General features: G+C 36.4%; 104 protein-coding genes, 3 rRNA genes and 2 other annotated features. Of the genes, 98 read left to right on the top strand and 9 right to left on the bottom strand.

Going from position 1 to position 96,313, the window contains the following annotated elements:
* The 72 genes from A9178_RS16370 to A9178_RS16020 form a co-directional block, all read left to right on the top strand.
* Positions 1 to 188 (top strand): 23S ribosomal RNA (locus A9178_RS16370); the annotation flags it as partial.
* Positions 189 to 255: 67 nt separating this feature from the next.
* Positions 256 to 370, top strand: a 5S ribosomal RNA gene (rrf, locus tag A9178_RS16365).
* Between the two features lie 327 nt (positions 371 to 697).
* Entirely contained in the window at positions 698 to 1,285 is a 588-nt protein-coding gene (locus A9178_RS16360; RefSeq protein WP_231889873.1) for an MgtC/SapB family protein, read from the top strand.
* 220 nt (positions 1,286 to 1,505) lie between these two features.
* Positions 1,506 to 1,967, top strand: coding sequence for a CtsR family transcriptional regulator (locus tag A9178_RS16355; protein WP_068677216.1), 462 nt, complete (start codon positions 1,506 to 1,508; stop codon positions 1,965 to 1,967).
* A gap of 60 nt (positions 1,968 to 2,027) precedes the next feature.
* Entirely contained in the window at positions 2,028 to 2,567 is a 540-nt protein-coding gene (mcsA, locus tag A9178_RS16350) for a protein-arginine kinase activator protein McsA (RefSeq protein ID WP_068677214.1), read from the top strand.
* Entirely contained in the window at positions 2,564 to 3,628 is a 1,065-nt protein-coding gene (mcsB, locus tag A9178_RS16345) for a protein-arginine kinase McsB (RefSeq protein WP_068677212.1), read from the top strand. Before mcsA ends, mcsB begins: the two co-directional genes overlap by 4 nt.
* A gap of 12 nt (positions 3,629 to 3,640) precedes the next feature.
* The gene (clpC, locus tag A9178_RS16340; protein WP_068677210.1) at positions 3,641 to 6,070 is read left to right on the top strand and encodes an ATP-dependent protease ATP-binding subunit ClpC; all 2,430 of its coding nucleotides are present in this window, start codon (positions 3,641 to 3,643) and stop codon (positions 6,068 to 6,070) included.
* Between the two features lie 198 nt (positions 6,071 to 6,268).
* Positions 6,269 to 7,642 carry a DNA repair protein RadA gene (radA, locus tag A9178_RS16335; RefSeq protein ID WP_068677208.1) on the top strand — a complete coding sequence of 458 codons (1,374 nt, stop codon included), beginning with the start codon at positions 6,269 to 6,271 and terminating at the stop codon, positions 7,640 to 7,642.
* Between the two features lie 236 nt (positions 7,643 to 7,878).
* The gene (locus A9178_RS16330) at positions 7,879 to 8,967 is read left to right on the top strand and encodes a PIN/TRAM domain-containing protein (protein WP_068677206.1); all 1,089 of its coding nucleotides are present in this window, start codon (positions 7,879 to 7,881) and stop codon (positions 8,965 to 8,967) included.
* Positions 8,968 to 9,084: 117 nt separating this feature from the next.
* A complete protein-coding gene (gltX, locus tag A9178_RS16325) occupies positions 9,085 to 10,554 on the top strand; it encodes a glutamate--tRNA ligase (RefSeq protein WP_068677204.1) in 1,470 nt (489 codons plus the stop codon).
* 399 nt (positions 10,555 to 10,953) lie between these two features.
* Positions 10,954 to 11,167: a binding site (T-box leader), on the top strand.
* Between the two features lie 115 nt (positions 11,168 to 11,282).
* Complete coding sequence (gene cysE / locus A9178_RS16320) at positions 11,283 to 11,933, top strand: serine O-acetyltransferase (protein ID WP_068677227.1); 651 nt, start codon at positions 11,283 to 11,285, stop codon at positions 11,931 to 11,933.
* Entirely contained in the window at positions 11,930 to 13,330 is a 1,401-nt protein-coding gene (gene cysS, locus A9178_RS16315; RefSeq protein WP_068677202.1) for a cysteine--tRNA ligase, read from the top strand. Before cysE ends, cysS begins: the two co-directional genes overlap by 4 nt.
* A gap of 6 nt (positions 13,331 to 13,336) precedes the next feature.
* Entirely contained in the window at positions 13,337 to 13,735 is a 399-nt protein-coding gene (locus tag A9178_RS16310) for a Mini-ribonuclease 3 (protein WP_068677200.1), read from the top strand.
* Between the two features lie 4 nt (positions 13,736 to 13,739).
* Positions 13,740 to 14,486, top strand: a complete 747-nt coding sequence (gene rlmB, locus A9178_RS16305) for a 23S rRNA (guanosine(2251)-2'-O)-methyltransferase RlmB (protein WP_068677198.1) — start codon at positions 13,740 to 13,742, stop codon at positions 14,484 to 14,486.
* Positions 14,486 to 15,001, top strand: a complete 516-nt coding sequence (locus tag A9178_RS16300; RefSeq protein WP_068677196.1) for an NYN domain-containing protein — start codon at positions 14,486 to 14,488, stop codon at positions 14,999 to 15,001. Before rlmB ends, A9178_RS16300 begins: the two co-directional genes overlap by 1 nt.
* A gap of 183 nt (positions 15,002 to 15,184) precedes the next feature.
* Positions 15,185 to 15,841: an RNA polymerase sporulation sigma factor SigH gene (gene sigH / locus A9178_RS16295; RefSeq protein WP_068677193.1), complete on the top strand. Its 657-nt coding sequence runs from the start codon at positions 15,185 to 15,187 to the stop codon at positions 15,839 to 15,841.
* A gap of 77 nt (positions 15,842 to 15,918) precedes the next feature.
* Positions 15,919 to 16,068: a 50S ribosomal protein L33 gene (rpmG, locus tag A9178_RS18755; protein ID WP_082918241.1), complete on the top strand. Its 150-nt coding sequence runs from the start codon at positions 15,919 to 15,921 to the stop codon at positions 16,066 to 16,068.
* A 46-nt stretch (positions 16,069 to 16,114) separates the two neighbouring features.
* Positions 16,115 to 16,282: a preprotein translocase subunit SecE gene (secE, locus tag A9178_RS16290; protein WP_068677191.1), complete on the top strand. Its 168-nt coding sequence runs from the start codon at positions 16,115 to 16,117 to the stop codon at positions 16,280 to 16,282.
* 159 nt (positions 16,283 to 16,441) lie between these two features.
* On the top strand, positions 16,442 to 16,975 hold the full coding sequence (nusG, locus tag A9178_RS16285; RefSeq protein WP_068677189.1) for a transcription termination/antitermination protein NusG: 534 nt from the start codon (positions 16,442 to 16,444) through the stop codon (positions 16,973 to 16,975).
* 261 nt (positions 16,976 to 17,236) lie between these two features.
* The gene (rplK, locus tag A9178_RS16280) at positions 17,237 to 17,662 is read left to right on the top strand and encodes a 50S ribosomal protein L11 (RefSeq protein ID WP_068677187.1); all 426 of its coding nucleotides are present in this window, start codon (positions 17,237 to 17,239) and stop codon (positions 17,660 to 17,662) included.
* 177 nt (positions 17,663 to 17,839) lie between these two features.
* On the top strand, positions 17,840 to 18,532 hold the full coding sequence (gene rplA / locus A9178_RS16275; protein ID WP_068677186.1) for a 50S ribosomal protein L1: 693 nt from the start codon (positions 17,840 to 17,842) through the stop codon (positions 18,530 to 18,532).
* 49 nt (positions 18,533 to 18,581) lie between these two features.
* Positions 18,582 to 18,731: a sequence feature (ribosomal protein L10 leader region), on the top strand.
* A 65-nt stretch (positions 18,732 to 18,796) separates the two neighbouring features.
* Positions 18,797 to 19,297 (top strand): 50S ribosomal protein L10, encoded by a 501-nt coding sequence (gene rplJ, locus A9178_RS16270; RefSeq protein WP_068677185.1) that lies wholly within the window; start codon positions 18,797 to 18,799, stop codon positions 19,295 to 19,297.
* A gap of 50 nt (positions 19,298 to 19,347) precedes the next feature.
* Positions 19,348 to 19,713, top strand: a complete 366-nt coding sequence (gene rplL / locus A9178_RS16265; protein ID WP_068677179.1) for a 50S ribosomal protein L7/L12 — start codon at positions 19,348 to 19,350, stop codon at positions 19,711 to 19,713.
* 127 nt (positions 19,714 to 19,840) lie between these two features.
* Positions 19,841 to 20,446 carry a class I SAM-dependent methyltransferase gene (locus A9178_RS16260; protein WP_068677177.1) on the top strand — a complete coding sequence of 202 codons (606 nt, stop codon included), beginning with the start codon at positions 19,841 to 19,843 and terminating at the stop codon, positions 20,444 to 20,446.
* 440 nt (positions 20,447 to 20,886) lie between these two features.
* Positions 20,887 to 24,429 carry a DNA-directed RNA polymerase subunit beta gene (rpoB, locus tag A9178_RS16255; protein WP_068677175.1) on the top strand — a complete coding sequence of 1,181 codons (3,543 nt, stop codon included), beginning with the start codon at positions 20,887 to 20,889 and terminating at the stop codon, positions 24,427 to 24,429.
* 90 nt (positions 24,430 to 24,519) lie between these two features.
* Positions 24,520 to 28,131, top strand: a complete 3,612-nt coding sequence (gene rpoC, locus A9178_RS16250; protein ID WP_068677173.1) for a DNA-directed RNA polymerase subunit beta' — start codon at positions 24,520 to 24,522, stop codon at positions 28,129 to 28,131.
* A 142-nt stretch (positions 28,132 to 28,273) separates the two neighbouring features.
* Positions 28,274 to 28,531 (top strand): ribosomal L7Ae/L30e/S12e/Gadd45 family protein, encoded by a 258-nt coding sequence (locus A9178_RS16245; protein WP_068677170.1) that lies wholly within the window; start codon positions 28,274 to 28,276, stop codon positions 28,529 to 28,531.
* 131 nt (positions 28,532 to 28,662) lie between these two features.
* Entirely contained in the window at positions 28,663 to 29,082 is a 420-nt protein-coding gene (rpsL, locus tag A9178_RS16240) for a 30S ribosomal protein S12 (protein ID WP_068677169.1), read from the top strand.
* Positions 29,083 to 29,121: 39 nt separating this feature from the next.
* Entirely contained in the window at positions 29,122 to 29,592 is a 471-nt protein-coding gene (gene rpsG, locus A9178_RS16235) for a 30S ribosomal protein S7 (RefSeq protein ID WP_068677168.1), read from the top strand.
* Positions 29,593 to 29,634: 42 nt separating this feature from the next.
* Entirely contained in the window at positions 29,635 to 31,713 is a 2,079-nt protein-coding gene (gene fusA / locus A9178_RS16230) for an elongation factor G (RefSeq protein WP_068677167.1), read from the top strand.
* A 128-nt stretch (positions 31,714 to 31,841) separates the two neighbouring features.
* On the top strand, positions 31,842 to 33,032 hold the full coding sequence (gene tuf / locus A9178_RS16225) for an elongation factor Tu (protein ID WP_068677166.1): 1,191 nt from the start codon (positions 31,842 to 31,844) through the stop codon (positions 33,030 to 33,032).
* 343 nt (positions 33,033 to 33,375) lie between these two features.
* Positions 33,376 to 33,684, top strand: a complete 309-nt coding sequence (rpsJ, locus tag A9178_RS16220; protein WP_068677165.1) for a 30S ribosomal protein S10 — start codon at positions 33,376 to 33,378, stop codon at positions 33,682 to 33,684.
* 29 nt (positions 33,685 to 33,713) lie between these two features.
* Entirely contained in the window at positions 33,714 to 34,343 is a 630-nt protein-coding gene (gene rplC / locus A9178_RS16215) for a 50S ribosomal protein L3 (RefSeq protein WP_068677163.1), read from the top strand.
* Between the two features lie 26 nt (positions 34,344 to 34,369).
* Positions 34,370 to 34,993 (top strand): 50S ribosomal protein L4, encoded by a 624-nt coding sequence (rplD, locus tag A9178_RS16210; RefSeq protein ID WP_068677161.1) that lies wholly within the window; start codon positions 34,370 to 34,372, stop codon positions 34,991 to 34,993.
* The gene (rplW, locus tag A9178_RS16205) at positions 34,993 to 35,280 is read left to right on the top strand and encodes a 50S ribosomal protein L23 (protein WP_068677160.1); all 288 of its coding nucleotides are present in this window, start codon (positions 34,993 to 34,995) and stop codon (positions 35,278 to 35,280) included. Before rplD ends, rplW begins: the two co-directional genes overlap by 1 nt.
* Before the next feature lie 30 nt (positions 35,281 to 35,310).
* Positions 35,311 to 36,141, top strand: a complete 831-nt coding sequence (gene rplB, locus A9178_RS16200) for a 50S ribosomal protein L2 (RefSeq protein WP_068677159.1) — start codon at positions 35,311 to 35,313, stop codon at positions 36,139 to 36,141.
* 57 nt (positions 36,142 to 36,198) lie between these two features.
* The gene (gene rpsS / locus A9178_RS16195) at positions 36,199 to 36,477 is read left to right on the top strand and encodes a 30S ribosomal protein S19 (RefSeq protein ID WP_068677158.1); all 279 of its coding nucleotides are present in this window, start codon (positions 36,199 to 36,201) and stop codon (positions 36,475 to 36,477) included.
* A gap of 19 nt (positions 36,478 to 36,496) precedes the next feature.
* Positions 36,497 to 36,838 (top strand): 50S ribosomal protein L22, encoded by a 342-nt coding sequence (gene rplV / locus A9178_RS16190; RefSeq protein WP_068677156.1) that lies wholly within the window; start codon positions 36,497 to 36,499, stop codon positions 36,836 to 36,838.
* A gap of 3 nt (positions 36,839 to 36,841) precedes the next feature.
* Positions 36,842 to 37,483 (top strand): 30S ribosomal protein S3, encoded by a 642-nt coding sequence (gene rpsC / locus A9178_RS16185; RefSeq protein WP_068677154.1) that lies wholly within the window; start codon positions 36,842 to 36,844, stop codon positions 37,481 to 37,483.
* A 20-nt stretch (positions 37,484 to 37,503) separates the two neighbouring features.
* Complete coding sequence (gene rplP, locus A9178_RS16180; protein ID WP_068677152.1) at positions 37,504 to 37,938, top strand: 50S ribosomal protein L16; 435 nt, start codon at positions 37,504 to 37,506, stop codon at positions 37,936 to 37,938.
* A complete protein-coding gene (rpmC, locus tag A9178_RS16175; RefSeq protein ID WP_047185895.1) occupies positions 37,928 to 38,128 on the top strand; it encodes a 50S ribosomal protein L29 in 201 nt (66 codons plus the stop codon). The genes rplP and rpmC overlap by 11 nt, the downstream gene beginning before the upstream one ends.
* A gap of 25 nt (positions 38,129 to 38,153) precedes the next feature.
* Positions 38,154 to 38,417, top strand: coding sequence for a 30S ribosomal protein S17 (gene rpsQ, locus A9178_RS16170; protein WP_068677150.1), 264 nt, complete (start codon positions 38,154 to 38,156; stop codon positions 38,415 to 38,417).
* 42 nt (positions 38,418 to 38,459) lie between these two features.
* Complete coding sequence (gene rplN / locus A9178_RS16165; protein WP_047185893.1) at positions 38,460 to 38,828, top strand: 50S ribosomal protein L14; 369 nt, start codon at positions 38,460 to 38,462, stop codon at positions 38,826 to 38,828.
* A gap of 35 nt (positions 38,829 to 38,863) precedes the next feature.
* On the top strand, positions 38,864 to 39,175 hold the full coding sequence (gene rplX, locus A9178_RS16160; protein ID WP_068677148.1) for a 50S ribosomal protein L24: 312 nt from the start codon (positions 38,864 to 38,866) through the stop codon (positions 39,173 to 39,175).
* Between the two features lie 27 nt (positions 39,176 to 39,202).
* On the top strand, positions 39,203 to 39,742 hold the full coding sequence (gene rplE, locus A9178_RS16155) for a 50S ribosomal protein L5 (RefSeq protein ID WP_068677147.1): 540 nt from the start codon (positions 39,203 to 39,205) through the stop codon (positions 39,740 to 39,742).
* A gap of 30 nt (positions 39,743 to 39,772) precedes the next feature.
* Positions 39,773 to 39,958 carry a type Z 30S ribosomal protein S14 gene (locus tag A9178_RS16150; protein WP_047185890.1) on the top strand — a complete coding sequence of 62 codons (186 nt, stop codon included), beginning with the start codon at positions 39,773 to 39,775 and terminating at the stop codon, positions 39,956 to 39,958.
* Between the two features lie 30 nt (positions 39,959 to 39,988).
* The gene (rpsH, locus tag A9178_RS16145) at positions 39,989 to 40,387 is read left to right on the top strand and encodes a 30S ribosomal protein S8 (RefSeq protein WP_068677145.1); all 399 of its coding nucleotides are present in this window, start codon (positions 39,989 to 39,991) and stop codon (positions 40,385 to 40,387) included.
* A gap of 31 nt (positions 40,388 to 40,418) precedes the next feature.
* Complete coding sequence (rplF, locus tag A9178_RS16140) at positions 40,419 to 40,955, top strand: 50S ribosomal protein L6 (RefSeq protein WP_068677143.1); 537 nt, start codon at positions 40,419 to 40,421, stop codon at positions 40,953 to 40,955.
* Positions 40,956 to 40,986: 31 nt separating this feature from the next.
* The gene (gene rplR, locus A9178_RS16135; RefSeq protein WP_068677142.1) at positions 40,987 to 41,349 is read left to right on the top strand and encodes a 50S ribosomal protein L18; all 363 of its coding nucleotides are present in this window, start codon (positions 40,987 to 40,989) and stop codon (positions 41,347 to 41,349) included.
* Positions 41,350 to 41,372: 23 nt separating this feature from the next.
* A complete protein-coding gene (gene rpsE / locus A9178_RS16130) occupies positions 41,373 to 41,876 on the top strand; it encodes a 30S ribosomal protein S5 (protein WP_068677225.1) in 504 nt (167 codons plus the stop codon).
* 16 nt (positions 41,877 to 41,892) lie between these two features.
* On the top strand, positions 41,893 to 42,075 hold the full coding sequence (rpmD, locus tag A9178_RS16125) for a 50S ribosomal protein L30 (RefSeq protein ID WP_068677141.1): 183 nt from the start codon (positions 41,893 to 41,895) through the stop codon (positions 42,073 to 42,075).
* Positions 42,076 to 42,105: 30 nt separating this feature from the next.
* Positions 42,106 to 42,546: a 50S ribosomal protein L15 gene (gene rplO, locus A9178_RS16120; protein ID WP_068677139.1), complete on the top strand. Its 441-nt coding sequence runs from the start codon at positions 42,106 to 42,108 to the stop codon at positions 42,544 to 42,546.
* A complete protein-coding gene (gene secY, locus A9178_RS16115) occupies positions 42,546 to 43,838 on the top strand; it encodes a preprotein translocase subunit SecY (RefSeq protein WP_068677138.1) in 1,293 nt (430 codons plus the stop codon). Before rplO ends, secY begins: the two co-directional genes overlap by 1 nt.
* Before the next feature lie 34 nt (positions 43,839 to 43,872).
* Complete coding sequence (locus tag A9178_RS16110) at positions 43,873 to 44,517, top strand: adenylate kinase (protein ID WP_068677137.1); 645 nt, start codon at positions 43,873 to 43,875, stop codon at positions 44,515 to 44,517.
* A 169-nt stretch (positions 44,518 to 44,686) separates the two neighbouring features.
* A complete protein-coding gene (locus A9178_RS16105; protein ID WP_068677136.1) occupies positions 44,687 to 45,010 on the top strand; it encodes a KOW domain-containing RNA-binding protein in 324 nt (107 codons plus the stop codon).
* Entirely contained in the window at positions 44,997 to 45,215 is a 219-nt protein-coding gene (gene infA / locus A9178_RS16100; protein WP_010095735.1) for a translation initiation factor IF-1, read from the top strand. Before A9178_RS16105 ends, infA begins: the two co-directional genes overlap by 14 nt.
* A gap of 28 nt (positions 45,216 to 45,243) precedes the next feature.
* Positions 45,244 to 45,357, top strand: coding sequence for a 50S ribosomal protein L36 (rpmJ, locus tag A9178_RS16095; RefSeq protein WP_029267374.1), 114 nt, complete (start codon positions 45,244 to 45,246; stop codon positions 45,355 to 45,357).
* A 20-nt stretch (positions 45,358 to 45,377) separates the two neighbouring features.
* Positions 45,378 to 45,743: a 30S ribosomal protein S13 gene (rpsM, locus tag A9178_RS16090; protein WP_068677135.1), complete on the top strand. Its 366-nt coding sequence runs from the start codon at positions 45,378 to 45,380 to the stop codon at positions 45,741 to 45,743.
* A gap of 19 nt (positions 45,744 to 45,762) precedes the next feature.
* Entirely contained in the window at positions 45,763 to 46,152 is a 390-nt protein-coding gene (rpsK, locus tag A9178_RS16085) for a 30S ribosomal protein S11 (RefSeq protein ID WP_047185879.1), read from the top strand.
* 203 nt (positions 46,153 to 46,355) lie between these two features.
* The gene (locus A9178_RS16080) at positions 46,356 to 47,300 is read left to right on the top strand and encodes a DNA-directed RNA polymerase subunit alpha (protein WP_068677133.1); all 945 of its coding nucleotides are present in this window, start codon (positions 46,356 to 46,358) and stop codon (positions 47,298 to 47,300) included.
* 45 nt (positions 47,301 to 47,345) lie between these two features.
* Positions 47,346 to 47,699 carry a 50S ribosomal protein L17 gene (gene rplQ / locus A9178_RS16075; protein WP_068677128.1) on the top strand — a complete coding sequence of 118 codons (354 nt, stop codon included), beginning with the start codon at positions 47,346 to 47,348 and terminating at the stop codon, positions 47,697 to 47,699.
* Between the two features lie 212 nt (positions 47,700 to 47,911).
* Entirely contained in the window at positions 47,912 to 48,751 is an 840-nt protein-coding gene (locus tag A9178_RS16070; RefSeq protein WP_068677121.1) for an energy-coupling factor ABC transporter ATP-binding protein, read from the top strand.
* Positions 48,727 to 49,596 carry an energy-coupling factor ABC transporter ATP-binding protein gene (locus A9178_RS16065; RefSeq protein ID WP_068677120.1) on the top strand — a complete coding sequence of 290 codons (870 nt, stop codon included), beginning with the start codon at positions 48,727 to 48,729 and terminating at the stop codon, positions 49,594 to 49,596. The genes A9178_RS16070 and A9178_RS16065 overlap by 25 nt, the downstream gene beginning before the upstream one ends.
* Positions 49,593 to 50,396 (top strand): energy-coupling factor transporter transmembrane component T family protein, encoded by an 804-nt coding sequence (locus tag A9178_RS16060; RefSeq protein ID WP_068677119.1) that lies wholly within the window; start codon positions 49,593 to 49,595, stop codon positions 50,394 to 50,396. The genes A9178_RS16065 and A9178_RS16060 overlap by 4 nt, the downstream gene beginning before the upstream one ends.
* Before the next feature lie 2 nt (positions 50,397 to 50,398).
* Positions 50,399 to 51,151 (top strand): tRNA pseudouridine(38-40) synthase TruA, encoded by a 753-nt coding sequence (truA, locus tag A9178_RS16055; protein WP_231889872.1) that lies wholly within the window; start codon positions 50,399 to 50,401, stop codon positions 51,149 to 51,151.
* Positions 51,152 to 51,328: 177 nt separating this feature from the next.
* Positions 51,329 to 51,766, top strand: coding sequence for a 50S ribosomal protein L13 (gene rplM / locus A9178_RS16050; protein ID WP_068677115.1), 438 nt, complete (start codon positions 51,329 to 51,331; stop codon positions 51,764 to 51,766).
* Positions 51,767 to 51,784: 18 nt separating this feature from the next.
* Positions 51,785 to 52,177 (top strand): 30S ribosomal protein S9, encoded by a 393-nt coding sequence (gene rpsI / locus A9178_RS16045; RefSeq protein WP_047185871.1) that lies wholly within the window; start codon positions 51,785 to 51,787, stop codon positions 52,175 to 52,177.
* A 314-nt stretch (positions 52,178 to 52,491) separates the two neighbouring features.
* Positions 52,492 to 53,226, top strand: coding sequence for a LytR/AlgR family response regulator transcription factor (locus tag A9178_RS16040; RefSeq protein WP_068677114.1), 735 nt, complete (start codon positions 52,492 to 52,494; stop codon positions 53,224 to 53,226).
* On the top strand, positions 53,226 to 54,539 hold the full coding sequence (locus A9178_RS16035) for a GHKL domain-containing protein (protein WP_068677113.1): 1,314 nt from the start codon (positions 53,226 to 53,228) through the stop codon (positions 54,537 to 54,539). The genes A9178_RS16040 and A9178_RS16035 overlap by 1 nt, the downstream gene beginning before the upstream one ends.
* A gap of 116 nt (positions 54,540 to 54,655) precedes the next feature.
* Positions 54,656 to 55,339 carry a YhfC family glutamic-type intramembrane protease gene (locus A9178_RS16030; protein WP_068677112.1) on the top strand — a complete coding sequence of 228 codons (684 nt, stop codon included), beginning with the start codon at positions 54,656 to 54,658 and terminating at the stop codon, positions 55,337 to 55,339.
* On the top strand, positions 55,336 to 55,722 hold the full coding sequence (locus A9178_RS16025; protein WP_068677110.1) for a DUF3887 domain-containing protein: 387 nt from the start codon (positions 55,336 to 55,338) through the stop codon (positions 55,720 to 55,722). Before A9178_RS16030 ends, A9178_RS16025 begins: the two co-directional genes overlap by 4 nt.
* 469 nt (positions 55,723 to 56,191) lie before the next feature.
* Positions 56,192 to 57,607 carry an MFS transporter gene (locus A9178_RS16020; protein WP_068677108.1) on the top strand — a complete coding sequence of 472 codons (1,416 nt, stop codon included), beginning with the start codon at positions 56,192 to 56,194 and terminating at the stop codon, positions 57,605 to 57,607.
* Between the two features lie 42 nt (positions 57,608 to 57,649).
* On the opposite strand, the gene A9178_RS16015 is transcribed toward A9178_RS16020, so the two are convergent.
* From A9178_RS16015 to A9178_RS16000, 4 genes are all read right to left on the bottom strand, one after another.
* Positions 57,650 to 58,945 (bottom strand): TRAP transporter large permease, encoded by a 1,296-nt coding sequence (locus tag A9178_RS16015; RefSeq protein WP_068677106.1) that lies wholly within the window; start codon positions 58,943 to 58,945, stop codon positions 57,650 to 57,652.
* Positions 58,945 to 59,430, bottom strand: a complete 486-nt coding sequence (locus A9178_RS16010) for a TRAP transporter small permease (protein ID WP_068677104.1) — start codon at positions 59,428 to 59,430, stop codon at positions 58,945 to 58,947. Before A9178_RS16010 ends, A9178_RS16015 begins: the two co-directional genes overlap by 1 nt.
* Positions 59,423 to 60,427: a TRAP transporter substrate-binding protein gene (locus A9178_RS16005; protein ID WP_231889871.1), complete on the bottom strand. Its 1,005-nt coding sequence runs from the start codon at positions 60,425 to 60,427 to the stop codon at positions 59,423 to 59,425. The genes A9178_RS16010 and A9178_RS16005 overlap by 8 nt, the downstream gene beginning before the upstream one ends.
* A gap of 103 nt (positions 60,428 to 60,530) precedes the next feature.
* Complete coding sequence (locus tag A9178_RS16000; RefSeq protein ID WP_068677102.1) at positions 60,531 to 61,691, bottom strand: ROK family transcriptional regulator; 1,161 nt, start codon at positions 61,689 to 61,691, stop codon at positions 60,531 to 60,533.
* Between the two features lie 356 nt (positions 61,692 to 62,047).
* Here A9178_RS16000 and uxaC point away from each other — a divergent pair, with 356 nt between their 5' ends.
* Both uxaC and gndA read left to right on the top strand, forming a co-directional pair.
* On the top strand, positions 62,048 to 63,445 hold the full coding sequence (gene uxaC / locus A9178_RS15995) for a glucuronate isomerase (protein WP_068677096.1): 1,398 nt from the start codon (positions 62,048 to 62,050) through the stop codon (positions 63,443 to 63,445).
* Positions 63,446 to 63,515: 70 nt separating this feature from the next.
* Positions 63,516 to 64,925, top strand: coding sequence for an NADP-dependent phosphogluconate dehydrogenase (gndA, locus tag A9178_RS15990; protein ID WP_068677095.1), 1,410 nt, complete (start codon positions 63,516 to 63,518; stop codon positions 64,923 to 64,925).
* A 462-nt stretch (positions 64,926 to 65,387) separates the two neighbouring features.
* On the opposite strand, the gene A9178_RS15985 is transcribed toward gndA, so the two are convergent.
* Positions 65,388 to 66,602, bottom strand: coding sequence for an ROK family transcriptional regulator (locus A9178_RS15985; RefSeq protein WP_068677094.1), 1,215 nt, complete (start codon positions 66,600 to 66,602; stop codon positions 65,388 to 65,390).
* Positions 66,603 to 66,802: 200 nt separating this feature from the next.
* Here A9178_RS15985 and mgsA point away from each other — a divergent pair, with 200 nt between their 5' ends.
* From mgsA to A9178_RS15910, 15 genes are all read left to right on the top strand, one after another.
* Positions 66,803 to 67,204, top strand: a complete 402-nt coding sequence (gene mgsA, locus A9178_RS15980) for a methylglyoxal synthase (RefSeq protein ID WP_068677092.1) — start codon at positions 66,803 to 66,805, stop codon at positions 67,202 to 67,204.
* A 186-nt stretch (positions 67,205 to 67,390) separates the two neighbouring features.
* Positions 67,391 to 68,248, top strand: a complete 858-nt coding sequence (locus tag A9178_RS15975; RefSeq protein ID WP_068677089.1) for a helix-turn-helix transcriptional regulator — start codon at positions 67,391 to 67,393, stop codon at positions 68,246 to 68,248.
* A 3-nt stretch (positions 68,249 to 68,251) separates the two neighbouring features.
* Positions 68,252 to 69,400: a Gfo/Idh/MocA family protein gene (locus A9178_RS15970; RefSeq protein WP_068677087.1), complete on the top strand. Its 1,149-nt coding sequence runs from the start codon at positions 68,252 to 68,254 to the stop codon at positions 69,398 to 69,400.
* Between the two features lie 73 nt (positions 69,401 to 69,473).
* Positions 69,474 to 70,484: a Gfo/Idh/MocA family protein gene (locus A9178_RS15965; protein WP_068677076.1), complete on the top strand. Its 1,011-nt coding sequence runs from the start codon at positions 69,474 to 69,476 to the stop codon at positions 70,482 to 70,484.
* Positions 70,481 to 71,341 (top strand): sugar phosphate isomerase/epimerase family protein, encoded by an 861-nt coding sequence (locus A9178_RS15960; RefSeq protein ID WP_068677074.1) that lies wholly within the window; start codon positions 70,481 to 70,483, stop codon positions 71,339 to 71,341. The genes A9178_RS15965 and A9178_RS15960 overlap by 4 nt, the downstream gene beginning before the upstream one ends.
* Before the next feature lie 83 nt (positions 71,342 to 71,424).
* Positions 71,425 to 72,504, top strand: coding sequence for a Gfo/Idh/MocA family protein (locus A9178_RS15955; protein ID WP_156520789.1), 1,080 nt, complete (start codon positions 71,425 to 71,427; stop codon positions 72,502 to 72,504).
* 219 nt (positions 72,505 to 72,723) lie between these two features.
* Complete coding sequence (locus A9178_RS15950; RefSeq protein ID WP_255376729.1) at positions 72,724 to 73,644, top strand: AEC family transporter; 921 nt, start codon at positions 72,724 to 72,726, stop codon at positions 73,642 to 73,644.
* Positions 73,645 to 73,855: 211 nt separating this feature from the next.
* A complete protein-coding gene (locus A9178_RS15945) occupies positions 73,856 to 75,118 on the top strand; it encodes a nickel pincer cofactor-dependent isomerase, group 22 (RefSeq protein ID WP_068677070.1) in 1,263 nt (420 codons plus the stop codon).
* 25 nt (positions 75,119 to 75,143) lie between these two features.
* Positions 75,144 to 75,914 (top strand): SDR family oxidoreductase, encoded by a 771-nt coding sequence (locus A9178_RS15940; RefSeq protein ID WP_068677069.1) that lies wholly within the window; start codon positions 75,144 to 75,146, stop codon positions 75,912 to 75,914.
* A 282-nt stretch (positions 75,915 to 76,196) separates the two neighbouring features.
* Complete coding sequence (locus A9178_RS15935; protein WP_068677067.1) at positions 76,197 to 77,678, top strand: gluconokinase; 1,482 nt, start codon at positions 76,197 to 76,199, stop codon at positions 77,676 to 77,678.
* 335 nt (positions 77,679 to 78,013) lie between these two features.
* On the top strand, positions 78,014 to 79,489 hold the full coding sequence (locus A9178_RS15930; RefSeq protein WP_231889870.1) for an MFS transporter: 1,476 nt from the start codon (positions 78,014 to 78,016) through the stop codon (positions 79,487 to 79,489).
* A 261-nt stretch (positions 79,490 to 79,750) separates the two neighbouring features.
* Positions 79,751 to 81,238, top strand: coding sequence for an MFS transporter (locus A9178_RS15925; protein ID WP_068677065.1), 1,488 nt, complete (start codon positions 79,751 to 79,753; stop codon positions 81,236 to 81,238).
* Positions 81,239 to 81,671: 433 nt separating this feature from the next.
* Complete coding sequence (locus tag A9178_RS15920; RefSeq protein ID WP_068677063.1) at positions 81,672 to 83,090, top strand: MFS transporter; 1,419 nt, start codon at positions 81,672 to 81,674, stop codon at positions 83,088 to 83,090.
* Positions 83,091 to 83,252: 162 nt separating this feature from the next.
* Complete coding sequence (locus A9178_RS15915) at positions 83,253 to 84,680, top strand: IS1182 family transposase (RefSeq protein WP_068677061.1); 1,428 nt, start codon at positions 83,253 to 83,255, stop codon at positions 84,678 to 84,680.
* Positions 84,681 to 84,891: 211 nt separating this feature from the next.
* The gene (locus tag A9178_RS15910) at positions 84,892 to 86,307 is read left to right on the top strand and encodes an MFS transporter (RefSeq protein ID WP_068677057.1); all 1,416 of its coding nucleotides are present in this window, start codon (positions 84,892 to 84,894) and stop codon (positions 86,305 to 86,307) included.
* Between the two features lie 115 nt (positions 86,308 to 86,422).
* On the opposite strand, the gene A9178_RS15905 is transcribed toward A9178_RS15910, so the two are convergent.
* Entirely contained in the window at positions 86,423 to 87,613 is a 1,191-nt protein-coding gene (locus tag A9178_RS15905) for an AraC family transcriptional regulator (RefSeq protein ID WP_068677056.1), read from the bottom strand.
* A gap of 133 nt (positions 87,614 to 87,746) precedes the next feature.
* Here A9178_RS15905 and A9178_RS15900 point away from each other — a divergent pair, with 133 nt between their 5' ends.
* The 4 genes from A9178_RS15900 (at position 87,747) to A9178_RS15885 (ending at position 90,211) form a co-directional block, all read left to right on the top strand.
* Entirely contained in the window at positions 87,747 to 88,925 is a 1,179-nt protein-coding gene (locus tag A9178_RS15900; RefSeq protein ID WP_068677053.1) for a GNAT family N-acetyltransferase, read from the top strand.
* Positions 88,926 to 89,123: 198 nt separating this feature from the next.
* Positions 89,124 to 89,534, top strand: a complete 411-nt coding sequence (locus tag A9178_RS15895) for a DUF948 domain-containing protein (RefSeq protein ID WP_068677052.1) — start codon at positions 89,124 to 89,126, stop codon at positions 89,532 to 89,534.
* 25 nt (positions 89,535 to 89,559) lie between these two features.
* Positions 89,560 to 90,012, top strand: coding sequence for a DUF948 domain-containing protein (locus A9178_RS15890; RefSeq protein ID WP_068677051.1), 453 nt, complete (start codon positions 89,560 to 89,562; stop codon positions 90,010 to 90,012).
* The gene (locus A9178_RS15885) at positions 90,002 to 90,211 is read left to right on the top strand and encodes a hypothetical protein (protein WP_197482210.1); all 210 of its coding nucleotides are present in this window, start codon (positions 90,002 to 90,004) and stop codon (positions 90,209 to 90,211) included. Before A9178_RS15890 ends, A9178_RS15885 begins: the two co-directional genes overlap by 11 nt.
* Before the next feature lie 28 nt (positions 90,212 to 90,239).
* Here the strand turns inward: A9178_RS15885 and A9178_RS15880 are convergent, their stop codons facing one another.
* Positions 90,240 to 90,650: a DUF948 domain-containing protein gene (locus A9178_RS15880; protein ID WP_068677049.1), complete on the bottom strand. Its 411-nt coding sequence runs from the start codon at positions 90,648 to 90,650 to the stop codon at positions 90,240 to 90,242.
* A 151-nt stretch (positions 90,651 to 90,801) separates the two neighbouring features.
* On the opposite strand from A9178_RS15880, the gene cwlD reads away from it, so the two are divergent.
* Positions 90,802 to 91,524, top strand: a complete 723-nt coding sequence (gene cwlD, locus A9178_RS15875) for an N-acetylmuramoyl-L-alanine amidase CwlD (RefSeq protein ID WP_068677048.1) — start codon at positions 90,802 to 90,804, stop codon at positions 91,522 to 91,524.
* A 91-nt stretch (positions 91,525 to 91,615) separates the two neighbouring features.
* On the top strand, positions 91,616 to 92,674 hold the full coding sequence (locus A9178_RS15870; protein WP_068677047.1) for an Mrp/NBP35 family ATP-binding protein: 1,059 nt from the start codon (positions 91,616 to 91,618) through the stop codon (positions 92,672 to 92,674).
* A gap of 89 nt (positions 92,675 to 92,763) precedes the next feature.
* Here A9178_RS15870 and gerD read toward each other — a convergent pair whose 3' ends face one another.
* The gene (gene gerD / locus A9178_RS15865) at positions 92,764 to 93,426 is read right to left on the bottom strand and encodes a spore germination lipoprotein GerD (RefSeq protein ID WP_068677046.1); all 663 of its coding nucleotides are present in this window, start codon (positions 93,424 to 93,426) and stop codon (positions 92,764 to 92,766) included.
* A gap of 198 nt (positions 93,427 to 93,624) precedes the next feature.
* Here gerD and A9178_RS15860 point away from each other — a divergent pair, with 198 nt between their 5' ends.
* Complete coding sequence (locus A9178_RS15860) at positions 93,625 to 94,281, top strand: KinB-signaling pathway activation protein (RefSeq protein ID WP_082918238.1); 657 nt, start codon at positions 93,625 to 93,627, stop codon at positions 94,279 to 94,281.
* 30 nt (positions 94,282 to 94,311) lie between these two features.
* Here the strand turns inward: A9178_RS15860 and pdaB are convergent, their stop codons facing one another.
* Positions 94,312 to 95,070 (bottom strand): polysaccharide deacetylase family sporulation protein PdaB, encoded by a 759-nt coding sequence (pdaB, locus tag A9178_RS15855; RefSeq protein WP_068677042.1) that lies wholly within the window; start codon positions 95,068 to 95,070, stop codon positions 94,312 to 94,314.
* Positions 95,071 to 95,270: 200 nt separating this feature from the next.
* Here pdaB and A9178_RS15850 point away from each other — a divergent pair, with 200 nt between their 5' ends.
* Together A9178_RS15850 and A9178_RS15845 are read left to right on the top strand one after the other, a co-directional pair.
* Positions 95,271 to 95,489 (top strand): hypothetical protein, encoded by a 219-nt coding sequence (locus A9178_RS15850; RefSeq protein ID WP_068677040.1) that lies wholly within the window; start codon positions 95,271 to 95,273, stop codon positions 95,487 to 95,489.
* Positions 95,490 to 95,815: 326 nt separating this feature from the next.
* A 16S ribosomal RNA gene (locus A9178_RS15845) occupies positions 95,816 to 96,313 on the top strand; the annotation flags it as partial.

Below are 96,313 nucleotides of genomic sequence, written 5' to 3'. Positions count from 1 at the left end.
AGCTGGGTAGCTACGTGTGGAAAGGATAAGTGCTGAAAGCATCTAAGCATGAAGCCCCCCTCAAGATGAGACTTCCCATCATTTTAAATGAGTAAGATCCCTCAGAGACGATGAGGTTAATAGGTTTGAGGTGGAAGCGTGGCGACACGTGGAGCTGACAAATACTAATCGATCGAGGACTTAACTAACTTCTTTTGATGTCAAGATTACTCTTATTTAGTTTTCAGGATACAAATCCTAATTGAATATTTTTTGTCTGGTAGTGATGGCGGAGAGGTCACACCTGTTCCCATACCGAACACAGAAGTTAAGCTCTCCAGCGCCGATGGTAGTTGGGGGTTCCCCCTGCGAGAGTAGGACGCCGCCAGGCAATGTCAAAAAAACATCTAGGACATCTTTCCTAGATGTTTTTTTGTATACTAAATTGCCTGTATCAATACAAACGTATATTTTGGTGAAATAATAAACAAGCTAGGAAAATGAGAGAATACTCTAAAATATGATTGAACGGCATAAAATCAAGGATACACGCATAAATTTTAATATTACTCTATCTTTAGAGCTTCCTTATTTTATTTAGATAGGGGGATTTATTATAGTATACATAAATCAAATATTAGGTGAGAACTTTTATATTATAGCCATTCGTTTATTAATTGCACTCTTCCTGTCAGGACTTATTGGCTTTGAAAGAGAAATGAATAATCATTCTGCTGGATTCCGTACACATATCTTAGTAGGTGTTGGTTCTTGTTTAATGATGCTAATGTCGCTCTATGGTTTTTCAACATTGATTGATACTTATGATAATGTCCGCTTTGATCCTGCACGAATACCATCGTACGTAATCAGTGGTATAGGGTTTTTGGGAGCAGGTACAATCATTGTTTATGGTGGAACAATAAGAGGATTAACAACAGCTGCATCTATTTGGACTGTGGCCGGATTAGGTTTAGTTGTAGGATTAGGTATGTATGGTGCAGCTATATTAGCTACATTAATCATTTTAATCAGCTTAGTATTCCTGAACAACTTTGAAAAGTTATTTCAAAGGAAACGTTCCTTTTCTTTTGTTAATATTATTATCGACCATAATACGAATCTTACTTTGTTAGTAAACTTTTTAGAACAATTTAATGTGAAAATAAATTCCATTGAAATTACTAATATTGAGAAAGAAATGAGAAAGGTTCATATTAAAGTTGAACGGAATAAAAGACTTGATAAAGTAAAACTTTATGATGAATTATCTAGATTAACAGGGGTAAGAAACATATCCGAATAAGGAATTAATTTATTATTTTGCAGTCGGTATTAAGCTATTCTAAAAACCTTACACCTAATTATATGTGTAAGGTTTTGTTTTCAATAATTTTGTCTAAAATATATAAAAGGTATTTGCATCTCAAAAATGTTGGCGTATAATAAGGGTATAGTCAAAGATAGTCAAAGTCAAATGCATTGAAAATACTGACATTAACATCACGCAAGAGGAGATGGGTCTGATGAGTAATATCTCAGATATCATTGAGCAATATTTAAAAACTGTTTTTCAAATGAAGGGCCAAAATGCTATTGAAATAAAGAGAAGTGAAGTCGCCAATCGCTTCCAATGTGTACCATCGCAAATTAATTATGTAATTAATACACGTTTTACGTTAGAAAAAGGTTACATTGTTGAGAGTAAACGTGGTGGTGGAGGATATATTCGAATTATGCGAGTGCGACATAAGGATAAATCCTCATTAATTGATGAGATTATGGAGATGGCTAATCCAACTATATCCCAACGATCGGCTACTGACATATTAGACCGACTCTTAGAAGAGGAAATTATAACGAAACGAGAGGCGAAAATTATGTTAAGTGCAATGGAACGTACCACTTTAGCATATAACCTCCCATTAAGGGATGAAATACGTTCCAGAATTTTAACCGCTATGTTATCGCAACTAAAATATTTTTAGTTTAAAATTACTATACAAAGGGTATTACATTGTACCAGTAGTTGTAGAGGGGGAAGAAAAGTGGAATGCCAAGAATGTCATAAACGTCCAGCTACACTGCATTTTACTCAAGTTATTAACGGTAAAAAGTCGGAGATAAGTGTATGTGATGTATGTGCAAAAGAAAAAGGTTATGTAACTTATCCAGAAGAGGCTTATTCACTTCATAATTTATTATCAGGCTTATTTAATTTTGATACTTCAAAAATTGAAAATCCAGCATTGCATAAAATGAAAGATTTGCAATGCCCACAGTGTAAAATGACATTTTCTCAATTTAAGCAAGTCGGCAAATTTGGATGTGCAACTTGTTATGAAACATTTTCGGATAAGTTAGATCCAATATTGAGACGTGTTCATGCCGGAAATACAAAACACTTTGGGAAAATACCTAAACGAACAGGCAATGATATACAAATGAAACGTCAGCTGTATCAGTTTAAAAGCCAATTACAGCAATTGATAGAACAGGAAGAATTTGAAGAGGCAGCTAAAGTAAGGGATCAGATAAAAGAGCTTGAAGCTAATATACGAAATAAAGAAGCAGGTGATCAAGCATGACACTCGAACATTTTATGGATGATGCTATTAGCCCTTGGATGCGCGAAGAGGGGCCAAGTAGTGACATTGTCATGAGTAGCCGCATTCGCCTTGCAAGAAATATAGCAAGCATCCCTTACCCAATTATTGCTGAAGAGGAAAAACTCGCAGAAGTAAGGCATTTTATTGAAAAGGAATATGCAAATAAGTCATTTAATAGTTATCATAATTTTGAATTTATCCCTATTAAGGAATTAACTGCTATTGAACAACGAGTTTTAGTAGAAAAGCACTTAATAAGCCCTAATCTTGCTAAACATACGAATGAATCGGCAGTAATAATCTCTGAAAATGAACAAGTATCCATTATGGTAAATGAAGAGGACCATCTTCGTATTCAGCTTTATTTCCCTGGCTTACAGTTGCGCCACGCTTTAGAAAAAGCATTTGAAATAGATGATTGGTTAGAGGAAAAGGTAAATTATGCTTTTGATGAAAAGAAAGGCTATTTAACTACTTGTCCGACCAACGTTGGTACTGGGATGCGTGCTTCTGTCATGATGCATTTACCAGCCCTTGCTCTGACGGGACAAATTAATCGAATGATGCCAGCTATTAATCAATTAGGGCTAGTTGTCAGGGGGATTTATGGTGAAGGTAGTGAAGCATTAGGGAATATTTTTCAAATTTCTAATCAAATTACCTTAGGAAAATCGGAGCAAGATATTGTAGGCGATTTAGAAAGTGTCGTAAAACAGCTAATAGATCACGAGCGAAATGCAAGAGAATTGATTATGAAGGAATCTACTACAGCATTAGAAGATCGCATCTTTCGTTCTTATGGTGTACTAGCATATAGTAGAATAATTGAATCAAAAGAGGCTTCTAGTTGCATATCAAACGTGCGATTAGGAATAGATTTAGGTATCATTAAAGATACTTCTAGGAATATACTTAATGAGTTGATGATACTTATACAACCAGGATTTCTTCAACACTATGCGAATAAAACATTAACACCCGGGGACCGAGATGTACTTAGGGCGTCACTCATCCGTGAGCGATTAAAGTTAGAGAATTAGGAGGGAAGCATTATGATGTTTGGAAGATTTACTGAGAGAGCACAAAAAGTACTAGCGTTAAGTCAAGAAGAAGCAGTTCGCCTTGGTCATAATAATATTGGGACGGAGCATATCCTTTTAGGACTTGTCCGTGAAGGAGATGGAATTGCAGCTAAAGCTTTACAATCATTAGGCTTGGAGATTAGCCAAATTCAAGAGGAAGTGGAGAAGTTAATTGGTGTCGGTAAACAACCAATGCAGTCCATCCATTATACACCTCGTGCGAAAAAGGTTGTAGAGCTGTCACAGGACGAAGCTAGGAAATTAGGTCATTCCTACGTTGGAACAGAACATATCCTATTAGGCCTTATTCGTGAAGGTGAAGGTGTTGCAGCGAGAGTATTAAACAACCTTGGAGTTAGTTTAAACAAAGCAAGACAGCAAGTCCTTCAACTATTGGGGAGCAATGAGTCACAAGCTGGCCGACAAGGTAGAGGTGGACAACAATCAAGTGCTAATACACCAACATTAGACTCCTTAGCACGAGATTTAACTCAAAGTGCTCGAGATGGAAAGATTGACCCAGTAATTGGCCGTGCAAAGGAAATTGAACGTGTTATTCAAGTATTAAGTAGAAGAACAAAAAATAACCCAGTGTTAATCGGTGAACCTGGAGTAGGTAAAACTGCAGTTGCTGAAGGATTGGCGCAGCAAATAGTAGATAATGAGGTTCCTGAAACATTGAGGGATAAACGCGTGATGACATTAGATATGGGGACTGTTGTCGCAGGTACTAAATATCGTGGTGAATTTGAAGATCGTTTGAAAAAGGTAATGGAAGAAATCCGTCAAGCTGGTAATATTATTTTATTCATCGATGAATTACATACACTAATTGGAGCTGGTGGAGCAGAGGGTGCAATTGATGCATCCAATATACTTAAACCTTCCCTTTCTCGTGGAGAATTACAATGTATTGGGGCTACAACCCTAGACGAATACCGCAAATATATTGAAAAAGATGCGGCACTAGAACGTAGATTCCAACCAATTCAAGTAGATCAGCCATCTGTAGAGGAAACCATTCAAATTTTAGGTGGATTACGTGACCGTTATGAGGCGCACCATCGTGTAACGATTACAGATGATGCAATTGAAGCAGCTGCCAGTTTATCGGATCGTTATATTACCGATCGCTTCCTTCCCGACAAAGCTATTGATTTAATAGATGAAGCTGGTTCAAAAGTTCGCCTACGCTCTTATACGATTCCACCTAATTTGAAGGAATTAGAGCATAAGTTAGAAGAGGTACGGAAAGAAAAGGATGCAGCAGTTCAAAGCCAAGAGTTTGAAAAGGCAGCATCATTACGAGACTCCGAACAACGTTACCGTGAGGAATTAGAACAGACGAAGAAAGAATGGAAAGAAAAACAAGGGCAAATGGATTCTAAAGTAACAGTAGATGATATTGCTAGTGTTGTTTCAAGTTGGACCGGGGTTCCTGTTTCTAAATTAACGAAGGATGAAAGTGACCGACTACTAAATATGGAAGGAACTTTGCATAAACGTGTAATCGGCCAAGAAGAAGCGGTCGTTGCTATTTCTAAAGCAATCCGTAGAGCTCGTGCAGGGTTAAAAGATCCAAAACGTCCTATCGGGTCATTTATTTTCCTAGGCCCAACAGGTGTTGGAAAAACAGAATTAGCTAGAGCGTTAGCGGAAGTGATGTTTGCTGATGAAGATGCAATGATTCGAATTGATATGTCAGAATATATGGAGCGACATGCAACAGCACGGCTAGTTGGTTCCCCTCCTGGGTACGTAGGGTACGAAGAAGGTGGACAATTAACGGAGAAAGTACGTCGTAAACCATATTCTGTAGTTTTACTAGATGAAATTGAAAAGGCTCATCCAGAAGTATTTAACATTTTACTTCAAGTTTTAGAAGACGGACGTTTAACAGATTCGAAAGGCCGTCTAGTTGATTTCCGAAATACTATTATTATCATGACGTCTAACGTTGGAGCAAGTGAATTAAAACGTAATAAATATGTTGGCTTTGCAATGGAAGATGATCAACAAGAATATAAAGATATGAAATCTAAAGTAATGACCGAACTGAAGAAAGCCTTCCGTCCGGAGTTTTTAAACCGGATTGATGAGACGATAGTTTTCCATTCTTTAGAGAAGAAACATATGAAAGATATTGTTACGCTTATGGTTAAACAATTACATGACCGATTACAAGAACAGGAAATAGATCTTTCCCTTACCGATAAGGCAATAGAAAAAATTGCTAACGAGGGATTTGACCCTGAATACGGAGCACGTCCATTACGCAGGTCCATTCAAAAGAATATCGAGGATTTATTATCTGAAGAAATGCTTAAAGGAACGATAGATAAGGGACAGAAAGTGAAGGTCGGTTTAAGTAATAAAGGCGATTTTATTCTCCTTTCATAAGCAGTAGGTGTAAAGCTAGAAGAATAATGTTCTTCTAGCTTTTCCTTCATCTATATAAAATGATGAAACCAGAGGCTTAGTCGCGCTTTTGAAATTCTGTGGCAAAATTGTGGTTCATCCAATTTGAATTGAAAGGAAGCTGTAACCTATACATTAAAAAAGTAAGTTACAATTAAAAGAGAGAGGGGAACGAGAATCTTGGCGAAGCGTAAGACGAAATTTGTGTGTCAGGAATGTGGTTATGAATCTGCAAAGTGGATGGGGAAATGCCCAGGATGCCATAATTGGAACACTTTAGTGGAGGAAATGGAAGCATCAACAGGAAAAGGGAGACATATATTTAATGTAGCTCAAGGTACAGCAGTCAAACCCGAAAAAATTACATCGATTGAATCCCAAGAAGAGCCAAGGATTACTACGTCCATGAAGGAATTTAATCGTGTTCTTGGTGGCGGGATTGTAATGGGATCCCTTGTATTAATTGGTGGAGACCCTGGAATAGGGAAATCTACACTATTATTGCAAGTTTCTGCACAATTAGCGGATAAACAATTACCTGTACTTTATATTTCTGGAGAAGAATCCACCCGTCAAACAAAATTAAGAGCAGATCGTTTAGGAATTAAATCAGAAGAACTATATGTGCTCTCTGAAACAAACTTATTGGATATCTCCAGACATGTGGAACAAATTAAGCCTTCCTTTGTAGTGATTGACTCCATTCAAACGATATTTAAAGAAGAGGTAACGAGTGCCCCGGGAAGTGTTTCCCAAGTGCGAGAATGTACTGGGGAGTTAATGAGATTAGCAAAGATGAATAACATTCCTATTTTTATTGTAGGTCATGTTACCAAAGAGGGAGCAATTGCTGGACCTAGAATGCTAGAACATATGGTAGATACGGTTCTTTATTTTGAAGGGGAAAGGCATCACACCTATCGTATTTTACGTGGGGTGAAAAACCGTTTTGGTTCCACCAATGAAATGGGGATATTCGAAATGAAGGAAGAAGGGCTTAGAGAGGTTATGAATCCTTCAGAAATATTTTTAGAGGAACGTTCTCATGGAACATCTGGATCAACGGTTGTCGCATCTATGGAAGGAACGCGGCCGGTTTTGGTGGAAATCCAAGCATTAATTTCTCCGTCAAGTTTTGGAAACCCAAGAAGAATGGCAACTGGTGTGGACCATAATCGTGTTTCGTTATTAATGGCTGTTTTGGAAAAACGGGTTGGGCTAATGCTACAAAACCAGGATGCGTATATAAAGGTTGCTGGTGGAGTGAAATTAGATGAACCAGCGATTGATTTAGCAATAGCTGTTAGTATTGCATCCAGTTTTCGGGATAATCCTACTAGACCAGATGATATATTTATAGGTGAGGTTGGATTAACAGGGGAAATTAGAAGGGTCTCTCGAATTGAGCAACGAGTGCAAGAGGCTGCAAAACTTGGATTTAAACGGGTTATTTGTCCTAAAAATAATTTAGATGGTTGGACACCACCTACTGATATCCAAGTGATTGGAGTCCAATCTGTTCAGGAAGCATTAGAGTTAGGGATAGAACGATAGAATGGTATGGTAGTTCGCTTGATTGAAATTTAAATTAGGCTGTTTCTTAAAGCTTTTCTGAAATGGAATGTTCATTACAGGTATGCTATGATTTAATTGGTATTATATTTCTTTTTTTATTTGTTAGGAAAATATAAAATTTTGACAAGAAGTATTTTCGGCGTAGCAAGAATTTTAATAATTACTAGGATTATTTATTGTATGAACGGTAATAATAGAATTAGGAGGTGAATGAGTTGTTAAAGATTATTGTGAATTTATTTTTTGTAATATTTGGAGGAACCATTGGATTCTTATACATTCCAGATATTATTCATTTACTAAAATTAACGAATATAAGTTGGATGACATCCCCATATCTAGGTATGGTAGTAGGTGCAATTATATTCTTTCTCATTTCCTATTGGGTGTCCGGATATATCGTTAATTTCTTAAAGTGGATTGAAGAATCTCTTATTAAGATTCCAGCAGTTGATTTATTTTTTGGTAGTATTGGTTTAATTCTTGGGTTAGTTATTGCTTACTTTATTAACATGCCCTTGCAAGATATAAATATAGATGTTATATCACAAGTATTACCACTCTTCATTATGATTTTATTAGGTTACTTTGGGTTTCAAGTTGGTTTTAAACGAAGAGATGAATTTATCAACCTGCTAAGAACATCAAAGAAGGAAAAACGCAGAATGCCGGATGATGAAACAGAGACAAGCCAGCCAAAGGCAAAAATACTAGATACGAGTGTTATTATCGATGGTAGAATTGCAGATATTTGCCAAACTAATTTTTTAGAAGGTACCATTATTATTCCACAATTTGTATTGGGAGAACTACAACATATTGCTGATTCCTCAGATGCCTTAAAACGAAACCGTGGCCGAAGAGGGCTTGATGTGCTAAATCGAATTCAAAAGGAATTACCGGTCAAAGTGGAAATATACGAAGGAGACTTCGAGGAAATTCATGAGGTAGATAGCAAACTAATTAAACTTGCAAAAGTGATTGACGGAATTATTGTTACAAATGATTTTAATTTGAATAAGGTCTGTGATTTACAAGGTGTTCGTGTCCTTAACATTAATGATTTGGCAAATGCGGTGAAACCAGTTGTTTTACCAGGAGAAGAGCTCGTTGTACAGGTTATAAAAGATGGTAAAGAACAAAATCAAGGTGTAGCTTATCTCGATGATGGAACGATGATTGTTGTGGAAGATGGTAAAGATTATATAGGTAAAACAATTGAAGTATTAATTACAAGTGTTTTGCAAACTTCTGCAGGTAGGATGATTTTCGCAAAGCCAAAATTACTTGAAAAAGCATTATAAAAGCGGTATAACTTATAAAGAGAGAGTAGAAGTGATAACATTATTCGTTATCACTTTCCTTTTTGCTATACATACTTAATTGATATATATTGCTTTAACTTGAAAGGGGATAACAACATGGCAAATGATGTACGTGTAAGATATGCACCAAGTCCAACTGGGCATTTACATATTGGTAATGCTAGAACAGCGCTTTTTAACTATTTATATGCAAGGCATTTTGATGGGAAGTTTATTATCCGTACAGAAGATACAGATGATAAACGAAATGTAGAAGGCGGAGAAGAAAGTCAGTTTAAATTCCTAAAATGGCTAGGAATCGAATGGGATGAAGGTGCTGATATTGGTGGAGAGTATGGACCATATCGTCAAACAGAGCGCCTTGATATTTACCAAAAATACGTTGATGAGTTGTTAGAAAAAGGCTTGGCATATAAATGTTATATGACAGAGGAAGAACTAGAAGCGGAACGTGAAGAACAAAAAGCTAAAGGACAAGTTCCTAAGTATTCTGGTGCGCATCGTGATTTAACGGAAGAGCAATGTTCGGCATTTGAAGCGGAAGGACGTCATCCAAGTATCCGTTTCCGTGTCCCAGAAAACAAAACCTTTACGTTTCATGATATTGTTCGTGGAGACATTACTTTTGAATCTAGTGATTTTGGCGATTGGGTTATTGTAAAGAAAAATGGTATTCCAACGTATAACTTTGCAGTAGCTATTGATGATCACTTAATGGGTATTTCTCATGTACTTAGAGGGGAAGAACATATTTCAAACACACCGAAACAAATGATGATCTATGAAACATTTGGTTGGGAACCTCCTAAGTTTGGGCATATGACATTAATTCTGAATGAAGATCGTAAAAAACTAAGTAAAAGGGATAACCATATTGTTCAATTTATTGAGCAATATAAGAATTTAGGTTATTTACCAGAGGCATTATTCAACTTCATTTCATTACTTGGTTGGTCACCTGTTGGGGAAGAAGAAATCTTTGACAAAGAAACGCTCATCCAAATATTTGATCCGGAACGTTTGTCTACATCAGCTGCTATCTTTGATCAACATAAATTAAAGTGGATGAACAATGAATATATTAAAGCAACAGATACAAAAGATGTCATTGAATTAGCAATGCCATATTTAATTGAAGCTGGAAGACTTCCTGAAGATATGGATGATGAGACAAGACAGTGGGCTGAGAACGTTATTGAATTATATCGTGAACAATTACGTTATGGACAAGAAATAGTAGAATTGACGGAGTTGTTTTTCAAAGAAGAATTAACATTAGATGAGGCATCTAAGAAAGTTCTAGAGGAAGAACAGGTTCCAGAAGTTTTACAAGTGTTTGCGGATAAATTAATTCACCTAGATGATTTCACAAAGGATTCAATAAAAGCACAAATTAAAGCAACACAAAAGGAAACTGGTCACCGTGGTAAAAAGCTATTTATGCCAATCCGTATTGCAACAACTGGACAAATGCACGGACCAGAATTACCAATGGCTATTGAATTATTAGGAAAAGATGTAATCATTTCACGCCTAGATAAAGTTCTAAAACAACTCGGAGCATAACCATTCACAAAAGTGAACAGATATAATATATTAGAAATATAAAACATAAAAGCGGAAGCGCCCTTACAGGCTAAGAACGCGACGTCCTGTCGCAATGCCTGTACTAGCACGTCCTGTGCGTCGTAGCGACGTACATTCCACTGCCGAAGGAGATAAAGGAAACACGCCACTTCATAGTGGTGTGCCGACGTTGGACGCAAAGTCTGGTTTTAGTCGGCCTTCCTTAACCGTGAATCGATGTTGACTTTCACCACAAGGGTATAAGTGCGACTAAGTCTCTGATTTCATCAATTGGCAAGTCTTCTTTATCGTACGGAGGTGAGGGAAGTATGCTAGTCGTTGGGCGCTGGAGCTAGAAACATAAAAGCGGAGCGCCCGTTTATTGACGCTTAGCTTATATAAGGAACGTAGAAAAGGGAAAGTAAAAGGTGAATAACTTACCCAGAGAGAACCGCCTAGGCTGGGAGCGGTTTTAAGTGACATTTTTGAAGTGCCCCTTGGAGTCTGTTATGGAAATGGTAGTACATGACGGCGGTACTCTACCGTTAATGGAGCATAAGTTGGGAGAGAATTCTCCAAACAGAGTGGAACCGCGCAAAAAGGCGTCTCTGTGTATTTATTACACAGAGACGCCTTTTTTTTGCAGATAGGAAAGCATTCGCCCAACCTAATAGCGAATGCCAGATTTTTTAATATAGAAATAGATTAGGGTGGAGAGTGATATGGTGATATTTAAACGCATGAAAGAGGATATGGATGTTGTATTTGAACAAGATCCAGCTGCTAGAACATATTTAGAAGTACTACTAACTTATTCTGGTATACATGCGGTTTGGGCACACCGAATTGCACATGCCTTTTATAAACGCAAGTTATTCTTTATAGCTAGGGTAATATCACAACTAAGTAGATTTCTTACAGGAATTGAAATCCACCCGGGAGCAAAAATAGGTAGGCGCTTTTTTATCGATCATGGCATGGGCGTTGTTATTGGTGAAACCTGTGAAATTGGTGATAATGTAACTATATTTCAAGGGGTTACACTTGGAGGAACTGGAAATGAAAAAGGAAAACGTCATCCGACTATAAAAGATAATGCACTGATATCTACAGGAGCAAAAGTGCTTGGTTCGATTACAATAGGGGAAAACTCCAAGGTAGGTGGAGGTGCGGTAGTGGTAAAGGATGTTCCGGATAATTGTACCGTAGTTGGGGTGCCAGGGAGAGTGGTTGTTCAAGATGGTATAAGAGTAAGAAGAGATTTAGATCACCAGAATATGCCCGATCCTGTTGCAAGTACTATTAAAGAATTAAAACAAGAAGTGGAAACGTTACGTGAGGAAATTGCCAAATTGAAAGAAGGGAACAAATCATTATGACGATAAAAATTTATAATACACTAACACATGAAAAAGAGGAATTTAAACCACTTGTTGAAGGTAAGGTTAGCATGTATGTTTGTGGACCAACAGTATACAACTACATTCATATAGGAAATGCTAGACCAGCGATTGTTTTTGATACAGTACGTAGATATTTTGAATACCGAGATTTTAAAGTGGATTATGTTCTGAATTTTACAGATGTGGATGATAAAATTATTAAGGCAGCCAATGAATTGGGTGAGGAAGTTCCAAGCATTTCTGATAGATTTATTAATGCCTATTTAGAAGATGTAGATGCATTAGGGGTAAAAAAGGCAACTCACAATCCTAGGGTAACAGAAACAATGGATGATATTATTGACTTTATAGCGGTATTAATTGAAAAAGGGTATGCTTATGAAGCGGGAGGAGATGTATATTTTAAACCTCGAGCTTTTGAAGGGTATGGCAAACTTTCTCACCAGTCCATAGATGAATTGCGTTCAGGTGCGAGAATTCAAATTGGAGAAAAGAAAGAGGATCCATTAGACTTTGCTTTATGGAAAAGTGCGAAAGAAGGAGAAATATCTTGGGATTCGCCATGGGGAAATGGACGGCCCGGTTGGCATATTGAATGCTCCGCCATGGTGAAGAAATATTTAGGAGATACGATAGATATTCATGCTGGTGGTCAAGACTTGACTTTCCCACATCATGAAAATGAGATTGCTCAATCAGAAGCAAATACAGGAGAAACCTTTGCAAACTACTGGATGCATAATGGTTATATCAATATTAATAATGAGAAAATGTCTAAATCATTAGGGAATTTTGTGTTAGCTAGGGATTTAATAGCTAAACATGACCCACAAGTTCTTCGCTTTTTTATGTTAAGTGTTCATTACCGAAATCCGATAAACTTTACGGAAGAATTATTACAAAGTGCACAAAATAGTTTTGAACGAATCAAAACGGCTTATCAAAATTTAGAACATCGAAAAGAAACAAGTATGGATTTAGTAGTTCATAACGATGAATGGATGGAAAAAATTAAGAAGTTAAAAGAAAAATTCGAGCAAGAGATGGACGATGATTTTAACACTGCAAATGCTATCTCTGTTTTATTCGATTTATCAAAAGAAGCCAATGTTTACTTACAACTAGAGCAAACATCAACAGAGGTGATACATGCATTCCAAGAGACAATTGCTACGCTTTTAAATGTTTTAGGTATTACTCTTAACCAAGAGCAAGAATTATTAGATGAGGATATTGAAAACTTAATTAAAGAACGTAATCAGGCTAGGAAAGATCGTGATTTTAGCCGTGCTGATGAAATACGAGATATGCTCAAAGGTAAAGGGATTATATTAGAAGATACACCACAAGGAGTACGGTGGAAAAGAGGATAAGGAATTATGAAGTTAGATGTGAAACAAATGAAAAGTTTAAGTCTTGCTTATATGGGAGACGCAATATATGAGGTATATATTAGAGAACATCTTTTAAACAACGGCCAAATAAAGCCTAATGATTTGCATCATAGTGCTGTTTCATTTGTTTCGGGAAAGGCACAAGCGAAAGTGATTCTACAATGGTTAGATCAAGGAATTTTATCAGAAGAAGAGGAGCGGGTTGTTGCGAGAGGGAGAAATGCAAAATCCGGCTCCACTCCAAAAAATATTAGTATCCAAACATATCGATATAGTACGGCATTTGAAGCTCTAATTGGTTATCATTATTTAGCTAAAAATCAGGACCGTTTAGAAGAGTTACTTAAAAGAGCCGTGCGGGTTATCGAAGAAAGGAGTGAATAAGCGTATGAATCAAGAAATTATTATGGGGAAAAATCCGGTTATAGAAGCTTTAAAAACGGGGAGATCTGTTAATAAAGTCATGATTTCGGAACATTTAAATCAAAATGTACAAGGGAAACTACAACAATTAGCTAAAGAAGCCGGTACCGTTGTTCAAAAAGTACCAAAAACGAAACTGGATCAAATTAATTCTGGTAATCATCAAGGAGTGATTGCGTATGTAGCGTCATACGAATATGTAACATTAGATGATTTATTTCAACATGCTAAAAACAAAGAGGAGGAACCGTTTTTTATCATATTAGATGAATTAGAAGATCCTCATAACTTAGGATCTATATTAAGAACGGCAGATGCCACTGGGGCGCATGGTGTCATCATTCCAAAGCGACGTTCTGTTGGACTTACAGCAACTGTAGCGAAAACAGCGGCTGGTGCCATAGAACATATTCCTGTAGCAAGAGTGACAAATATTGCAAATACAATTGATGAATTAAAAGAAAAGAACGTTTGGGTTGTTGGTACAGAAGCGGAAGCAACAGAAGATTACCGAGAGTTAGATGGTGCATTACCAATTGCAGTTGTTATAGGAAATGAAGGAAAGGGAATTAGTAGATTAGTTAAAAAGAAATGTGACTGGACCGTAAGTCTTCCGATGAAAGGGAAGGTTTCTTCATTAAATGCCTCTGTAGCCTGTAGTCTATTACTTTATGAAGTTTATCGTAAACGATATCCAATAGGAGAGCACTGATGGTTATCGTTGTAGTAGATGGCTATAATATTATTGGGGCATGGGATGGATTAAAGCAATTAAAGGATAAAGACATAGGTCAAGCACGAGATCGCCTGATTGAATTAATGGCCGAGTATCAGTCTTATTCGGGATATCGGGTCATTATTGTCTTTGACGCTTACTATGTAAGGGGCATTGAAAATAAATTAGAGGAGTTTAATGTTGAAATAATTTATACGAAAGAAAAGGAAACGGCAGATGAATGTATTGAAAAATTAGTAAAAAAATTAAAGAATGTTAAAACCCAAGTATATGTGGCAACTTCAGACTATACGGAACAACGTACTATTTTTGCCCAAGGTGCATTAAGGAAATCAGCACGTGAATTATATATTGAATTAAAAGATGTTGAACGGCAAATCGTAGAAAATATCGAAAGCCATAAACAAATAAAACCTCAAACTAAAATAGAATTGGATGAATCTATTTTAAACAAGTTCGAAAAAATGAGAAGAGGCGAGTTCTCTGAGTAGAGGTTGTTCAAAAGGTCCAGTGGAATATTGTCGATAAAAAGGGAAAATAATCGAATACCTTTAGTTATTTTTGTTTTTTTCTATATATTTTAAAAATCACCCCGAGCGAGTATTGACGCTTGTTTAAACGGACTGTATAATGTTCTTTAAAGTGCACTGCGTGGGATTGGGAGGGCTTTTTTCTTGAATATCGAGCGATTAGAAGAAGAAAATAAAAGCATACATTTGCTTGATGATGAAGGAATTTTAGCTCTAATTCATCAGGGGAATAGTCATGCTCTTGACTATTTAATACAAAAATATCGGAATTTCGTGCGAGCAAAGGCGCGTACATATTTTCTTATTGGAGCGGATAAGGAGGATATTGTCCAAGAAGGGATGATTGGTTTATATAAAGCCATTCGTGACTATAATGAGGACAAGCTGACTTCTTTTAAAGCGTTTGCAGAACTTTGTATTACTCGTCAAATTATTACAGCGATTAAAACTGCCACAAGGCAAAAACATATACCGCTTAATTCTTACGTATCTTTGGACAAGCCTATTTACGATGAAGAATCAGAGCGTACTTTATTGGATATTATTGAAGGTTCAAAAGCGAGTGATCCGCAAGAATTATTGGTTAATAGAGAAAAAATGGGAGATATGGAATTGAAGTTATCTGAACTACTTAGCGAGTTAGAGAAGAAAGTACTTCAATTATACCTTGATGGAAGAACCTATCAAGAGATCTCTATAGATCTAAAAAGACATGTGAAATCAATTGACAACGCACTTCAACGGGTGAAGAAGAAATTAGAACAGTTATTGGAATCTAATGAAATTGAGATTAAGTTGTAAATAATGATATATTGACATCATGTAGGATAGCATGCTACATTTAGAAGAAAAGAAACTTCAGTTATAAAGGTGAAAATATGAGCAAAAAGGTTACTCTAGCGTGTGCGATATGTTCAAGTAGAAACTATTCAACTAATAAAAATGTATCAACAAAATCTACTCGTTTAGAAGTACGCAAATTTTGCAAGATATGTGGAAAACATACATTGCATCGCGAGACGAAATAAATGGTTTCATTAGTGATTGCATTTGGTAGAGTAGGGGGGTACAACTTTGTTTAAATTCTTAAAAGACGTTTCGAGGGAAATGAAGAAGGTTAGTTGGCCTAAAGGGAAAGAATTAACCAACTATACTATTATAGTCGTTACTACTGTAGTATTGATGTCCATATTCTTTATGATTATAGACCAGTTAATTACTTTAGGTTTAAATCTACTTTAGTAACCTTTTGAATAATTATGATATAATTATGCTATAATGATAATAAATAACTTCGAAATAAAACCCGCAAATAACGGGTTTTTTTAAATTGCATAAAAACTAGTAACGGAATAATCTATCGTAATTAAGGGAGGGAAGGGCGAAGAAAGCCCTAGTCTAATGGAGAAACAATGGTATGTCGTTCATACGTATTCAGGATATGAAAATAAAGTAAAAATGAATTTAGAAAAACGCGTCGAAACAATGGGCATGGAAGAAAAAATCTTTCGTGTTATTGTACCAGAAGAGGAAGAAACAGAAATTAAAAATGGTAAGAAAAAAATAGTGAAAAAGAAGTTTTTCCCTGGGTATGTTTTGACAGAAATGATCATGACAGATGATTCATGGTATGTTGTACGTAATACACCAGGAGTAACCGGGTTTGTTGGGTCAAGTGGACATGGTTCTAAGCCAACACCATTATTGCCTGATGAAGTGGAAACCCTGTTGAAACAGTTGGGCGTAAACGAGACTCGTGTTGAAGTTGACTTTGAATTGAATGAAAATGTCCGTGTGAAAGAAGGTCCGTTTGCTGACTTTACTGGAACTATCGAAAACATTGACATAGATAAACAAAAGATCAAAGTTCATGTTAATATGTTTGGGAGAGAAACACCGGTTGAACTCGATTTCTCTCAAGTTGAAAAGTTATAATTTGTCGTAGGTTAACAGGAACGGGGTCTTGACTACAAGATTTCAAGAGATTCTATGATAGATAAGAGGGGAACAGCTAGTTAATCATACGTTCAAAAAAGGCTTACCTTGTATATTGTTTCAGACAAAAACTTGCATTATTTTATTATTCATGATAAAATTCCTATGTTAATTCACGCTCTGAATAAGAGTGTTTAATATGAGTGGGAGGGGACAAATTGCCCCTATTACCACATCACGGACTTTAAGGAGGTGTGTCTCGTGGCTAAAAAAGTAATTAAAGTTGTTAAATTGCAAATCCCAGCAGGTAAAGCTAATCCAGCGCCACCAGTTGGACCAGCATTAGGTCAAGCGGGTGTTAACATTATGGGATTCTGTAAAGAGTTTAATGCGCGTACACAAGAACAAGCGGGTCTAATTATTCCTGTAGAAATTACGGTATTTGAAGACCGTTCATTTACATTTATCACTAAAACTCCACCTGCAGCTGTATTGCTTAAAAAAGCAGCTGGACTTGATAAAGCGTCAGGTGAGCCAAATAGTAATAAAGTTGCTACGCTTAAACGCGATAAAGTAAAAGAAATTGCAGAAACAAAAATGCCTGACCTTAACGCGGCTGATGTAGAATCAGCAATGCGCATGGTTGAAGGTACTGCAAGAAGTATGGGAATTGTTATCGAAGACTAATCTAGCAAGCGATAAAATTGCTAGAGTGAATTTTTAATACGGTATAGGGTTGCGAGTATTGCCATAAATCGCAACCTTTTTCGTGAGTGTGATAAAACTATCGCGCGATTTATAAAAGTTATCGCTTTTATAAGTGGGAGGTATTACCGTTATAACCACAATAGAGGAGGAAATGAAATGGCTAAAAGAGGTAAAAATTATCAAGAAGCTGTAAAGCTAATTGATCGTAACAAAGTTTATGAAATTACAGAAGCTGTTCAACTAGCAAAAGAAGCTGCTAAAGCTAAATTTGATGAAACTGTTGAAGTGGCATTTCGTTTAGGAGTAGATCCTAAGAAAGCTGACCAGCAAATTCGTGGTGCAATGGTGTTGCCACACGGTACTGGTAAAACACAACGCGTGCTAGTGTTCGCTAAAGGTGAAAAGTTAAAAGAAGCAGAAGCAGCTGGCGCTGATTATGTTGGAGATTCCGAATACATTAACAAAATCAACCAAGGTTGGTTTGAGTTCGATGTTATCGTAGCTACTCCAGATATGATGGCTGAAGTTGGTAAATTAGGACGTGTATTAGGACCTAAAGGTTTAATGCCAAACCCTAAAACCGGAACAGTTACTTTTGAAGTGGAAAAAGCAGTTAACGAAATTAAAGCTGGTAAAGTTGAATATCGTGTAGATAAATCATCGAACATTCATGTTCCGATTGGTAAAATTTCATTTGATAATGAAAAACTAGCAGATAACTTCAAAGCTTTAGTTGAACAAATTGTTAAAGTTAAACCACAATCTGCAAAAGGAACATACTTGAAGAATGTTTCTATCTCATCTACAATGGGACCTGGAATCAAAATAGATATTTCTGATTTTCGTTAATCGGTTATTGACATCCGTATATAGGTTTGTTATAATAACCTTCGTTGTTACAAAATAATATGTTATACCGTAGACAGTAGGGGCTATATAAAGCTTAATGATCCTACCGAGGTTTTTATAAACAAACTTAATGGATTAGGTAATTTATGTTTGTAATATAAAGCTCTCATGTCTACGTGAGAGCTTTTTCTATATGATGTACTTTAGATTAATCCTCGTGGTTAACTATAGCTACGGTATATGAAAAAATTGGGAGGTGGAACAATGTCTAGTATTATCGAACAAAAGAAACAACTAGTAGAAGAAATTACTGATAAATTCCGTAATAGCCAAACTACAGTAGTTGTGGATTATCGTGGACTTGACGTTAGTGAGCTTACTGAGTTACGTAAAAACTTACGTGAAGCAGGAATTGAATTCAAAGTATATAAAAATACGATGACTCGTCGTGCAGCAGAAGCCGCTGAACTAAGTGGACTAAATGAAACTTTAGTTGGACCAACAGCTCTAGCATTCAGTAACGATGATGCGGTTGCTCCTGCTAGAATTTTAAAAGAGTTCAGTAAAGACCATGAAGCGCTAGAAATTAAAGGTGGCGTAATTGAAGGTAATATAGCTACTCTTGATCAAATCAAAGAGCTTGCAGACCTACCAAACTACGAAGGTATGGTTTCTATGTTGCTTAGCGTTCTACAAGCGCCAATTCGTAACTTTGCTTATGCAGCTAAAGCTGTTGCAGAACAAAAAGAAGAACAAGGTGCTTAATAGTCTCGGAATAATAAATAAATTAAATTATAATTAGGAGGAAATATATCATGACTAAAGAAGAAATGATTAGTGCGATTAAAGAAATGACTGTTTTAGAATTAAACGATTTAGTTAAAGCAATTGAAGAAGAATTCGGAGTTACAGCTGCAGCACCAGTTGCGGTTGCAGGCGGAGCTGCAGGTGGAGACGCTGCTGCAGAACAAACTGAATTTGATGTAGTACTTGAAAGTGCTGGAGCATCTAAAATTAAAGTTGTTAAAGCTGTACGTGAAATCACTGGTCTTGGTTTGAAAGATGCTAAAGACTTAGTAGATAATGCTCCTAAAGCTGTTAAAGAAGCTGTTTCTAAAGAAGAAGCTGAAGAAGTTAAAGCTAAACTTGAAGAAGCTGGAGCATCTGTAGAAGTTAAATAATTAAAGTATATAAATAATAGAGCTCGTCGATATTCGGCCGAGCTCTTTTCAACTATAATAAATTCTTCTGTTTTTAGTCCGACCAAGAACTGGACTTAGGATATTACATTAGTAAAGTAGGTGCCGAATGGCAGAGCATTACTTTTCACAACAACCTCAATCAAAAAGTTCACCAAAGACATGGAAATATAATTTAAGAGAAAAGGAATTTACTTTTACTAGTGACATAGGTGTTTTTTCAAAAAACGAAGTAGATTTCGGTTCTAGATTAATAATTGAAACCTTTAATGAACCTTCAATTGATGGTGATTTCTTAGATCTGGGATGTGGCTATGGTCCAATTGGTATTTCATTAGCTGAGAGTTTCCAAAGACGTTGCGTTATTATGGTAGATATTAATGGGCGGGCATTGGAATTAGCGAGGAGAAATGCCATGGCTAATCATGTAGAGGATAACACGGAAATTATCGAAAGCCATAGTACATCAAATGTAAAAGATCGAAAATTCGCTTCTGTTATAACTAATCCTCCGATTAGAGCTGGAAAAAAGGTAGTTCATGCTATTTTTGAAGATACAAAAGATGTTCTGCTACCTAATGGTGAGCTGTGGGTGGTAATCCAAAAGAAACAGGGAGCGCCGTCAGCAAAAAAGAAACTAGAAACACTATTTGGCGAGGTAGATATCGTTGCAAGAGATAAAGGTTATTACATTTTTAAGGCAATAAATATTTGACCGAATACGTCTCTTATGTTAACATTGGAAAATGCTAATAATGGGATTTTTATGTCAAGGGAGCTTTATAAAAAAATATGTATAATTTATGGATGATAGGAAAAACTGTTATAATGGAAGGAAAATGGGGTTTTTAAGAAAAAATTACTTTTACTTTTTCTTATTATAACGTTTAATCAATCTATCTGTAAACTATTATTTGCTAAAAGGTTACAACTTCGAAGGAATTATAGTTTTAAACCTATTAGATCATGCAATTGAATTAATAGGTGGTTACATATTTTTATTTTATAAAGCTTTTTATAAACCTCATTGTTATGAGGTGTGAATCTTGTGACAAAGCATACCCAATTTTTGATTGGTTGTGTTTTATATATACATGCCTTTGTAAAATAGTAGAATTAACTTCTACAAAACGTATTATTTAAGGGGTGAAGCAGTTGGCAGGTCAACTAGTTCAATATGGACGGCACCGAAAACGTAGGAGCTATGCACGTATTAATGAGGTATTAGAGCTACCAAACTTAATTGAGATTCAAACTTCTTCTTACGATTGGTTTTTGGAGGAAGGATTAAGAGAAATGTTCAAGGATATTTCTCCTATTGAGGATTTTGCAGGTAACTTATCACTTGAATTCGTAGATTATAGTTTAGGTGAGCCGAAGTACGATGTGGATGAATCAAAGTCTAGAGATGTTACGTACAATGCTCCTCTTCGTGTGAAGGTACGTTTAATTAATAATGAGACTGGCGAAGTGAAGGAACAAGAAGTGTTTATGGGTGACTTCCCATTAATGACAGATACAGGAACATTTATTATAAATGGTGCTGAACGTGTCATTGTATCTCAACTTGTACGTTCTCCAAGCGTTTATTTTAATGATAAGATCGACAAAAACGGTAAGCGTGGTATTGGAGCAACAGTTATCCCGAACCGCGGCGCATGGCTTGAATTTGAAACGGACGCAAAAGATGTAGCTCATGTACGAATTGACCGTACAAGAAAATTGCCAATAACTGTACTTTTACGTGCGCTTGGATTTGGTACGGATCAAGAAATCTTAGATTTGCTTGGTGACAATGAGTACCTTAAAAATACATTAGAAAAAGATAATACAGAGACTTCTGAAAAGGCTTTGCTCGAAATTTATGAGCGATTACGCCCTGGTGAACCACCAACAGTGGAAAACGCTAAGAGTCTACTTGTTTCTAGATTTTTCGATCCAAAACGTTATGACCTTGCACATGTAGGTCGTTATAAAATGAACAAAAAGCTTAATATAAAAAACCGCTTATTTAATCAAGTTTTAGCTGAAACAATTGTGGACTCGGAAACAGGTGAAGTTTTAGCTGAAAAAGGCGATCGATTAGAACGTAAATTATTGAATAAGTTAATTCCGTATTTAGAGCGTAATGAAAATATGCTTGGTGAGAACATGCATCAGCCACATGATGGGGTTCTAGAGGATGAAATCACATTACAAATAGTGAAAATCATTGACCCAACAGACCCAAGTGGTGAAAGAGTTCTTAATGTAATCGGAAATGGCAATGTTGACAAAGATACGAAACATATTACACCAGCTGACATCCTAGCTTCCATTAGTTATTTCTTTAATCTCCTTCATGAAGTTGGGGACACAGATGATATAGACCACCTTGGTAATCGTAGGTTGCGCTCAGTTGGTGAGTTATTGCAAAACCAATTCCGTATTGGGCTTTCCCGTATGGAACGTGTAGTTCGCGAGAGAATGTCAATACAAGATACATCTAGCGTTACACCGCAGCAACTAATTAATATAAGACCGGTAATTGCTTCCATTAAGGAGTTCTTTGGTAGTTCTCAATTATCTCAGTTCATGGACCAAACGAATCCATTGGCAGAACTTACGCATAAGCGTCGTCTATCTGCGTTAGGGCCCGGTGGTTTGACTCGTGAACGCGCGGGAATGGAAGTTCGAGATGTTCATTACTCGCATTATGGTCGTATGTGTCCTATTGAAACACCTGAAGGACCAAACATCGGTCTAATTAACTCTTTATCTTCATTTGCAAAAGTTAATGATTATGGATTTATTGAGACTCCATATCGTCGAGTTGATCCAGAAAATGGCCAAGTTACGAATCATATCGATTACTTAACTGCTGATGAAGAAGATAATTATATTGTTGCCCAAGCAAATGCTCCTTTAGATGAAGAGAATATCTTTTTGAATGATGAAGTAATTGCAAGGTTTAGAGGGGAAAACATTGTTGTTAAACGAGAAAAGATTGACTACATGGATGTTTCTCCTAAACAAGTAGTATCTGCCGCAACCGCGTGTATTCCTTTCTTGGAGAACGATGACTCTAACCGTGCCCTTATGGGAGCGAACATGCAACGTCAAGCGGTTCCGTTAATCAAACCACGTGCGCCAATTGTTGGTACTGGAATGGAATATGTGAATGGTAAAGACTCCGGTGCTGCGTTGATTTGTAAGCATGAGGGGATTGTAGAACGAGTTGAAGCAAGGGAAGTACTTGTGCGTCGTGTATCCGTGGTTGATGGGAAAGAAGTTCAAGGCGATGTGGATCGATACAAACTACAGAAGTTTATTCGTTCGAACGCAGGAACATGTATTAACCAGCGCCCAATTGTAAAAGAGGGTGACCGTGTAACGAAGGGTGAAGTTTTAGCAGACGGTCCATCTATGCAAGACGGAGAAATGGCTTTAGGTCAAAACGTTCTAGTTGCATTCATGACATGGGAAGGGTACAACTATGAAGATGCAATTATTATGAGTGAAAGACTTGTGAAAGATGATGTTTATACATCTATTCATATTGAAGAATATGAATCCGAATCTCGTGATACAAAACTAGGGCCTGAAGAAATTACTCGTGATATCCCTAACGTCGGTGAAGACGCATTGAAGAACTTGGATGAAAATGGAATAATTCGTGTTGGTGCCGAGGTAACAGATGGTGATATCTTAGTTGGTAAAGTAACACCTAAGGGAGTTACCGAATTATCCGCAGAAGAAAGATTATTACATGCTATCTTCGGTGAAAAAGCACGCGAAGTCCGTGACACATCCTTACGTGTTCCTCATGGTGCTGGCGGTATTGTATTAGATGTTAAGATTTTTAATCGTGAAGACGGTGATGAGTTACCACCTGGAGTAAATCAATTGGTACGTGCATATATTGTGCAAAAACGTAAAATCCATGAAGGGGATAAGATGGCTGGTCGTCATGGTAATAAAGGGGTTATCTCTAAAATATTACCAGAAGAAGACATGCCGTTCTTACCAGATGGAACTCCTGTTGATATCATGTTAAACCCATTAGGTGTACCATCACGTATGAATATCGGACAGGTGTTCGAACTTCATTTAGGTATGGCAGCTAGACTTCTAGGTATTCATGTCGCTACACCAGTATTTGATGGTGCGACGGAAGAAGACGTATATGAAACACTAGAAGAAGCTGGAATGTCTAGAGATGCAAAGACCATTCTTTACGATGGTAGAACAGGTGTCCCTTTTGACAACCGTGTTTCTGTCGGTGTAATGTATATGATCAAATTGGCTCACATGGTTGATGATAAACTTCACGCAAGATCCACTGGTCCTTATTCATTAGTAACGCAACAACCACTTGGTGGTAAAGCACAATTCGGTGGACAGCGATTTGGGGAAATGGAAGTTTGGGCTCTAGAGGCCTATGGAGCTGCATACACATTACAGGAAATCCTAACTGTTAAATCGGATGATATCGTAGGCCGTGTTAAGACTTACGAAGCAATTGTTAAAGGTGAAAACGTTCCAGAACCTGGTGTACCAGAATCTTTCAAAGTGTTAATTAAAGAACTGCAAAGTCTAGGTATGGATGTTAAAATGCTTAACAGCAATGAGGACGAAATCGATATGCGTGATTTAGAAGAAGATGATACCCATTCTCCTAGTAAACTTAACTTAGAAGTTGAAGCACAAGAGAAATAAATATATAAGAGAATTGATGGCTCATTGTACCATCAATTCTCTATTTGAAAATTGGATAATAAAACGCACATTAAAAGGGAGGAAGGCTCCTTGCTAGATGTAAATAATTTTGAGTATATGAAAATTGGCTTAGCTTCATCAGAAAAAATTCGCTCTTGGTCATATGGTGAGGTTAAAAAACCAGAAACCATAAATTACCGTACGTTAAAACCAGAGAAAGATGGCCTTTTCTGCGAGCGTATTTTTGGCCCAACTAAAGACTGGGAATGTCATTGCGGAAAATACAAACGTGTACGTTATAAAGGTGTAGTTTGTGATCGTTGTGGAGTTGAAGTTACCAAATCAAAAGTGCGTCGCGAACGTATGGGGCATATTGAATTAGCTGCACCTGTATCTCATATTTGGTATTTCAAAGGAATCCCTAGCCGTATGGGTCTAGTATTGGATATGTCACCGAGAGCGCTTGAGGAAGTAATCTACTTTGCTGCTTATATTGTGACTGAACAAGGAAGTACACCGTTAGAGAAGAAGCAACTTCTTTCTGAAAAGGAATATCGTGCTTATTATGATAAGTACGGCAATACCTTTAAGGCGCAAATGGGTGCAGAGGCAATTCGTAAATTGTTGCAAGATATTGATTTAGAAAAAGAAGTGGAAGCTCTAAGAGAAGAGTTAAAGACTGCTCAAGGGCAACGTCGTACTAGAGCAATTAAACGACTAGAAGTATTGGAAGCATTCCGCAATTCAGGTAATAAACCGGATTGGATGATATTAGATGTTCTACCTGTCATTCCGCCAGAAATCCGTCCAATGGTGCAACTTGATGGTGGCCGTTTTGCTACTTCTGATTTAAATGATCTATATCGACGTGTTATCAATCGTAACAATCGTTTGAAACGACTTCTAGACTTAGGTGCGCCAAGCATTATTGTACAAAACGAAAAGCGTATGTTACAAGAAGCTGTCGATGCACTCATTGATAATGGTAGAAGAGGACGTCCTGTTACAGGGCCGGGTAATAGACCACTTAAATCGTTATCCCATATGTTAAAAGGGAAACAAGGAAGATTCCGTCAAAATCTTCTTGGTAAACGTGTAGACTATTCTGGGCGTTCTGTTATTATTGTTGGTCCTCACCTAAAAATGTACCAATGTGGCCTTCCTAAAGAGATGGCATTAGAATTATTCAAACCATTTATAATGAAAGAGTTAGTAGAACGAGGTTTAGCTCATAACATTAAATCTGCTAAACGCAAAATTGAAAGAGTTCATCCGGATGTATGGGATGTACTTGAAGATGTTATTAAAGAGCATCCAGTACTACTTAACCGTGCACCAACTTTGCATAGATTAGGGATACAGGCATTTGAACCAACATTGGTTGAAGGTCGAGCGATTCGTTTACATCCATTAGTATGTACTGCATATAATGCGGACTTTGATGGTGACCAAATGGCTGTGCACGTACCACTATCGGCTGAAGCTCAGGCAGAGGCACGTTTACTTATGCTTGCAGCTCAAAATATCCTTAATCCAAAAGATGGTAAACCAGTTGTTACGCCTTCCCAGGATATGGTACTAGGTAACTATTACTTAACTCTTGAGCGTGAAGCTGCAGTTGGCGAAGGTAGCGTTTTTAAAGATATCAACGAAGCGATGATAGCTTATCAAAATGGTTATGTTCATCTTCATACGAGAATCGCGGTGAAGGCTTCAACTTTAAACAACCAAACTTTCACTGAAGAACAAAATAGTCAATTACTATTAACGACTGTTGGTAAACTGATTTTTAATGAAATTTTACCAGCATCGTTCCCGTATATTAACGAACCAACACGTTTAAATCTAGAGGAAAAAACTCCGGAGAATTATTTTGTTAATCCAGGAACGAACATTAAAGAGGAAATTAAGAATCGCGAATTAGTTAAGCCGTTTAAGAAAGGTTTCTTAGGGGACATTATTGCGGAAGTATTTAAACTATATAAGATTACAGAAACATCTAAAATGCTTGACCGTATGAAAGATTTAGGTTTCAGTTACTCTACAAAAGCTGGGATGACAGTAGGTATCTCTGATATTGTAGTATTACCTGAAAAACAAGCAATCTTGGATGAGGCACAGGAAAAAGTTGATAAAGTACTTAAACAATTCCGTCGTGGTCTGATTACAGAAGAAGAACGTTATGATCGTGTTATTTCTATCTGGACGATTACAAAAGATACAATTCAAGCAAAACTTATGGAGTCTCTAAGTAACCGAAACCCAATATTCATGATGAGTGACTCGGGAGCACGTGGTAATGCGTCTAACTTTACACAGCTTGCTGGTATGCGTGGTCTAATGGCCAACCCGGCTGGTAAGATTATCGAGTTACCGATTAAATCAAGTTTCCGTGAAGGGTTAACCGTATTGGAATACTTTATTTCAACTCACGGTGCACGTAAAGGACTTGCTGATACGGCACTGAAGACCGCGGACTCTGGATATCTAACTCGACGTTTGGTTGATGTTGCACAAGACGTTATTATTCGTGAGGAAGATTGTGGAACGGATCGTGGGCTGGAAGTAGAAGCTTTAGTTGATGGTACTGAGGTCATTGAACCATTAATAGACCGTCTAATAGGCCGTACTGCGTTCATGATTGTTAAACACCCTGAAACAGGTAATGTGATAGTTGACAAGAATGAATTAATAACGGAGGACCAAGCTAAAGAAATTGTAGAAGCAGGTATTGAAAAAGTTATTATTCGCTCAGCGTTCACATGTAATACAAAACATGGTGTATGTCAAAAATGTTATGGACGTAACCTTGCTACAGGTTCAGATGTAGAAGTAGGTGAAGCTGTAGGTATTATAGCTGCACAATCTATCGGGGAACCAGGTACACAGTTAACAATGCGTACATTCCACACGGGTGGGGTAGCTGGTAATGATATTACCCAAGGTTTACCGCGTATCCAAGAATTATTCGAAGCACGTAATCCGAAGGGGCAAGCAGTTATTACTGAAATTTACGGTAGTGTCCTTGAAATCAATGAAACGAAGGATAAACAAGAGATTGTTATCCAAGGTGATGTAGAACAGCGCTCTTATGCGGTTCCTTACAACGCAAGACTTAAGGTAGCTATAGGTGACGAAGTAGAAGCTGGTCAAGAATTAACAGAGGGTTCCATTGATCCGAAAGACTTATTACGTGTTAAAGGTGTAGAAGGCGTGCAAGCTTATATTCTACGCGAAGTGCAACGTGTGTATCGTATGCAAGGTGTAGAAATTGGTGACAAACACGTTGAAGTAATGGTACGTCAGATGTTACGTAAGATTAGAGTAGTTGATTCGGGAGATACAGATGTGTTACCAGGTTCATTACTAGAGTTACATCAATTTAAAGAAGCGAACAAATCTGTACTGCTTGAGGGCGATAACCCAGCAACAGGTAGACCTGTATTGCTTGGTATTACAAAAGCATCACTTGAAACAGATTCATTCTTATCAGCTGCATCGTTCCAAGAAACAACAAGAGTTCTTACCGATGCCGCAATTAAAGGCAAACGTGATGATTTACTCGGCCTTAAAGAAAATGTTATTATTGGTAAACTTGTTCCGGCGGGGACAGGGATGCAACAATATCGTCGCATTAAACCAATATTAGACAAACCCGAAGAAGAAGTTTCGGAAGAGATAGAAACAGAAACAGTGCAATAAGAAGTAATTTATTAAAAAAGGTATTAATTATTTGGAAGCACCAAAAAAAATAGACATTTGATATTGACATTAAAAAAGTTGAATGGTACTATATTCAAGGTGCTTCCGATTATTCTTGTTGCTTTGGAGGATACGAAGACAGATGTCTTATGATAAAGTAACGCAAGTCAAATCACGTCTAATAATTGGGACTAAACAAACACTGAAAGCTATGAAAAATGGCGAAGTAAGTGAAGTGTTTATTGCTAACGATGCTGATGAGCATATAACACAAAAAGTAGCTAGTCTTGCGGATGAACTAGACATACCATGTGAGTCAGTCGATTCCAAAAGGAAGTTGGGTGTCGCATGTGGAATTGAAGTCGATGCATCTGCGGTTGCGGTAAAGATTTTTGATTAAGAGGTTCTTACCTCCGGATTTTTTTACCTTAAAATGAACCGCCTGGATGTGTGGGATTACAAACTCTGAAAGACTATCTAGTTACTGCAATTATATTACAGTAATTAAATAAGGAAGGGAGGAAAACAAAAATGCCTACAATTAACCAACTTGTACGTAAAGGTCGAGTTAGTAAAACTAAAACTTCTGACTCTCCAGCACTAAACAAAGGTTACAACAGCTTTAAAAAATCATTAACTGATGTAAACTCTCCACAAAAACGTGGTGTTTGTACTCGTGTTGGTACGCTAACTCCTAAAAAACCAAACTCTGCATTACGTAAATATGCGCGTGTGCGTTTGTCAAATAACATGGAGGTAACTGCGTACATCCCAGGAATTGGTCACAACCTACAAGAACACAGTGTTGTATTAATTCGTGGTGGTCGTGTTAAAGACTTACCAGGGGTACGTTACCATATTGTTCGAGGCGCTCTTGACACTGCAGGTGTTGACGGTCGTATGCAAAGCCGTTCTAAATACGGTACTAAAAAGCCAAAAGCGAAAAAATAATAAACTTTAAATTAACATTGAATGAAAGGAGGATGTCATATGCCTCGTAAAGGTCCAGTACCAAAGCGTGATGTATTACCAGATCCGCTATATAGTTCTAAATTAGTTACTCGTTTAATCAACCAAATCATGGTTGATGGTAAACGTGGTAAAGCACAAAAAATCCTTTATAAAGCTTTTGAACTTGTCCAAGAAAGAAGTGGACAAAATCCAATGGAAATTTTTGAACAAGCAATGAAAAACGTTATGCCTGTTCTTGAAGTACGCGCTCGTCGTGTTGGTGGTTCAAACTACCAAGTTCCAGTTGAAGTACGTCCTGAAAGACGTCAAGCATTAGGATTACGTTACCTAGTAAACTATTCACGTCTTCGTGGAGAAAAAACTATGGAAGAACGTCTCGCTAATGAAATTCTAGATGCTTCTAATAACACAGGTGCATCTGTTAAGAAACGTGAAGAAATGCATAAAATGGCTGAAGCTAACAAAGCATTTGCTCACTACCGTTGGTAATAATATACTAAGAATAGTTTATGATAGAAAGGAGAAGAACACATGGCTAGAGAGTTCTCCTTGGAAAAGACACGTAATATCGGTATTATGGCACACATTGATGCTGGTAAAACAACTACTACCGAACGTATTCTTTTCTATACAGGACGTATTCATAAAATTGGTGAAACACATGAAGGTGCCTCTCAAATGGACTGGATGGAGCAGGAGCAAGAGCGTGGTATTACTATTACATCTGCCGCTACAACAGCACAATGGAAAGGTCACCGAATCAATATTATCGATACACCAGGACACGTGGACTTCACAGTAGAAGTTGAACGTTCATTACGTGTACTTGATGGAGCAGTTACAGTACTTGATGCACAATCTGGTGTAGAGCCTCAAACGGAAACAGTTTGGCGCCAAGCTACAACATACGGTGTACCAAGAGTAGTATTCATTAATAAAATGGATAAAACTGGAGCGGACTTCTTATATTCTACAAAGACTTTGAAAGATCGCCTAGGTGCTAACGCACATCCAGTTCAGTTACCAATTGGTGCTGAAGATCAATTCGAGGGAATTATTGATCTAATCAACATGGAAGCTCATTATTACCTAGATGATTTAGGTACAACTGATGAGTCACGTGAAATTCCTGCTGAATTAAAAGATGAAGCTGAAGAATTACGAGCTAATCTAATTGAAGCAGTGGCTGAATCTGATGAAGACCTTATGATGAAATATCTTGAAGGTGAAGAAATCAGTATCGATGAGTTAAAGGCTGCTATTCGTAAAGCTACTTTAAATGTTGAATTCTATCCGGTATTCTGTGGATCAGCATTTAAAAACAAAGGTGTTCAATTGATGTTAGATGGTGTTATAGATTATCTTCCAGCTCCAACTGATATCCCTCCAATCGAAGGAATCATACCTGGAACAGAGGAAAAAGTAACTCGTCCATCAAATGATAGCGAACCATTCTCTGCGCTTGCATTTAAAGTAATGACTGACCCATACGTTGGTAAACTTACATTCTTCCGCGTATACTCTGGAACATTAGATTCTGGTTCATACGTGAAGAACTCTGTTAAGGATAAACGTGAACGTGTTGGTCGTATTCTACAAATGCATGCGAATCACCGTGAAGAAATCTCAACAGTTTATTCCGGAGAAATCGCTGCTGCGGTTGGTTTGAAAGATACAGGAACCGGGGATACATTATGTGATGAGAAGAACTTAGTTATCTTGGAATCCATGGAATTCCCTGAACCAGTTATTTCAGTAGCTATCGAACCTAAAACAAAAGCTGACCAAGATAAAATGGGTATTGCTTTAGGTAAACTTGCTGAAGAAGATCCAACATTCAGAACTGAAACAAACCCAGAAACTGGCCAAACAATCATCTCTGGTATGGGTGAACTACACCTTGATATCATTGTTGACCGTCTAAAACGTGAATTCAGAGTGGAAGCAAACGTTGGTGCACCACAAGTTGCATATCGTGAAACATTCCGTGCAGCAGCTGAAGTTGAAGGTAAATTCGTACGTCAGTCTGGTGGACGTGGACAATACGGTCACGTTTGGATCAAATTCGAACCAAACGAGGATGGCGCAGGCTTTGAATTCGTTAATAACATCGTTGGTGGGGTTGTGCCTCGTGAATACATTCCAGCTGTTCAACAAGGTGTTGAAGAGGCGATGGAAAACGGAGTACTTGCTGGTTATCCATTAATCGACGTAAAAGCTACGTTATATGATGGTAGCTACCACGATGTAGACTCTAACGAAATGGCGTTTAAAGTTGCTGCATCTATGGCGCTTAAAGCTGCTAAAAATAAATGTAACCCGGTTATTCTAGAACCAATTGAAAAAGTAGAAATTACTATTCCAGAAGAATACATGGGAGACATCATGGGTGATGTTACATCACGCCGCGGACGTGTAGAAGGTATGGAAGCTCGTGGTAACGCACAAGTTATCAAAGCATTTGTACCACTATCTGAAATGTTTGGTTACGCTACAGCTCTTCGTTCAAACACTCAAGGACGTGGAACATATTCTATGCATTTCGATCACTTCGACGAAGTACCGAAATCAATTTCTGAAGAAATTATTAAGAAAAATGCAGGAGAATAATTGATTTTTTTGTAGATGTAACGTATAACAAATGTATGAAGGCTAAGAAATAATAGTTTCATTATTATTTCTTAGTTACACATAAAAAATTAAATTAAACTTTTTGTTATTTAAAGGAGGAACTATAAATGGCTAAAGAAAAATTCGACCGCTCGAAAAGTCACGTTAACGTTGGAACAATCGGACACGTTGACCATGGTAAAACTACTTTAACTGCAGCGATCACAACTGTAATGAACAAGAAAAATGGATCAGGCTCCGCTATGGCATATGACCAAATTGACGGTGCTCCAGAAGAAAGAGAACGTGGAATTACAATCGCAACTTCTCACGTTGAATATGAAACTGAAACTCGTCACTATGCGCACGTTGACTGCCCAGGTCACGCGGACTATGTTAAAAACATGATCACTGGTGCTGCACAAATGGATGGTGCTATCCTAGTAGTATCTGCTGCTGATGGCCCAATGCCGCAAACTCGTGAGCATATCTTACTTTCTCGTAACGTTGGTGTACCTTCAATTGTTGTATTCTTAAACAAAGTTGATATGGTAGATGACGAAGAATTACTAGAATTAGTAGAAATGGAAGTACGTGATTTACTTTCTGAATATGACTTCCCTGGTGATGATATACCAGTTATTAGTGGTTCTGCACTAAAAGCACTTGAAGGTGAAGAAAAATACGAACAAGCAATTGTAGACTTAATGGCTGCAGTTGATGAATATGTTCCAACACCAGAACGTGACAACGACAAACCATTCATGATGCCAGTTGAGGATGTATTCTCAATCACTGGTCGTGGTACAGTTGCTACAGGACGTGTTGAACGTGGACAAGTTAAAGTTGGAGACGAAGTTGAAATCATCGGTCTTGCTGAAGAGTCTAGCAAATCTACAGTAACTGGTGTTGAAATGTTCCGTAAGCTTCTTGATTATGCTGAAGCTGGAGACAACATTGGTGCACTTCTTCGTGGTGTTTCTCGTGAAGATATCAGCCGTGGACAAGTACTTGCTAAACCAGGTTCAATCACTCCACACACTAACTTCAAAGCTGAAGTTTATGTTTTGTCAAAAGATGAAGGTGGACGTCACACTCCATTTTTCTCTAACTACCGTCCTCAGTTCTACTTCCGTACAACGGATGTAACTGGAGTTATTAATCTTCCAGAAGGAACTGAAATGATCATGCCTGGAGATAACACTGAAATGACAGTTGAACTTATTTCTCCAATCGCGATTGAAGAAGGTACTCGCTTCTCTATCCGTGAAGGTGGACGTACTGTTGGATCAGGCGTTGTTACAACAATCGAAAAATAATTGTTTCACGCATGCAGGTAACGCAATTTTAGCGTTACCTGCTGTTTTTATATATGGAATGGAAAAACCTGCCATTACAATAATATGTTTCCATGAATAAAATATTCCTTACAACACTTGCAATTACTAATGCGTGTATGTATAATACATAAATGTGTGACCGAAAATTAGCCTAAAATAATGGTTGCATTGGCCAATCGCTTTTGATATACTATTAATGTTGGTCATATAAAGCGATGATGTGAGAGGTTGTTGGCACGCCCGGCCCCTTTGCCATGGCAGGCTGTCAAGGAATTTTCACGGAGAATGTCTATTATGATATGGGCGTAAAGGAGGGAAAATAATGGCAAAAGAAAAAATCAGAATCCGTTTAAAAGCATATGATCACCGTGTACTAGATCAATCTGCTGAAAAAATCGTAGACACGGCAAAACGTTCTGGAGCAAATGTATCTGGACCGATTCCATTGCCTACAGAGAAATCAGTTTATACAATCTTACGTGCGGTTCATAAATATAAGGATTCACGTGAACAATTCGAAATGCGTACACATAAACGTCTAATCGATATTGTTGATCCAACACCGAAAACAGTCGATTCTTTAATGAGACTTGACCTACCATCTGGTGTGGATATTGAAATTAAATTATAAAATTAGTTTTATTATAGGAGGTGTAACGGATGACGAAAGGAATCTTAGGTCGTAAAATCGGCATGACTCAGCTATTTACAGAAAACGGTGAGTTAGTACCAGTTACTGTTATCCAAGCTGAGCCAAACGTAGTTTTGCAAAAGAGAACACTAGAAAATGATGGTTATGAAGGCCTTCAAATTGGTTTTGCAGATAAAAAGGAATCTCGTACAAATAAAGCAGAAAAAGGTCATGCTGAAAAAGCAAACACAACCCCTAAGCGCTACGTTCGTGAATTCCGTAACGCAAATCTTGACGAGTATGAAATAGGTCAAGAAATTAAGGTTGATATTTTTGAATCTGGAGAAAAAGTGGATGTGACAGGAACTTCTAAAGGTAAAGGATTCCAAGGTTCCATCAAACGCCATGGTCAACAACGTGGGCCAATGGGACACGGCTCACACTATCACAGAGGACCAGGTTCTATGGGTGCGATTGATGCAATGCGTGTTTTCAAAGGCAAAAAGCTACCAGGACATATGGGTTCTGAAAAAATCACAATCCAAAACCTTGAGATCGTTAGTGTAGACGCTGAAAGAAATCTTCTACTAGTTAAAGGTAATGTTCCAGGTGCGAAGAAATCATACGTTAAAATCACAAGTGCGATAAAAGGTAACTAATCATACACACGAAGGGAGGATATGTCATGCCTAAAGTAGCACTATTTAAACAAGATGGAAGTAATGCAGGAGAAGTTGAATTAAATGATGCGGTATTTGGAATTGAACCGAATACTCATGTATTGCACGAAGCGGTTCTTATGCAAAGAGCAACTTTACGTCAAGGAACTCACAAAGTAAAAAACCGTTCAGAAGTTCGTGGCGGTGGACGTAAACCGTGGCGTCAAAAAGGAACTGGACGTGCGCGTCAAGGTTCAACTCGTTCTCCACAATGGGTAGGCGGTGGAACTGTTTTTGGGCCTACACCACGTAGCTACAGCTATAAACTACCTAAAAAGGTTCGTCGTTTAGCTCTTAGATCTGCATTATCTTCTAAAGTTAAAGAAGATAGTTTAGTTGTTTTAGAAGGTATCTCTATGGAAGCTCCTAAAACAAAAGAAGTTGTTAAAATGTTAGAAGCTTTAAACGTAGCAGAAAAAGCTCTAATCGTAACTGATAATAAAGATGAAGTTGTTGCTCGTTCAGCAAATAACCTTCAATCTGTTAAAGTTTTAACAGTTGAGGAATTAAATGTTTTAGACTTGCTTATGCATGACAAGCTAATCTTAACTAAAGATGCAGCTGTTAAAGCAGGGGAGGTGCTTGCATAATGAAAGATCCACGTGATATTATTAAGCGCCCTGTCATCACTGAGCACTCTGCGGATTTAATGGCAGAAAAGAAATATACTTTTGAAGTTTCTACTAAAGCGAATAAAACCGAAATTAAAGATGCCGTAGAATCTGTTTTCGGTGTTAAAGTAGTTAAAGTCAACACATTAAACCTTAAAGGTAAATTCAAACGTATGGGACGTTACGGCGGATTTCGTCCAAATCGTAAAAAAGCAATCGTTCAATTATCTGAGGATAGTAAAGAACTAGATTTCTTTGAAGCTTAATAAGTAAATCAAGAGAAGGAGGGAAACAAGATGGCGATTAAAAAACATAGACCGACTTCTAATGGTCGTCGTAACATGTCTGTATCTGATTTCGCGGAAATCACAACAGACCAACCAGAAAAATCCCTATTAGCTCCGTTAAGTAAACGCGGCGGTCGTAATAATCAAGGGAAATTAACGGTTCGTCATCACGGCGGTGGACATAAACGTCAATATCGTATTATTGACTTTAAACGCAACAAAGATGGAATACCAGGACGCGTTGCTACAATTGAATATGATCCAAACCGTACCGCTAATATTGCATTAATCCATTATGTTGATGGAGAGAAACGTTATATTTTAGCACCAAAGGGACTTAAAGTAGGTCAAGAAATTGAATCAGGAGAAAATGCTGACATCAAAGTTGGTAATGCACTTCCTTTAACAAATATCCCTGTTGGTACTGTAATTCATAACGTTGAATTAAAACCAGGAAACGGTGGGCAACTTGCTCGTTCGGCTGGTGCTGAAGCTCAAATTTTAGGACGTGAAGGTAAATACACACTAGTACGCTTAGCTTCTGGTGAATCCCGTCTAATCCTAAGCACTTGTCGCGCTACAGTTGGTCAAGTAGGAAATATCGAACATGAATTAATTAGAGTTGGTAAAGCCGGACGTTCTCGCTGGTTAGGTATACGCCCAACTGTTCGTGGATCTGTAATGAACCCGAATGATCACCCGCATGGTGGTGGTGAAGGACGTGCACCAATCGGACGTAAATCACCGATGTCACCTTGGGGCAAACCAACACTTGGTTACAAAACGCGTAAACGTAACAAACCGTCTGATAAATATATTGTTCGTAAACGTAAAAAATAAACGAAATCACAGACGGGAAATAACGCCCGTCTCTCACTTGCGGAAGGAGGTTTATCCATGGGTCGTAGTTTGAAAAAGGGACCTTTTGCAGATGACCATTTATTGAAAAAGATTGATACATTGAATGAAACTGATAAAAAACAAGTTGTGAAAACTTGGTCACGTCGTTCAACAATCTTCCCACAATTTATCGGTCATACAATCGCAGTTTATGATGGACGTAAACACGTTCCTGTATACATTACCGAAGATATGGTCGGACATAAATTAGGTGAATTTGCGCCAACACGTACGTACAAAGGACACGCTGGCGATGATAAGAAAACAAAACGTTAATGAGAGGAGGCGCTAATGCATGCAAGCTAAAGCCGTTGCAAAAACAGTTCGTATTGCTCCTCGTAAAGTCCGTTTAGTGATTGATCTAATTCGAGGAAAAAACGTTGGTGAAGCAGTTGCTATTTTAAAACATACACAACGTGGTGCTTCTCCAGTAGTGGAAAAAGTATTAAAATCTGCTATCGCTAACGCAGAACATAACTATGAAATGGACACTGATAACTTAGTAGTATCAGAAGCATATGTAAATGAAGGTCCAACATTGAAACGTTTCCGTCCACGTGCACAAGGACGTGCAAGCAGAATAAACAAACGCACAAGCCACATTACAGTGGTTGTAACAGAAAAGAAGGAGGGATAGTTAGTGGGTCAAAAAGTACATCCAACTGGTCTTCGCGTAGGAATAATTAAAGACTGGGAATCAAAATGGTATGCTGGTAAAGACTATGCAGACTTACTACATGAAGATATCAAGATTAGAGAATATCTTGAAAATCGCTTGAAGATTGCTGCAGTTTCTTCTATCGAAATTGAACGTGCAGCAAACCGTGTAAACATTACTATTCACACAGGTAAACCTGGTATGGTAATTGGTAAAGGCGGATCAGAAGTAGAAGCTCTACGTAAATCTTTAAATGCACTAACTGGTAAACGAGTACACATTAACATTGTGGAAGTTAAAAAAGTTGACATTAATGCTAAATTAGTAGCTGATAATATTGCACGTCAATTGGAAAACCGTGTTTCATTCCGTCGTGTGCAAAAACAAGCCATTCAACGTGCTATGCGTGGCGGAGCGTTAGGAATTAAAACACAAGTATCTGGTCGTCTAGCTGGAGCAGATATCGCTCGTGCGGAACATTATAGTGAAGGAACAGTACCATTACACACTTTACGTGCTGATATTGATTATGGCACTGCTGAAGCTGACACAACTTATGGTAAGTTAGGTGTCAAAGTGTGGATCTACCGTGGTGAAGTCCTTCCAACTAAAAAAGAAAAATAAAGGAAGGGGGCAATTGCGTTATGTTAATGCCTAAACGTGTAAAACATCGTAAGCAACATCGTGCTAAATTAACTGGCCAAGCAAAAGGCGGTACTGCTGTATCGTTTGGTGAGTATGGTTTACAAGCAGTTGAACCTGCTAGAATTTCAAGTCGTCAAATCGAGGCTGCTCGTATTGCGATGACTCGTTATATGAAACGTGGCGGTAAAGTTTGGATTAAAATCTTCCCAGACAAACCGTATACTAAAAAACCTTTAGAAGTACGTATGGGTTCCGGTAAAGGTGCTCCTGAAGGATGGGTGGCTATCGTTAAGCCAGGAAAAATCATGTTTGAAATCGCTGGTGTATCTGAAGAAGTTGCACGTGAAGCACTGCGTCTTGCTTCTCATAAACTACCGATCAAAACTAAATTTGTAAAACGTGAAGAAATTGGTGGTGAAAACAATGAAGGCTAATGAAATCAGAGATCTAACCACTGCCGAAATTGAACAAAAAGTAAAATCATTAAAAGAAGAATTATTTAATTTACGTTTCCAACTTGCTACTGGACAATTGGAAAACACAGCACGTATTCGTGAAGTAAGAAAAGCAATTGCTAGAATGAAAACAGTCATTCGTCAACGTGAATTAAACGTTAATAACTGATTAACTGAGAGGAGGTTAGCCTCAAATGTCTGAACGTAATAATCGTAAAGTTTACACTGGACGTGTAGTATCCGATAAAATGGACAAAACGATCACAGTTGTAGTTGAAACTTATAAGAACCATAAACTATATGGTAAACGTGTTAAGTATTCTAAGAAATTTAAAGCTCATGATGAGAATAACCAAGCAAAAATTGGAGATATCGTTCAAATCATGGAAACTCGTCCACTATCAGCAACTAAACGTTTCCGTCTAGTTGAAGTTGTGGAAGAAGCTGTAATTATATAATAAGTCGGATCTTCAAAAAATCCGAAGGGAGGTCACAGTGTTATGATTCAACAAGAAACTCGATTAAAAGTTGCAGATAACTCTGGTGCTCGTGAATTGTTAACCATTAAAGTATTAGGTGGCTCAGGTCGTAAAACGGCTAATATCGGTGATATTGTTGTTTGTTCGGTGAAACAGGCAACACCAGGCGGCGTTGTCAAAAAAGGTGACGTAGTTAAAGCTGTTATCGTACGTAGCAAATCTGGTGCCCGCAGAAAAGATGGATCATATATTCGTTTTGATGAAAATGCTGCAGTAATTGTACGTGACGATAAAAGTCCTAGAGGAACTCGTATCTTTGGACCTGTTGCACGTGAATTACGTGATGCTAAATTCATGAAAATCGTATCTCTAGCTCCAGAAGTTCTATAAGATCGTAAACTTAGTGTCAAGGAGGTGCGTAAAGCATGCATGTAAAAAAAGGTGATAAAGTCAAAGTATTATCTGGTAAAGATCGTGGTAAAGAAGGCGTTGTTTTAGAAGCTTTCCCTAAAAAAGAACGTGTACTAGTGGAAGGCGTAAATATGATTAAAAAACACGCAAAACCTTCTCAAGAAAATCCACAAGGTGGAATTCTAAACATTGAAGCACCTATCCATGTTTCTAATGTATTACCAATCGATCCGAAAACAGGTGAACCAACTCGTATTGGATATGAATTACGTGATGGAAAAAAAGTACGTATCGCTAAAAAATCCGGTGAACTTTTAGATAAATAATTGCGCTGCAGGAAGGAGGGCGACATGATGAATCAATTACAACAAAAATACAAAGATGAAATTGTACCATCTTTAATGAATAAATTTAATTACGGTTCTGTAATGCAGGTACCTAAGGTTGAAAAGATTGTTATCAATATGGGTGTTGGTGACGCTGTTCAAAACTCTAAAGCATTAGACAGTGCGGTTGAGGAATTATCTTTAATTTCTGGTCAAAAACCACTTATTACTCGTGCTAAGAAATCCATCGCTGGTTTCCGCCTACGTGAAGGTATGCCAATCGGTGCGAAAGTTACTCTTCGTGGAGAACGCATGTACGAATTCCTACAAAAACTTATTTCAGTATCACTTCCGCGTGTACGTGACTTCCGTGGAATATCTAAAAAAGCTTTTGATGGTCGTGGTAACTATACATTAGGTGTTAAAGAACAACTAATTTTCCCAGAAATTAACTATGACAAAGTAAACAAAGTTCGTGGTATGGATATCGTTATTGTTACAACATCTAACACTGACGAAGAAGCTCGTGAACTTTTGGCTGGGCTAGGCATGCCTTTCCAAAAATAAGCTAAAGAGCTAACACAAGGAGGGAAAATTGTGGCTAAAAAATCAATGGTTGCGAAACAAAAACGTCCACAAAAATATCAAGTACGTGAATACACACGTTGTGAACGTTGCGGTCGTCCACATTCTGTAATTCGTAAATTTAAACTTTGCCGTATTTGTTTCCGTGAACTTGCCTATAAAGGTCAAATTCCTGGTGTCAAAAAAGCAAGTTGGTAATCCCCTATTTGGGAAGGAGGTATTTTAGTAATGACTATGACAGATCCAATTGCAGATATGCTTACTCGTATTCGTAATGCAAACATGGTTAAACATGAAAAATTAGAACTACCGTCTTCAAAAATGAAAGCAGAAATTGCTGATATTCTTAAACGTGAAGGTTTCGTTAAAGACTATGAAGTAATTGAAGATAACAAACAAGGTGTTCTACGTATTTTCCTTAAGTACGGTCAAAATGAAGAAAAGGTTATTACTGGTATTAAACGTATCAGTAAACCAGGACTACGTGTATATGCTAAAGCTAACGAAGTACCTCGCGTACTAAACGGCCTTGGAATTGCTATTGTTTCCACTTCTAATGGAGTGCTATCTGACAAAGAAGCACGTTCTCAAGCGGTAGGCGGCGAAGTATTAGCATATGTTTGGTAATTAATATTTTTATTAAGAGGAGGTGCCATGAATGTCTCGTATAGGACTTAAACCAATTGAAATTCCTGAAGGTGTGGAAGTAAAACAAGACGGGAATACAATTACTGTTAAAGGCCCTAAAGGCACTTTGACACTAGATCTACATCAAGATATGAAGATTAACATAGATGGTAATGTTCTTACTGTTGAACGCCCAAGTGATCATAAAGAACACCGTTCATTGCACGGTACTACTCGAAGCAACATCGCTAACATGGTTGAAGGAGTAAGTAAAGGTTTTGAAAAATCTCTAGAAATCATCGGTGTTGGTTACCGTGCTCAAAAACAAGGAAATAAAGTTGTTATTAATGCAGGTTATTCTCACCCGGTTGAAATCGAAAAAATCGAGGGAATCGAAATCGATGTACCGAAGAACACTGAGGTTATTGTAAAAGGTATTGATAAACAATTAGTTGGTGCTGTTGCATCTAATATTAGAGCAATCAGACCACCTGAACCATATAAAGGTAAAGGTATTCGCTATGCTGGTGAATATGTTCGTCGTAAAGAAGGTAAAACTGCTAAGTAATAAGGGATAAGAGCAGAAAGGAGTGACGTAGATGATCACAAAACCTGATAAGAATGTTGTGCGTAAAAGAAGACATAACCGTGTACGTAGAAATTTAACTGGTACTATGGAACGTCCTCGTTTAAACGTTTATCGCTCAAATAAGCATATTTATGCTCAGTTAATAGATGATACAACTGGAGTAACTGTTGCAAGTGCTTCTACTAAAGATAAAGAAGTAAATCTTGAATCCACTGCAAATGCTGAAGCTGCAAAAGTAGTGGGAGAACTAATTGCAAAACGAGCTCAAGATAAAGGCTTTAAATCTGTTGTTTTCGACCGTGGAGGATACCTTTATCATGGACGTGTAAAAGCATTAGCTGATTCAGCTCGTGAAGCAGGATTAGAATTTTAATGGAAGAAGGAGGGAAATCTAGGATGAATACAAGTATGGATCCGAATAAACTTGATCTTGAAGAACGTGTTGTTGCGGTAAACCGTGTTTCAAAAGTTGTAAAAGGTGGACGCCGTATGCGTTTCGCAGCAATCGTTGTAGTCGGAGATAAAAACGGTCATGTAGGTTTTGGTACAGGTAAAGCTCAAGAAGTACCAGAAGCTATTAAAAAAGCTGTTGACGACGCTAAGAAAAACTTAATCACTGTTCCTTTAGTTGGAACTACTATCCCACATGAAGTTTTTGGAAGATATGGTTCTGGTAAAGTTTTGATGAAGCCAGCGCGTGAAGGTACTGGAGTTATTTCTGGTGGACCTGTCCGTGCGGTCTTAGAGTTAGCTGGTGTCGGTGATATTTTAACGAAATCCTTAGGATCTAGTACACCAATCAATATGATTCGTGGAACTATGGATGGTTTAAATCAACTTAAACGTGCTGCTGATGTTGCAAAATTACGCGGTAAGTCCGTAGAAGAACTGTTAGGATAATAAGGAGGGAAATACTATGTCTAAAAAATTAGAGATCACCCTCACACGGAGTGTTATTGGTAGAAAAGAAAAACAGGTTAAAACTGTTGAAGCGTTAGGACTTAAAAAGATTCGTCAATCCGTAGTTCTAGAAGATACTCCATCCGTACGCGGTATGATCAATAGAGTATCTCATCTTGTTGCGGTAAAAGAAGTTTAATAAACATTAGTGTAAAGAGGAGGTGCTCGCATGAAACTACATGAATTAAAATCAGCAGAAGGATCACGTAAAGACAGAAACCGTGTTGGTCGTGGAATGTCTTCTGGAAATGGTAAAACTTCTGGTAGAGGACATAAAGGTCAAAAAGCTCGTTCTGGCGGTGGTGTTCGCCCAGGATTCGAAGGTGGACAAATGCCTTTATTCCAACGTTTGCCAAAGCGTGGTTTTACTAATATTAATCGTAAAGAATATGCAATTGTTAATCTAGAAACTTTAAATCACTTTGAAGAAGGCACAGAAATTACTCCTGAGCTATTACTAGAAGAAGGTATCGTAAGCAAACTAAATGCAGGTATTAAAGTACTTGGAAAAGGTGCTATCGAAAAGAAACTAACAGTAAAAGCTCATAAGTTCTCTACTTCTGCAAAGGAAGCAATTGAGGCAGCGGGCGGTAAAACTGAGGTGATTTAATGTTTCGTACATTCTCCAATTTATGGCGCGTTGCTGATATTAGACGGAAAATAATTTTCACCTTACTTATGTTAATTGTCTTCCGTCTAGGTACATTTATACCAGTACCATTTACAAACAACGATGCTATTGACTTTATGAACAGTCAGCAAAATGTATTTGGTTTTCTAAATACATTCGGTGGTGGGGCTTTACAAAACTTCTCCATCTTTGCAATGGGGATTATGCCTTACATTACTGCATCCATCATTATGCAATTATTGCAGATGGATATTGTTCCTAAGTTTACTGAGTGGAAAAAACAAGGTGAAATGGGAAGGAAAAAGCTTGCTCAATTCACCCGTTATTTCACCATTGTATTAGCGTTTATCCAAGCTATTGCAATGTCCATAGGATTTAATGCATTAGCAGGTGGAATGTTAATCAATAATCCTAACTTTGCTAAATTCCTAGTAATTGCTATAGTTTTAACTGCTGGTACTGCATTCTTGATGTGGGTTGGGGAACAGATTACTGCACATGGTGTCGGTAATGGAATCTCTATCATCATTTTTGCTGGTATTGTTGCGGCAGTTCCAAACGGTGTGAAGCAGTTGTATAGTCAGTATTTTATTAATCCTGGCGACCAATTGTTTATCAATATTGTCATTGTTGCCTTAATTGCCTTGGTTGCATTAGCCGTAGTAGTCGGTGTTGTTTTTGTGAACCAAGCATTAAGAAAAATACCTGTACAATATGCCAAAAAATTAGTGAATCGATCTCCAGTTGGTGGTCAGTCAACCCATTTACCACTAAAAGTAAATGCGGCAGGAGTTATTCCTGTAATATTTGCCATTGCATTTATTATTGCACCAAGTACGGTTGCTAGTTTCTTTGACGGAAAGGTTGCAGCAACAATCACACAGATTTTTGATTATACACAACCTATTGGTATGGTAATCTATATTGTATTAATTATAGCATTCACGTATTTCTATACATTTGTTCAAGTGAATCCAGAGCAAATGGCAGAAAACTTACAGAAGCAAGGTGGATATATTCCTGGTATTAGGCCTGGGAAGAATACAGAAACATATTTAACAAGGGTTATTAATAGGCTAACTTTGGTTGGATCTATTTTCTTAGCTGTTGTTTCTGTCTTACCTATTATTTTAGGTAGTCTTGCTAATCTGCCTACCGCAGTACAAATCGGCGGCACAAGTTTACTAATCGTTGTAGGTGTTGCGTTGCAAACGATGAAACAATTAGAAGGTCAGTTAGTGAAACGTCACTACAAAGGATTTATTAAATAATTTCCTGCTGCCAACAAAGAGCGAGGGGAAAACGATGAACTTAATATTAATGGGTTTACCTGGTGCAGGTAAAGGTACACAGGCAGACAAAATTAATAATAAATATAACATCCCTCATATATCTACAGGGGATATGTTTCGTCTAGCTATTAAAGAAGGAACAGAACTCGGAAAAAAGGCTAAAGAATTCATGGATCAAGGTGAGCTTGTTCCTGATGAAGTTACAATTGGTATAGTAAAAGAACGTCTAGGTAAAGATGATTGTAAAAACGGCTTTTTACTAGACGGTTTTCCAAGAACCATTGCACAAGCAGATGCTTTGGAGCAACTTCTAAGTGAACTAGGATTATCACTTGATCATGTTATTCATGTAGATGTACCGGAAGAAAAATTAGTGGAGCGTCTTACTGGTCGTAGAATTTGTCCAACTTGTGGAACAGCTTATCATGTTATATTTAATCCTCCGAAAGTTGAAGGGATTTGTGACAAAGATGGTTCACAGTTAGTTCAACGGGACGATGACACAGCTGAAACGGTGAAAAAGCGTTTATCAGTTAATATAGAGCAAACTCAACCATTACTCGATTTTTATGAATCAAAAGGATATCTTGTTAAAGTAGATGGAGATCAAGAAATTGACAAAGTCTTCCAAGATATTCAAGGATTCCTTGAAAAGTAAATTTGAAATTTAACGGTTCTCACCGAATGGATGCATTTCCCTTTGGTAATCGTTATAATAAATATGATAGTTTGGGAAAACTCATGTACACCTTTTTGTAAAGTGACACTATTTATAAATTCCCTTTATTGGTGGCAAACAAACTATAGCCTAAGTGCAGGTGATCTTGTTGAACGAAGGTGCTAAAGGCACGTTAGGTCAGGTTGTTCGAGTTTTGCAAGGACGTGAAGCGAGCCAGTACATGATTATTATAGAACTAGTAGATGATCGTTATGTCTTGCTAGCAGATGGGGAGAAACGCAAAACAAATCGACCAAAGAAAAAGAATCTGTATCATATTGAGATGATGGATTACGTTTCCCCAGAAGTCCAAAACAGCCTTCTAGAAACTGGTCGTGTCACAAATGGGAAATTACGATTTGCCATATCAAAGTTTATAAATGAGATTGTGACTGAACTTGAGAAGGGAGATCTACACGATGGCGAAAGATGATGTAATTGAAGTCGAAGGTACCGTGACCGAGACATTGCCTAATGCAATGTTTAATGTAGAGCTTGAAAATGGCCACACTGTATTGGCTCACGTTTCTGGTAAAATTCGTATGCATTTCATTCGTATATTACCAGGAGATAAAGTGACGGTTGAACTTTCTCCATATGATTTAACAAGAGGACGAATTACGTACCGTTATAAATAGACTCTCCATATAAAAGGAGGAATAATTTATGAAAGTTAGAGCATCTGTTAAACCAATATGCGAAAAATGTAAAATTATTAAACGCAAAGGCAAAGTAATGGTCATTTGCGAAAATCCAAAGCATAAACAAAAACAAGGTTAATAAGGAGGTGCTATTCATACATGGCACGTATTGCAGGTATTGATATTCCACGTGAAAAACGTGTAGTAATTTCATTAACATATATTTATGGAATCGGCAAAAAGACTGCACAGAAAATCCTTAAAGAAGCTGGCGTTTCTGAAGACACTCGTGTGCGTGATCTAACAGAAGACGAATTATCTAATATTCGTAAAGCTGTAGATGCTTACACTATCGAAGGTGATCTACGTCGTGAAATTTCACTAAACATTAAACGTTTAATGGAAATTGGCTCTTACAGAGGATTACGTCATCGCCGAGGATTACCAGTTCGTGGACAAAACACAAAGAATAACTCTCGTACTCGTAAAGGCCCACGTAAAACAATGAGTAATAAGAAGAAATAGGTAAAGGAGGTTCACATAAATGGCACGTAAAACAAATACTCGTAAACGTCGTGTGAAAAAGAATGTTGAATCAGGTGTAGCACACATTCGTTCAACTTTTAACAACACTATTGTTACTATTACGGACAAACAAGGGAACGCAATTGGCTGGAGTTCTGCAGGTGCATTAGGATTCAAAGGTTCTCGTAAATCTACTCCATTTGCTGCACAAATGGCTGCTGAAACTGCTGCTAAATCTGCAATTGAAAATGGAATGAAAAACCTAGAAGTAACTGTTAAAGGTCCAGGAGCTGGTCGTGAAGCTGCAATTCGTTCACTTCAAGCAGCTGGTTTAGAAGTTACAGCAATTGTAGATGTAACACCAGTTCCTCATAACGGTTGTCGCCCACCAAAACGTCGTCGTGTTTAATTTTACCGTATAGAATTTGTCACCCTGTCAATAATGGGTTATGATAGCTAAAATCTCGGTGATTATGGTCACTATTACAGCATCGAAGATAAACCAGTACGTAAAATATTAAGGTAGTGCAGAAACGCCAACTGCCTTTGGGGAATTTCGGTTAGACTCTTGTCTAGCCGGGGTTTCGACGTTTTAAAGGAGGGTTTTATTTAATGATCGAAATTGAAAAACCAAAAATTGAAACGGTTGAAATTAGTGATGATGCTACATTCGGCAAATTCGTGGTTGAACCGCTTGAGCGTGGATATGGTGCCACTCTAGGAAACTCCTTGCGTCGTATCCTTCTATCCTCACTTCCAGGTGCTGCAGTTACATCCGTTCAAATCGACGGAGCAATGCATGAGTTTTCAGCGATTGATGGAGTAGTAGAGGATGTAACACAAATAGTTTTGAATCTAAAAAACTTAGCTTTAAAAATCTATTCGGATGAACCTAAAACATTAGAACTTGATGTTCAAGGTGAAGGACAAGTAACTGCACGTGATCTTACTTATGATAGTGATGTAGAAGTTTTAAATCCAGATCTTCATATTGCTACCTTAAATAGTAAAGGTAACTTGCATATGAAAGTTACAGCGGAAACTGGACGCGGTTATCGTCAAGCTGAAGAAAATAAACGTGATGATCAAGCAATTGGTGTGATTCCAATTGACTCTATCTTCACTCCCGTATCACGTGTAACTTACCAAGTGGAGAACACACGTGTCGGGCAAGATGCTAACTTTGATAAGTTAACATTAGATATTTCAACTGATGGAAGTATTCGTCCAGAAGAAGCCATATCTTTAGGGGCAAAGATAATTACGGAACACTTTAATATTTTTGTTGGCCTAACGGATGAAGCTCAAAATGCTGAAATTATGGTTGAAAAAGAAGAAGACCAAAAAGAAAAAGTAATGGAAATGACAATTGAAGAATTAGATCTTTCCGTTCGATCTTATAATTGCTTAAAACGTGCTGGAATTAATACTGTTCAAGAGCTTACTAACAAATCTGAAGAGGATATGATGAAAGTACGTAACTTAGGACGTAAATCTTTAGAAGAAGTTAAGCTTAAGCTAAGTGATCTTGGTTTGGGTTTACGTGAAGACGACTGATACTTACAGTCACCTAGAGTTTCAAAAAAGGGAGGGTTATAGTCCATGGCTAGAAAATTAGGACGTACTACAGATGCCCGTATGGCACTTCTTCGTAACTTAGCTTCTGATTTAATTATTCATGAACGTGTAGAAACTACAGAAGCTAAAGCGAAGGAATTAAGAACTATCGTTGATAAAATGATTACTTTGGGTAAACGTGGCGATCTTCATGCACGCCGTCAAGCAGCAGCTTTTCTTTATAATAAAGAAGCTGATGAAGACAACAATGTTATTCAAAAGTTATTTGATGATGTTGCTGCGCGTTATGAAGAAAGACAAGGTGGATATACACGTGTTCTTAAACTTGGTGAACGCCAAGGTGATGGAGCAAAAATGGCTATCGTTGAATTAGTTTAATGATACAACATGCGGCAAGGGCAGGACTCAATTCTCTCACGAGGTGAATCCAAGCCCTTTTTTTGTACACCAGGAAAGTATGGCAAGGAAGATGTTAATATAAAAACACTATATGGTACCAAGTAATTGGTATTCCCTATTAGGATAGGTGATTATCTTACTTGTACAATGAATGTTTATATTTCCCAACACGATTAACAGGGGGACTATTTATGGCAGAGAATTTAATTGAGTTTAGAGAGGTATCATTTCGATACGGAGACGAGGAGCCCTGGGTACTAAACAATGTATCATTTACAATTAAAGAGGATGAATGGGTTGCTATCATAGGTCATAATGGTTCTGGAAAATCTACCATTGCTAAATTAATTAATGGTTTACTATTTCCACAAAAAGGAGAAATTCTAATAGGTGGAAAGAAGGTAATGGAGGATACTATTTGGGATATACGTAAAGATGTTGGAATGGTATTTCAAAATCCGGACAACCAGTTTGTTGGAGCAACTGTTCAAGACGATGTAGCCTTTGGTATGGAAAATCGCGGTATAGCTAGAGAGGTGATGATGGAACGAATCCAATCAACACTGAAAGCAGTAGGAATGTCAGATTATCTGATGACTGAACCACATCGACTCTCTGGTGGACAAAAGCAACGGATAGCAATTGCTGGTGTATTGGCGGTTTCCCCAAGGGTATTAATTTTAGATGAGGCGACCGCTATGTTAGACCCTAATGGCCGTAAAGAGATTATGCATACTGTATCACAACTACAAAATAAACAAGGTTTAGCTCTTATCACGATTACACATGATTTACAAGAAGTAGTCCAAGCTGACCGAGTTATTGTGATGAATAAAGGTGAAATATGGGAAGAATCTGTACCGAGGGAAATTTTCACGAATAAAGAAGAACTAAGAAAAATTGGACTTGATGTACCGTTTGTTACTATTTTAGCAGACGCTTTAAAGGATATTGGAGTAAATATATCGAAGGAACCTTTAAACCACGAAGAATTGTTGGAGGATTTATGGACATTACATTTGAGAACGTAGACTATACTTATCAAAAAAATACCCCATTTGAGCATAAGGCATTAGAAGATTTATCTTTCCATATAAAGTCAGGTTCCTTTGTAGCAATTGTCGGTCATACTGGTTCAGGGAAGTCAACGCTTATTAGTCATTTAAATGGTCTATCCATACCTACTGATGGCAAGGTTAAAGTAGGAGATTATTTATTAACAAATGATCGTAAACCTAGTGACATGAAAGAACTACGAAGCAAAGTTGGTGTAGTATTTCAATATCCCGAACATCAATTATTTGAAGAAACGATAGAAAAGGATATAGCCTTTGGTCCAGAAAATTTTGGTGTACCAGAAAGTGAAATTAAAGATAGGATTCTAAAAGCGATGTCAGCAGTAGGCCTTTCAGAATCTCTTCTTGATCGGTCCCCATTTGATTTGAGTGGTGGACAAATGCGTCGGGTAGCAATAGCTGGAGTTCTTGCCATAAAGCCAGATACTTTAGTTTTAGATGAACCGACAGCTGGCCTCGATCCTCGGGGTCAAAAGGAAATCATGGATATGTTTTATCGACTTCACCATGAACAGAATTTAACGACTGTACTTGTCACACATAGTATGGAAGACGCTTTAAAGTATGCCAATCATGTCATTATTTTAAATAAGGGTAAGAAATACTTAGAAGGTACCCCAGAGGAAGTTTTTGTACAAAAGGATGCTTTGAAGCAAGTTCAACTAGATGTACCAGAAGTTGTCCAATTTATAACGAGTTTTAATAAAAAGTTTAAAACCACCACCCCATTTTCTAATCAGTCTATTAATCAATTAGCAAAGCAGATAAAACAAGTTTTGATTGGGGATGAGTTGGAATGAATAATTCGTTAATCATTGGACAATATGTTCCAGGGGATTCCATTGTACATCGTCTAGATCCAAGAACAAAGATTACCATTATATTCTTCTTTGTTTTTATTGTTTTCTTTGCGAATAATCTACCAAGTTATTCTATTTTAGTTGTCTTTGCCTTAGCAAGTATGTTTACTTCAAAGGTTCCTATTCGTTTTGTGCTGAAAGGTTTAACCCCTGTTTGGTTTCTTATTATTTTTACCTTTTTACTACATTTATTTGTAACAAAAGAAGGTACCCTTGTTTTTGATTTCTGGATTTTTAAATTTTACTCAGGTGGAATTTTCCAAGGTATTGCTATATCAATTCGCTTTTTCTTATTAATTTTGGTGACGTCCCTCTTAACGCTAACGACGACACCTATTGAAATAACAGATGCAATTGAAGATATGTTAAACCCCTTAAAAAAGGTGAAATTTCCTGTACATGAATTAGCTTTGATGATGTCCATATCTTTAAGATTCATACCGACGCTTATGCAAGAAACAGATAAAATTTCAAGGGCACAAGCTTCAAGAGGGGTTGACTTTAGAACAGGGCCAATAAAAGACCGTGTAAAAGCAGTTATTCCATTACTGGTTCCTTTATTTGTGAGTGCATTTAAGCGTGCAGAAGAGCTTGCAATGGCGATGGAAGCACGAGGATATCAAGGCGGAGAAGGTAGATCAAAACTAAGAGAATTAAAGATTGAAAAGATGGATATATTCGTATATCTCATTTTTATTGTGGTCATCATACTATTATTTTTAACTAGGACTTATGGATAGGATTGACACGTATGGGAAGATTGAAATGTACCATTCAATATGATGGCATACTATTTAATGGTTACCAAATACAACCAAATAAACGGACGATTCAAGGAGAAATTGAAAAGGTGCTTAGTAAAATGCATAAAGGTCAGGATATGCGCATCGTCGGTTCAGGTAGAACAGATGCCGGAGTACATGCATTGGGACAAGTGATACATTTTGATTCTTCGCTTGAGATCCATGAAACAGGTTGGAAAAAGGCGTTAAATGCCCAATTACCGGATGATATTTATGTCTTAAGAGTGGAAAAGGTCGATTCTAACTTTCATGCAAGATTTGACGTAAAGGAAAAGGAGTATCATTATCTCGTGTTAAATCAAGAAGCACCTGATTTATTTAAAAGAAATTATATGCTCCATTTTCCTTATTCAATAGATACGGGAAAGATACAAGAAGCATGTCGATTTTTAGAAGGTACTCATGATTTTACGACGTTTTCATCTTCGAAGGCAACGGTTAAGGGTGATAAAGTAAGAACCATTTATGAAGCTTCATGTGAAAGAAAAGGGAATCAAATTGAATTTATCTTTCGTGGAAGTGGATTTTTGTATAATATGGTAAGAATACTTGTAGGTGTTTTATTAGATGTTGGTCAAGGTAAAATGAAACCTGAAGATATACCTATTCTTCTTGAAAAAAGGGATCGGACGGTCGTAGGGAAAACGATGGATGCCGGGGGACTTTATATGTGGAAAGTTACGTATAAGTAGAAGCGGTTTTTGGAGAAAAAACACCGAAGAAACTTGACAACAGACCCACATGTATTATAATATGATTTATGGCATTTTATTTCTTAAGAAACCATGATTAGCCCCGGAAACTAATTATGTTTATAATAAGAATAACAATAAATTGAACGATTAAATGAAATTTGGAGGGAAACTATCATGCGCACAACTTTCATGGCGAATGAAAACAATATTGAACGCAAATGGCTAGTTGTGGATGCTGAAGGCCAACGTCTTGGTCGTCTAGCAAGTGAAGTTGCAGCTATCCTTCGTGGAAAGAATAAACCAACTTACACTCCACATGTTGACACTGGTGATCATGTTATCATCATTAATGCAGAAAAAGTAGAATTAAGTGGAAACAAAATTAATGACAAAATGTACTATAACCACTCAGGACATCCAGGTGGATTAAGAGCGCGTAATGCAGAAGAAATGCGTTCTAAATATACAGAAGAAATGATTGAGCGTACTGTTAAAGGTATGCTTCCAAAAGGTCCATTAGGTCGTAAAATGGCTAAGAAACTTCATGTCTTCAGAGGTTCTGAGCACAACCATCAAGCACAAAAACCAGAAGTTTACGAGCTTCGTGGGTAATAAAAGGAGGTAAATGATTTGGCACAAGTACAATATTACGGAACAGGTCGTCGTAAAAAGTCAACTGCTCGTGTACGTTTAGTACCAGGAACAGGTAACATTAAAATCAATGGTCGTGATGCTAGAGACTATTTCCCATATGAAACACAACTTCTAATTCTTAACCAGCCTTTAGCTGCTACAGAAACAGAAGGAACATATGACGTATTAGTAAACGTTCATGGTGGTGGATTCACTGGTCAAGCTGGTGCTATCCGTCACGGTATCTCTCGTGCATTATTAGAAGCAGATCCTGAATATCGTTCTACTTTAAAACGTGAAGGATTCTTAACTCGTGATGCAAGAATGAAAGAACGTAAGAAATACGGTCTTAAAGGCGCACGTAGAGCTCCTCAGTTCTCAAAACGTTAATCTTTATAAAAATATTAACATATCAACGTCTACAGACTATTTCATCTATGATGAAATAGTCTGTTTTTGTTTTGGAGAAGTAAAAAACTCCAACAAAGCTCCTTTCCTCCGTACGATAAAGAAGACTTTCCAATCGATGGCTTACACTTTTGTTCTATAATCTTAATTATCTTTATTATATAGCTAGAATAGTACGCCTGAAAAAGCAATATTCTACTTGCCGCTATTAAAGGAATAAATTTGGGAAGTAGCACTAAACGTGGTGAGTTAATCGTGCTATGCTATTTATAGATTGGTTGAAGTGGGGTTATAGTATGAGTATCTTTATATTGGAAGATGATCTGATTCAAGCTCAGCATATGAAGCGAATGGTGAAAGATATTTGTGAGAAGCATAGGTTACCGTATGATTTTATTGAAGTGACCGCTAATAGCACGAAAATTATTGAAAAAATCCCTCTGACAAGTTATATACCGATATATTTTTTAGATATCGAAATTAAAAATGAAGAACGTAAAGGTTTGCAAGTCGCACAAGAGATTCGTAAATATGATACGCAGGGCATTATAGTGTTTGTAACAACGCATTCTGAATTTGCGCCAATCTCGTACCAATATATGGTGTCGGCTTTAACATTTATCGATAAAGGCCTACCTTATGAAGAACGTTATCGAATGTTTGAACAATGTTTGTTCCATTATCAAGAGCGTAATATGGGTGATGTTCCGACTGATAACTTTATTGTCAAAAATTCTAGTGCAACTGTACGTATTCCGTTTGCAACAGTAGAGTATATTATGACAGATGAGCCACATCGCTTAATATTAGTAACGACAAATCGTCTGGTTAATTTTTATGGAACCTTAAAAGAAATTGAATCAATAGATAAACGTTTACTACGCTGCCACCAATCTTATATCGTAAACACATTACAAATTTCTTCCTATGATGCCAAGCAAAAAATGATTGTTTTAAATAGCGGCAAACGCATTCCTGTGTCCCGTCGTTTAGTAAGCAAAGTACGTCAACAGTTAAAGGGTGAACTATAATGTATGTTTATGATCTCGCCGCAATTATACTTATTGGCATTAGTCATGTTTTACTATACTTTCAATTAATTCGTTATAATCGCTTGTCGTATACTATGGTGATTGCTTTAAGTATTGTATTTACCATTTTGCTTGGCATTGTTGTGACAGTGACGGGCTATCCTGAATTTAATATTATTATGTTACTACTATTCTTATTAAGTTTAGGTCTGATGAAAGACGAATTAACATTTATGCAAAATCTTTACTTTGCCTTAGTCAGTATGGTAACCATTACATTGGCGAAATTGGTGTTGATGGAACTTGGTATGAAGTTGTTTATGTGGACACCATTTAATTTGTATTTATGGACTGCTAGCATCATTCATCTTATCGTTTCAATCATTATTGTCATCAGTATTGGATTATTAAGAAAAAGGATTCAAAAAATAGCTATGTTTATTGTAGATAGCAACCTTTATTATGTAAGTTATGTGCTTCTTGCAATTGGGCTTATCGTAGGGCTGATTTTGACGATGCCTTCCACCAACCTATTGTCTATATTACATCAACGCTATGGACAAGTAATTTATATTACGGGATTTATTTTATTTTTTGTCCTACTGCTAATTGTGTTGATTGGCTCTCATTTGGCAAAAGAAAGAATGTTGGAAGAACAACAGCAACATTTAGATAAAGAGCTATTGGACTATGTGGATAAATTAGAACTGATGCATGATGAATTGGCTAGTTTTCGCCATGATTATATGAACGTATTATTAACATTAGATGAAGGAGTACGTAATCAAAGTATAACGCAAATCGAACAAGTTTATCATAATGTGATTGCCCCGACCTCAAAACTGATTAACAATCGTGAATTGGATATTGTAAAGTTGTCACGCGTTAATGTTCCCGAAGTGAAAAGCGTGTTGGGCGTGAAAGTGATTGCGGCTCAGCAACAAAATATACAAGTTATGGTAGATATACCACAGACAATTGAAGCAGTTGCGATGCCTGTTGTTGCTTTTATTCGTGCCATATCAATTTTATTAGATAATGCAATTGAAGAAGCGGTTTGTACTAAGGATAAAGTGTTGCAAGTTGCCTTCTTTGAAATGGAGGAACACCAATATTTTATTGTTCACAATAGTTGTAGTCATGCAGATATTGATATGCAACAATTATACGAGAAACGTTATTCTAGTAAAGAAGGAAATCGAGGATATGGGCTTTTTTCCTTAAAGCGTATGATTGAAAAAACAGCTAATGCAACATTGGAAACGGCTTTTAAAGCTCCGTATTTTACACAAACTTTAATCCTAAAAAAATAGTGATACCAAGCAAGTATAAACTAAAAGACCATTTATGATGAAAAATGAACCGAATATGCCAAAGTTATTTACTTTACGGAATGGCTTTAATACACTTCAATTAGGGAGTGAACTTGATGGCAGGTATTATTTTTGCTTTAGTTATTAGCGTGGGGTTACCGCTAATGGCGTTATTATATTCGTATTATAAAAAGCAATATATTCCGTTTGTATTGGGTGTACTTGCATTTGTTGTATCACAAGTTTTGATACGCATACCAATACTGCAATATTTAGGAGAGCACAGCACTACCTATTCAATGTTTAACGCCACCCAACCCGTTTTATTTGCTATAGTTATTGGTTTGTCGGCCGGTATATTTGAAGAATTTGCTCGTTTTACTGCGATGTACTTTTTTATGAAACAGCGAGATTGGCAATCTGGCTTTTGGTTCGGTTTAGGACACGGTGGTATTGAAGCAGTGTTATTTGTAGGAATTAGTGCGATAAACTTGTTATTATCACCGGCTGCTATTGCATACAGTGCAGATTTCTTTATTGGTGGTGTCGAACGTTTCTTTGCAATGTTATTACATATAGGACTTTCGATAATTGTATTACAGGGGGTCGTTCGAAAAAGATTTTATTATATTCTGCTTGCAATTATAATCCATGGTTTTACAGATGCATTGGTAGGGATTTTACCATTATATGTGCCACAGGATAGTGTGCTGATTGTTTTGGAAGTTACGATAGCCATTATTGCGTTAGCCCTTTTCAGTTATAGTATATGGACAAAAAGAAAGGGAGTGTTACAATGAAGAGAATTTTATTAACGATATTAGGTTCCATGGCAATACTTACACTTGTCGCATGTGGGGGAAACACTGTGGATGATTCAACTTCAGAAAAGTATATTTCAAAGGCTGAAGAAATCGTTTCATTATTAAACGAAATTAATTATAAAGCGATTCATGAGATGTTTGATGAACAAATGAAAACAGGATTACCAGAAGAGCAAATGGAAGAACTTACTCCTATCATCGAAAAATCTGGTGACTTTGAAAAGATCGATAAATCCTCTGTCGAGAAAAAAGATGGCTTTTATATCGTTGTTCTTGTTGCAAAATACAGTAACGAAAATCGTGTATTCACTATAACCTTTAACAATAAAGATGAAGTAGCAGGGTTATTTATTAAATAAGTAGGGAAGGCATAAGAGCATTTCGAATATAAAATTGAAACAATTATTTGTGACTAGTATTTTATTCTTTTACAAAGGTAGGTTAGTTAAGGAAAAAATAAATAACAGACAGAAAATTACTCTGTTCTGTCTGTTTCATTCTTAATATAAATAACCTTCCTTAAACACTTTAACTATTTTAGTCCTACTTATGCAAAGATAGTCCTAACTGTTAGCTGCTATTCCAATTATAATTAAAGGCATAAGAACGCTTTCTTAAAGTTGATTGGCAAATGTTACAATTATAAAAGCATAAAATTAGGATTGAAAATGAAAGCGTAACATTGTACAATTAGTTAGCAATAATTAGTTTGTTTTCCGAACAAACTAATGTATTTTGTAAGTGGTAACAATTTAGTTAGTTAATCTATAAAATTTTATGTAAACACTATCATTGCATAAGATTCACATAATAATAGGGGGCTTTAATATGTTACAACCAGAATTCGAACAGTTTGAACCTGAGAAAAGTGTGAATAATGTTCGCCCATTTGGTTTGAGAGACAAGATTGGTTATTTATTTGGCGATTTTGGTAACGATTTCTTCTTTTTATTAGCATCATCATATTTAATGGTATTCTATACAGACATCTTCCATATTAGCGCTGCAACAGTAGGTGTCTTATTTATGATTGCTCGCTTTTGGGATGCTTTTGCAGACGTGTTATGGGGGAGATTTATTGATACGAGAAAAACTACAAAACATGGAAAATTCAAACCATGGATGTTTCGAATGTCCTTTCCTTTAGTATTTACTGGCGTATTAATGTTCGTCAAAATACCGGGAATGTCTGAAGGTTTTTATCTAGCTTGGGCATTTGTGACATACATTCTATGGGGAACCTTATACTCCACAGTAAATATCCCTTATGGTTCGATGGCATCTGTAATTACTAGTGATCCTGTAGAGCGTACATCTCTTTCTACATGGAGAGGATTAGGTGCAACGTTAGCAGGATTGATTATTAACGTTGGTGGTCCATTATTATTATTTCAAAACAACCAAGCAAGTGAAAGCCGTTTCTTAATAACCGCTATTATTTTTGGAATTCTTTCCCTTTCTTGTTATATGGCGAGTGTGGCTTTAACAACAGAACGTATTACACCACCAGAACATCCAACAGAGAAAGGTAACTTTAAAAAAACGCTTAAAGGGCTTACAAAAAATAAACCGTTATTATGGATTCTTATTACTTCTTTAGTCTTCATGGTAACCGTATTGTTAATTGGAACCGTAAACGTATATTTATTTAAAGATTATTTTGGTAGTACAACTGCACTAAGTGTCATCGGATTTGTTCAAACAGCGGCAGTGTTGGTAGCCATGCCGATTATTAATCCATTAGTAAAACGTTTTGGTAAAAAAGCTGTTGGTTCTACAGGAATGCTACTAGCAGCAGCTGCATATTTACTCCTTTACATTTTACCGAATGTAAATGTAACCACTTTTATATTTTTAAGTGGGGTAGGTATGTTCGCAAGTTATGGTTTATTCAACTTAATTATTTGGGCATTCGTAACGGATGTGATTGATTACCATGAATTCCTTACAGGTTTGAGAGAAGACGGAACAGTATACTCTATATACTCCTTCGCCCGTAAAATTGGACAAGCGGTTGCTGGCGGTATCGGTGGTTTTGCCATTGCTGCTATTGGATACGATGCTACAAAAGCCGTACAAACAAAAGAAGCACTTGATGGAATGTATTTCTTAGCTACTCTAGTACCAGGTATTCTATTTGCGTTAGCATTCGTTATGTTAGCGTTCTTGTATCCGTTAAACAAAGCACGTACCAATCAATTAGTAGCTGATTTGGATGAACGTAGAAAACAAAATGCAGAATAAAAAAAGCGCCGACTTTTAAAGTTGGCGCTTTTTGATGTTCTATTATAGATTAAATAGATTCGGTAAGAACAAGGAAAGTTGTGGTATAAATGTCACAAGTAAAAGCACGATAATGACAGCTATAAAGTATGGAATTAACGTACCAATTACTTGTTCAATTCTTACATTAGCAACAGAAGCCCCAACGAATAATGCACTTCCAACAGGAGGTGTCATATTACCAATACAAAGGCCAAAACACAAAATCATTCCAAAGTGAACAGGATCCATTCCAAATGTCTGTGCAACAGGTAAAAATATTGGTGTAAAAATTAAAACAGCTGGGGTAATATCCATAAATGTACCAACAAGTAGTAAAATGAATAGCATTATCAATAAAATCCCAATTTGGTTTTCAGTAATAGATAATAAAGCATTACTAATTGCTTCAGGTAGACCTAAATAGGACATTACCAATGAAAATAATGCAGATGATGTAATTAAGAATAAAATCATACCCGTTATTTCAATGGTTTCCTTTAACATTGACGGAATGTCTCTCCATTTTAATCCCTTATATATAAGTGCTAATATCGTAGAATAAAGAACGGCTACAGCTGCTCCTTCTGTGGCGGTAAAAATACCAGCTACAATTCCACCAATTACAATAATAATTAACAATAAACTTGGAATCGCACTTAAAATGATATAAATGATATCTTTTAAATTTGGCAAAGTGGATACGGGATAGTTTTCTTTTTTTGCCATAAAATAAGCGACAACCATCACGGCTATCCCCCAAAGGATTCCCGGAATATATCCTGCCATAAACAATGCTGCAACAGAGGTACCACCACTAACTAAGGAATAGACGATTAAAACGGAGCTAGGTGGAATAATTAACCCTGTAGGTGCGGATGCGATATTAACAGCAGCTGAATATGTTTTTTTGTATCCTTGCCTTTCTTGCATGGGTCCCATGATCCGTCCCATGGCTGCGGCTGATGCGACACTAGAACCTGCAATGGAACCAAAAAGCATATTACCAACTGCATTTGTATGTGCTAAAGCACCGGGGAGTTTACCAACAAGGACCTTCGCAAAGTTTACTAGACGGAATGCAATACCTCCATTGTTCATAATAATTCCAGCTAAAACGAATAAAGGAATTGCCAACATGGTAAAGTTATCTATTCCAGTAATCATTCGTTGGGCTGAAGTCATTAAGGATACATCGAAAGGTAATACGATAAAAAACGTAATAACGGAACTTAGAACTATTGAAATGGCAATAGGAGCTCCAATGAGCAGTAATAGTATAAAACTAATAAATAGTACGGAACCAGCAATTACTGTCATTACACTCCCACCTCCTCATTTTCATTGGTCGTGTTATTCATCATGTGGTATATCGTATAGAAGATAATAAATAATCCACTTAAAGGTAAACAGAAATAAACGTACGCCATCGAAATACCCGTAGCTGCTGCTGTTTGGGCTGCAGTGAGCATGACGACTTTCATTCCACCATAGACCATTAATATTGCAGCAACTAATAGAACTAAAAGATCGGTAAACCTTTGGATCAATAGTTGCGTCTTTGGACTAAACTTTTCTCTGAAAACTAATATTGCAATATGTTTTTTCGCCCCAAAAACATAAGCAGCAGTCATAAGTCCAAACCAAATAAGTAGAAATCTTGTTAACTCCTCCGTTGCCGGTGAAGCAACATTTAAAATATACCGTGCGGTAACCTGCCAAAGTGTTAAGACTACCATTAAAATAAGTAATAAGGATGAGAGGCTAAGTAGAATCTTATCAACGAAAATTTTAACTTTATTCACTTTGAATCGCCTCCTGTATTAATTGATAAATGTCTTTTGTTTTCGGATTAGTAGAAAAGCGTTCATGCATCGGCTGAACAGCTTTGATAAATGAAGACTTGTCCACTTCGATAAATTGAACTCCCATCTTATCCTTTGCTGTCTCTGTCTGATCTTTAATAGACTTAGCCCATACATCTTCGTGATAAAGGGTAGCCTCTTCTGCTGCTTCATGTATCCATTGTTGTTCCTCTTCAGAGAATTGATTAAATCGTTTGGCATTCATAATTAACATGTCTGGTACAATTTGGTGACCAGTGTACATATAATATTTCGCTACTTCTCCGTGATTATTACCTACTAACGCAGTTTCGTTATTCTCTGCTGCATCAATAACCCCCGATTGTAAAGCGGTATAAACTTCACCATAAGCCATTGCTGTAGGTATTCCTCCGAAGTGTTCAATCATTTGAACACTAGTCTGGCTTGGTTGAACCCTAACTTTAAGACCATTCATATCTGATACATCATTTACTTCCCGCTCCTTTGTATAAAGGTTTCTTAAACCAGCATTAAAATAAGTTAACCCGATAAATCCACTATCTTCTGTTTGATAATATAGATTTCCTGTCACTTTTTTATTATTCATTACTCGTTGAAACGTTTCATACTCTTCAAACATGTAAGGTAGACTGAAAATGGAGTAGTCTGACGCAAATCCCTCTAACGCACTAGCACTAACTTTCGTTAAATCAACTGCTCCAGTTTGAGTCAACTCTATTACTTCTCTTTCGCTACCCAATTGTCCATTAGGGAAAATTTTAACTTTAATTTCCCCACCTGATTTTTCTTTAACTAATTTTCCAAATTCCAATAATGATAGATGAACAGGGTGGTCTAGAGGCAGATTATGGGCAAGCTTTAATTCAGCTGTATCTGATTGTTCTTTAGCACTTTGACAACCAACAAGAGTTAAAAGCATAACTATTAAAAGTGAAATAAATAAATACCTACGCAACTTCCTTCGTTCCTTTCAAAATGATTTAGCGTTCTCTTTCCTAACTAATACTTTTCCAGGTTTGCGTTGATTTGCAAATCTTTAGTGATCGTAATTTGTTTTTTTATTCTCCAAAGTAGCCATAAGCTGAAAAATTAATGGTATCGATTTCATAGAAGTTCTTTAAAGCAAATGCAGCGCCACCAAGAACACATGAATATTCTCCTAGTTTGGATAATCTAATTTCTCGATAACTATTCATTTTGGAATGTAGTCGCTTTGTCATTTCTGTTATTAATGAGAAATGTCCATGAATAATAGCGCCATTTAAGATTATTTTTTCAGGGTTAAAAATATTTATGATATTGTTTAATCCTATTGCCAAATAGTGCAAGTACTCATTAAGAATATCCTTGTTTTCGGGTAAGAGGATTGCATTTTCTAAGGAAGTTTTACAAGAACTAATGTTTAGAGCTTCGGCTAGTGCTCTTTCAGAAGCATAAAGTTCCCAACAACCCTTATTGCCACATGGACAAGCTAGGCCGTTTGATTCCACGACCATATGGCCAATTTCTCCAGCAAACCCTTGATATCCACGATATATCTCGTTCTCACTTATGATCCCTAGTCCAATACCGGAATAAAGTGTAATACAAAATAGATTGGCCATAGGATCTTCAAAAACCTGCTCGGCAAAGACGCTTAAGTTTGCATTATTATCTACATATACTTTTGTATGAAAAGCTTGTTCCAGTTGGCTTTTTATATCGTAATTAGACCATTCTTGTTTCGGAGTGAAAATAATCTCTTCTTTATCATTTACAATGCCATGAATTCCAACTGTAATGCCTATCAGTTTTACTGGATGATAAATGGAATTAAACTTTTCTACTAAAGGTGTTAAATGATCAATAAGATGCTTTGTTGCTTGAATCAGATCATCAAACTGTACTTCGACACTAAATTTTTCAAATGTCTTCCCATTCAAGTTCATAAACAGTACAGAAATATGATTTGCGTCTATATCAATTCCAATACTGTAACCAGCCATTCCGTTAATCTTTAAGATAATGGGTCTTCTACCACGGTTGTTTGACTTATTATCAAATTCCTCGATAACAATTTGTTCTTCAATAAAATCATTTACCTGGGAAGAAACAGTTGCTTTATTTAAACCAGTAATTCTAGCTAAGTCACTTCTAGAAAGAGACCTATTCTTAATGATTTCCTTTATGAGTATTTTCCTATTCAATTGTTTAATGTAACTAGCGTCTCCTGTTTTCACTTATGTTCATCCTTATCCTGTTTTTTTAAAAGCTAACTTATTAGAAAAGAAAGGCATAGCTTGGAGATGCCTCATTCCAGTTATGTGGACTAGGGAAGTATTTTCCATCTACTTAGGAAATCTAAAAACGTTTACATATTATAGTATATGTGATATAGTTTGTTTAGTAAACAAATAATTAAAACAAACTGTAATTTTTTTTAATAGTTTACTCTAACTCGATGAAAGATACACATGACTCTGCTTTATAAAACTTGGAATTTGCTATTATTCTAAGAGAATGGCCATAGTTGCACTTAATGCGGATAAGAAAGTTTATACATTCTTATCCGCCAAAAATGAAAGGTGGATGAAAAGTGAAAACGTTTATTAAAGATGATTTTTTACTTTATAATGATACTGCTAGAGAATTATTTCATCAGACAGCTAAAGATTTACCAATCATTGATTACCATAACCATTTAAATCAATACGAAATACTAGAGAATAAAAACTTTGATAATATTTCTGAGGTTTGGTTAGGTGGTGACCATTATAAATGGCGTGCGATGAGAGCTAATGGAATTAGTGAAGATTATATTACAGGAAACAAAAGTGATTACGAAAAATTCTTAGCATGGGCAAAGACGATTCCAAATGCTATAGGAAACCCATTATATCATTGGGCACATTTGGAATTACTTCGTTATTTTGATATTGATGAAGTATTTAATGAAGAATCTGCACCAGCGATTTGGGAGAAAGCAAATGCAAAAATAAAGACATCTGAAATGTCTGTTCGATCTTTATTAACTAATAAAAAAGTTGAATTTGTAGGTACGACAGATGACCCAGCGGATGATTTAAAAGCCCATGAAGCATTAGCAAAAGAAGATATCGGATTTACCGTTTCTCCATCGTTCCGTCCAGATACGGCATTAGGAATTGAAAAAGAAGGGTTTATTGATTGGGTTAGAAAATTGGAGCAGGCAATAGATGCTTCTATCGAAAATTATGATGCATTTTTAGATGCTCTAGCAAATCGTGTGAATTATTTTGATGAACATGGATGTAAGAGTTCCGACCACGGGATCAATGTCATGTTCTATGAAGAAGCAACGAAACAAGAAGTTGCATCTATTTTTTCTAAAAGACTAAAAGGGGAAGTTTTGACACAAAAAGAAGTAGAACAATTCAAGACATATACATTAGTTTCCCTTGGTGAGTGGTATGCAGAAAAAGGATGGGTCATGCAATTGCATATCAATCCTCTACGTAATAACAGTACAAGAATGTTTAGAAAGATTGGCCCGGATAGTGGATTTGATTCTATTGGAGATCAACTATTGGCTGACAAATTATCTAAAATGCTTGATGCAATGGACATCAACGATAAACTTCCAAAAACTGTATTATATAGCTTAAATTCTCGTGATAATTATGTATTAGCTACGATGGCTGGTAATTACCAAAGTGATGAAGTTCCAGGAAAAGTACAGTTTGGAACAGCTTGGTGGTTTAATGATACAATTGATGGAATGGAAGACCAAATGAAAGTATTGGCAAACACAGGTTTAATTAGTAATTTCATAGGAATGCTTACCGATTCTAGAAGTTTCCTTTCTTTCCCTAGACATGAGTACTTCCGTCGAATTCTTTGTAACCTGTTAGGAACATGGGTGGAAGAAGGAAAAGCTCCGAAAGATATGAAGTTATTAGAAACGTATGTAAGAAATATTTGTTATGAAAATGCAAAACGCTATTTTGGTATATAGTTTGAAATCTGAGTTTGTATAGTATATAAATAAATTAGATTAAAATTTCAATTGCAGAAAGGATAGAACTATGTCTAAACAACAAATTGGTGTTATTGGCTTAGCGGTAATGGGAAGAAACTTAGCGTTAAATATTGAAAGTAGAGGATATTCTGTAGCGGTATTTAACCGTACGTATGCAAAAACACAAGATTTTCTAGAGAATGAAGCAAAGGGTAAAAACTTTGTCGGTGCAGAAACAATAGAAGAATTTGTTAATTCCCTTGAAAAACCACGTAAAATTATGATGATGGTTCAAGCTGGGCCAGCAACAGATGCTACCATTGAATCCTTACAACCATACCTTGAAGAAGGCGATATTCTTATTGATGGTGGTAACACATTATACGAAGATACCATGCGTCGTAACCAAAAGTTAGATGAAACTGGAATTCATTTTATTGGTACTGGAGTTTCTGGTGGAGAAGAAGGTGCTCTTAATGGTCCGTCCCTAATGCCTGGTGGTCAAAAAGAAGCATACGATTTAGTTGCTCCAATTTTTGAAGCTATCTCTGCAAAAGTGGAAGGCGACCCTTGTGTAACTTATATTGGACCAAATGGTGCTGGTCACTTTGTGAAGATGGTTCACAACGGAATCGAATACGGCGATATGCAATTAATTGCAGAAGCTTATAACATTATGAAAAATGTTCTTGGAATGGATGCAAGTGAATTGCATGAGGTATTCAAAGAATGGAATAAAGGCGAATTAGATAGTTATCTAATTGAAATTACAGCAGATGTCTTTACGAAGATGGATGACGAAACAGGAAAACCTCTTGTTGAAGTAATTATGGACAAGGCTGGACAAAAAGGTACTGGTAAATGGACAAGTAAGAACGCTTTAGACCTAGGTGTTCCACTTCCATTAATTACAGAATCTGTTTTTGCACGCTTTATTTCAAGCCTTAAAGATGAACGCGTGGAAGCAAGCAAGGTGTTAAGTGGTCCAGAAGCAGTTGCATATGATGGTGACCGTAAAGAACTTATCGAAGCAATTCGTAAAGCTCTATATATGAGTAAAATTACTTCTTATGCACAAGGTTTTGCACAAATGCGTGCAGCTTCCGAAGAATATGGATGGGATCTAAAATATGGTGACATCGCAATGATTTGGCGTGGTGGATGTATCATCCGTGCTCACTTCTTACAAAAAATTAAAGAAGCGTTCGATCGTGACTCACAACTTGCTAACTTAATGTTAGATGAATATTTCAAGGAAATTGTAGAAAACTATCAATCCGCACTTCGTGAAGTAATTACAGTTGCAATGAAACACGGTATCCCAGTACCAACATTCTCAAGTGCAATTGCATATTATGATAGCTATCGTGCAGAAGATTTACCGGCAAACTTAATCCAAGCACAAAGAGATTACTTTGGTGCACATACATTTGAACGTAAAGATAAAGAAGGCGTATTTCACGCTGAGTGGTTTTAAAAGGACTCCCATAGAAGCGTAGGTAGTTCACTTACCGGGGAGAACATATTAAATTAAATAGTTTTAGACAAAACGCTTGGATTGATTTCCAGGCGTTTTTAAATTCCTGATATTTGATTTGTATCGAGTTTATGAGTACCGGAACAGAGAGGAATAATCGTCATTCGGTCACTCATCGAGCTTATGAGTGCCGGAACAGAGAGAAATAATCACTATTCAGTCACTCATCGGGCTTATGAGTGACTGAATAGAGAGAAATAATCATCATTCGGTCACTCATCGAGCTTATGAGTGCCGGAACAGAGAGGAATATTCATTATTCAGTCACTCATCGGGCTATTAAGCGATAAGTATATCCAACGAAAAATAGCATACCGACGACAAGGTGGTATGCTCTTTAACAATTAATTTAATTTTCTTCTATCAAAGGTGACCGACTTATACGAAATGGAGGTCCTTTCTTTACATATTTACTAATTCGGGGTTTTTATTATTTACGGTAGTTTGCTCTGTAGAAGGATTCGAATCTGGAATTCTCAGTATAGATATATCTAGGAAATTGCTTATTGCAAGTGCACATGCACCAATTACACTAGCTTTCATTCCTAACTGAGAAATAGTAATATCACGATAATCACTAATAGAAGACTTTAGATGACTTTTAATTTCATCTACTGTATCTGGATAAATACGTAAGATTTCACTATTTAATACGATTGTCTCTGGATTATACAAGTTAATCATATTATTAATACCTATCGATAAAAATTTAATGAATTGTTTAATGTACTCAATAGTAGTGGAATCATTTTTTGCAATTAGCTCAGCAATCTCTTTTGTAGTTAGAGATGATTGATTTAGCAATTGAGACAACTCCGTTAAAAGAACAGATTCAGAGGCATAACGTTCCCAACACCCACTGTTTCCACAGGAGCATTTTTTTCCATTAGGTGATATAATCATATGTCCCATTTCTCCTGCATAACCATTGAAGCCTCTATGAATTTGGCCGTCCATAATAATCCCTGCACCTATCCCGGAAGTAAGCATGAGAGACATTAAATTATCATTTTGCTCACTATAAACTTGCTCCGCATAAGCGGAAAGATTTGCATTATTTACGATATGAATGTCTATATCTAATTGATTTGACAGATCTGCTTTTAAATCTTTTTGTTTCCATTTCAATTTTGGTACAAAGTTTATTAATTCATCATTATTCACTGTGCCATGAATGGCAATCATAGCACCAATTAAACCATAAGGGCTATCCGAGTACTTATTCATAAAATCTTGGATATAATTTGTTATTATTTGAACAATGGAGTCGTAGTCTTTTGTCCCAGGTTCAATTCGTAAATATTCTATTTCTTTCCCTTTTAAGTTAGTAACAGCGAATTGGATACAAGGAAAATCTATATCAATTCCTAGCACATAACCTACTGAACCATTAATAGACAGCATAATGGGTCTTCTGCCAATAGAATGGTGCTCTTGTTGTGTTTCATATATAAGTTTGTCCTTTAGTAAATCTTGTACTTGGACAGAAATAGTTGCTTTATTAAGTCCTGTTATTTTGGATAATTCAGCCCTTGATATGAGGCCGTTATTCATAATCTCTTGGAGTATAAGGCTTCTATTTATTCTTTTTATATATGCACCGTCTCCTGTAACCATTTTTCATATTCCCCTTTTGATTTATTTATTGTTTAATAGTATAATTTGTCTATCAAACAAAGTATACTTGTTTTAATATAATAATAACATTTTAAAATAATTATGGAAGGGTTTTCATGCAAAAATCTATTTCGTGAATTCTTCCTAGCTAGATGTATGAATCAAATATAGTAATAAATTTCACAGATAGGGGAGATACAATGAAAATCGCCTTAATTGCCCATGACAAGAAAAAAGATGATATGGTCCGTTTTACAGAGGCCTATAAATATAGTTTAGAGAAGCATGAGTTATTTGCAACGGGTACTACTGGATCCAGAATAAACGAAGCTACAGGACTCAAGATTCATCGCTTTCAATCAGGTCCATTAGGGGGAGACCAACAAATTGGAGCCCTTGTTGCAGATAACAATATGGATATGATTATTTTCTTTCGAGATCCTTTAACAGCCCAACCGCACGAACCGGATATTTCTGCATTAATGAGATTGTGTGATGTTTACAATATCCCTCTGGCAACAAACATGGGGACGGCAGAGTTATTAATACATTCATTAGACCGTGGCGATTTAAAGTGGCGTGAAATTATTCATGAAAAATGATGAAATGGGAGCACAGGATGGTTAAAAGTGAAACCTTCTTGTGTTTTTTTATGGTTATTATCTGTAAGTGCTTTTTATAAAGCAGTCACAGTCAATTATTAGCCTAATTTAAACATTTATAGATAATGAAATTGCTTACAATAAGTGAGATAATGATAATAGTTCCGCAGGGGGTGAGAAATTCGATTGAATGAAAATTTAATTGTCAATTATCGCGTCCATGGGATTTGGGATAATGCAGATTATCATTCCCATCGAGAATATGAAATCTACCTTTTTCATTCAGGTACATGTCGGTATCTCATTCATAACCAAATTTATGATTTAGAACCGGGAGATATTTTACTGATGGACGGTTTGGCACTTCATAAACCAAATGTTCCCTCAAATAGTGAATATATACGAAGTACGGTTCACTTTTCCCCACAGTGGATTAAAGGGGTTTTAAAAGAATTAAACGGACTACATTTATTGGATGTGTTTGAAAAACTCCATCATTGTTTGATACGAACAAAGAATAATACAGAATTCAAACAATTAGAGAAAGTGATTTGTCGTTTGGAAGAAATACAACAAACAACAGACTCAAATGAAATAAATTTTCAAATCGAGTTGAAAGCGCTGTTACTGCAAATCCTAACGATTGTTCAACGTCTTGGAATATTAGATTCAGTAAACATCTCCACTGATAAGTCGGAAAAGGAAGAGCATGCAGAAAATATTGCGAAGTATATTCAAATGCATTATACGGACAAGCTATCAATCGAGTCTATTGCTGTATCACTTAATATAAGTAAATCCTATGTTTCTCATGTATTTAAAGAAATGACTGGTTTTACCGTAATGGAATATGTGATGAGCTCCCGATTAAATCAAGCGAAATATTTACTAGAAGCGGAACCGAAGAAAGCTTTAAAGGATGTTGCTATTGAAAGCGGCTTCGAAAGTGTTTCACATTTTAGTCGCTATTTTAAAAATAAAGTAGGGGTTACGGCGAAAGAGTACCGTAAAAAACGTCTAAAAATTTATAGTGAGGAGAATTAAAAGATGAGTAAAGTAAGATTAGGTATTATCGGTTTAGGCGCTCAAGGTGGAGCATATGCAGGTTTTATTGCAGAAGGTAGAGTAAAAAACATGGAAATTGGTGCAATTTGTGATATCGATCCTGCTAAAAAACAGGCAGCTGAAGAGAAATATCCTAATGTACCTTTCTATGATAACTATATTGAAATGCTAGAGAGTGGAGATGTAGATGCAGTTGTAACGACTGTTCCACATTACTTACATCCAGAAATGGGAATTGAAGCATTAAAAAGAGATATCCATGTATTAGGTGAAAAACCAGCTGGTGTCTATACAAAACAGGTTAAAGAATTAAATGAATTTGCAGCATCCAAACCTGAATTGACATTTGCTATTATGTTCAACCAAAGAACAAATGAACTATATCAAAAAGTTAAAGAAATAGTAGATAGTGGCGAAATTGGAAATATTCGTCGTACGAACTGGATTATTACAACATGGTGGAGACCACAGAGTTATTATGATCAAAGTGCATGGAGAGCAACTTGGGAAGGTGAAGGTGGTGGAGTTCTAGTTAACCAAGCACCACACCAATTGGATCTTCTTCAGTGGATCGCTGGAATGCCTAAGAAAGTATATTCTAATGTGAAATATGGTTATCAAAGAGATATTGCGGTAGAAGATGAAGTAACAACAATCCTTGATTATGGTAATGGTGCTACTGGAGTATTTGTTACTTGTACACATGACATAATCGGAACGGATCGCTTTGAAATCTTAGGGGATAATGGAAAGATCATCGTAGACGATAGTAAGAAAGTAACGATTAAACGTCTAAGAAAGTCTGAACAAGAAATGAATAAAACAATGGACATGATGGAAGTAGCTAAACTTGTCATGGGTGGCAATACAGATAAAATTTATGAAACAGAAGTCATTGAATTTGAAAGTGTTTGGGGCGCGCAACATACAGCGGTATTAGAAAACTTTGCTGCTAACATTTTAGAAGGAGAAGAGTTAATCGCTCCTGGTGCTGATGGAATTAATGGCGTAGCATTAGCGAACGCGATTCACCTTTCAAGTTGGTTAGGTAAAGAGGTAGAAATACCTGTTGATGAAGAAGTATATTTTGAAGAGCTAAATAAACGAATTAATGAAGAAAAACAAAAATAAATGATTTGGATTAAGAAAGATAAAGGTTTTCCTTTATCTTTCTTATCCATCATTTAAATAAGGAGGTATTCTGATGCTAAAAGTAGCAATCATCGGATTAGGTGACATTTCTAAAATTCATATACCAGCTATACAAGATAGTGAAAAGGCAGAGTTGGTTGCGACATGTGATATTGATGAGTCATTGAAGGATACAGTTCCAGAGGTTCCTTTTTATACGGATTACGAAGAGATGCTAGAAAAGGAATCACTAGATTGTGTTCATATCTGTCTACCACATCACCTCCATTACCCTGCCACAAAAGCATGTGTGGAAAAGGGAGTGCACGTCATTCAAGAAAAACCTTTAGCTAGAAACGCCGAAGAAGGTATGTTTTTAACAGAGCTGGAGGAGAAATATAACGATGTAAAGATTTGTATCAGCTTTCAAAACCGGTTTAATGAGACTTTTATTAAACTTAAGGAGTTAGTTGATAGCGGAGAGTATGGAAAGGTAAAAGGTATCAAAGGATTGGTAACTTGGTTTAGACCAAAGTCGTATTATGATGAGAAACCATGGAGAGGAACATTTAGACAATCTGGTGGTGGGGTCATGATTAATCAGGCCATCCATACGCTAGACCTTATGCAACTAATTGGTGGCGAAATAGATACCATCCGGGGCTCTATTGATAATCTATTTGAATATGGATATGACGTAGAGGATACCGCTACAGCAAATATACAGTTCAACAATGGTGCAACTGGATTGTTTTTTGCAACGGTAACAAATGCTACGAACTCTTCTGTTGAATTTCAAGTACTCCTGGAAAAAGGAAAACTTACCATTAAAGACAGTATTCTTACAAAAACAAATGAAGAAGGTAAGAAAGAAAGGGTAATTGAAGATGAAAAATTACCTGGAAAGAAATTCTACTATGGTGCAAGTCACGATAAACTAATCAACCACTTTTATTCATGTATTGAAAATGATACAGATGATTATATACACGTAAAAGATGCCCAAACATCGATGGAAATGATTAGTGCGATTCGCAGATCATCGGAAATAAAACAAACGATTAAAATGGAGGTATACAAATGACAAAAGGCAAAATTGGCGTTCAAATGATGATGTTAAAGAACAAAGTAGAAGAAATTGGTGCATATGAAACAATGAAAAAGCTCCATGAACTTGGATTTGGTGCAGTAGAAGTATCACAAATTCCAATGACAGAAGAAAATGTTGCAGAATTAAAACGTGCAAGTGAAGACTTTGATATAAAAATTGCAGCACTTTCAGCAGGTTTAGAACCCATGTTACCAGGTGCACCAGGGGAAACATTATCAAACGACTTTGATAAGATTGTTAAGGATTGTAAGACATTAAACTGTAACTTTATCCGAATTGGTATGCTTCCATTAAATATTATGGGCGATAAAGACGAAATCATGGCATTCATCGAGAGAGCAGAAGCGATGGCTGAACGCTTAAAAGAGCACGGAATTGAATTATACTATCACACACATCATATCGAGTTCCAAAAATATGATGGAGAATTCCTACTTGATTTAATGAAAAACAACACGAAAACGTTAGGATTTGAATTAGATGTACACTGGATCCAAAGGGCTGGTGTAAATCCGGTTGAATTTGTAAAAGAATACAAAGGACGTATTTCTTTACTTCACCTCAAAGATTACCGAATCGGTCAATTGGATGTCCATGAAGATGATTTGAAAGATATGGCTAAATTCTTTACTAAATTTACAAATCTAATTGAGTTTGCTGAAGTAGGAGAAGGTAATTTAAATATTCCAGCTATTATGGAAGCGGGATTAGAAAGTGGAGCACAGTATTTCCTAATTGAGCAAGATGATACGTATGGAGTAGATCCATTTGATTGCTTAGAAACATCTGCGAAAAACTTAAGAGAATTAGGATACTCTGACTGGTTTTAATTTAAAATAAGAAATTAATTCGTAAATGGGAACTGGTGGGATTCGCTAGTTTCTATTTACATTATATAAAGGAGCGGATGATATTGGGTAAAAATGATGGAATGAATTATGCACCAAAAGGGAAGCCGAATCCAGTTGTGAAGGAAGGGGAATTCCAATTTGCTGCTGTGGCACTTGACCATGGACATATTTATGGAATGTGTAATGGTCTAGTAGAAGCAGGTGCAACGTTAAAATGGGTTTATGACCCTGATACACAAAAGGTAGAAGAATTTGTGGAGAAGTTTCCACAAGTTCAAGTTGCTGAAAGTTTAGAACAGGTTTTGAATGATGATGAGATTAAACTAGTTGCAGCAGCTGCTATTCCATCAGAGCGTAGTGCTTTAGGTAATAAAGTTATGGAAGCTGGAAAAGACTATTTCACGGATAAAACACCATTTACATCATTAGAGCAGTTGGAAGAGACAAAAAAGGTAGTCGAGCGAACCGGACAAAAATATATGGTTTATTTCAGTGAACGTCTACATGTTGAGGGAGCAGTGTTCGCTGGTCAGCTAATAAAAGATGGTGCAATTGGCAGAGTTATTCAAGTTACCGGATTCGGACCACATCGTTTAAATGCACCAAGTCGTCCAGACTGGTTCTTTAAAAAGGAACAATATGGTGGAATATTATGCGACATCGGTAGCCACCAAATCGAACAATTTTTATACTACACAGGAAATGAAGATGCCAAAGTACTACACAGTAAGGTAGGAAATTATAATAATCCAGAATACCCTGAGCTAGAGGATTATGGTGATGCAACCTTAGTTGGCGAAAATGGAGCAACATTTTACTTTAAAGTCGATTGGTTCACACCGGATGGCTTAAGTACTTGGGGAGATGGCCGTACATTTATTACAGGAACAGAAGGAACCATTGAAGTTCGTAAGTATGTCGATGTAGCAAGAGAAGAATCTGGAGATCACTTATATTTGGTAAACAAAGATGGCGAAAAGCATTATGATAATCTATCTGGTACAGTAGGATTTCCGTTCTTTGGCGAATTAATTAAAGATTGTATCCATCGTACAGAGAACGCGATGACACAAGAACACGCATTTAAAGCAGCGGAGTTATGCCTAAAAGCACAAGAAGAAGCAATCGTTGTTACAAAATAAAAAATGAAATAAACTGTCCTTATAACTAGGACAGTTTATTTTTATCCCGCATTAACTGGCTGTAAGACCCCCGCTTCAAGAATTCATAAGATAACAGGAATTGTAAGTGGGGGACTAACAGCCAGTAAAAGCCCGATTCGTTCAACTAACAATCAGTGGGGGATGAAGAACCCCCCCACTGATTGAAGTTTCACTTTATTAGAAAAGGTGGTTAATCTCGTGGAATTGTTCATTATACTCAAAGATATCATTCTACCAATATTTATCGTGATGGCCATTGGATATATACTACAGAAAAAGTTTAATATGGATATATCCACATTATCGAAATTAAATATTTACTTTGTTGTACCAGCTTTTATATTTGTTAAATTATATAGTACGAAAATATCCTTTTCTCTTTTCGGATACGTTTTCCTCTTTTTTATTTTATTGGTATTTATTTTGTTTATGATATCCATTGTAGTTGCGAAGTTCTTAAAACTAGATAAAAGTAAGAAAACTACCTTTTCCAATAGTGTTATCTTTTTTAACTCAGGTAATTATGGTGTTCCTGTAAATGATTTAGTTTTTAAAAGTGATCCATTCGCAGCGTCTATACAAGTTATTGTCCTTACGCTACAAAACATATTCACCTTCTCGTATGGTATTTTTTCAATGCAGTCCGTAGAAAAAGGCAAATGGAATGCTTTACTTGGCTATTTTAAAATGCCTGTTTTGTATGCGATGTTGGCTGGTGTTATTCTGAATGCATTCCATGTGGATATTCCATCATTTATCTGGCTACCAGCCAACTATATTGCAGATGCGATGATAGCACTAGCACTACTAACTCTTGGAGCTCAAGTAGCAAGAATACAATTTAGATCCGGATTATCCTCTGTTTATTCGAGTCTAATTGTTAGACTCATCATAAGTCCTGTTGTAGCACTGATTATTATATGGGTATTTCAGGTAGAAGGGGTTATTGCCCAAGCTTTATTTATCGCATCCGCCATGCCTACTTCTGTAAATAGTGCAGTAATAGCTCAGGAATATAAGAACCATCCGGAGTTTGCAGCTCAGGTTGTTTTGTTTTCGACTATACTTAGTGCTGCCACCGTATCATTGGTGATTTACTTTTCTGGCATACTATTTTAATACCACCATGATAACGGTTTCCCTTGACGTAAAAACATCTAAATGATATTCTTAAATTAATAATTTGTTTATTAAACAAATTAAAAGAATGACAAAATGTTTTTGATAAAGAAGACTCTAGTTTTACTTAATAAATGTGTTTTTTAAAATGTAATAGGGAACATTAGAAGTATATGTTGAAAAATTACTTTAAAGTGGAGAGTGGGCCTTTATGAGTATTCTCAGGGAACTAGTTCAAGATATTCCAGTACCTAGAATGGCTAGGGTGAAGCAAACGTTTGATGAATCAAATTTAGGTGACGTAGTAGGAACATTAAACCAAGAATTAGAGAATGTGAAAGATATGGTTAAACCAGGTGCTGAGATTGCCTTGGCGGTTGGTAGTAGAGGTACGGATGCTTTAGTTGATATTACGAAAGCTACTGTTCAATTTCTAAAAGATTTAGGCGCAAAGCCATTTATTGTTCCTAGTATGGGAAGTCATGGTGGTGCAACAGGGCCAGGGCAAAAGGCTGTATTAGAACATTTAGGAGTTACAGAAGAAAGTGTTGGTGCAGAAATTCGTTCTTCAATGGAAGTTATCAAAATTGGTGAACTTCCAAATGGATTACCAGTATACATTGATAAATATGCATCCCAAGCAGATGGGATTGTTGTGATTAACCGAGTGAAGCCACATACTGCTTTCCGTGGTAAAGTTGAAAGCGGAATTATGAAGATGATCAGTATTGGTTTAGGGAAACAAAAAGGGGCGGAAGCATGCCATCAACTAGGGTTTAAACATATGCATGTACACGTTCCTGAAATGGCAAAAATGACTATCGAGAAGATGCCTATCTTATTCGGTATTGCAACCGTGGAGAATGCTTTTGACAAAGTAGCTAAACTTGAAGTGATGCGAGCTAATGAAATTGAAGAAAAAGAGCCAGCTTTACAAGAATTAGCTAAAAAGTTATTGCCCAAAATATTTGTTGATCAAATTGATGTTCTTGTAATTGATCAAATTGGTAAGAACATTAGTGGAGATGGAATGGATCCGAATATAACAGGAAGATATCCAACACCATATGCACATGGTGGCCCCGATGTTACGAAAATGGTTGTGCTAGATTTAACGCCGCAAACCGAGGGAAATGCGAATGGGGTTGGTACAGCGGATTTCACGACTCAACGTGTTGTAGACAAGATGGACAGAGAGGCTACATACGCAAATGGATTGACATCTACTGTAGTCGGACCAACTCATATTTCTACAGCAATGCCAACAGATAAAGCGGCGATACAAGCTGCCATTAAGACATGTAATATTTTAGACTTTACAAAGGTGAAAATGGTCCGGATTCTGGACACATTACATGTTGGTGAGATAGAGGTATCAGAAACACTATTAGATTATGTAAAAGAACATCCTAATATGGAACAGGTTTCTGATTTGTATGAAATACCATTTAATGAAGATGGAAGTTTAAGATAAGGAACAAATGAGAGGAGCAACAAGGATGGAAAACTTATTTGATTTAACAGGAAAAGTAGCCGTAGCAATTGGTGGAAATAGTACACTAGGTGCTGCAATGGCAAAAGGTTTAGCAGAACAAGGTGCAAAAGTTGCTATTGTTGGACGTAACTTAGAAAAGGCAGAAGAAGTAACGAAAGAAATTGAGGCAAGTGGCGGAATTGCAAAGTCATTCCAAGCTGACGTCAGTGATATGGAAACAGTTAAAAAAGCTGCTGCAGAAATAGAAGATTGGGCAGGTGGCTGGGATATTGTTCTTAATGCGCCTGGTAAAAATAGTACAACACCTTTCTTTGAATTAGATCCAGAAGAATGGGATGACATTATGAATGTCAACCTAAAAGGTTTAGTATTTACGATTCAGTTATTCGCGAAAAAGATGGTTGAACAAAATCGTAAAGGAAGCATTATTAACGTTTCTTCTGCTTCATCCAATATTCCTTTATCTAAAGTATTCACGTATTCTGCATCTAAAGCAGGTGTGAATAACATAACTCAATTCTTAGCAAGAGAATTTGCTCCACATGGTATTCGTGTGAATGCTATTGTACCTGGATTCTTCCCAGCAGTACAAAACCGTAAGATCATGGACGAAGCAAGAATTGAATCAATTATGAACCACACTCCGATGAAACGTTTCGGTGAACCTGAAGAATTAAAAGGTGCTGCAATTTACCTAGCATCAGATAAAGCTTCTGGTTACGTTACAGGAAGTTTTCTACGTGTAGACGGTGGATATTTAAGCATGACAATATAAGAGGATGTTCAAAAAGTCCGGTAAAAATGACACTTCGACGTTTCTAGTTGGCTTGCTTTCCGCTCCTCATGTACCTTTTAATGTACATTCCGGTGCTCAAAGCTACGCCGCCTCGAACTTCTCGGTCCTTTTTATCCTCCTCTTTGAACGCGCACTATAATGATGAAAATAAAAAGGCTTTGGGGCATCTTGCTCGAGAGCCTTTTCTAAAGTAAAGGGATTTTTTTTGGAAGATAAGAGAGTACGAATGTTCAAGTTTTCAAAAAAAAGGAAGAGGTATATATGTCAAGAGAATTAGTGATTGGACTTGATATTGGAACAACAAGTGTGAAGGCAGTTATTTTTGACCAAAAAGGAAAGGTAATTGCTGAAGCGGAAGAAATGATAACGACGAATTATCCAAAATCAGATTGGGCAGAGCAGGACCCTAATGAAGTAGAATCTGCTTCCAGACAAGCGTTAAAAAGTGTGGTAGAGCTTTCCAACGCGAAAGAAGATGATCTCCTAACTTTAGGTATCTCCGCTGCGATGCATTCTCTCATTTGTGTAGATGAGAAGATGGAAGCTATGTCCCAAATGCTTATCTGGTCCGATAAGCGTAGTAATCACATAGCAGAGAGATTAGTGAAGACTGATGAAGGAGTGGAGATTTATGCGAAGACGGGTACGCCAATCCATCCGATGACACCACTACTTAAACTAATTTGGATGAAGGAAAATAACTTTGAAGCCTATGAAAATGCAACCTATTTCATGTCTATGAAAGAGTATTTATTACAGAAGTGGTTTGGCAAAAGAGTTATTGATTACTCCATGGCCACCGCAACAGGAATGTTTAATGTAAAGAATTTAGATTGGGAAGAAACAGCTTTAGAACTTGCTGGAGTAGAAAGAGAACAGCTTTCTACTATTGTCCCTCCAACAGAAATTTTAACAGGAATCGATTCTAGTATAGCTAAGGAAATCGGTCTTTCTCCTAATATGCCATTTGTCATCGGTTCTGCAGATGGTCAATTAGCTAACCTTGGAAGTGGTGCAATCAAACCGGGAGAAGTAAATATATCTGTAGGTACAAGTGGTGCGATTAGGCAATTTGTAAATGGTGCTCCAGTTAATGATAAGATGGAGACATTTACTTATGTATTTACCGAAGACATGTCTATCATTGGTGGTCCTACAAATAATGGTGGAGTTGCTTTGCAATGGTTTAAAGATTTATTGGAATATAAGGGAACTCATGATGAATTATTAGCAGGCGCAGAAAAAGTGGAAGTAGGTTCTGGCGGAATTGTATTTTTACCTTATGTAAATGGAGAGAGAGCACCATTATGGGATGGCCGAGCAAAAGGGAACTTCTTTGGCCTAAGTATTAATCATAAGAAAGAGCATCTAGCTCGTGCTGTGCTAGAAGGAATTGCCTTAAACATTTATCAAATCGGTAAATCCTTGGAGAAAATTGCAGGTGCACCGGAGAAAATAAGTGTAAATGGTGGATTAACCAAATCCAAACTTTGGGTACAGATTATGGCAGATATCTTTGGAAAGGAAATTTATCTTTCTGAAACCCATCATAATGCAGCTTGGGGAGCGGCTTGGACTGCATTGGTGGGAATTGGAAAGGCAGATTCATTTGAAGATATTAAAAGTAGTCTTCCAAAAGAAAGTAAAGTTGAACCGAATATGGAAAACCATGAATTATATGCTTCTATTTATAAAAAATATAGCAAGCTATTGGCTAATATAGAAGTATTATTCAATGAATAGAAAGTTTACATGAGCTATCTTCTTCTTTAGAAGAGCTCATTTTTTTGTGATTTGAATTATCCAGATGGCGCTATGCAGATTTTTCGTACTATCTTTTTTAAAACATAATTTAAAAAATCTCTTGACTAGTAAAGCGCTTCCAATTATTATATAGATTAATAGTTGGTTTGCCTATCAAACTAACTGTTGTTAGTAGAGATAGAAAGAATTTTTGAAATAGTTTTTTGAATTATTAGTATTGTAAGCGTTGTTATGGGTGGGGGGAGATAGGATAACGAGGACGAGCATAAAGGGGATAGAAAATTGTAAAATATAATGCTTAAGGGGGAAGTCTTATGTCGGCAAAAGTTATGGAAGGTAATCCAAAGTACAATAGTGCTAAAATGTGGCAGATTGCCTTTTTTGCTCTAAACAACACAGCTACTAATCTTTACATGTTTGCCATTGGTTTTGTGTCCTATTATGCAACGGGAGTAGCGGGGTTATCTGTTGTTGTAGTTAGTACGATATTGACAGCAATGCGCATTTTCGATGGGTTTACGGATCCGATCATTGGTTTTATCATTGACAAGACAGAGTCGAAGTTTGGGAAATTCCGACCAATGATGGTGATAGGTAATGTTATTTTAGCTAGTACCATGTTAATTATGTATAATGTTACACATCTATTACCTGAATCAATGCAATTTCTATTCTTTATAGCAATTTATGCGGTTTACATTATTGGATATACATTCCAAACAGCAGTTACAAAAGCAGCGCAGACGGTTTTAACAAATAATCCGAAGCAACGTCCACTTTTCTCTGTTTTTGATGCTTCTTATAATATTTTTGTTTTCACCGGTGGACAGGTATTTGTGGCATCTTATTTAGTAGGGAAACATGGGGACTTTACATTATCACTTTTCAAAGAATTAAATATGTATGCAATTATATTATCTGGAATTTTTACAATCTTAGCTATTATAGCAATCTGGGAGAAAGATCGTAAAGAATTCTTCGGACTAGCTGATCAAACAGTTGAAACAAGATTCCGTGATTATTGGCCGGTCTTAAAAGGAAATAGACCAATGCAAATGTTAGTAATTGCAGCCTCTACTGATAAATTGGCAAGTAGTATTGTAAGACAACCGGCTGTTCTAATCATGTTTTTTGGTATTATGTTAGGGGATTACGCATTAAGTGGGACAATTTCGATGATTACAATTATTCCGTCTCTGTTAATAACCTTTCTAGGGGTTGGGTACGCTAGAAAAGTTGGTTTGAAGAATTCCTTTGTAAAAGCTACTTGGATTGCCTTAATATCTTTTGCTATATTAGTTGTATTTCTATTAATAATTGAACCAACCGTTATTTCACTAAGCAATATCGGTATTGCAACCATTATTTTCCTTGTGCTTTATAGCCTCGGTATGGGACTAACTGGTTTAACTAATGCACTAGTTATCCCAATGATTGCTGACGTATCTGACTATGAAACATATAATACTGGGCGTTACGTACCAGGGATGATGGGCACTATTTTTTCATTTGTTGATAAGTTGATCTCATCACTGGCACCAGCCGTTGTAGGTTTCTTAGTTGCATTCATCGGTTATACAGACGAATTCCCACAATTAGGAGAATCATTAACTGTCTCGTTATTAGTCATGACGTTGATCCTGAAATTCGGTATCCCGATGCTTGGATGGATTGCTTCTATTATAGCTATGAAGTTTTATGCATTAGATAATAAGAAAATGGAAGAAATTCAAACTGCAATTGCAGATATAAAAGAAAATGCAAAAGACAATGAAATAAAGACGAGTTAATATAGGGCTAGAATCTATCTTTTATGATGGATTCTAGTCTTTTATATGGATGTATAGTTTGTCAGAAGTAAATTTAAAAGTTTATTAAAAAAGCGCTTGCATAATAAAGCGTTTTCATATAGTATAAGAGTACAAGTTAGTTTGTTTGACTAACAAAATAACTAAGCAGTAAATAGTTTCATTGTTTTATATAAATTTTATTACATTTTACTCAATTGGTAGCGTTTCCTATAAGCGGGTCAATTGTGGGGAGGAATATTTATGTCAACAGCAGTCGAAACAAATAAAGAATACAACAGAGCTAAATTATGGCAAATTGGTTTTTTCGCTCTAAATAACACAGCAACGAATCTTTATATGTTTATCCTGACATTTGTATCGTATTACGCAGCCGGAGTTGCTGGGCTAACTGTTGCTATAGTAAGTATGGTTTTAACATTTATGCGTGTATTTGATGGGATCACAGACCCAATTGTTGGTTTTCTTATCGATAAAACAGAAACAAAATTTGGTAAGTTTAGACCAATGATGATTATTGGTAATGTTATCTTAGCTACATCCGTTATTTTAATGTATAGCATTACACACACATTGCCACAACAATATCAATTAGTTTTCTTTATAATAACTTACGCGTTATATGTTATCGGCTATACGTTTCAAACAGCTGTTACAAAAGCGGCACAGACAGTACTAACAAATGATCCAAAACAACGTCCTGTATTCGCTGTATTTGATGGAATTTACAATACATTCGTCTTTACACTTGGACAAGTATTTGTAGCATCTTATCTAATTGCCAAACACGGAGATTTTAATATGGGATTGTTTGTTGAGTTAAATACAATTGCTATCGTTCTGGCTGGAATATTTACCATTCTAGCAGTTATCGGTATTGCTGGTAAGGATAGAAAAGAATTTTTCGGTTTAGCTGACTCAACAGTAAATACAAGATTCCGTGATTACTGGCCTATTCTAAAAGGAAATAAACCTTTGCAACTTTTAATTACAGCGGTTACAGCAGATAAACTAGCATTTACACTATTAAGACAATCTGTGGTAATCGTGATGGTATTTGGAATCTTAATGGGAAACTATGCACTTAGTGGTACGATTTCTATGATAACTGTACTGCCAATCTTATTAATAACTTTTCTAGCGGTTGCAGTTGCTAGAAAAAAAGGAATGAGAAAATCCTTTGTACAAGCAACATGGGTAGCATTTCTATCATTAGCAGGTCTAGTAGCATTATTCTTAATTGTAGATCCAGCTTCCATGTCTGGCGGAGTAAGTGTTGGCATTGTAGCCTTTACAATTTTATATACATTAGCAATGGGATTCGGCCAAATTCCATCTACCTTAGTTAACCCAATGATTGCTGATATTTCTGACTATGAAACGTATAAATCAGGCCGTTATGTACCAGGCATGATAGGAACTCTCTTCTCTTTTATTGATAAATTAATTACATCTTTAGCACCAGCTATTGTTGGTTTCGGTGTTGCACTAATCGGATTTAAAGATGCGTTCCCGACAGTAAACGATGCTTTAACTACACCATTATTCGGAATGACACTGTTATTAGCATTTGGTTTACCAGCATTAATGCTGATCGTTTCACTTGTATGTATGAAATTCTATAGACTAGATGATAAGAAAATGGAAGAAATTCAAATTGAATTAGCACGCTTAAAAGCAGAAGGAAAAATAGAAGATACTGATATGAAAACGGAAATGGAAGCAATTTAATAGTTAACGGCAATCAATGTAGCGGATTACATTGATTGCCGTATTTTTATGGGGAAAAAGGAAAAACTAGGGTACATTTTAACCTACGACGAGTCCTTTTATATTTAATTGGTATAATCTATTCAGGAAATTGAATAATTAAAAAAATGCTTGCATAATGAAACGTTTTCATATACTATAAGGGTACAAGTTAGTTTGTTTGATGAACAAAATAACTACTGAAAATAATTACACAAGTTTAAAGCGAATTTACTACATTTTATAGTAAATACCAGGGATTTACTCTCTATATATTAATTGGAACTCTATCTACTTAATAAATGTTGTGAAATGAAGGTGCTTTCATAAATTATTAAGTTGTAAGAATTTAGTTTGTATGTCTAACAAATTAATGTAACTAAACTATTAAATTATCACCATGGAGGGATTTGAAATGAACCAGAGTGCACTCAAAACATCTGATCCGTTGACAAACGAACCAAAATCATCTGTACGCCCATTTGGTATGCGAGATAAAGTCGGTTATTTATTAGGTGATTTTGGAAACGATTTCTCGTTTATTCTAGTAAGTACATTCTTAATGGTATTCTATACCGATGTCTTCGGTATTAGTGCCGCGGCGGTAGGTACGCTATTCTTGGTTGCTCGTTTTTGGGATGCGATTACAGACGTTTTATGGGGGCGTTTTATCGACTCTAGAAAGAATACACCAATGGGTAAATTTAGACCATGGATTTTTAGAATGTCATTGCCACTTGTTATATCCAGTGCTTTAATGTTTGTTCATATTCCTGGAATGTCAAATGGATTTTATTTGGCTTATGCATATGTGACCTATATCTTATGGGGAATGCTTTACACCACAGTAAATATTCCATATGGATCCATGGCTGCGGTTATCTCTGGTGATTCAACGGATCGTGCATCACTTTCTGGATGGAGAACAATGGGTGGTACAGCAGCGGGCTTGGTCATTAGTGCAGGAGCACCACTGATTGTATTCGTAGATAATGAACTTTCCGCAAGTCGTATGCTTACGATGGCAATTGTATTTAGTATTTTAGCAATTTCATGCTATATGGGATGTGTAAGGTTATCAACAGAACGTATTCAACACCCAGTAAAGGAATCTGGTGAGAAACTTAACTTTGCCAAAACAGCAAAGGGACTTGTTAAAAACGTTCCGCTAATAACACTACTAATTGCATCACTATTATTCTTAATGACTATGATGCTTGTAATGTCTATTAACGTGTATCTATTCAAAGACTTTTTCGGTAGTGCAACCGCTTTAAGTTTGTTTAGTTTAATTCAAAGTGGAATCGTATTTCTTTCCATGCCTGCATTAACACCGCTTGTTAAGCGCTTTGGTAAAAAAGAACTTGGTTCAGCTGGAACACTACTTGCAGCAATCAGTTATTTATCACTATATTTAATCCCGAACATATCATTACCAGTATTTTTAGTTATTAATGCAGTTGGTCTACTTGGATTTGGATTTTTTAACTTGATTATTTGGGCCTTTGTTACAGATGCGATTGACTATCAAGAATATCTAACTGGTTCACGTGAAGATGGAACCGTATATGCAATTTATTCATTCGCGCGAAAATTGGGACAAGCATTCGCTGGTGGGCTTACAGGGTATGCTCTAACGTTTGTAGGATATAATTCTGGAGCTGCAACACAAGTAGCGGAAGTGAAGGATGGGATTTATACAATAGCAACACTCGTACCAGCAATTGGATACTTTGTTATCTTCCTAGTTCTCGTATTTGCTTATCCATTAAACAAAAAACGTACAAAACAGCTTGAAATAGATTTGGCAGAAAAGAGAGAAGCAGCGAAATAAGAAAGTATGATGTTTTTAGAAGAGTCCTCACTTAGGAGGCCACTGAAAAAGTCCAAAAAAGATATGATTCCCAAATTTATGATGGGAATCATATCTTTTTTTAGTTACAATAAAAGTATCAAGTATAAGTGGGTGGCTATAATGATTCAAAAATAAGAGTCGATGATATTGAGTCCATACTCGGAAATCTATGATCTAGTTGTGCCAAAGGATAATTTCTTACGAAGACTTAATGAATTAGTGGACTTTTCTTTTGTATACGATGAATTAAATGATAAATACTGTCATACGAACGGTCGGAATGCGATTGATCCAATTCGTATGTTTAAATATTTACTTCTTAAAACCATCTTTGATTTATCAGATGTAGATATTGTCGAACGTTCTAAATATGATATGTCTTTTAAATATTTTCTTGGGATGGCTCCGGAAGCCCCGGTTATTGAGCCAAGTTCGCTAACCAAATTTCGTAAATTACGATTAAAAGATGTAAATCTATTAGATATGTTAATCAATAAAACGATGGAGATTGCCATTGAAAAAGAAGTTATAAAAAGTAATTCTATCATTGTGGACGCCACCCATACAAAAGCCCGTTATAATCAAAAATCACCAAAGGAAATATTGAGGGATCGCTCCAAGAAACTTCGGAAATCGGTTTATGAGATTGATGAATCCATGAAGAAAAAATTCCCATCCAAATCGACAACGAATGAGTTGGAAGATGAGATTGAATACTGTCAAAAACTTATGAATGTGATTGAAAATGAAGAAACAATTTCTGAATATCCGAAAGTCAAAGAGAAGTTGAACCTATTAAAAGAAACCGTAAGCGACCACATTGAACATTTACGAATTTCCGAGGATGAAGATGCGAAAATTGGCCACAAAACAAGGGATACATCCTTTTTGGGTTATAAAACATATATAGCGATGAGTGAAGAAAGAATTATCACGGCAGCTACAGTTACAACTGGTGAAAAGAATGATGGGAAACAATTAGAAACACTGATTGAGAAAAGTATGGAAGCTGGTATGGACGTAAAGACAGTAATTGGAGATGCAGCTTATTCAGAGAAGGGAAATATTGAATACACGAGGAAAAATGAAATGGATTTAGTAGCCAAATTAAATCCAGTAACACAAGGTACTCGTACGAAAGAAGATGAATTTGAATTTAATAAAGATGCTGGAATGTACGTCTGTAAAGCTGGTCATATGGCGATACGGAAAGCACGTCAAGGAAAAAAAGGGGTCTCTAAGAACCAAACAGATACCTATTATTTTGATGTGGAAAAATGTAAAGTTTGTCCGTTTAGGGAAGGCTGCTATAAACCAGGAGCTAAAAGCAAAACCTATTCTGTTAGTATCAAATCAGAAGAACATAGTGAGCAGGCAAAATTCCAAGAAACGGATTATTTCAAAGAAAAATCCAAAGAACGCTATAAAATTGAAGCGAAAAATAGTGAATTAAAACATAGACACGGGTATGATGTTTCAAAATCCTCGGGTCTCATTGGCATGGAAATGCAAGGAGCCATGGCAATATTCACTGTAAATCTAAAACGAATATTGAAACTAATAGGTTAAAAATAAGCAATGAAGAATACATAAATCCATAAAAAGACGACTCTAAATTTTAAAAAAGAATTAGAGTCGTCTTTTTCCATAACAAATCTTTAGTTTCACTGAAAAATCATAAGATTTTCAGTGGCCTCCTCACTTAGTGGGGGCTTTTTTAAGCTATACCAGAAGATTATAATTTATGACGTAGTAGAAGAGTATTGATAGGAGGGGAAAGATGGATCAGGCTCAGAAAGAAATAGAATTGTATGATAGCAACAATACTATTAGGTCAGTGAGGCCATTTGGGCTAATGGACAAGGTCGGTTATTTATTAGGAGATTTTGGTGGCAGTTTATTTTTTATATTGGTAAATTCCTACTTAATGGTTTATTACACAGATATCCTCCATATTAGTGCTGCAACAGTTGGCATCTTATTTTTGGTTGCAAATATATGGAATGCCTTTGCCGATGTACTATGGGGCCGTTTTATTGACTCAAGAAGAAATAAAAAACATGGTACATTCATCCTTTGGATATTCCGCATGTCTTTTCCACTTGTTATTGTAGGTATGCTTATGTTTGTTATGATACCTGGAATGCCGGATGGATTTTATGTTGCATGGGCGGTTGCCATGTATATTCTATGGGGTACTTTGTATTCTACCGTGAATATACCTTACGGGTCGATGGCATCCGTCATAACGAATGACCCAGTAGAACGTACGTCACTATCCACTTGGAGAACAATGGGCTCCTCCTTGGCGGCTTTAATCATAAGTGTTGGCGGGCCTCTTATTCTATTCGACAACAATATAGCGAGTGCCGATCGTTTTTTATTGACTGCGGTAATGTTCGGGTTCTTGTCCTTAGCAAGCATTATAGTGTGTGTTAAATTATCAACGGAACGAATTATTGTACCAAAAATGGAAAAGAAAAAGGGAGATTTCAAAAGAACTGCAAGAGGTCTTGTTAAAAATAAATCTCTCATTTGGATGTTAGTTGTTTCCCTCATTTTTATGGCAACTATGTTGATGATAGGTGTTGTAAATGTTTATTTATTTAAAGATTACTTTGGAACAACCATTGCTTTAAGTATGTTTGGATTTATTCAAACTGCTACCGTATTTATTGTGGTTCCGATTATTAATCAGGCCGTGACTAGGTTTGGCAAAAAGGAAATAGGTTCAGTTGGATTGCTAATTGCGGGTGTTACCTATTTATTTTTATATCTTTTACCAGATGTTTCCGTTCCCTTATTTATATTGCTAACAGCGGTAGGTATGTTAGGAATAAACTTATTCAATATTATCACTTGGGCATTTGTTACAGATGTTACGGATTATCATGAATATATTACTGGGAAAAGGGAAGATGGAACGGTTTATTCGATTTATTCCTTTTCTCGAAAAATCGGTCAAGCACTGGCCGGTGGACTTGCTGGTATTGCAATAACTGCAGTAGGGTACGATGCAACAAGGGGAACACAGTCACAGGATGTACTTGATGGCATATATTCACTAGCCACTTTGGCACCTGGGATAATGTTTTTATTGGGATTTTTAGCTCTAGCGATTTTTTATCCATTAAATAAAAAACGTACGAACCAACTTGCCGATGATCTTGCCAAAAATAGAAGGGAGAATAAATAACTGTTAAGGGTTATAATGCAACATTAAAATAGACAAAACGAAAGACGTTGAATAGAAAAGCGTCTTTGTATGTTAGACTGCAACTATTGTAAGGTATACATTAGTTGCAGTTTTTTTATTCCCTTTCCCTATACTGTGTAGGAGTAAGTCCAGTTTGTTTCTTAAATACTCTTGAAAAGTATGAGGAATCTTCATATCCAACTAACCAAGCCACTTCATCAATGGGAAGCTTTTCTGTCTTAAGGAGATATTTCGCTTTATTTATTCGTAGCATTTGTTGATATCCTGTAATTGTCATTCCGGTTTCCTGTTTGAATTTCCGTGATAAGTGACTCGGATGAGTATAGGTGATACCTGAAAGTTCCTCGTTGTGCAGTGCTTGATTGAAAAAAGCGATTAGATGTTCAATCACCTTACGTACTTCCTTTGAGTATCCTTGAAGTGAATTGTTCTTTATTAGATCAGCATAATCACTAATCAGTCTATCGTATAGTTGATATAACTTTGTTAATTGGTTTGTTTCTTCAATCTTATAGGCAAACTTTTCGGAGATACGGTGGATTAAAATAGGTGGTACATTTTTATTTTTTGCAGCCGTACGTAATAATGTATTTAATACAATAGCAAGATTTTTCACTCGTAATAATGGTTGATTAGGAAACCTTTCATCAAGGCCCATAAAAACATTATTGGTATGACTTATGTTTAACGCCTTCTCTTTATCCCCTGTTTCAACAGCGTGAATGATATCATCTTCAACTTTGTATCGTAATGAAATTTTTTTCGCGTCTTCATCTTCCGTATAATGTGTCTTCCGTGTTACTTCTTCTTTATCAGGGTTAATAATCACTGGTGTAGTATCTTTATCCATCATATGTTCGAAGTTTATAAGAATACTTGAAAAGCTATTTACCTTTTTAAACGTTAGTACTTGCATTTGATTACAAACATTTCTTAAGGTTTCACCTTCATTACTTGTTAATTTATAATCCTTTATTAACTTATAGTAATTCGGAGTTACACTGAAATATGGACCAATAATAATGGAGTAAATGTCATTTTGTTTGAATCGATATCCTAAATATTGTAATCCCCATTGGTTTGTATAGGAGTGTAGTTTTCCAGTAACCATACTTTTATATAGATGTTTCATGTCTTTTTCGTTGGACCCAGGCATAAAAGGTGGAATGGTAAAGTTCTCATGGTGCAAAATAAAGTCTTCTTCAGAATTAATTACATACGTATTGAGGTTTGTAATATAATAGATTTTCATTGCACCCGAAATAATCGCAGTTGTTTCGTACATACTTATCCTCCTATGTCCAACTAAAAATAGAGATTTCAACTAGTCTCCTTTATTATTATAATTAAGTTAGTATGGGGAATCAAAATGTATTGAATTAAAATGTTATTATCAAATATAGAAAGGGGTAGTTTGTATGAACAAGATAGTGAAATTGAATGATAGTGACTATGATGAAATATTTTCTTTATCTCAATTCGCTTTCCAATATGAATTAACAGAAGAGGAATTGCAAAAGAAAAAAGAGGAAGCGGAAAGGCATATGATTTGGGGAATAAAAGATCAAGAAAAAGTCTCAGCAAAGCTTCATCTCATTCCGTTGACGGTAAATATAAACGGAGCCTCCGTAGAAATGGGAGGAATTAGCTCTGTCGCTACATGGCCAGAATATCGTAGAAAAGGGATGGTGAAGGATTTACTTTTCCATGCTCTACAAAAGATGAGAGAAAATGGGCAATTGGTATCCTATCTCCATCCATTTTCTGTTCCCTTTTACCGGAAGTATGGATGGGAAATGGCCTTTGCTAAAATGAAGTATGAGATACCGATGGAAAATATTAAAAAGAATTGGGATGGAAGTGGATATGTAAAAAGGGCAGAATCAGATATTTCTATTTTTAATACGGTTTATCATACATATATGGATCAATTTAATGGTTCGCTTATACGGGATGAAAAGTGGTGGGAACAACGCGTGTGGAAGCATAAGCCATTAAAAGTAGTAGCTTATAATAATGAACATAAACCAGATGGATATCTCATTTTTTCTGTAAAGGATAGGATATTTAAAGTGGATGAGCTCGCTTATTGTTCTTTGAATGGGTTGAAAATCCTACTTCAATTTATGGCTAATCATGATTCCATGGCAGATCAAATACACATAGATGTTCCTGAAAGTGATAATTTACCAGTTCTACTTGATGAACCAAGGTTTGGTCAGAAAGTATCTCCTTATTTTATGGCAAGAATTGTAGATGTGAATTCATTTCTGAAGCAATATGTAAGTCAACTTCAACTAAAAGGTGTTTCGTTACAGCTTCATGTCCAAGATGATTTTATACCAGATAATTCGGGTACATATTACCTTAAGGAAGTAAATGGTAAAATGGATGTAACCCAAGAAAAGGGGATAAAAGAAAACAAAGGCAATATAGGTATTAGTTGCAACATCCAACAACTTACTACCATGTTCTTTGGATATAAACGACCAATGGAACTATATAACTTAGGATTAGTGGATGGAAATGAAAGGGATCTCCACACACTTGAAGGATTAATTCCAAGCAAACAAACCTATTTTCCTGATTTCTTTTAAATGTAGATTAGAATAAGAAAGGCAATGTATTCTTAGGTTCTATCGAATTAGATGGGCCCTATTGGTTAAGCTAAATTGGAAGGTTTAAATTTTTAAAGGAACTTTTTTGTGTAAGAATATGCTTCTAATCAAAAGTGGTAGCATTTTTATTTCTAATTGTGAGTGGTATAATAACTTCTATAAGAAGGAGGGAAGATTGTGGAAATTATTTATTTTGGTATTTTGCTTTGCTCTATTGCATTTTTTATAGCTGCTATATATATTTCCATAACCTTAAAACGGTTAGCTAATGTTACAAGCTCACTTGGGGAAACATTGAGAGATGTAGAGAAACAATTTGAATATATAACCCCACAGTTAACAAAGACCATTCAGGAAGTACATACAACCATTGATGAGATTTCTGAAGACATGAAAGTGACAGATAGTGTATTTGAAACCGTTGAGAATGTAGGTAATTCTATTAATAGTATCAATGATACATATAAAGTGTATAAAGACAAAATAACTGACGAAAAAATTAAAAAACAGCTGCGCCCAACAGTTGAAGCAATTAAATGGGGAGAAGCAGCTATGCAAGTTATTAAGAAGTGGAAAAGGGTAAATTAGTTATGGGAAGGAATGTGATTGAACGATGACACTAGTAGGAATCGGAGTAATTATAATTGGCGTAGCTTTGTTAGTTCTATCTATATTTATAGGACATGCATTGAATAATTTGGCTAATGTACTAAAAGGTGTGGACCAAACAGTAGAGCAACTTCCGAAACAAATGGATGATATTATGAAGAAAACAGGGGATATGATTAGTGAAAGTAATAATACATTAGTGGATGTTAATGATAAATTAAAACAATTAAGTCCACTGTTTTATGTAGTTGGTGATGTTGGAAATGTAACAAGAAAGTTCACATCATCTGTTGCGAATGTTACGGACACGATGAAGTCGAAAACGGAAGGTGCCCGAGACGTAGCAGAAAAGAATAAAATTGGTGGTTTATATGGAACATTTGCACTTGCTTATTACTGGTACAAGAAACGTAATGAATTGAAAAAGGAAGAGGGAACTAAATTTGATGAACAATAAAACAGGACTGTCAATAGTCCTAGGATTCGCAAGTGGACTTACAGCTGCTTTATTGGAAAGAAAAAGTTATAAAAACCTTCTCCGTTCTAATCGTATAAAGGATAGAATCAAAGCATTGGATCGGAAGCTTTATTTAGAAGGTAAAAAACGAGCTGATTTTTTAGATGATATAAAGCGGGATATGGATCGTAAGAATTAAAAAATAGGATGGCCCAAAATGGGTCATCCTATTTTCTCTTAAAAAGTAAAAATGTGAGTGCGATTAAGGCGTAAAAGCCTTCCAATCCTTTTGCTGTTGAAATGGATTTGGCAGTTTCTGTTTGGTTGTTAATAGCGTTAACTTTACTAACGATGGAAGAACTAAGTTTATTGGTTGCCTGACCAACATCTCCAATAATATTAAACAAAGGATTGAGTTTTTTTACTTGCGTGTTGATTTCATTTAATGTGTTGATTCCTGCTCCAATGGCATTGGTTGTTTGGGAAGTGATATCATTTACCTGATTTGGCAACGTATCTGTTGTTTTTTGTAAACTACTAAAAATCCCTGCTAATTTAAAAAGTGGCTTAATTAATACGACTGCTAATAGTAATAGTGCCACGCCTACCACTAGAACACCTATTCCTAGCCAAAGCATACGATAACCCCTTTCTACTATTTCATTTTTTCATTATATATTGTGCTATATTTTAGACTTTGCAATTACTATAATAGCATACCATATAATTTGTCATAAACATTTATCTTGTCCCATAAAATAAAATAATTTAAGTTAAGGGGCGAGAAAGATGAAACGAATGGTAAAAGTTGGTTTTTGGTTATTAGGATTAGCTTTATTAGTATTTCTCATTCAATTTCCAATGAATAAGAGCCTAGATGTAGCTAAATTTTCATTACCACTATCAGGGAAAACCATTGTACTTGATCCAGGGCATGGTGGGCCTGATGGAGGTGCTGTTGGTAAAGATGGAACAACAGAAGAGGCAATCACTTTATCGGTTTCAAAGAAACTAAGTACCTATCTACAAGAGGCTGGTGCAACTGTATATTTAACAAGAGAAGAGGACAAAGATTTAGCTAGTGAGGAAACGAAGGGGCTTTCTCGTAGAAAATCAGAAGATATTCGTAATCGCTTGAATTTTATCCAAGCTCACAAGGCAGATTTTTTTCTTAGTATTCATTTAAATGCATTGTCCTCAACGAAATGGAGAGGTGCACAAACCTTTTATTATCCGAGTAATGATGAAAATAAACATTTAGCTAAAATGATTCAAGCAGAAATTATTCGTAATTTAGAAAATACAAATCGTGAAGCCCTTGCTAAAACAGAAATGTATCTATTGAAACATGCGGAAGTCCCTGGCGCGTTAGTGGAAATAGGATTTTTATCAAATGTAGATGAAAGAGAGTTATTAAAACAAGAGGATTATCAGGATAAAATGGCGGCAAGTATTTACGAGGGAATTTTACGTTATACTACTGAGGAAATAGAGGAAGAAGATAATGATTGAAAGGGGATTCACATTTCTTAGGTTTTCCCGAATCTATGTTATACTTATTCTAGATGGTTTAATATGCATAAAATAAGGGATGGTGAGTTCTTTGCTAACAAATGAAGAAGTAATTAAACTACTTAGCCAGGTAAAAGATCCATTTTTACATAAAACTTTAGAAGAAACAGATGGAATAATTAATGTCAACATTAAAGAGGATAAAAAGCATATTAGTGTTAAAGTTGGTATTTCTAAATTAAATACCGGTGAGCAAATGCAAATGCAACAGGAAATTGTCGGTATATTAAAGAGAAATGGTGCAAACACGGTAGGCTTGCGCTTTGAACAATTACCTGATGAAATTATTAAAAAGTATCAGCCAGCTGTTGACCAAGCTAAAGAAGCCTCTTTAATGGGCGGTAACTCAAATACAAAATTTGTTGCGGTTGCTAGTGGAAAAGGTGGAGTCGGGAAATCTACTGTTACGGTTAACTTAGCCGTTTCTTTAGCGCGCTTGGGAAAAAAAGTTGGAATTATAGATGCGGATATATATGGATTTAGCGTTCCGGATATGATGGGGATCGAGAAGCGTCCAGTTGTTCGTGGCAAGAAGATTATTCCTGTTGAACGTTTCGGTGTAAAGGTCATTTCTATGGGATTTTTTGTAGAAGACAATTCTCCTATTATTTGGCGTGGACCTATGTTAGGGAAAATGCTAAATAGCTTCTTTTCTGAAGTGGAATGGGGAGATTTAGACTATTTACTTCTTGACCTTCCACCAGGGACAGGGGATATTGCAATGGATGTTCATGAACTTCTTCCGACATGTAAAGAAGTGATTGTTACAACACCACATCCAACAGCTGCATTTGTAGCGGCCCGTGCTGGACAAATGGCAATGAAAACGAACCATGAAATTCTTGGCGTAGTCGAAAATATGTCTTATTTCGTAAGCAAGAAAACAGGGGAAAAAGAACATGTTTTCGGACAAGGCGGCGGTGACAAGTTAGCCGAAGTGCTTGAAACAAAAGTACTTGGTCGCTTGCAATTACAGCAACCTTATATGGATGAAGAAGAATTTTCTCCTGGGGTGTATCAGGAAGATCACCCTAATGGAAAGGAATACCATAAAATGGCAGCTAAAATTATTGCTAAAATTGAGGAATAAAGAACAAAGATCATCAGATTCCATAACTTTCTAAATAATGGTTAAAGAGGGCGTATTTCTGACGTCCTCTTTAACCATTTTCATAAATTTTATCCGCCTCCATTACCGCCCCCACCTTGTTGGCCACTACCTTCTTTCTCACTTCCGCCGCCTTCTTGATTACCACTACTATTGCCAGAAGAGTTTTCTCCACCTTGACCTTTAGCTTGTTCTTCAGCTGCTTTTAACAATATCTCTTGTATTTTTGCTTGGAAGGTGGGGGTTTCTATAGTTTTTTGAATACTTTCTTCCAAATGAGCACTAAATTCTTGACTCTTTAAAACGGTCAAAAAATGTGCCATCATTTGTGGATCTTTTAATAAATCAATCATTTGCTGTTTATATTCGGAATCATTCATTAAGTTTTTTTGTAAATCCTTTTGAGGTTTTTCCATTGATTTAGCATAAGCTTCCGCAAATTTCGGATCTTCAAACATCTCTTGCCACATCTTTTTTCCTTCGTCTGAAACAAGTGTTTCATTAATGGCCTTTTTTACCTCATCTGAGTTGATGACAAATTCCTTCTTTAATTTTTCATCAGATAATGTATCGGTAAGTGCCTTTTTTCCTTCTTCCGTTTGTAATATATCTATAACCATTTTTTTGGTTTGATCATAATCACTATCGTTAGCGGAAGCATTACCTCCACCACCACAAGCGGCTAAAACTAAGAGGCAAAATCCTATAATTGTCACATATATGAAGCGATACATTAGGAATCCTCCTTCCGTATATTATTAATATGGTTTCAAAAATATAAACTATACGTACTATAAAAGTAAAACTTCGATTAGTTATTTCGTTTTAAAAACCTTACCGACATAATAAGTCAAGATGAAGGAAAAAAATGCGTTTTCATGTTAAACTACGCATAATATATACTATTGCGTACAATCAGGAGGATTATGATATTGAAGACTCGGTATTTGGTGAATTTCCTATTTAAAACAGCTATAATAGGTGGAATTGCTGGACTAATCATTAGTTTTTACGTTCAATATGATGTTTATATATCGTATTTAAGTCCGTTTAATTATTGGGAAATAATTGGATTATTTACTTTTAATATTGGTCTAGGCTTAACATTTAGTGTACTTAGTATGACAGGTTTCTTTGCTTATTTATTCGTTCATCGGTATGGAATTAGTTTATTTCGCTCGTTTTGGCCTACGGTTCAACTACTGTTAATCGCATTTGTTCTATTCGACCTAGTGTATTTTCCTTATCAAGCAACAAAAGGTGAGGTTTCTATTCGTTGGTATGTCCTAATGGTAATTATATTATTTGTTTATAGTTGGTTTGTTGCAAAAAGGAAAGCAAAAGAAACAAAGCAAAATGCATTTATACCAGCACTATTCTTTATGATCGTGATGACTGCAGTAGAGTGGGTTCCGGGTCTTCAAGCAGAAGGAACGGAATATGCATGGTTAATGATTGCACCATTATTAGCGTGCAATACTTACCAAATACTAGCCTTACATCGCATGAATCAAAAATCAAGTGAGACTACTTCTAAAAAGAATATGTCATCTTCAAATAATAAAACAGCATCACATAGTAAAGCATAAAAAAAACCACCAGTACTGGTGGTTTTTTACTCATTCTACTATTTTTGAATCTGCGTGTGCTTGATTAATTAATTCCGTCATTGATACAAAATGATATCCTTTGTTTGTAAGTCCTGGTAATATCGTATCTAATGCTTCAGCAGTTTGTTTTACGGAATCTGATGCATGAAGAAGGATGATGTCCCCGTTTTTAGTTACTTTCATTACGCTGTCCACAATAGTTTGTGTTCCTGGATTTTCCCAGTCATTTGGATTAACATTCCAATGGATAACTTGATAACTCATGTCTTCAGCCAGTTTAAGAATATCTTTATTAAATTTCCCACTAGGTGGTCTTAAAAGCTTAACATCTTCGTATCCGAGCTTATTAAAAATTTCTTCCGCTTTAATTAAATCTCGTCTAACCTGCTCTATATCTTGATCTAAATAACTCTTATAACGGTAACCCAGCATACCAATTTCATGTTTTTCTTCAGCTATTTTGTCTAATATAGTTGGATGACGTTCTGCCCATTCCCCGCTAACAAAAAATGTAGCTTGAATGTTATTTTGATTGAGCTTTTCTAAAATATCATGTACTTTTTCTTCCCCCCAACTAATATTAAAGGTTAATGCGATATTCGGCTCATCGGCATTTCCTTTGCTTATGGCTGCTGATTCCTTTGACGAAATAACGGAAAAACTTCCATTTTCGTTAGCCCATAATATAATAGCTGTAAAAAACGCAAGTATAGCAATAAATCCCCATCGTTTTAAACGACCGAATTTCCAAACGTGAAAATGATTCATTATAATTCCCCCAAATTAACTTTATCCCTTATTAGATTCTATGAGGAGAAAATATAAAATATGAACAAGCCCTTCTAGTTGAAATTGAATAACCTAAAAAAATTAAAAAATTAGGATGAATATTATAGGAAAACGGGAATAGTAAGTGAAGGGTACTTGGGAAGATAATATTTAAAAGTTATATTATAGAGGTGAAATAATTGTTAGGCTTATTAATAAATAATATGGAAAAAAAGGAAATGGAGTACATGGTTAAAAGAGAATTAGAAGAATTACTTATTGATCTTGAAGATACTAGAATAGATAATAGTGTAAAAGCTGCAATGAAAGATAGGTATTATCTTTTATTTCAATTACTACGTCGTTTAGGGAACGAAAAAGATTGTATAAAGTATATGCCGAAAGTATCAAGAAAATAGTAAGGAGAATTGTGTGTCCAAATTAGAATATTTTTTCTTCTATATTTCCTATTGAATCTATTAATTTCATGTGATATAGTAATTTTTGTCGCCACAGAAGAGCGAAGGAACATTTGTGATTCATTCGAAAAACGTGTTGACAAAAGAAATGCAGTATGATAAATTAATATTTGTCGTTAAAAAACGACATGAATTGCTCTTTGAAAACTGAATTAAACAACCAGTATGTCAAGAAAAAAGAAACTTGTTTTTCTTTTAAAAATAGAGGTATTTAACCTCTGAAAAGCTAAGAACTTCAAATTGATTGGTGTCAATTTGAACAAACTTTTTTGGAGAGTTTGATCTTGGCTCAGGACGAACGCTGGCGGCGTGCCTAATACATGCAAGTCGAGCGCTGGAAGCTACTTTCATCCCTTCGGGGATGAAAGTAGTGGAAAGAGCGGCGGACGGGTGAGTAACACGTGGGCAACCTACCTGTAAGACTGGGATAACTCGCGGAAACGTGAGCTAATACCGGATAACACTTTTTATTGCATAATAAGAAGTTTAAAAGGCGGCGTAAGCTGTCACTTACAGATGGGCCCGCGGCGCATTAGCTAGTTGGTGGGGTAAAGGCCTACCAAGGCGACGATGCGTAGCCGACCTGAGAGGGTGATCGGCCACACTGGGACTGAGACACGGCCCAGACTCCTACGGGAGGCAGCAGTAGGGAATCTTCCGCAATGGACGAAAGTCTGACGGAGCAACGCCGCGTGAGTGAAGAAGGTTTTCGGATCGTAAAACTCTGTTGTTAGGGAAGAACAAGTATGATAGTAACTGATCAT

It is taken from the genome of Oceanobacillus sp. Castelsardo (assembly GCF_001659985.1).
Taxonomy (GTDB): Bacteria; Bacillota; Bacilli; order Bacillales; family Amphibacillaceae; genus Oceanobacillus.
Note: the sequence above shows the minus strand (reverse complement) of the source record. Positions and strands in the feature narration are given on the sequence as shown.

Bases quoted from the DNA above. Each gene is read 5' to 3' on its own strand.
- A9178_RS16360 (WP_231889873.1), top strand. From the start codon at position 698: ATGAATAATCATTCTGCTGGATTCCGTACACATATCTTAGTAGGTGTT.
- A9178_RS16355 (WP_068677216.1), top strand. From the start codon at position 1,506: ATGAGTAATATCTCAGATATCATTGAGCAATATTTAAAAACTGTTTTT.
- mcsB (WP_068677212.1), top strand. From the start codon at position 2,564: ATGACACTCGAACATTTTATGGATGATGCTATTAGCCCTTGGATGCGC.
- clpC (WP_068677210.1), top strand. From the start codon at position 3,641: ATGATGTTTGGAAGATTTACTGAGAGAGCACAAAAAGTACTAGCGTTA.
- gltX (WP_068677204.1), top strand. From the start codon at position 9,085: ATGGCAAATGATGTACGTGTAAGATATGCACCAAGTCCAACTGGGCAT.
- cysS (WP_068677202.1), top strand. From the start codon at position 11,930: ATGACGATAAAAATTTATAATACACTAACACATGAAAAAGAGGAATTT.
- A9178_RS16310 (WP_068677200.1), top strand. From the start codon at position 13,337: ATGAAGTTAGATGTGAAACAAATGAAAAGTTTAAGTCTTGCTTATATG.
- rlmB (WP_068677198.1), top strand. From the start codon at position 13,740: ATGAATCAAGAAATTATTATGGGGAAAAATCCGGTTATAGAAGCTTTA.
- A9178_RS16300 (WP_068677196.1), top strand. From the start codon at position 14,486: ATGGTTATCGTTGTAGTAGATGGCTATAATATTATTGGGGCATGGGAT.
- rpmG (WP_082918241.1), top strand. From the start codon at position 15,919: ATGAGCAAAAAGGTTACTCTAGCGTGTGCGATATGTTCAAGTAGAAAC.
- nusG (WP_068677189.1), top strand. From the start codon at position 16,442: ATGGAGAAACAATGGTATGTCGTTCATACGTATTCAGGATATGAAAAT.
- rplA (WP_068677186.1), top strand. From the start codon at position 17,840: ATGGCTAAAAGAGGTAAAAATTATCAAGAAGCTGTAAAGCTAATTGAT.
- rplJ (WP_068677185.1), top strand. From the start codon at position 18,797: ATGTCTAGTATTATCGAACAAAAGAAACAACTAGTAGAAGAAATTACT.
- rplL (WP_068677179.1), top strand. From the start codon at position 19,348: ATGACTAAAGAAGAAATGATTAGTGCGATTAAAGAAATGACTGTTTTA.
- A9178_RS16260 (WP_068677177.1), top strand. From the start codon at position 19,841: ATGGCAGAGCATTACTTTTCACAACAACCTCAATCAAAAAGTTCACCA.
- A9178_RS16245 (WP_068677170.1), top strand. From the start codon at position 28,274: ATGTCTTATGATAAAGTAACGCAAGTCAAATCACGTCTAATAATTGGG.
- rpsL (WP_068677169.1), top strand. From the start codon at position 28,663: ATGCCTACAATTAACCAACTTGTACGTAAAGGTCGAGTTAGTAAAACT.
- rpsG (WP_068677168.1), top strand. From the start codon at position 29,122: ATGCCTCGTAAAGGTCCAGTACCAAAGCGTGATGTATTACCAGATCCG.
- fusA (WP_068677167.1), top strand. From the start codon at position 29,635: ATGGCTAGAGAGTTCTCCTTGGAAAAGACACGTAATATCGGTATTATG.
- tuf (WP_068677166.1), top strand. From the start codon at position 31,842: ATGGCTAAAGAAAAATTCGACCGCTCGAAAAGTCACGTTAACGTTGGA.
- rpsJ (WP_068677165.1), top strand. From the start codon at position 33,376: ATGGCAAAAGAAAAAATCAGAATCCGTTTAAAAGCATATGATCACCGT.
- rplC (WP_068677163.1), top strand. From the start codon at position 33,714: ATGACGAAAGGAATCTTAGGTCGTAAAATCGGCATGACTCAGCTATTT.
- rplD (WP_068677161.1), top strand. From the start codon at position 34,370: ATGCCTAAAGTAGCACTATTTAAACAAGATGGAAGTAATGCAGGAGAA.
- rplW (WP_068677160.1), top strand. From the start codon at position 34,993: ATGAAAGATCCACGTGATATTATTAAGCGCCCTGTCATCACTGAGCAC.
- rplB (WP_068677159.1), top strand. From the start codon at position 35,311: ATGGCGATTAAAAAACATAGACCGACTTCTAATGGTCGTCGTAACATG.
- rpsS (WP_068677158.1), top strand. From the start codon at position 36,199: ATGGGTCGTAGTTTGAAAAAGGGACCTTTTGCAGATGACCATTTATTG.
- rplV (WP_068677156.1), top strand. From the start codon at position 36,497: ATGCAAGCTAAAGCCGTTGCAAAAACAGTTCGTATTGCTCCTCGTAAA.
- rplP (WP_068677152.1), top strand. From the start codon at position 37,504: ATGTTAATGCCTAAACGTGTAAAACATCGTAAGCAACATCGTGCTAAA.
- rpmC (WP_047185895.1), top strand. From the start codon at position 37,928: ATGAAGGCTAATGAAATCAGAGATCTAACCACTGCCGAAATTGAACAA.
- rpsQ (WP_068677150.1), top strand. From the start codon at position 38,154: ATGTCTGAACGTAATAATCGTAAAGTTTACACTGGACGTGTAGTATCC.
- rplN (WP_047185893.1), top strand. From the start codon at position 38,460: ATGATTCAACAAGAAACTCGATTAAAAGTTGCAGATAACTCTGGTGCT.
- rplX (WP_068677148.1), top strand. From the start codon at position 38,864: ATGCATGTAAAAAAAGGTGATAAAGTCAAAGTATTATCTGGTAAAGAT.
- rplE (WP_068677147.1), top strand. From the start codon at position 39,203: ATGAATCAATTACAACAAAAATACAAAGATGAAATTGTACCATCTTTA.
- rpsH (WP_068677145.1), top strand. From the start codon at position 39,989: ATGACTATGACAGATCCAATTGCAGATATGCTTACTCGTATTCGTAAT.
- rplF (WP_068677143.1), top strand. From the start codon at position 40,419: ATGTCTCGTATAGGACTTAAACCAATTGAAATTCCTGAAGGTGTGGAA.
- rplR (WP_068677142.1), top strand. From the start codon at position 40,987: ATGATCACAAAACCTGATAAGAATGTTGTGCGTAAAAGAAGACATAAC.
- rpsE (WP_068677225.1), top strand. From the start codon at position 41,373: ATGAATACAAGTATGGATCCGAATAAACTTGATCTTGAAGAACGTGTT.
- rpmD (WP_068677141.1), top strand. From the start codon at position 41,893: ATGTCTAAAAAATTAGAGATCACCCTCACACGGAGTGTTATTGGTAGA.
- rplO (WP_068677139.1), top strand. From the start codon at position 42,106: ATGAAACTACATGAATTAAAATCAGCAGAAGGATCACGTAAAGACAGA.
- secY (WP_068677138.1), top strand. From the start codon at position 42,546: ATGTTTCGTACATTCTCCAATTTATGGCGCGTTGCTGATATTAGACGG.
- A9178_RS16110 (WP_068677137.1), top strand. From the start codon at position 43,873: ATGAACTTAATATTAATGGGTTTACCTGGTGCAGGTAAAGGTACACAG.
- infA (WP_010095735.1), top strand. From the start codon at position 44,997: ATGGCGAAAGATGATGTAATTGAAGTCGAAGGTACCGTGACCGAGACA.
- rpmJ (WP_029267374.1), top strand. From the start codon at position 45,244: ATGAAAGTTAGAGCATCTGTTAAACCAATATGCGAAAAATGTAAAATT.
- rpsM (WP_068677135.1), top strand. From the start codon at position 45,378: ATGGCACGTATTGCAGGTATTGATATTCCACGTGAAAAACGTGTAGTA.
- rpsK (WP_047185879.1), top strand. From the start codon at position 45,763: ATGGCACGTAAAACAAATACTCGTAAACGTCGTGTGAAAAAGAATGTT.
- A9178_RS16080 (WP_068677133.1), top strand. From the start codon at position 46,356: ATGATCGAAATTGAAAAACCAAAAATTGAAACGGTTGAAATTAGTGAT.
- rplQ (WP_068677128.1), top strand. From the start codon at position 47,346: ATGGCTAGAAAATTAGGACGTACTACAGATGCCCGTATGGCACTTCTT.
- A9178_RS16070 (WP_068677121.1), top strand. From the start codon at position 47,912: ATGGCAGAGAATTTAATTGAGTTTAGAGAGGTATCATTTCGATACGGA.
- A9178_RS16065 (WP_068677120.1), top strand. From the start codon at position 48,727: ATGGACATTACATTTGAGAACGTAGACTATACTTATCAAAAAAATACC.
- A9178_RS16060 (WP_068677119.1), top strand. From the start codon at position 49,593: ATGAATAATTCGTTAATCATTGGACAATATGTTCCAGGGGATTCCATT.
- rplM (WP_068677115.1), top strand. From the start codon at position 51,329: ATGCGCACAACTTTCATGGCGAATGAAAACAATATTGAACGCAAATGG.
- A9178_RS16040 (WP_068677114.1), top strand. From the start codon at position 52,492: ATGAGTATCTTTATATTGGAAGATGATCTGATTCAAGCTCAGCATATG.
- A9178_RS16035 (WP_068677113.1), top strand. From the start codon at position 53,226: ATGTATGTTTATGATCTCGCCGCAATTATACTTATTGGCATTAGTCAT.
- A9178_RS16030 (WP_068677112.1), top strand. From the start codon at position 54,656: ATGGCAGGTATTATTTTTGCTTTAGTTATTAGCGTGGGGTTACCGCTA.
- A9178_RS16025 (WP_068677110.1), top strand. From the start codon at position 55,336: ATGAAGAGAATTTTATTAACGATATTAGGTTCCATGGCAATACTTACA.
- A9178_RS16020 (WP_068677108.1), top strand. From the start codon at position 56,192: ATGTTACAACCAGAATTCGAACAGTTTGAACCTGAGAAAAGTGTGAAT.
- A9178_RS16015 (WP_068677106.1), bottom strand. From the start codon at position 58,945: ATGACAGTAATTGCTGGTTCCGTACTATTTATTAGTTTTATACTATTA.
- gndA (WP_068677095.1), top strand. From the start codon at position 63,516: ATGTCTAAACAACAAATTGGTGTTATTGGCTTAGCGGTAATGGGAAGA.
- A9178_RS15985 (WP_068677094.1), bottom strand. From the start codon at position 66,602: ATGGTTACAGGAGACGGTGCATATATAAAAAGAATAAATAGAAGCCTT.
- mgsA (WP_068677092.1), top strand. From the start codon at position 66,803: ATGAAAATCGCCTTAATTGCCCATGACAAGAAAAAAGATGATATGGTC.
- A9178_RS15970 (WP_068677087.1), top strand. From the start codon at position 68,252: ATGAGTAAAGTAAGATTAGGTATTATCGGTTTAGGCGCTCAAGGTGGA.
- A9178_RS15965 (WP_068677076.1), top strand. From the start codon at position 69,474: ATGCTAAAAGTAGCAATCATCGGATTAGGTGACATTTCTAAAATTCAT.
- A9178_RS15960 (WP_068677074.1), top strand. From the start codon at position 70,481: ATGACAAAAGGCAAAATTGGCGTTCAAATGATGATGTTAAAGAACAAA.
- A9178_RS15945 (WP_068677070.1), top strand. From the start codon at position 73,856: ATGAGTATTCTCAGGGAACTAGTTCAAGATATTCCAGTACCTAGAATG.
- A9178_RS15940 (WP_068677069.1), top strand. From the start codon at position 75,144: ATGGAAAACTTATTTGATTTAACAGGAAAAGTAGCCGTAGCAATTGGT.
- A9178_RS15935 (WP_068677067.1), top strand. From the start codon at position 76,197: ATGTCAAGAGAATTAGTGATTGGACTTGATATTGGAACAACAAGTGTG.
- A9178_RS15930 (WP_231889870.1), top strand. From the start codon at position 78,014: ATGTCGGCAAAAGTTATGGAAGGTAATCCAAAGTACAATAGTGCTAAA.
- A9178_RS15925 (WP_068677065.1), top strand. From the start codon at position 79,751: ATGTCAACAGCAGTCGAAACAAATAAAGAATACAACAGAGCTAAATTA.
- A9178_RS15920 (WP_068677063.1), top strand. From the start codon at position 81,672: ATGAACCAGAGTGCACTCAAAACATCTGATCCGTTGACAAACGAACCA.
- A9178_RS15915 (WP_068677061.1), top strand. From the start codon at position 83,253: ATGATATTGAGTCCATACTCGGAAATCTATGATCTAGTTGTGCCAAAG.
- A9178_RS15910 (WP_068677057.1), top strand. From the start codon at position 84,892: ATGGATCAGGCTCAGAAAGAAATAGAATTGTATGATAGCAACAATACT.
- A9178_RS15905 (WP_068677056.1), bottom strand. From the start codon at position 87,613: ATGTACGAAACAACTGCGATTATTTCGGGTGCAATGAAAATCTATTAT.
- A9178_RS15900 (WP_068677053.1), top strand. From the start codon at position 87,747: ATGAACAAGATAGTGAAATTGAATGATAGTGACTATGATGAAATATTT.
- A9178_RS15890 (WP_068677051.1), top strand. From the start codon at position 89,560: ATGACACTAGTAGGAATCGGAGTAATTATAATTGGCGTAGCTTTGTTA.
- A9178_RS15885 (WP_197482210.1), top strand. From the start codon at position 90,002: ATGAACAATAAAACAGGACTGTCAATAGTCCTAGGATTCGCAAGTGGA.
- A9178_RS15880 (WP_068677049.1), bottom strand. From the start codon at position 90,650: ATGCTTTGGCTAGGAATAGGTGTTCTAGTGGTAGGCGTGGCACTATTA.
- cwlD (WP_068677048.1), top strand. From the start codon at position 90,802: ATGAAACGAATGGTAAAAGTTGGTTTTTGGTTATTAGGATTAGCTTTA.
- gerD (WP_068677046.1), bottom strand. From the start codon at position 93,426: ATGTATCGCTTCATATATGTGACAATTATAGGATTTTGCCTCTTAGTT.
- pdaB (WP_068677042.1), bottom strand. From the start codon at position 95,070: ATGAATCATTTTCACGTTTGGAAATTCGGTCGTTTAAAACGATGGGGA.